Origin of the sequence: Paenibacillus sp. FSL H7-0756, from assembly GCF_038006765.1 — a bacterium.
GTDB lineage: Bacteria > Bacillota > Bacilli > Paenibacillales > Paenibacillaceae > Paenibacillus_AQ.
This window is the reverse complement of sequence record NZ_JBBOVT010000001.1, coordinates 2,883,572-2,998,914: the sequence shown is the minus strand read 5'-3', so window position 1 is coordinate 2,998,914 and position 115,343 is coordinate 2,883,572. Positions and strand designations below refer to the sequence as shown.

79 protein-coding genes and 1 pseudogene (2 of these 80 running past the window's edge) are annotated in these 115,343 nt (G+C 53.1%); 11 read left to right on the top strand and 69 right to left on the bottom strand.

Annotation, left to right across the window (positions count from 1 at the left end; translation table 11 throughout):
- Both NST04_RS13195 and NST04_RS13190 read left to right on the top strand, forming a co-directional pair.
- A protein-coding gene (locus NST04_RS13195; RefSeq protein WP_341184601.1) for a class I SAM-dependent methyltransferase crosses the window boundary here: on the top strand, window positions 1–622 show its 3' end. 791 nt of this gene lie to the left of the window's left edge; the window shows 622 of its 1,413 coding nt (coding positions 792–1,413); its start codon lies beyond the left edge, outside the window; the stop codon is at window positions 620–622.
- A 156-nt stretch (window positions 623–778) separates the two neighbouring features.
- Window positions 779–1,630, top strand: coding sequence for an aldo/keto reductase (locus NST04_RS13190; RefSeq protein WP_341184600.1), 852 nt, complete (start codon window positions 779–781; stop codon window positions 1,628–1,630).
- Between the two features lie 61 nt (window positions 1,631–1,691).
- On the opposite strand, the gene NST04_RS13185 is transcribed toward NST04_RS13190, so the two are convergent.
- The 10 genes from NST04_RS13185 to NST04_RS13140 form a co-directional block, all read right to left on the bottom strand.
- A complete protein-coding gene (locus NST04_RS13185) occupies window positions 1,692–4,475 on the bottom strand; it encodes a polysaccharide lyase family 8 super-sandwich domain-containing protein (RefSeq protein WP_341184599.1) in 2,784 nt (927 codons plus the stop codon).
- An 81-nt stretch (window positions 4,476–4,556) separates the two neighbouring features.
- On the bottom strand, window positions 4,557–5,597 hold the full coding sequence (locus NST04_RS13180) for a leucine-rich repeat domain-containing protein (protein WP_341184598.1): 1,041 nt from the start codon (window positions 5,595–5,597) through the stop codon (window positions 4,557–4,559).
- A gap of 84 nt (window positions 5,598–5,681) precedes the next feature.
- Window positions 5,682–7,970, bottom strand: coding sequence for a polysaccharide lyase 8 family protein (locus NST04_RS13175; protein ID WP_341184597.1), 2,289 nt, complete (start codon window positions 7,968–7,970; stop codon window positions 5,682–5,684).
- A gap of 406 nt (window positions 7,971–8,376) precedes the next feature.
- Entirely contained in the window at window positions 8,377–10,530 is a 2,154-nt protein-coding gene (locus NST04_RS13170) for a GH92 family glycosyl hydrolase (protein ID WP_341184596.1), read from the bottom strand.
- 40 nt (window positions 10,531–10,570) lie between these two features.
- The gene (locus NST04_RS13165) at window positions 10,571–11,674 is read right to left on the bottom strand and encodes a glycoside hydrolase family 88 protein (RefSeq protein WP_341184595.1); all 1,104 of its coding nucleotides are present in this window, start codon (window positions 11,672–11,674) and stop codon (window positions 10,571–10,573) included.
- 83 nt (window positions 11,675–11,757) lie between these two features.
- Window positions 11,758–13,338 carry an ABC transporter substrate-binding protein gene (locus NST04_RS13160; protein WP_341184594.1) on the bottom strand — a complete coding sequence of 527 codons (1,581 nt, stop codon included), beginning with the start codon at window positions 13,336–13,338 and terminating at the stop codon, window positions 11,758–11,760.
- A gap of 71 nt (window positions 13,339–13,409) precedes the next feature.
- A complete protein-coding gene (locus NST04_RS13155; RefSeq protein ID WP_340993834.1) occupies window positions 13,410–14,321 on the bottom strand; it encodes a carbohydrate ABC transporter permease in 912 nt (303 codons plus the stop codon).
- 19 nt (window positions 14,322–14,340) lie between these two features.
- Window positions 14,341–15,276, bottom strand: coding sequence for an ABC transporter permease (locus NST04_RS13150; protein ID WP_340993835.1), 936 nt, complete (start codon window positions 15,274–15,276; stop codon window positions 14,341–14,343).
- A gap of 85 nt (window positions 15,277–15,361) precedes the next feature.
- The gene (locus NST04_RS13145; protein ID WP_341184593.1) at window positions 15,362–17,095 is read right to left on the bottom strand and encodes a sensor histidine kinase; all 1,734 of its coding nucleotides are present in this window, start codon (window positions 17,093–17,095) and stop codon (window positions 15,362–15,364) included.
- Window positions 17,096–17,144: 49 nt separating this feature from the next.
- The gene (locus NST04_RS13140; protein ID WP_341184592.1) at window positions 17,145–18,509 is read right to left on the bottom strand and encodes a response regulator transcription factor; all 1,365 of its coding nucleotides are present in this window, start codon (window positions 18,507–18,509) and stop codon (window positions 17,145–17,147) included.
- Between the two features lie 317 nt (window positions 18,510–18,826).
- On the opposite strand from NST04_RS13140, the gene NST04_RS13135 reads away from it, so the two are divergent.
- Entirely contained in the window at window positions 18,827–22,549 is a 3,723-nt protein-coding gene (locus NST04_RS13135; protein ID WP_341184591.1) for a glycoside hydrolase family 9 protein, read from the top strand.
- A gap of 381 nt (window positions 22,550–22,930) precedes the next feature.
- Complete coding sequence (locus NST04_RS13130; protein ID WP_341184590.1) at window positions 22,931–23,857, top strand: ankyrin repeat domain-containing protein; 927 nt, start codon at window positions 22,931–22,933, stop codon at window positions 23,855–23,857.
- A 325-nt stretch (window positions 23,858–24,182) separates the two neighbouring features.
- Here the strand turns inward: NST04_RS13130 and NST04_RS13125 are convergent, their stop codons facing one another.
- The 5 genes from NST04_RS13125 to NST04_RS13105 form a co-directional block, all read right to left on the bottom strand.
- On the bottom strand, window positions 24,183–26,300 hold the full coding sequence (locus NST04_RS13125) for a serine hydrolase (protein ID WP_341184589.1): 2,118 nt from the start codon (window positions 26,298–26,300) through the stop codon (window positions 24,183–24,185).
- Between the two features lie 69 nt (window positions 26,301–26,369).
- Window positions 26,370–27,752: a sigma-54 interaction domain-containing protein gene (locus tag NST04_RS13120; protein WP_341184588.1), complete on the bottom strand. Its 1,383-nt coding sequence runs from the start codon at window positions 27,750–27,752 to the stop codon at window positions 26,370–26,372.
- Window positions 27,753–27,863: 111 nt separating this feature from the next.
- The gene (locus NST04_RS13115; RefSeq protein ID WP_341184587.1) at window positions 27,864–28,817 is read right to left on the bottom strand and encodes a DUF561 domain-containing protein; all 954 of its coding nucleotides are present in this window, start codon (window positions 28,815–28,817) and stop codon (window positions 27,864–27,866) included.
- A gap of 55 nt (window positions 28,818–28,872) precedes the next feature.
- Window positions 28,873–30,111 (bottom strand): L-lactate MFS transporter, encoded by a 1,239-nt coding sequence (locus NST04_RS13110; protein WP_341184586.1) that lies wholly within the window; start codon window positions 30,109–30,111, stop codon window positions 28,873–28,875.
- Window positions 30,112–30,159: 48 nt separating this feature from the next.
- The gene (locus tag NST04_RS13105; protein ID WP_341184585.1) at window positions 30,160–31,749 is read right to left on the bottom strand and encodes an acyl CoA:acetate/3-ketoacid CoA transferase; all 1,590 of its coding nucleotides are present in this window, start codon (window positions 31,747–31,749) and stop codon (window positions 30,160–30,162) included.
- Window positions 31,750–32,419: 670 nt separating this feature from the next.
- Between NST04_RS13105 and NST04_RS13100 the strand changes: the two genes are divergently transcribed.
- Complete coding sequence (locus NST04_RS13100) at window positions 32,420–34,045, top strand: xylulokinase (protein WP_341184584.1); 1,626 nt, start codon at window positions 32,420–32,422, stop codon at window positions 34,043–34,045.
- Window positions 34,042–34,611, top strand: coding sequence for a hypothetical protein (locus NST04_RS13095; protein WP_341184583.1), 570 nt, complete (start codon window positions 34,042–34,044; stop codon window positions 34,609–34,611). The genes NST04_RS13100 and NST04_RS13095 overlap by 4 nt, the downstream gene beginning before the upstream one ends.
- A gap of 525 nt (window positions 34,612–35,136) precedes the next feature.
- Here the strand turns inward: NST04_RS13095 and NST04_RS13090 are convergent.
- The 22 genes from NST04_RS13090 to NST04_RS12985 form a co-directional block, all read right to left on the bottom strand.
- Entirely contained in the window at window positions 35,137–35,943 is an 807-nt protein-coding gene (locus NST04_RS13090; protein WP_341184582.1) for a Nif3-like dinuclear metal center hexameric protein, read from the bottom strand.
- A gap of 18 nt (window positions 35,944–35,961) precedes the next feature.
- A complete protein-coding gene (locus tag NST04_RS13085) occupies window positions 35,962–36,855 on the bottom strand; it encodes a carbohydrate ABC transporter permease (protein WP_341184581.1) in 894 nt (297 codons plus the stop codon).
- 12 nt (window positions 36,856–36,867) lie between these two features.
- The gene (locus NST04_RS13080) at window positions 36,868–37,797 is read right to left on the bottom strand and encodes an ABC transporter permease (protein WP_341184580.1); all 930 of its coding nucleotides are present in this window, start codon (window positions 37,795–37,797) and stop codon (window positions 36,868–36,870) included.
- A gap of 70 nt (window positions 37,798–37,867) precedes the next feature.
- A complete protein-coding gene (locus NST04_RS13075) occupies window positions 37,868–39,409 on the bottom strand; it encodes an ABC transporter substrate-binding protein (protein WP_341184579.1) in 1,542 nt (513 codons plus the stop codon).
- A gap of 532 nt (window positions 39,410–39,941) precedes the next feature.
- Window positions 39,942–41,537, bottom strand: coding sequence for a helix-turn-helix domain-containing protein (locus NST04_RS13070; protein WP_341184578.1), 1,596 nt, complete (start codon window positions 41,535–41,537; stop codon window positions 39,942–39,944).
- Between the two features lies 1 nt (window position 41,538).
- Window positions 41,539–43,257: a sensor histidine kinase gene (locus tag NST04_RS13065; protein ID WP_341184577.1), complete on the bottom strand. Its 1,719-nt coding sequence runs from the start codon at window positions 43,255–43,257 to the stop codon at window positions 41,539–41,541.
- A gap of 330 nt (window positions 43,258–43,587) precedes the next feature.
- On the bottom strand, window positions 43,588–44,400 hold the full coding sequence (locus NST04_RS13060) for an alpha/beta hydrolase (RefSeq protein ID WP_341184576.1): 813 nt from the start codon (window positions 44,398–44,400) through the stop codon (window positions 43,588–43,590).
- 26 nt (window positions 44,401–44,426) lie between these two features.
- The gene (gtfA, locus tag NST04_RS13055) at window positions 44,427–45,893 is read right to left on the bottom strand and encodes a sucrose phosphorylase (RefSeq protein WP_341184575.1); all 1,467 of its coding nucleotides are present in this window, start codon (window positions 45,891–45,893) and stop codon (window positions 44,427–44,429) included.
- Window positions 45,894–45,904: 11 nt separating this feature from the next.
- Window positions 45,905–46,861, bottom strand: coding sequence for a carbohydrate kinase family protein (locus NST04_RS13050; protein ID WP_341184574.1), 957 nt, complete (start codon window positions 46,859–46,861; stop codon window positions 45,905–45,907).
- A 97-nt stretch (window positions 46,862–46,958) separates the two neighbouring features.
- Window positions 46,959–47,891: an alpha/beta hydrolase gene (locus tag NST04_RS13045; protein ID WP_341184573.1), complete on the bottom strand. Its 933-nt coding sequence runs from the start codon at window positions 47,889–47,891 to the stop codon at window positions 46,959–46,961.
- A 46-nt stretch (window positions 47,892–47,937) separates the two neighbouring features.
- Window positions 47,938–48,912: a LacI family DNA-binding transcriptional regulator gene (locus NST04_RS13040; protein ID WP_341184572.1), complete on the bottom strand. Its 975-nt coding sequence runs from the start codon at window positions 48,910–48,912 to the stop codon at window positions 47,938–47,940.
- A 395-nt stretch (window positions 48,913–49,307) separates the two neighbouring features.
- Window positions 49,308–50,297: a LacI family DNA-binding transcriptional regulator gene (locus tag NST04_RS13035; protein WP_341184571.1), complete on the bottom strand. Its 990-nt coding sequence runs from the start codon at window positions 50,295–50,297 to the stop codon at window positions 49,308–49,310.
- A 107-nt stretch (window positions 50,298–50,404) separates the two neighbouring features.
- Window positions 50,405–51,232 (bottom strand): carbohydrate ABC transporter permease, encoded by an 828-nt coding sequence (locus tag NST04_RS13030; protein WP_341184570.1) that lies wholly within the window; start codon window positions 51,230–51,232, stop codon window positions 50,405–50,407.
- Entirely contained in the window at window positions 51,232–52,113 is an 882-nt protein-coding gene (locus NST04_RS13025; RefSeq protein ID WP_341017703.1) for a carbohydrate ABC transporter permease, read from the bottom strand. Before NST04_RS13025 ends, NST04_RS13030 begins: the two co-directional genes overlap by 1 nt.
- An 83-nt stretch (window positions 52,114–52,196) precedes the next feature.
- A complete protein-coding gene (locus NST04_RS13020; protein ID WP_341184569.1) occupies window positions 52,197–53,558 on the bottom strand; it encodes an ABC transporter substrate-binding protein in 1,362 nt (453 codons plus the stop codon).
- 266 nt (window positions 53,559–53,824) lie between these two features.
- Complete coding sequence (locus NST04_RS13015) at window positions 53,825–54,757, bottom strand: IS3 family transposase (RefSeq protein ID WP_340750729.1); 933 nt, start codon at window positions 54,755–54,757, stop codon at window positions 53,825–53,827.
- A gap of 5 nt (window positions 54,758–54,762) precedes the next feature.
- Window positions 54,763–55,077 (bottom strand): helix-turn-helix domain-containing protein, encoded by a 315-nt coding sequence (locus NST04_RS13010; RefSeq protein WP_340750738.1) that lies wholly within the window; start codon window positions 55,075–55,077, stop codon window positions 54,763–54,765.
- Window positions 55,078–55,604: 527 nt separating this feature from the next.
- The gene (locus NST04_RS13005) at window positions 55,605–57,233 is read right to left on the bottom strand and encodes a response regulator (protein ID WP_341184568.1); all 1,629 of its coding nucleotides are present in this window, start codon (window positions 57,231–57,233) and stop codon (window positions 55,605–55,607) included.
- The gene (locus NST04_RS13000; protein WP_341184567.1) at window positions 57,187–58,899 is read right to left on the bottom strand and encodes a sensor histidine kinase; all 1,713 of its coding nucleotides are present in this window, start codon (window positions 58,897–58,899) and stop codon (window positions 57,187–57,189) included. The genes NST04_RS13005 and NST04_RS13000 overlap by 47 nt, the downstream gene beginning before the upstream one ends.
- Window positions 58,900–58,955: 56 nt before the next feature.
- Window positions 58,956–60,650: an extracellular solute-binding protein gene (locus NST04_RS12995; RefSeq protein WP_341184566.1), complete on the bottom strand. Its 1,695-nt coding sequence runs from the start codon at window positions 60,648–60,650 to the stop codon at window positions 58,956–58,958.
- A 116-nt stretch (window positions 60,651–60,766) separates the two neighbouring features.
- Window positions 60,767–61,645 (bottom strand): carbohydrate ABC transporter permease, encoded by an 879-nt coding sequence (locus NST04_RS12990; protein WP_341184565.1) that lies wholly within the window; start codon window positions 61,643–61,645, stop codon window positions 60,767–60,769.
- An 18-nt stretch (window positions 61,646–61,663) separates the two neighbouring features.
- Window positions 61,664–62,623 carry an ABC transporter permease gene (locus NST04_RS12985; protein WP_445667916.1) on the bottom strand — a complete coding sequence of 320 codons (960 nt, stop codon included), beginning with the start codon at window positions 62,621–62,623 and terminating at the stop codon, window positions 61,664–61,666.
- Between the two features lie 509 nt (window positions 62,624–63,132).
- Between NST04_RS12985 and NST04_RS12980 the strand changes: the two are divergent.
- Window positions 63,133–64,325 (top strand): annotated as a pseudogene (locus NST04_RS12980) (IS256 family transposase).
- A gap of 507 nt (window positions 64,326–64,832) precedes the next feature.
- Here the strand turns inward: NST04_RS12980 and NST04_RS12975 are convergent.
- Window positions 64,833–69,164: an endo-1,4-beta-xylanase gene (locus NST04_RS12975; protein ID WP_341184564.1), complete on the bottom strand. Its 4,332-nt coding sequence runs from the start codon at window positions 69,162–69,164 to the stop codon at window positions 64,833–64,835.
- Between the two features lie 155 nt (window positions 69,165–69,319).
- On the opposite strand from NST04_RS12975, the gene NST04_RS12970 reads away from it, so the two are divergent.
- Window positions 69,320–69,730: a hypothetical protein gene (locus NST04_RS12970; protein ID WP_341184563.1), complete on the top strand. Its 411-nt coding sequence runs from the start codon at window positions 69,320–69,322 to the stop codon at window positions 69,728–69,730.
- Between the two features lie 45 nt (window positions 69,731–69,775).
- Here NST04_RS12970 and NST04_RS12965 read toward each other — a convergent pair whose 3' ends face one another.
- From NST04_RS12965 to NST04_RS12905, 13 genes are all read right to left on the bottom strand, one after another.
- Entirely contained in the window at window positions 69,776–72,145 is a 2,370-nt protein-coding gene (locus NST04_RS12965; RefSeq protein ID WP_341184562.1) for a glycoside hydrolase family 95 protein, read from the bottom strand.
- 94 nt (window positions 72,146–72,239) lie between these two features.
- Window positions 72,240–73,973 carry a hypothetical protein gene (locus NST04_RS12960; protein WP_341184561.1) on the bottom strand — a complete coding sequence of 578 codons (1,734 nt, stop codon included), beginning with the start codon at window positions 73,971–73,973 and terminating at the stop codon, window positions 72,240–72,242.
- A gap of 8 nt (window positions 73,974–73,981) precedes the next feature.
- Complete coding sequence (locus NST04_RS12955; protein WP_341184560.1) at window positions 73,982–74,854, bottom strand: carbohydrate ABC transporter permease; 873 nt, start codon at window positions 74,852–74,854, stop codon at window positions 73,982–73,984.
- A gap of 27 nt (window positions 74,855–74,881) precedes the next feature.
- Entirely contained in the window at window positions 74,882–75,748 is an 867-nt protein-coding gene (locus NST04_RS12950; protein ID WP_341018635.1) for an ABC transporter permease, read from the bottom strand.
- Between the two features lie 132 nt (window positions 75,749–75,880).
- The gene (locus NST04_RS12945; RefSeq protein ID WP_341184559.1) at window positions 75,881–77,473 is read right to left on the bottom strand and encodes an extracellular solute-binding protein; all 1,593 of its coding nucleotides are present in this window, start codon (window positions 77,471–77,473) and stop codon (window positions 75,881–75,883) included.
- A 348-nt stretch (window positions 77,474–77,821) separates the two neighbouring features.
- Window positions 77,822–80,071: a helix-turn-helix domain-containing protein gene (locus tag NST04_RS12940; RefSeq protein ID WP_341184558.1), complete on the bottom strand. Its 2,250-nt coding sequence runs from the start codon at window positions 80,069–80,071 to the stop codon at window positions 77,822–77,824.
- An 18-nt stretch (window positions 80,072–80,089) separates the two neighbouring features.
- Window positions 80,090–81,271 (bottom strand): MFS transporter, encoded by a 1,182-nt coding sequence (locus NST04_RS12935; protein WP_341184557.1) that lies wholly within the window; start codon window positions 81,269–81,271, stop codon window positions 80,090–80,092.
- A 31-nt stretch (window positions 81,272–81,302) separates the two neighbouring features.
- A complete protein-coding gene (locus tag NST04_RS12930) occupies window positions 81,303–82,286 on the bottom strand; it encodes an ROK family protein (RefSeq protein WP_341184556.1) in 984 nt (327 codons plus the stop codon).
- Between the two features lie 43 nt (window positions 82,287–82,329).
- Window positions 82,330–83,508 (bottom strand): ROK family transcriptional regulator, encoded by a 1,179-nt coding sequence (locus NST04_RS12925; RefSeq protein ID WP_341184555.1) that lies wholly within the window; start codon window positions 83,506–83,508, stop codon window positions 82,330–82,332.
- Window positions 83,509–83,658: 150 nt separating this feature from the next.
- Complete coding sequence (locus NST04_RS12920; RefSeq protein ID WP_341184554.1) at window positions 83,659–84,270, bottom strand: GNAT family N-acetyltransferase; 612 nt, start codon at window positions 84,268–84,270, stop codon at window positions 83,659–83,661.
- A 64-nt stretch (window positions 84,271–84,334) separates the two neighbouring features.
- On the bottom strand, window positions 84,335–84,910 hold the full coding sequence (locus NST04_RS12915) for a TetR/AcrR family transcriptional regulator (protein ID WP_341184553.1): 576 nt from the start codon (window positions 84,908–84,910) through the stop codon (window positions 84,335–84,337).
- Between the two features lie 358 nt (window positions 84,911–85,268).
- Complete coding sequence (locus NST04_RS12910) at window positions 85,269–87,215, bottom strand: alpha-L-arabinofuranosidase C-terminal domain-containing protein (RefSeq protein WP_341184552.1); 1,947 nt, start codon at window positions 87,213–87,215, stop codon at window positions 85,269–85,271.
- A 257-nt stretch (window positions 87,216–87,472) separates the two neighbouring features.
- Window positions 87,473–88,486 carry a glycoside hydrolase family 5 protein gene (locus tag NST04_RS12905; RefSeq protein ID WP_341185238.1) on the bottom strand — a complete coding sequence of 338 codons (1,014 nt, stop codon included), beginning with the start codon at window positions 88,484–88,486 and terminating at the stop codon, window positions 87,473–87,475.
- 187 nt (window positions 88,487–88,673) lie between these two features.
- On the opposite strand from NST04_RS12905, the gene NST04_RS12900 reads away from it, so the two are divergent.
- Window positions 88,674–89,456: a helix-turn-helix transcriptional regulator gene (locus tag NST04_RS12900; RefSeq protein WP_341184551.1), complete on the top strand. Its 783-nt coding sequence runs from the start codon at window positions 88,674–88,676 to the stop codon at window positions 89,454–89,456.
- A 2-nt stretch (window positions 89,457–89,458) separates the two neighbouring features.
- Here the strand turns inward: NST04_RS12900 and NST04_RS12895 are convergent, their stop codons facing one another.
- From NST04_RS12895 to NST04_RS12815, 17 genes are all read right to left on the bottom strand, one after another.
- Window positions 89,459–92,623 (bottom strand): alpha-mannosidase, encoded by a 3,165-nt coding sequence (locus tag NST04_RS12895; RefSeq protein WP_341184550.1) that lies wholly within the window; start codon window positions 92,621–92,623, stop codon window positions 89,459–89,461.
- Window positions 92,624–92,640: 17 nt separating this feature from the next.
- Window positions 92,641–93,576 carry a sugar phosphate isomerase/epimerase family protein gene (locus tag NST04_RS12890; RefSeq protein WP_341184549.1) on the bottom strand — a complete coding sequence of 312 codons (936 nt, stop codon included), beginning with the start codon at window positions 93,574–93,576 and terminating at the stop codon, window positions 92,641–92,643.
- A 95-nt stretch (window positions 93,577–93,671) separates the two neighbouring features.
- The gene (locus tag NST04_RS12885) at window positions 93,672–95,168 is read right to left on the bottom strand and encodes an extracellular solute-binding protein (protein ID WP_341184548.1); all 1,497 of its coding nucleotides are present in this window, start codon (window positions 95,166–95,168) and stop codon (window positions 93,672–93,674) included.
- A 31-nt stretch (window positions 95,169–95,199) separates the two neighbouring features.
- Window positions 95,200–96,078 (bottom strand): carbohydrate ABC transporter permease, encoded by an 879-nt coding sequence (locus tag NST04_RS12880; protein WP_341184547.1) that lies wholly within the window; start codon window positions 96,076–96,078, stop codon window positions 95,200–95,202.
- 24 nt (window positions 96,079–96,102) lie between these two features.
- The gene (locus tag NST04_RS12875) at window positions 96,103–96,999 is read right to left on the bottom strand and encodes an ABC transporter permease (RefSeq protein WP_341184546.1); all 897 of its coding nucleotides are present in this window, start codon (window positions 96,997–96,999) and stop codon (window positions 96,103–96,105) included.
- A gap of 249 nt (window positions 97,000–97,248) precedes the next feature.
- Window positions 97,249–98,871 (bottom strand): hypothetical protein, encoded by a 1,623-nt coding sequence (locus tag NST04_RS12870; RefSeq protein WP_341184545.1) that lies wholly within the window; start codon window positions 98,869–98,871, stop codon window positions 97,249–97,251.
- A gap of 281 nt (window positions 98,872–99,152) precedes the next feature.
- Complete coding sequence (locus NST04_RS12865) at window positions 99,153–101,405, bottom strand: helix-turn-helix domain-containing protein (protein ID WP_341184544.1); 2,253 nt, start codon at window positions 101,403–101,405, stop codon at window positions 99,153–99,155.
- A gap of 175 nt (window positions 101,406–101,580) precedes the next feature.
- Window positions 101,581–101,955 carry a glyoxalase gene (locus NST04_RS12860; protein ID WP_341184543.1) on the bottom strand — a complete coding sequence of 125 codons (375 nt, stop codon included), beginning with the start codon at window positions 101,953–101,955 and terminating at the stop codon, window positions 101,581–101,583.
- A gap of 110 nt (window positions 101,956–102,065) precedes the next feature.
- Complete coding sequence (locus tag NST04_RS12855; protein WP_341184542.1) at window positions 102,066–102,488, bottom strand: hypothetical protein; 423 nt, start codon at window positions 102,486–102,488, stop codon at window positions 102,066–102,068.
- A gap of 90 nt (window positions 102,489–102,578) precedes the next feature.
- Window positions 102,579–103,028, bottom strand: a complete 450-nt coding sequence (locus NST04_RS12850; RefSeq protein ID WP_341184541.1) for a macro domain-containing protein — start codon at window positions 103,026–103,028, stop codon at window positions 102,579–102,581.
- A gap of 42 nt (window positions 103,029–103,070) precedes the next feature.
- Entirely contained in the window at window positions 103,071–103,718 is a 648-nt protein-coding gene (locus NST04_RS12845) for a hypothetical protein (protein ID WP_341184540.1), read from the bottom strand.
- Window positions 103,719–104,242: 524 nt separating this feature from the next.
- Window positions 104,243–106,627 carry a glycoside hydrolase family 2 TIM barrel-domain containing protein gene (locus NST04_RS12840; RefSeq protein WP_341184539.1) on the bottom strand — a complete coding sequence of 795 codons (2,385 nt, stop codon included), beginning with the start codon at window positions 106,625–106,627 and terminating at the stop codon, window positions 104,243–104,245.
- Window positions 106,628–106,697: 70 nt separating this feature from the next.
- Window positions 106,698–108,284, bottom strand: a complete 1,587-nt coding sequence (locus NST04_RS12835) for an ABC transporter substrate-binding protein (RefSeq protein ID WP_341184538.1) — start codon at window positions 108,282–108,284, stop codon at window positions 106,698–106,700.
- A 93-nt stretch (window positions 108,285–108,377) separates the two neighbouring features.
- The gene (locus NST04_RS12830) at window positions 108,378–109,289 is read right to left on the bottom strand and encodes a carbohydrate ABC transporter permease (protein ID WP_341184537.1); all 912 of its coding nucleotides are present in this window, start codon (window positions 109,287–109,289) and stop codon (window positions 108,378–108,380) included.
- Window positions 109,290–109,301: 12 nt separating this feature from the next.
- On the bottom strand, window positions 109,302–110,270 hold the full coding sequence (locus NST04_RS12825) for an ABC transporter permease (RefSeq protein ID WP_445667887.1): 969 nt from the start codon (window positions 110,268–110,270) through the stop codon (window positions 109,302–109,304).
- A gap of 267 nt (window positions 110,271–110,537) precedes the next feature.
- The gene (locus NST04_RS12820) at window positions 110,538–111,587 is read right to left on the bottom strand and encodes a LacI family DNA-binding transcriptional regulator (protein WP_341184536.1); all 1,050 of its coding nucleotides are present in this window, start codon (window positions 111,585–111,587) and stop codon (window positions 110,538–110,540) included.
- 235 nt (window positions 111,588–111,822) lie between these two features.
- Window positions 111,823–112,506, bottom strand: a complete 684-nt coding sequence (locus NST04_RS12815; RefSeq protein ID WP_341184535.1) for a CPBP family intramembrane glutamic endopeptidase — start codon at window positions 112,504–112,506, stop codon at window positions 111,823–111,825.
- Between the two features lie 203 nt (window positions 112,507–112,709).
- Here NST04_RS12815 and NST04_RS12810 point away from each other — a divergent pair, with 203 nt between their 5' ends.
- Entirely contained in the window at window positions 112,710–113,444 is a 735-nt protein-coding gene (locus NST04_RS12810; protein ID WP_341184534.1) for a response regulator transcription factor, read from the top strand.
- Window positions 113,441–115,180 carry a sensor histidine kinase gene (locus NST04_RS12805; protein WP_341184533.1) on the top strand — a complete coding sequence of 580 codons (1,740 nt, stop codon included), beginning with the start codon at window positions 113,441–113,443 and terminating at the stop codon, window positions 115,178–115,180. Before NST04_RS12810 ends, NST04_RS12805 begins: the two co-directional genes overlap by 4 nt.
- A 49-nt stretch (window positions 115,181–115,229) precedes the next feature.
- Here the strand turns inward: NST04_RS12805 and NST04_RS12800 are convergent, their stop codons facing one another.
- Window positions 115,230–115,343 carry the final stretch of a hypothetical protein gene (locus NST04_RS12800; protein WP_341184532.1) on the bottom strand. Its footprint extends 267 nt past the window's final position, so the window shows 114 of its 381 coding nt (coding positions 268–381); its start codon lies beyond the right edge, outside the window — the gene reads right to left on this strand; it ends in the stop codon at window positions 115,230–115,232.

Below are 115,343 nucleotides of genomic sequence, written 5' to 3'. Positions count from 1 at the left end.
GGATGCGGCCTGCGGGGCAGGGTATGGCAGTAAAATGCTGCAGGTGGCCGGAGCAAGTCATGTCCTTGGCGTAGATATCGATGAAGCCAGCTTGGCCAATGCGCGCAAAACATACGGTCATGATCAAATTGATTATGCGTACGGAAATGTTAATAAGCTTGAGCTTGAAGACAAAAGCTTTGAAGTCGTTGTTTCCTTTGAGACCATTGAGCACATTGATGACGGCAGCATTTGGATTAAAGAATCCGCCAGGCTTCTCAAGGATGACGGAATCTTTATTGTCTCTACCCCTAACCGCGGCATAGCGAACCCTGCGGGCTATTTTGTGGACCCGCCAAGAAATCATTATCATAAATATGAGTATACGACTGTTGAGCTTGTGGGGGAGCTGCTGAAGGAATATGATGTTCTGGAGCTGTACGGGCAAACCTTCGTCTCGGATTATTCCGCCTTCCAGACCCAGGTTGTCAGAAATGCGAGAGCGATGCCTCCTACGACCACGCCTTATGACAATCCCGTTATTAATGCGTATGAGCTAATGGATCTCGGAAAAGTAAAAGATATGAATCCTTTGTATGTAGTGGCTGTGTGCAGAAAAAAACGTGCTCTCCCCGGCGAATAAATAGGATGGGATTGAACGCAGGATCGGCCAATGGCCGGTCCTGTTTGTAATGTTGCCAGTGCCATACTGAAAAATAATTAAACCCTGCTTGACTTCGTGTAACACGAAGGCGTTAGGCTCATCATATCACCAAATCATCCTAAGGAGGACAAAACAATGCAAACTGTAACCTTGAACAATGGAGTAAAAATGCCGCTGCTCGGCTTCGGTGTCTATCAGATTCCAGATGCTGAAGAATGTGAGAATGCGGTGTATGAAGCACTGACCGCAGGCTATCGCCTGATCGATACGGCTGCCGGTTATCTGAATGAAGAGGCGGTAGGCCGTGCCATTAAGCGAAGCGGCGTACCCCGCGAAGAGCTGTTCATCACCACCAAGCTATGGATTCAGGATGCCGGATACAAAAGTACCAAGCTCGCCTTCGCCAAGTCCCTGAAGAAGCTGCAGCTGGACTACTTAGATCTGTATCTCATTCACCAGCCGTTCGGCGACTATTACGGAGCTTGGCGGGCTATGGAGGAGCTGTATCACGATAGCAAAATCAGAGCCATCGGGGTCAGCAACTTCCTGCCTGACCGCCTGATGGACCTCATCGTCCATAACGAGATTGTGCCTGCCGTCAATCAGGTGGAGACGCATCCGTTCCTTCAGCAGACGGATAACGCTGCTTTTATGAAGGAACAAGGTGTGCAGATTGAATCATGGGGACCATTCGCTGAAGGACGCAACAACTTGTTCAGCAATGAAGTGTTATCAGGGATTGCTGCTAAGCATAACAAATCCGTCGCCCAGGTTGTGCTGCGCTGGCTGATCCAGCGTGATATCGTGGCGATTCCGAAGTCCGTGCGTACAGCGCGGATCGCCGAGAACTTCGATATTTTTGATTTTGCGCTGAGTGCAGACGATATGGCTCAGATTGCTGCACTCGATACGGGCGAGAGCCTGTTCTTCTCCCACCGGGACCCGGAAATCGCCAAGCGGCTGGGTAACTGGAGGGTTGAGCTGTAAAAGCTCCATCATATCTCAGCAGCACAAGGCCCATGCATAATCGCATGGGCTTCTTTATCTATTATGGATTCCGTACAAATCTCACCGCATCGGCGGCAACATACCCGCTCGTTCCATTATTACGGATGGTTACACTTCCAGAGGTACCTGCCGTGAAGGAATAGGTACCGATCAGATTCCAGATTCCGCCGTTCGCAGTCTGGTCTACATTCAGTATTGCCGTCCCTCCGGTATGAGCGACTTCCAGCGGAATTGCAGTGGACCGGTTGAAGTGCTGCGGCCACATCATATAGACACTGTAGGTAGCCGTAGCGGGTAAGTCGGGGGTAAAAGTTACACTTTTGCTTCCCTTGCCGTTGTTGTCATCATGCAGATAATTGATCCCGTAGCGGTCGGTCTGCACCGCTGCTGTCTTCCAGCTCCCGGTCTTCAGCACCCCGGTGGTGTCGTTATTGTCCACAATAATCTCTTCTCCTGGAAGAGTCGGAGGCGTACCGCTGTCCAGCTCGAAGGAAGCCTTGAACGTCTTGCCCTTGGCTGCGCTGACATTTACCGATAAACGGATCTTCGGGCTTAACTGAGTAACCGTAATCCCTGAATCAGCCGTATATCCGCTTGCTGAACGGTCCAGCTCCACTTCGATCACGCCGGTAGCCGCCTGTGTCGGATCGCTGAGAGACAGCTCCAGGGTATCACCTGTTTCTCTGGTCATGACCGACGCCTTCTTGTTGACGGTAATCAGATCAGCTGAGCTTGTGCCATCCTCCCAGAAGTTCGCGCCGATGATGCCCAGCCCCCGCTCCCGTACCGCTTGCACACCGGAGGTATGCGCCAGCACTTCAATATCTGGAGCAGCAGCGTAGGCAGCCACTTGCGGAGCCGACTTCCCCGGAAGCAGTACATACTGATATTCTCCGCCCTGCGGATTCACCCCATGATCCAGCCAAAAGGTCATATAGTTGCGGGTAACCGGAGTGGACGGCGTGACCGGCCGGGGGTTGATCTGCTTCCAGTTGCCGGTTCTGGCCTCTCTCTTCATGGCAAGCGGGACCGTCTGCGGAAAATAATATCCGGTATCCGTACCCGCCGTGCTGCCGGACAGATGAGCCCATTCTACCTGGTCCAGCGTCCCTGACCCGCCCAAGGCGGAAGGCTGCACGGTACCATTGACGGTAAGTGTATTGCTGCCTGCCGTATTCAGCTTCCGGTTCTCGACAATCGTCTCCACGGGGATATTGTCCGAGCTGCTGATACCTGCCCCAAGTGCCACGATTTCATCGTCGAACATGAACCATGATTTTCTCGCGTTAAGATCATGATCCCCGTACTTCAGCTCCATGCCGGAGACGCCGTACAGATTCTGCATATCGGTGCCGCCGGTCCACTGTTTGGTGCTGGTATGACTGCCGGAAGAGGTCTGTGACAGTATCGTTGTTCCCGGCAGACGGTAATTATCCACGGTCGGCCAGTAATCTCCGCTGTATTGACCAAGATCACTGTTGTATAAGCTGGTCATTCCGGCGGAGGTATACCAGGCTTTGGCGTTCTCGCTGTTGATCGCTTCATAGCTGCCGATCCGGCTGGAATACATCGCCAGTCCGAAGCTATAGCCCGGCCGGTGCTGGACTGCCCGGTCCATCGCCGCGAACTGCTTGTAGCCGATCAGCTCTGCCGCAGGCTCTACCGCCGGGTCACTGGTAATGCTTTTGGCGAGAACAATAGCCGGAACCGGGGCATCTTCGTAAAAGGACTTGAAGGTATCCGACAGAATCCAGCCCTTCAGCATCCGCTTAAAATCACTTGCTTGCGCAGGCGGCGCAAACCGGGATAAGCTCAAAATGCCCTGCATCACCCGATGACCCGCATCGTGATCCTGGCTGTAATGCCTGGAGATCTCTCTGCCGCGGACCATGTCCATAATTGCGCCCTTGTACATCACCGGCTGATAAGCGTTATACACCCATTCCCATACATTGGACTGCTTGGGATCGGTCACCTGCCAGGGCGAGCCATGAAGCATCCCCATCAGATCACTGACAGCCAGCAGCAAGTCAATGCCATAACCTCCGGTGTAGGGAATGTTGTTATGCTGAAGGAATGAACCATCCCGGTAAAAGCCGTCCCCGCTGAGCGTATAATTGAAGACGGAGGACAACCCGTCACGGGCGGCGGCGACCTTGGTGGCATCTTTGACCAGGATGCCCCGTTCGCCTACCACCATCGCTTTCCAGGTGCGGTTAGCTCCGGTCAGGGTAACAGCGGGCGAGAAGCGTTCCACGGCCGTCATATAATCTGTGACTTGTGCCGGGGTTAAGGAATCATACACCAGCACCGTTATATCGTTAAGCTGCAAAGGAATACCGATTTGCCAATCCCACCAGTTACTCGTTCCGCTGGCTACCGGCGTTACCCCCTCATGGTATCTGGTGGCGTACATATAATCGAGTGCAGCCACGATATCGCCTCCAAGCAGGCTGTCTCCATAGAGAGAGGTACCGGAAGTAGCGTAGGCGAGCGCCATAGTCTTCAGCCGTTCATAAGTCACCCGGATATGAATGGAATTCCCGGTCCCGGGATTATCGCTCCACAGAGAGGTGCGTCCCGCTGCGGTGTTCATCGTCTGCCAATAACCGTTCGCCTCATTCGTCAGCTTGGTTAGGGCTGCGGCAATATCAGGGTCTGCAGTATCCAGAGAGCTGCCCCCTGTAAGCAGGACTTTCCGGTTCTCCCGCATCCCGTCGAACGCATCGGCAGCGCGGGCACGTTCCGCTGCTCCGCCAATCCCGCTGACCGACAACAGCAATGCCAGAATTATGAGACAGCCTTTGGTCAGGATTCTCCTCATTCGGTATCCCTCCTTTTAATTAAGCGCTTTCAATTGTACTGATGAACAAGCCGCACGCTCTGCGGCCTGCGGCATACCTGCCTAATACATTTCATAGATCAGCTCAGGGTCCAGCTCCCTGTCAGAGTCAAACGCTGCATAGATACATAACCGGCCCGCCGGCGTATCTCCGGCATCGTAGCCGATGCGGAAGGATCCGTCAACAGCGAAGTTCAACTCGGCCAGCTCCAGCTCATTCACATCTTCATCCGGATGAGCCCCGGCAATCTGCTGCAATACGCGGTCAAGCAGCTTGTCCAGTTCCCCCCATACCTTTTGAATCTGGGAGTTCAAATGCTCCGCATCCGTCTTGGTCTTAACCTCCACGGTCACGGGAAGCTCATCGCCCGAATAGGAAAAAGTTGCGCTATAGCATGTGAAGGTATTATCATATCGCAAGGTTCCGACACCCTCCACCTCATGATCGGGCTGGGTGATAAGATTATTGGCGTAATCCAGCTCCACTAGCTGCGGATTATGGCTCGTATCCAGTGCCGTCAGCTTGTTCTCCGAGCAATAGAGCTTAGTCAACTGCTTATTGTGGCTGAGGTCCAGACCCGTAAGATGATTATTGAAGCAACGCAGGCTTGTTAGAGCCGGTTGGTTACTGATATTCAAGCTGGTTAAATGATTATGATTGCAGCGGATTTCCACAAGCTCCGTACACTCTGCGATATTCAGAGTAATGATATAGTTACTGCTGCAATCGAGCTGCTGAAGTGCTGTATTCTGCTCAAGGTTCAGTTCATGCAGCGAGTTATAACTGCAATGCAGTACTTGGAGGTGAGGATTGCTGCTTAAGTCCAATCTGGATAACATATTCTCCTGACATTCCAGCTTCTCCAGCATGGTGTTCCGGCTGAGGTCCAGCGTACGGAGGCTGTTCCGGCTGCAATCCAGCTCCCGAAGCGCCGTGAAATGTCCGATTCCTTGAAGACTTGAGCATTCATGGCCTGCAAGCTCCAGTGTGGTCACGGTGTCAATGTCACTTTTGAGAATCGTTTCACGGCCACCACAGAAGGTGTCTTTTACAAACTGCCTGAATCGTTCATCTGTGAAATCATCGGTAATCTGAATCTGCATGGTTCTTCCCCCTCTAAGATCGATGGGATTATTCTACCATATCCGCCGTAGCCCTTCACTTCATAGAGAGATTGCCCGGAATGCTCAGCACCCGAACTCCGCATGGAACGAAGCTCCCCCGGCACCGTCAGGGTCGAACCGCAGTTTTACCTTGCCCGCTTCAGCCTGTTGCACGATAATCCGCTCTGACATGCTAACAACCCGGGGAACGGGTTCCCCCTTGCCGGTCTCTGCTCTGGCTCCGATACGATTGCCCATCTCGATCTCAATCTCCACCGGACGGCGCTGCTTCTGAGTCGGATCGGCCACCGCCAGGCTCCAGCCAGCCGGGTGCTTGCGCATAATGACAGTAGCCTGACTGCTGCAAGCAATTCCCCCGCTTCTATACCATCCCGTCTGCCAGAAATGCACGGCTGTGATTCCCCGTTCCGAGTCTTCAACCGCATGGGCTTGACTGCTGCATTCTACAATCCGCAGGCTCGGTGACTCAGCCAAGCTTGCCGTTGCCCCCATACTGTACCCTGGCAGCAGCACATAGGCATACTGCGCGCCTTGCGGCGCTGCTCCGTGATCGAACCAGATCGTCTGGTAGGACCGTTCCAAGCGCTGAGCTGATCCTGCGGCATTTATTGCCTTCCAGCTCCCTTGGCGGTGTTCGCGCAGAGCATATACCATGCTTTTTAGAGGAAAAAAGATCCCGATACCCGCTCCCTCCGTGCTCCCGCTCATATGCATCCACTTAGGCTGAAGTATCTCCGTGTGCCCGGCGGTCCGGCAGATCTCCATTCCGTCTGCTGTAATCACATCGTCCCCGTCCGGGCTGCACTTCCGGTTCTCTATGATCGTCTCCACCGCAGCCGGACTGCGGCTCTGAATATCCGAGCCTAAGCATACGATCCTGTCTCCCAACAAGAACCAGCTGATCCGCCCGGTCAGTCCGCCGGATTCATGAACTACATCCTCCAGTTCCATGGCAATGGCTCCATACTTGTTGTGAAGTACCGCTCCGCCAACGAAATCCCGGCTGCTTAAGCGGCCTGCTCCCGCTCCATCCTCCAGCAAAGTCTTCGTCACCGTAGTTCCGGGCAGCCGGTAGGGGTCAACCGTCGGCCAGTATCCGCCTGAATATTGTCCGAGGTCACTATTATATAGAAGAGTCATGCCATACGAAGTGTACCAGCCCTTCAGATTCTCGTCATTAATAGATTCATAGCTGTACATCCGGCTGGAGAACATGCTGATCGAGTAGAGGAATCCCGGACCCCGCAGCACCGCCCGATCCATGTGGGCAAACAGCTTGCAGCAGGTCTCCTCCGGGGCGGTCGGTATGCGTTCATCAGCCAGCAAAGCTATGGCCTGAGCGGCTGTATCGGGCGGTGCTCCAGCGATATAAGGTTTATACGTATCTGCCATGATCCAGCCTTTGGCTTTGGAGAATAGCCGGATCTGCTCCGGCTCCTCCAATATCCGCGAGAAGCGCAAGCAGGCGGTGATGACGGAATGTCCGCTCTCATGGTTCTGGGACTCCTCCCGCGAAATTTCCCGGCCGCTCACCATATCCGGTATAGATCCCTTGAACATCAGCGGCATGAAAGATTCCTCAATCCACCGGGCTGTCATCTCCTGTGCTGCGGCAGGCAATGCCCAGGGGGCATCGTGAAGCCATACCATCAGACGGATGAGGTCCTGAAGCAGTGATACTCCGTACCCGCCCGTATACGCATAGTTGTCATGCTGGATGAAGGAGCCGTCCTCATAAAAGCCATCCCCTTCACTTGCATAGGTGAACAGGGGAAGCAGCGCATTGCGGGCGGCGGACAGCCCCTCTCCGTCTTGCCGGATCACCGCAGCAAGAGCGGACGCTGTAACTTTCCAGACCAGATTCGCTCCGGTACACGGCTGGGCCTCCGCCGCGAACCAGCGGGCATGAACCGCCGGATCTCCCACATATTTGTCTATGGGGAGCAGAAGACGCCCAACCCATGCGGCATCCAGCGCTTCCCCCATAAGCAGCAGCGTCTCCAGCAGGGCAATCGGCACACCGATCTCCCAGAACCACCAGTTTCCATATGGCGGGCAAGACTCGTTGTATCTGTGCGTATACAGCCATTCCAGACCATAGGTAATCTGATCCTGTAATGCCCCATCCTTGTAGCAGGGACATCCGGGAGATTTCAGCGCGATAGCCATCTCTCTTAATCTGCTGATAATCATCAGCGTATCCGCAGCATTCTCGGCCCACGGAATATCTGCCCAGAGCAGCTCCTGCTGATAGAGCATTGTCCTCTGTGCATCGCGGACCCGCTTCAGCGACTCAGGCGACACCGTAGACCCGGCGACCGATTGCTGCCATTTGCCGGCTAAGCTCCGCATGGTAACCACCTCCTTGCACCGGCTAGTACTGCATCCGATTTAAAATAGTGGAACAGAAAGAATTGCCCTTCAAATTACATATTTTTAAATAGATGGTTGTCATTTGGGTGGCGTTTGGCTTGGCGTAACGGACTGAGGTGCTCTTATCCGGGAAGAAAGCCGTCACTTGGGCGATTAGCGGACCGCAAGGACCTTATCCCCTGTCATTCAGCTCCAAAGCGTCTCGCAGAAAGACGATAAGGTCCACTGAGTCCGTTCCGCTGCAAAAGGTGGCGTTCTCGTCGGGATAAGGTCTCTTCGGTCCGTTAGATTTTTGGGGATGATAGGGTTTCATTACACGAACCCCTGAGTTTCACAAGTTTATTCACCCTTTAAAATCTGACACTGTACTAGTCCAATCTATGTGCTATGTGCGCTGCTGCCGCTCCGCCAGCGGCGAAGGCGGAACCCTTTTGCCCCACTCTCCGGCATCTGAACTAAGCACCAGTACAAGGGTGCCGCCGCCCGCAATCTCTTCATGGCGGACCCAGGCCCGGTCCAGGGTCTTCCCGTTCAGAGCAGCAGAGTGGATATACCTGCTGCCGGACCCGTCAGCTTCGCCTTGAACCTCAATCGTCAGCGGCACTTCATTCCCCTTCGCTCCCAGCAACAGAGTCGTCCGTTGGAACAACGGTGGTACAAGGAAGTAGAGGTCCTGGCCCATCAAGGGATAGAGTCCCATTGCCGAGCAGATGAAGAAGGCGCTCTGGCAGCCCATATCCTCGTTATCGCCCAGCCCGTCACGTTCAGCCCGGAAGTACTTCTCCAGACATTCGCGCACCCGGTCCGCCGCCCGGTCCGGCCTGCCTGCATAAATATAAAGATAAGGAATATGCAGCATTGTTTCCTTGGAGTTATAGAAGCCCCCGTCAAAAAAATAATCCAAATGCCGGACAAAGGCCTCCGCTCCCCCGTGCCGCTCCACCAGTCCATGGAAGTCATGATGCGTGCTGAATGACCATTGCAGACCGGTGCCCTCATAAAAGTACGGATCATTCCAGGAATCCGGCAGGCAGGATTCAGGGTCAAAGGAACTCACCCACTCCCCGTCCGGCCGCCGTGGCGCGAAGGACCGCAGGTCCTCCCGCCACAGATTCCACAGTTTCTGCGAGCTGCCATAGTACTCTTCGGCGGTCTCCTCCTGCCCAAACTCCTCAGCCAGACGGCCGATGCACCAGTCCTGATAAGCGTATTCCATATGGCGGGAGACACAGTTCTTCTTCACATCCGTGGACAAGTAGCCTAAGGAGTGGTAATCCTGCAGATGACGGCCGTAGAGCCAGGTGTCCGGGGACTGCACCTCATTATTCCTGCGCATCTGCTTCAGGGCCTTCGCATAGTCAATCCCCTCCAGCTTCTTCAGCGCCGCTTCACAGAACAGAATATCGGCGGAGCTTCCGCCTTGAATCATCGCGCTATGCCCCATGATCCAGGCGTCCGGCAGCCAGCCGGTATGATCTGCAATGTCCAGCAGACAATTCAGTATGTCCGCTTCCAGCTGCGGATCAAGCAGAGTAATCAGCGAGTTGGCATTCCTGACACTGTCCCAGAGCGCATAGAGATCGGTAAAATGCCGTACCCCCGATTCCCAGGCGAAGTTCTCATCGTCTACGCCCAGATCACTGGGCATACAAAACAGGCGGGTCATCAGGGTGTAGAACAGCCGGGTATGCTCCAGGCTTCCCCCTTCCACCATGACTCTGCTCAGCTTATCCTCCCAGATGCTTCCGGCTGCCTCACGGAGATCATCGAAGCCGGTAGAGGCTTCCCGGTCCACACTGGCTCTGGCTTTGCCTACACTTACATAAGAGATGCCTGTCTTAGCCGTCAGCGTTCCGCAGGCTCCGAAGCTCAGTGAAGCCTGGCAATGGGGCCCATCCACAGAGAAGCCTGAGCGTACCCCGCCCGCGTCCTTCAGCAGCACATTCTGTATCGGCTGGTCGAAACGGATATAGAAATAGACGGAATAAGGGAACTCATGCCCCCAGCCCCCGCGCAGATCGGAGCGGCCGGCAAGCTCATAGGCAGACAACACCTCAATATAACCGCCCGTTGAAAGTCCGGTTGTCTTCCCGGGCTCATCCCCGCCCACCTGGATAACCGCCCCGCCGTCAATCAGCAGTCCCGCCGGTTCATCAGCCGGATAAGTATACCGGTGGATTCCGGTACGCATCGTGCTGGTTAGTTCAGCCCGGATAGCCACCGGAAGCAGCTTCACACGGTAATAGCCTGCTTCGGCATGTTCCTCCTCCTTCGTATAAGGGTCAATATGGAACCGGGGCAATCCTGTATACGGCGTGAAGCCGACATTGCCGTACCGCCCGCCGCCCCCGGTCCCGCTGACATGCGTATGGCTGAACCGGATAATCGGCCGCGAGCTGTCGTAGCCGTGGGATAGCTGGGGCGGCAGGGTATCCGGGCCCAGGCGGACAATGCTGTTCGGCAGATAAGGCCCGCAGAGGCAGTTATTCTCCCCATCCACGCCTATAAATGGATCTACGTATTCCACTCTTCTTGTCACTCTATGCTGAACCTCCCTTTCAGAACTGAAATCCTTTGCATTACCAAAAGATTTCCCGCTCTCCTTTCAGCTTCAGCAGCGCCTCCAGGAAGAAGTAATCCCCGTAGATGATCGGAATCTCCACTTCCGCATTCGCCGGGAAGCTGCCCGTGCCCTTGGTAATCAATGCTTCCTCCGCCGGGTCCACCGGCGCATAATGGCGGAACAGCGATTCCGTGATGGCAGCTCCGAGCTGCCGGTAGTGTGCGGACGCTTCGCCTTCCAGCAGCCCGGCGATTTCCAGCATCCCGCTGGCTGCACAGGCTGCCGCCGTTGAGTCCTTGGCCCATAGCTGATCTGCCGGGGCGCGGAAATCCCACGGCGGCACCAGATCCTCCGGCAAATGTGCGGCGAAATAATCCGCTGCTGCTCTGGCAGCATTCAAGAAACGAATGTCCCCCGTATAACGGAACCCGATTGCAAACCCGTAGATCGCCCAGGCCGATCCCCGCGACCAGGCGGAATCCGGGCTATATCCTTGTCCACCCAGCGCCTCGATCCGCTCACCCGTCTCAGGATCGAAACGGACGATATGATGCACCGAGCCGTCCTCGCGGATGAATTCCCGCAGCGCCATCTCCGAATGGGCGACAGCAATGTGCCGGTAACGAGGGTCCTGCAGCTCTTCGCTGGCCCAGTAGAGCAAGCCCAGATTCATCATGCAATCGATAATCGCCAAGCCTTCACTGCCTTCATGCAGCCAGGCCCGGATGAAATTGCCCTTCAGGTTGAACCGGCTGGCTAAATGGCTGGCCGCGATCAGCCCTCTTCTGCGGGACAGCCGGCCCCCGGTCAGCTTATAATCAGCCACTGCCGACGGGCTCCAGAGGAAGCCGTTATCGTGGTGGAGCTGTTCATACTCCTGAAGCGGTACATCCAGCTGCTCCTCGCAGCGCTCGGCAATGCTCCGGTATTCCTCATCGCCTGTGGCCCGGTAAGCCAGCCAGAGGATTCCCGGCCAGAATCCGTTGGTCCAGCAGTCCAGGTCACGCGCATCATATTTCCCGCCGTAGGAGGCATTCGGGAAGGTAGCACCGATTCTCCCCCGGGTACAGCTCAATTTGCTCTGGGCATAGTCCCAGGCCTCGTTAATCCAAGTCTCCATTGTCAATTCTCTCCGTTTCTTTTGTACAGTAAGAAGACAGGACGTCTTCATCGAACAGACCTCCTGCCCTCCTCTACCGTCAACTATTGTGCTGCCTTCCAGGCATCAATCTGCGCCTGCAATTCAGTCTTGACCTTCTCGATCCCAGCCTTCTTTAACTTCTCGTTACGTTCCTCCAGCATCTTGGCCGGGTCAGGAATCGCACCCGTGCTGGCCGCCCGGTATTCGCCAATGACCGAGGTAAGCTGGGTAATCTCATTCTTCACCGGCGTTTCATCGAACACGAAGCCTAACAGCGGAGAGCGCTTCGCTTCATCATTGAATGTCTTCCAGCTTGTATACAGATCATCGGGCTGGCCCGGCTTGAGATAATTAAGCAACTGGTTGCCGATGACCCAGAAGAGCGCCGTACTGCCATACCCGGAATCGGCAATCGGCTCAATCCGGTTCTCGCCGACCTTCTTGTAATGGGTGCCTTCGATACCGTTAACGAACAGGTTCACAGCATAAGGATCTGTATGCAGTGCATTCAGGACCATCATGGCCCGCTCCGGGTCCTTGGAGGTGCGGGAGATGGAGAACATCGATCCGGCCGCCAGATCCGTGGTCACGATAGGCTCTTCAATCACCTTGGACACGAAATCATATTTATTGTCCGAGGCGATTTTCAGCTCAATATCCGCGCCCGGCTTCCAGACCGCCTGCTGCATCCAGATCTTGCCCTGCTTGCGCAAGTCCCCGATCTCAGTGGTTGTAGTTGCAGCATCACTGTTGATGTAGCCCTTCTCGTAATAACTCCGGTTCAGCTCATACTCCGCTTTGGCAATCGCGGAAATCTCGGGATCAATCACTGACTTAATCTGGATGTTATCCGTATTCGTATAATCGTATAAGAACAATGGAATCTTGTTCGGTGTCGGTCCGATGGCGCGGAAGTTCGAGCGGGTCTCATACATCATGCCTTCGCCCGATTCCTTGATGAAGTCCAGAATCAGCTCCGGCTCCTTCTCCTTCAGCAGCTTGAACCAGGGTTCGAAGTCTGACATCGTTTTGATGTCCTCAACCGGGATATTATACTTGTCGACGATATCCTTACGGTACGTGTAGGCCTTGCCCTGGGTAATCTCTTTGTTGGTCGGAATGCCGTACAATTTGCCTTTGTAGCGCGGGGCCTCCAGATAGATCGGATTCAGGTTCTCTGTGATGCCCTGCCCATACTTGGCCAGCAGATCATCCAGATCCAGGAAGGCGCCCTTGGCTACATTGCCGAAGAAATTCAGCCAGGACGCGGTAAACACCAGATCCATCGGCTCCCCGGCGTTCAGCATCAGCTCGGTCTTCTGCTTGTATTCGCTGGAGGCGATGGGCTGAAGATCGACCGTAGCATTGAACTTCTCTTTGAAATACTCGCTGAGCTTGGCTTCAACCACCGCATCATCCCGCTGCGGCGCACCGAAGTAGATAATGGACACCTCGTAAGGCTTCAGTGATGCTGTCCCGCCGGCAGGCTCCGCGCTGCTTGCACTGTTCGTAGCTGCTGCTCCGCTGGAAGCCTCCGGCTTGGCAGCCCCCCCGTTATTGCCGCCGGAGCATCCCTGCAGGGCCAGTGCAAGAACCAGAACCGTTGCAGGAACCAGTGATCTGGCTCTTTTTAACTTTTTCATATGAACCCTCCTGTATGATCATGCTTATATAGAACGGCAGCAGACAATGCTGATTGCCGGTTCCACCACGCTTAACCCTTCACTGCCCCTACCGTCAGTCCCTTGACAAAATACTTCTGAAAGAACGGATACGCCACCAGAATCGGCCCCATCCCGATCACCGCCATCGCCATCTGCAGCGATTCATTCGGAAGATTCTTCATCATGCCCGGATTCTGGGCGGCCAGCTCCACATTGCTGCGCAGATACTGCACATCGTTCAGGACACGCATCATCAGATATTGCAGCGGATATTTGTCCTCGCTGGTGATGTACAGGAGCGCATTAAACCAGTCATTCCAGTAGCCGATCGTACTGAACAAGGCCATGGTCGCCAGCACCGGCAGCGAGAGCGGCAGCACAATCCGCAGGAAGATTCTCAGCTCACCCGCACCGTCAATCCGCGCCGATTCAATCACCGCCGGATGAATGGTGGTCTGGAAGAAGGTCCGCATAATAATGACGTTGAACGGCACGATCAGCATCGGCAGAATCAAGGCCATATAGGTATCCTTGATATGCAGCGCCTGGGTATAAATCAGATACCTGCTGACCATCCCGCCGTTGAACAGCATGGTGAAGAACAGGAAGAACGTAAACACGTTACGGAACGGATAATCTGCCCGGGAAATGGGATAGGCATACAAGGCCATGAGCAGCACACTAAGTGCTGTGCCGATCACCGTTATGGTGAAGCTCACGCGGTAGCCCGACACAATCGTCACCCAATCCTTAAAAATCATCTCATAAGCAATGAACGACCACTTCTCCGGAAGGAAGCTGTACCCCTGCGTCAGAATCGACTGTCCGTCTGTGAAGGAGACAATGATCACAAGCAGAACAGGCAGAAAGCACAGAAGGGAGAGAATGACGAAGGCCAGGTTTAGAAGTACGTTGGAAACGGCCGAATTGCCGCCGGGGGAATAACTGGAGTTGCTGTTCATGAGGGTTCTCCCTTCTTCATTAGAATAGTGCCTGTTCACGGTCGATTCTCCGGACGATACTGTTCGTCGCAATGACCATGATGAATCCGACAACAGATTGCACAAGCGCCGTGGCCGAGGACATGCCGATATCGTTCAATTGCATCAAGGCGCGGTAGACATACGTATCCACGGTATCCGTTACGGGGTACAGCGCCCCAGAATTCATAGGCACTTGGAAGAACAGCCCGAAGTCGGAGCTGAAGATGCTGCCCATCGACAGAATCGTCATAATAATAATGACCGGCCGGATAAAAGGGAGCGTGATATGCATAATCTGCTTCCACTTGGAAGCCCCGTCGATCAGCGCCGCCTCATAATATTCCGGATCAATGCCGGCAATCGCCGCGATATAGATGACCGCCCCGAAGCCTGCGTGCTTCCAGGCATTGACGAATACAAGAATGTACGGCCAATACTCCTTCTCCGAATACCAGAAGACCGGGTCCTGCCCGAAGGCCTTGAGGATCGTTGCATTAATGAAGCCGTGATCCGGCTGGAGGAAAGCGTATACAAGATAGCTCACCACCACCATCGACAGGAAGTGCGGCAGGATGATGAAGCTCTGGTACACTTTCGCCAGCAGCCGCCGCCGGATCTCGTTGATGGCTACTGCAATCGACACCGACAGCACCAGGTTCAGGATCATGAAGGTCAGGCTGTACAGCAGCGTGTTGCGCACAATCCGCCACATATCCCCCGAAGAGAACAGGAAGCTGAAGTTATCCAGTCCCACCCAGGGGCTGCCCCAGATCCCGTCCATATAATTCACATTTTTAAAAGCAATAAATATGCCGAACATCGGCAGATAGCTGTGGGCCAGCAGCACAAGCACCGCCGGCAGCAGCATCAGCGTCAGCGCCTTGTACTTCCACAGGGCATGGATGAATCTTGAGAATCCAGTGGCTCTACTCATGGTCCATTACTCCTTTCATGGACTTATTATAGAACCATCTGCCCCCCGCTTCGATGATGCATTCCCGTAGAACTGTGATCTTTTATTAGTCCGTTCCTAACGGTTCTGGCCCCCTCCGTCGCAAAGGCAACGTAATCACCGCCCGTGTCCACCCGTCCCCGCTCCGCTCATAAGCCAGCCCGTAAGCCTCCCCGTAATGGAGCCGGATGCGCTGATGCACGTTCCTGATCCCGTATCCTTTCACACTCTGCTCTTCTTCCAGAATGGCCTTAAGCTCCTCCAGATCTACCTGCAGATGCCCGTTATCCTCTACGGTGAAGCGCAGAATCCCATCTTCCTGCACCGCCGAGACCCGGATTTCTCCTTCTCCATCCATGCCGCGCACGCCGTGAAGAATGGCATTCTCAATCAGCGGCTGAATGATCACCTTGGGCGTCTCGAAGTCCCGCAGGGCATCGTCAATCTGCCACCGGACCTCGAAGGTATCCGGGTAACGCTTGGTCTGGAGCCGGGTGTACGCCTGTGCGTGCTCCAGTTCCTCACCTACCGTAATCATCTTCCGCCCCCGGCTGAGGCCGATCCGCAGCAGCATCGACAGGTCGCGGACCATTTCGCCGACCTCGGTATTGCCGCTGTCCAGCGCATACCAATAGATCGAGTCGAGGGTGTTGTACAGATAATGCGGGGTAATCTGGGACTGGAGCATGAGCAGCTCATATTCCTTCTGCTTCAGCTGCATCCCGTAATTCTCTTCAATCGAATGGTCCAGCCTGCGGGTCATTCTGACGAAGGAGCCTTGCAGAATACCGAATTCGTCCTGGCGCAGCGGCTCCTCGGATAGTAGCAGCTTTTTGCCAGGCTCATAGATCTTCATCACCGAGACCAGCTCGACCACCGGCTTGACCACAAGTCTTACCATATAGAGGACAAAGGTCAGGACGAACGCCAAGAAAATGAACGAGATCACCACCAGCAGCCGCTGAAACCAGATGAGCTTGCCGGTGATGGATTCTAACGGGATTTTGTACAATAATCGGGTGTGGAATCTGGAGCTGTCCGAGTAGGCATACAGCCATTCCTCTCCGCCCTCTTGCGCAAAGATATAGCCATAAGGGACATCCGGTTCGAGGTGCTTGCCAAGCTCGCCGGGGTTAAGGCCGCCTGAGCCAGTGGACATCAGCAGCTCCCCACTGGTATTGAACAGGAATGCCCCGGCAGCGGCGGGCAGCTCCACCGAGACCATGTCACGGGTCAGCATGACCTCTATCTTGTTGACGGCCAGCAGGCCGATCACCTCATTATAATTACGGGGATTCAGAATACTGCGCATGAAGGAGATGGTGGTCTCACCGCTCCCGGACGGCATGACGCGCAGCGCCCCTGCGCCGCTGACATCCATCAGACTGACGTTAGGATCAGGCAAGCCGCCGCTGAACCCATCCAGGTATTTAAAGCCTTTGGTTTTGTAGGACAGATCGAACGGCGTCGCCCTGCGCTCAATGTTTTTCATATATATGGCATATTCCGTCCCTCCGGTAGACCAGCTGTCCAGAATATTATCGGCCTGCCGGATCTCATTCAACGTATCAATTCCGGTCCAGAAGCTGTATCCTTCCGGGTTGCTGAAGAACTGGCTGTCGAGCAGCGTTATCGTCCGGTCGTTCACCGCAGACAGGGTCTTATCAATCGTGACATGATTCTGCTTGACCAGTTGCAGGGTCGTACTGCCGACCTCCTCCTTGATGGTGTTCAGCGCCACATAAGCAGAGACCCAGCCCACCACGATAAAAGGCAGCACGATGCACAGCAGGAACGCCAAAATGACCTTATGCTTCAGTCTGAGTCTCAGCCGCTGTTTCAGCCTCTTCTTAAGCTTCTGCTTCAGCCCGTTCCCCTCCTCTGGCCTGCTTGCGGAATTCCGCCGGGGTCAGGCCCAGCACCCGCTTGAACATCCGGCTGAAATGCTCCGGTGATTCATACCCTACCGCATAAGCAACCTCGTACCGCTTCTTGTCTGTAGTCGCCATAAGCTGCTTGGCCTCCTCCATCCGCAGGGCGGTCACATAATCCCACAGATTCATCCGCATCTCGCGCTTGAAAATATATCCCAGATGGGCCGCACTGAAGTGGACCTCCTCGGAAATATCCTGGATTTTGAGCGCCGGGTTGCGGTAGTTGCTCTGAATATAGCTGGTAATCCTTGAGATGACGCTCGGTGCCGCTGCCTCAGACTCCTGCGCCGTTAACCCTGTATCCGGCTGCTGCCCCCGGTTCAGATGCTCCTGCCTGGCGAAATCGCCATAATAGAACACCTGATGCCCGGGATGAACGCTATTCCAGCCGGCAGCCGTATCCGCCTCCTCCAGCAGCCCGGGAAGGGTGGCGATGCCTTCGCCCAGGGTGCTGAGTCCGATAACCGCCTCCGTATTCAGATGCCTCTTCAGATTCATCGCAATCATCTGCCCGATCATCTGAATCTGCGAGTGTACGCTGACCCGGGGATCGTCCCTATCCTCAGCGGATAGCTGGATGAGGCTGATGATGGAATGGCCGAAGCCGTTGAAGGTAACGCCATTCCACTCCGCCAGCGTCTCGTTCATAATATTGAGCGCCGCATATTTCAATAATTTACGGTCCTGCAGCGTTACCTGCTGGCTGCTGAAGCCGGCCCGGCTGTAATCGATGCGGATGGAGATCACTCCGTAAAAGGGACCGTGCAGCAGGCCCCCCAGCTCACCGGTGATCTGCTCCATATCCTGCGGCGTCAGATTCCGCTCGGTCACCAGCTCCATTAGCCATTCATCGCGCCGCTCCTGCCTGCGGATGGAAGTAGGCTCCGGCTGCGGACTTGTGTCCAGCAGCTCCTTCCGGGTTAACGCATTGCGGACCACCCGGAGCAGTTCAGTCCGCTCTACCGGCTTCACCAGGTAATCCCTGGCCCCGAGCCGGAGCGATTTTTTGGCAAAATCAAATTTCTCATGGGCCGATATCACAATCACCGGAACATTCCACTGCTCCATATAAATGTTCTCCATTAATTCGATGCCGCTCATCCGGCCCATCTGGATGTCGGTCAGCACCAGATCGAACTGGTCCATCCGCAAATAATCAATTGCTTCGAACCCGTTCACGGCAGTCTCCACCGCAGTAATGTTCATATCCGAGGATAACAGGAAGTTCCGGATTCCCGCGCTCACTCTCGGCTCATCATCTACTACAAGAATTTTGTACATGCTGTTCCCCCCTATGATGCTGCATGGTTGCCTCATGCATTGTAGTCCTTGGTATCACCTTACACTCGCTGTAAATCACCGTAGATGATCTTTTTCATGTTTTGTGTGATCTATATCAGGAACCCTTGCAGCCGGAAGCTTCGTAATTTGTCTCTTCAAGGACAGCAAGCCGTTACAGCCCTATTATAGATCACAGATTTCCGGCAATTCATCATCGATTAGTGAGGGTAACTCTTTTATGCTTCTTTTGCAAGCGTTTTCATATAAAAAGAGAGGAGCGCCGGGTTAACGATATTCTATCATGAGGAGGTTCTAAGATGTTCACCAGAAGCCCAATGCCTGCGAGTCTTAAAAAGGTATTCTCTGTAAGCCTCAGCCTGTTGTTAATTCTATGTACGGTTGCTCTGGCTCCCCGGCCTGCCGCTGCTGCGGTTTCCCCCTTGCCCGGCCCTGCGCACCCGCTCCTGTACGATAATTTCGCCGGTGGCGGACTCTTCAAACAGAACTGGACGAACTGGTTCAATCAGAGCGGCGGCAGCGGAACCTTCGCCAAGACAACGGACGGTTCCCGTACGATCGGCAAGTTCACACAGACCCCGGCCTCGGCCTCTTCCTGGGCCAAATTTCAGCCGATGAACGAGACCTTCGATCTCTCCGGCTACCGTTATATGAACCTGTCCCTGAACAATGGCGGCTATGCCCAGTCTCTTGTCCGGGTTGTCATCAGCGACGGCATTACCAATTACAATCTGACCGGAGGGTATGTGCCTGCCACGGCGGCCTGGACCAGCCTGCAGTTTGACCTGGATGCCCTCTCCCCCAAGATTCAGAAGAAGAAGGTCAAGCTGGAGCTCTGGCTCAGACAGGCGGGCGGCACCTACGGGGAAATGTGGGTAGACGACATCACGTTCACCACAGCCGCAAGCGGCAGCGCCCCCCAGTTAAGCCGGGCAGGGATGACCGCCAATACGGACGGCAGCTACAACCAGAATACGGATTTTACCTTTGAAGCCGTCTACACCGACGCAGATAACGAAGCCCCCTTTGCGGTTCAGGTTATTATCGATGATACCGCCTATGCTATGCGTGAATCCGACCCGGCGGATGGTACCTATACGGACGGCAAAAAATACAGCTTCCTGACGAAGCTCCCGGCAGGCGCTCATACCTACTATTTCCGCACCACCGATACGACCTCCGACGAAGTCGCCACCAGTGTCCAGACGCTGGATGTTGTTCAAGCCTCCTCCGTGATCGATATTGCTGTGAGCCAGGCCGGATACAGTGCGGATGATATTAAGAATGCGAAGTTCATCTCGGACACCACGGTCACAGATGCCACTTATGAAATACTGGACGGAACTAACGTAGTCTACTCGGGCACGATGACCTATGAAGGGCTGCACTGGAATAAGCATGTCTACGCTATCGGCTTCAGCCCGCTCACAGATTCCGGGAACTATAGAGTGCGGAGTAATGAGGTGTATTCTTATCCTTTTGAGATCGCTCCGAACCTGTGGGATCAATACAAGGATGAGATGACAGCCTTCTACCGGCTGCTGCGCGCCTCCGTGGCGACCAGCGATGCTTATCCTGCGGGATACAGCAGTGTAGCGCCTTCGGCCAAGCTCTACCACGGGGCCGGCCATCTGGATGATGCACAGTCTGCGGACGGCCTGACCCATTATGATCTGACCGGAAGCTGGTATGACGCCGGGGATTATGGGAAATACGGCGGCAACCAGTGGGTCGGCGCGGAGATTGCCCTGGCTTATATCCGTTATGCTGACCATGACAGTGTGAAGTACGATAACGACAGCAACGGGATTCCTGACCTGGTGGACGAAGCCGTCTTCGGCAGCGAATACCTGATTAAGTTCGCGGATCAGCTCGGCGGAGAGATGTATAATCTCAGGAACAACGCCTCATTCGTCCATCCCGAGAAATCCACCGACAATATCTCCGGCACCGCCGATGACCGCAAGCTGACGGACCTGAGCGTCGGCGGTTCGGCCAAGTCAGCGGGCACACTGGCTGCTACCGCACGGGCGATCCGCACAGCGATTGACCAAGGGGATATCGCCTCCGCTCAGCTTGCGAAGCTTACAGAATTCGCTGAACAATGTGAGAGCGCGGCGGTAATCTTTTATGAATATGTGGTTGCCCATCCTGACGGACCGATCGGCTCTTATTCTACGAGGGGTGGGATTCCCAATTCCAAGCTGCTGGCGGATGTTGAGCTCTACCTGCTGACCGGTGAAGCCAAGTACAAGAATGCTGCTACAGCTACCATTAACGCGCTGACTCTGGGCGACATCTCTTCCACCAACTACTGGGATATGAGTCCAATGTCCATGGCTGAATTCTATCCGGTTGCCGATGCTGCCACACAATCTCATATTCATAGCCTGCTCAAGGGGCAAGCGGATTACTTCCTCTCCATGGCCGATGATACCCCGTATGGGGTGCTGAACCAGTTCAAAAACTTCGGGGTGAACGAGCCCCACGCCTCTTACCTCGGCGATCTGCTGCGGTACTATGAATTGTTCGGTGATCCGGCGGCGCTGCAAGGGGTCCTGAAAGGGATGTACTGGCTGTTCGGAGAGAATCCGTGGAATATCAGCTGGGTCTCCGGCATCGGCACCCATCATGTGATGTTCCCGCATACCCGCTACAATGAAGAATCCAATACGCCTGGAGACACCGGCATTATCCTTCCGGGAGCCATGGTCAGCGGGCCTAATATGAAGGACCCCAAGAACAAAAGCAGCGTAAGTCCGTGGTATCAGGACCGTTCGCTCTACCTGGATGATACGAACCAGTGGCGGTATAACGAGTTCAGCATCAGCATTCAGGCCGGATTGTTCTATACCGTTATGGGCTTGAGCGCTACTCCGGGGACAGGTGCGGATATTGCCGCGGTGCCGCCGGCCTTACCGATCCTCTCTCCTGTGATTGGAGAATGGGTACGGGGAGAAGTTACCGTGTTTGCCCAAGCCGGGGATTCACTGAGCGAAGTTCAATATGCGGCAACCGGCTTGCCTTATCAGCCAATGACGGTCTCCGGTGACGTGTATTCCACCGTGAGCGGGGCCGTCTACGCTGCGGTTATTGATGAGAGCCAATCCTTGCCTTATACGAACCGGAGAGTGGATGTCCGCGCCAAAGATCCTTCCGGCGGGTACACCTACAGCTCCACACATTACACCGTGGCCCCGGCTCTGCCGGACCCTTCCAATCCGCTGCTCTATGATGATTTCGGAGGCGGCGGCTTCTGGGGAGGTTCAGCGGCCAATACCACCTGGGTCAACTGGTATAACCAGAACGGCGGCACAGGAACATTCACCAAGGTAAGCGCAGACGGACGTACCGCTGGACAGTTCGCCCAGATACCGGCGAATGTGAACTCTGCGGCGAAGTTCCAGCCGTGGAACGATGTGGTCGATCTCAGCGGCTATCAATATCTGAATATTACGCTGAAGAATCCTGCCTCACCTGACCTAAGAACACGGATTGAGCTGAGTGACGGCAAGCGAACCTATAATCTGACCGGAGGCTGGGCCCAGGTTCCGTCCGACTGGAGTGACCTGCAATTCAATCTGAATGCCCTGACCCCGGCCATAGATAAAAAGGCAGTGAAGATGTCCATCTGGCTGAAGCAGGATACTGTCACTCCAGGTCAAATGCTGGTTGACGAGATTAAAGCCACTAATAAAGTCAGCGGAAGCGCGCCCACCCTGACCGCAGGCGGCTTAAATCACACTACCGGCACCACGCAGACAGATTATACGTTCACTGTCACTTATACGGATGCCGATAATCAGGCACCTTTTGCCATGGAGCTGATTCTGGACGGTGTCGTCCGCACCATGCAGCCCGCCAATCCAAGTGACAATAATTATGTGGACGGCCGAATCTATCAATACAGCGCCAAGCTGCCCCCGGGCCAGCATTCCTACTACTTCCACACTACAGATACCTTCACCGATGCGGTAAGCACCGGGGTGCAAAGTGGTCCTGGGGTTAGTGAAGAGCTGTAAAATAAGTGAGGGACAAAAAGAATAGTGAAGGACAATGAGAAGAGCCTTAAGAGTAGTGTAGAGCTGTAAGATTAGTGTAGAGCCATACGATTAGTGAAAAGCCATAAGGTTAGTGTAGAGCTACACGATTAGTGTATAGCCACACGATTAGCAAGGAGCTACACGATTAGTGTATAGCCATATGCATGCTCCGCTCCTCCAAGGAAGGGAGGCTGTGAAGCTGCGAGTTTGAAGGCGAAATTTAGAAAGGGTATACTACTGTCATGTACAGCGGTGCAGTCTGACAGCACAGTTACCAGGGTGCATCGCTGTAACATCGCGGCTGTCACAGCTACAACCCGCAGATTGTTGGCAAGATGACGGGGGCTGGGGTGATAGCGGATGAATGGAGGGAGATCTACGATGAGTGATGAGAATATGATGTGGCTGGCGATTGACGATCCGCTGGCAATTTCGGCGGTGCAGGCGATTCGTACCGGCGATGTGCCGGGATTGACACAATTGCTGGCTAGTAACCCGGGGTTGGCTACAGCCCGGATTGTTGGAACTGAAGAGGGGCGTGCAAGTAACGAAGGCAGTGGGGAGACTGGCGATGCTGAAGCTAGCAGCGTGAACAGTGCCAATGCTAATAGCGAAGACCCTGGGGCAAACGGCGTGAACTCTGGCGGTGGCACTAATCGCGGGCTGTCACGCGCGCTGCTGCATATAGCCACCGATTGGCCGGGGCATTATCCCAACAATGCAGCGGTGGTCACTGCGCTGATTGAAGCCGGGGCCGAGGTGAATGCGCAGTTCAGCGGGCCGCATAGCGAAACGCCGCTGCATTGGGCAGCAAGCTGTGACGATGTCGAGGTGCTGGACCTGCTGCTCGATGCCGGTGCCGACATCGAGGCCCCCGGCGCAGTCATCGCTGGCGGGACCCCGCTGGACGACGCCGTAGCATTCGCTCAGTGGCAGGCGGCGCAGCGGCTGGTGGAGCGCGGTGCGCAGCCTGCGCTATGGCACGCGGCGGCGCTCGGTCTGCTTGATGCGATGGAGGCACACTTCACCGGACATCCGCTCCCGCGCCGCTACCCTTGGGGCGCAAGCTCCGCTTCAGCAGCACCAGACGAGGTTAACGTCGCGTTCTGGTGCGCCTGCCACGGCGGACAGCGTGCCGCCGCCGAATTCCTGCTCGCCCAAGGAGCCGAGCTGAGTTGGCCTTCCCCATGGGACGGCCTCACTCCCCTTGACGTGGCGAAGCGCAGCCATGCCACTGAACTGGCAGCATGGCTTGAGAGCCTGGGTGCCCAGTCCGCCCATCTGTAAGTAGTGCGGGTGCATCAATGCTCCACAATCCGCCGGATGGATTACATTCGGCGGATTCAAGGGCACTTATGCACCTCATTCCCGCTCCACGCCCACTTTCACCCTCACCAAAGGGATTTATCCCTCTCATTTCCTCATTCTGCCCACCTCCACCTTCACCAAGGGGATTTATCCCTCTCATCTCCTCATCTACTCATCTAGCCCCATGCCTGCCCTTATACGGATTGGCAGCCTATAACGAAACAGGACCGGCCCAAGGCCGGTCCTGTCATTGTTTATCCCGGAAGCTGCCCATCGGGACAGCCTCCCTCCAACCACCTTTAGCTTACTTCCCTCCGTCCCCAGCCTGCTGCGACAGCTTGGCGACGATCTGGTCGATCGGGTTCGTGAACAACGCATACAGGATGGCGGCGTTCTCCTTTTTGCTCAGCGCGGCTCTGGACTTGTAGTCCACAGCGCCCTTGGCATCAGGTTTGAAGTCCGGTCCGTACAGGCCCAAGGCAACGGCCATCTTCACGGCCGGAACAGCCCATTTATCCGTAGTGCCGGACAGCTTCACGTTCTGGAACAGCTTATCCGGGTACTTCGCACTGTACATTCTCCAGATCATGACTGCCGCCTCCTGACGGGAGATCACCCGGTCCGGCTGGAATTTTCCATTGGCCGTTCCTTCAATCATTCCCAGCTCAACGGCCTGCTGAATGAAAGCAGCATCGGGATGGCCCTGCAGATCCGGGAAGGCCAGCTTCTCCGTCGAACTTCCCTTAAGTCCGCTGCTCTCCATCATCAGCCGCACATACTGGGCGCGCGTAATGCCCGCCTCAGGCTGGAAGCTCAGCGTGGCATCATTCGGCAGATACCCCAGCGACTGGAGCATCTTCACCGGAGCTGCATAAGGATGGCTCGCGGGAACATCGGCATAACCGACGCCATCCGGCCCTTTTTGCCCGTAGCTGAACGGATTGAGGTAAGGCTCCTTGAGATAAGCACTTCCTCCGTCATCCTTCATGGTGAAGCCCGTTAACTTGCCGGTCAGCTCATCCGTGAACAGATTATCATCTACCTGGATCAGCTTGCGGGAACCCAGAAAAGCATCGTTAATCATTAGCGCACCATTCTGCACAGAGACTGTAGTCACAAGACTCTTGATACGGAGATCCGCATAGTAGCCAGTGAATGCCTTCAGCGCATCAGCGCTCATTGGCTTATAAGCATCCAGCTTCACCGGTGCGGCGTATTGCGGGAAGAACGTTTGGATAAAGGCCGGATAGAACTGCTCCCGCAGTGCACTCTGCTGATTATAGGCAATGAACACCCCGGTGTTCTGCTCGGGGATTAGAACCATATACGTGCTGAACCCGATTAAATCACCAGCCTTGGTAATGATTTTGGAGCTGCTGCCGGCTCCCGGAAGCTGTAAAGGTGCTTCAAAGCCGTAGGTGTTATTCGGCAGCAAAGGATGAATCGCGGAGCGGTATTCCTCCATAGATTGTACTGTGTCTTCCTTAAGAACACGGTTATTGTCAATCGCACCTCCGTTCAGAAAAGCCGTCATGAACCTCCCAACATCATCGCCAGTAGACAGCATGCCGCCTTGAGGCATCACGGTTGGCGTCACATTGTACAGAACGACCTCTTTGCCCGTAGCATCATAAGCAGTAGCAAGATTGTCCTTCAGCTTCCCTTCCAGCAGGAAGCCGCTTGAATCCATCTTCAGCGGGGCGAATACATGCTGCTGCATATAATCCTCATACGGCATGCCGCTGGCCTTCTCCACCACCAGACCGAGCAGCATCGAAGCGAAGTTGTCATACATGTAGGAAGTGCCCGGCTCACGCACCACCGGCGGCATATGCTTCACCACATAATCCTCAATCGACACCTTGGTGGTGAAATCTTCATTAATATCCTCCGGCAGCGGGTCCTGGATACGGAAGCCGGTGGTGTGAGTCAGCAGATCCGCAACCGTTACCGGAACGCCGAAGGGATTGTCGAAGTCCATCTTGCCGGTATAGGTTTGAAAATCCGCCTTCAAATCGAGCTTGCCCTGCTCCACTAGCTGCATGGCAGCAGTGGCGGTGAAGGTTTTGGAGACGGAGGCCATGCGGAAGACAGTCTTGTCAGGGTCTACCTTGCTTTTGGCAGCCTTGTCTGCGTATCCGAAGCCTTCCTTCACTACAGTCTTGCCGTCCTTAACCACTACAACTACCGCACCGGCAAGCTGTGCCTGCACATCCTTCGAGCTGAAGAACGGCTTAAGGAAGGCATCCACATTCTCGGCGGTCAGGGGTTTGCCCGCCCCAGCGGCGGCAGCCGGAGCGGCCGGAGAAGCAGGGGGAACGGCGGCCTGAACAGCCGGAGCCGTCAGTGTCAGAACCAGTGCAGCCGATAACACAGTCCTCGTCCAAAAGGCAGAGCGGGTACGTAACCATGACAAATTCATTCAATTCACTCCATTTCCATAGGATATAGGCATAGTAGTTAATACGCCTGATCCTGGAAATTGGTTCAACTAATTCCGCAACACCTCTTCCATCTTCTTCAGCTTTCTGTAAATCACCGACCGGTCTACGTTCAGGCGCTTGGCTGCCTCGGTCCCGTTCCCGGCACAGTCCTGCAGCACTTTTTTGATATAATGGCCCTCCGCTACGGCAGTGAAATCCTTCAGGGTGGAGAGCTGGTGCTTATTCTTCTCAATAAAATGGTCGAGGGAGAACCAGTCGCCGATCTGCTCTTCCTCTTGCATACTCTGGCCCACATGCCCGGTTACAACCAGTCTCTCGATGTAATTCCTTAGCTCTCTCACGTTCCCATGCCAAGGCTCGTTCAGCATCTTGTCGAACTCTTCGGCACTGAGCACATATTTCTTGCCGTACATTTCATTGAAGCTGGCGATGAAGCTGGAGATTAACCCTACCAGATCCAGCTTGCGGTTGCGCAGCGGCGGGATATGAATCGGAATCACATTAATCCGGTAATACAGATCTTCGCGGAACAGCCCCTTCTTAACCAGACTCCACAGATCCCGGTTGGTGGCTGCGATCACGCGGCAATGGACCGGAATATTTGTAATCCCGCCCACGCGTCTCACTTCATTATTTTCAAGCACCCGCAATAACTTGGCCTGCATCTCCATCGGCAAATCGGCAATCTCATCAAGGAACAGCACGCCGCCATTCGCAATTTCGATCATTCCGGCCTTGACCTCCGTCTGTCCCTCAAGCACGCCCTTCTCGTACCCGAACAATTCATATTCAAAAAGAGCCGGAGCAATCGCAGCGCAGTTAATCGGAATGAACGGCCCCTTCCACTTCTCGCTCTTCAGATGGATGTACTTGGCGATCACCTCTTTGCCCGTCCCGGACTCGCCGTAGATCAGCACCTTGCTGTCATAAGACGCAATCTGGTTACAGACCTTGATAATCTGCTTCATCGCCAGACTCTCAGCCACGATCCCCTTCTTCTTCTCCGCCGCCATACCGCCTAACTGCTTATGGATCTGCTGGGCGACAGGCACATTTGCTTCATAATAGTTCTGCTCCTGGCTGAATTCATTGGAGGTGGTAACGACCAGCTGTACCTCCCCGTCCTTGTCCAGAATAGGAATCGCTGACGAAAAGACATGGAAGCCTCTGGAGGTATTGACGGTCCGGGATACCTTCTGCTTAGTCGCGATAGCCTCCATCGTGATGGAATGGCCGTAGTAGCCCGCCTTTACCAGATCCTGGACGTTAGCCTTAAGCAGCTCCTCCAGATGGATACCGATGGTTAGCGCGGTGAATTCATTGGAAATCAGGATATTCCCGTTCTGATCGGTAACAAATAACGTAGACGGATATTCTTCCACGAATTCGTCGATTGAGGGTTTATGGGTGTTTTTGTTTTTTTTGGTCACATTCATCAGTCCTAACCCATGAGATTAACGCTTACATTCCACCTAGACAAAAAGCCAAACCGCATCATTATATAAATGATACCATTTGGCTAATGGTTAGCAAAACCTTAATTAGGCATGTGCTACAGCTTCAAAGGTTACTTTGCCCATCTTGTCCATGACTTCCTGCGCCTCAGCGAACATGGTGGTGATCATCTCTTCCACGGTGGTAATCTTGTTGACCATCCCGCAGATCTGTCCGGCCATCACGGAGCCGGTATCGGTATCTCCTTCAAACACAGCTCTGCGCAGCGAGCCCAGGCTTAAGCTCTCCAGCTCCTCACGCGATGCCTTCTCATTCTCCATTCTGAGGAATTCGGCAATCATGCTGTTCTTGATGCTTCTTACCGGACCGCCAAGGCTGCGGCCAGTTACGGTTGTGCTGGTATCATCGGCGTTGATGACCGCCAGCTTGAAGTTCTCGTGTGTCGGGCATTCCACAGTCGCGAGGAACCGGGTTCCCACCTGAACACCCTGTGCTCCGAGGGCAAAAGCAGCGGCAATCCCGCGTCCATCGGCAATTCCGCCGGCCCCGATTACCGGAATCGATACCGCGCTGGCGACTTGCGGCAGTAGGGCCATCGTCGTAGTTTCACCTACATGTCCGCCTGCTTCAGTACCTTCAGCAACAATGGCGTCAACTCCGAGAGCTTCCATCTTCTTGGCGATTTTGACCGAAGGGACTACCGGAATCACGATAATGCCATGTTCCTTCAGAAGCGGCATATAAGGAGCTGGTGTGCCTGCGCCTGTAGTTACGATCTTCACGCCTTCTTCAATAATAACCTGGATCAGCTCAGGGATATTGTTCATCATCAGCATCAGGTTAACGGCAAACGGCTTATCGGTGCTTGCTTTGGCCTTGCGGATCTCGTCACGGAGACGGTCGGCAGTGAAGCCGCCGGAGCCGATGATGCCCAGCCCGCCAGCGTTGGATACAGCGCCTACCAGCGGAGACACGGCAATCTGAGCCATACCGCCCTGGAAAATCGGATATTTAATTCCTAACAGTTGTGTAATCGACATTATAATTACCTCCGTATATAAATTAATGTTGTATATTTGAACTTCCGGCCGCTCCTTAAGCCGCCTTAACCACTTCCGGCTCGGGCTTCTGCTTGTTCTCCATCGCTTTGTAGACGAAGGTTAAGGCGAAGCCGACCAGGGAGATGACCAGCGCGATGTAAAAAGCATTCGTGAAGTTGCCGTCATTGGCTGCCGCTACACTGCCGGCAATTCTCGGTCCGAAGAATGCGGCTCCCGAGTAGCCGATGAAGGTGACACCATAATTCACGCCGTAATATTTCATGCCGAATTTCTCACCGACAATGGACGGGAAGATGCCCATTGTTCCGCCGAAGCACAGGCCGATTCCGGCAATGGCGACAGCGAATCCGGCGACAGAAGAGGATAAAGCAATGGTGAGCATCATCGCTGCAATGACCAGATAGATCATGAGCAGGCATTTCACGCGGCCGATTCTATCGGATACCGCACCCCAGAACACGCGGCCGAGACAGTTGCTCAGCGAGTACAGGCTGACGTACAGGGCTGCGGCGGCTGCGGTTAAGCCGAACATTTTTTGACCGATTACCGATGCATTCGCGGTTACCATCATACCAGACAGGGCACCGATCAGGAACAGGCAGGCAATTACATAGAATAGTGGCTTCTTGATCATCTCGTTCCATGGTACATTCACTCCCGCCTTGGCTGCTCCGGTTACCGGAGGGGTCCAGCCTTCAGGAGCATAACCGGCTGGGGCAGGTTTGACGAGCAAGCCAAGCCCTAGAATAATCACCAGGAAAGCAACACCGAGTGTAATTAAGGCAGACTGTACGCCACCACTGGTGATCAGCGCATTAGCGATAGGAGCGATAGCGATGGTGCCGCCGCCATAACCGGCTGTAACGATCCCCGCTGCCAGCCCTCTTTTATCCGGAAAGAGCTTGACGCTATTCCCAATGGTCGAGGAATACACGATTCCCTGGCCAATCCCGGTAATGACACCATAAGTGATATACAGCATCCAAGGTGCAGTAGCCAGCCCTGAGAGAATGAATCCAATCCCGAACATCGCCCCGCCGATGAAGACCGCCTTCTTAGCGCCCCCTTTATCCACAAGCTTACCGCCTAGGATCATCGGAATCGGGGAAATCGCTGCATTAATGGTAAAAGCAATCATAATATCCGGCATGCTCACGCTGAAAACCTTCGTTAATGGCAGTGCAAAAATACTAAAAGCATAAATCGCGCCTACACAGATGTTAATAATAGTTGAGGCAATGAGTATCCTCCAGCGGTTCAATTCTACGTTCATGATCTCATCTCTTTTCTGATATGTTTTATGAGTGCAGCTTGCTAATGCTTACACTTCCTGCAGCACCCGGTCCTTGTTCTTGTCGGCGATAATTGACTTCAGCATGCCCCAGTTCTCTTGGAACATAGCCGCGTCCATTTCCTTCAGGTCTGGTGAAATAACCGGCTTGAAGTCCATCTGATCCAGAATCTCTGTCTGCAGGTCGATGCCTGGTGCAATTTCGGTTAAGGTCATTTTCCCGTTCAGCAGTTCAAAGACAGCGCGTTCCGTAACATACACAACCGGCTGCTGTACCTTGGCGGCATAAGATCCGCTGAAGGTGATCTGCTGTACCTTTGAGATGAATTTCTTGGCTTTGCCCTCTTGAATGATGTGCAGCTTGCCGTTCTCTACCTTGATCTGCAGCCCGCCCGCTGTAAAAGTACCCGCGAACACCAGCTTCTTCGCCGCCTGAGAGATATTGATGAATCCGCCGCAGCCTGCTACCCGTGTACCGAATTTGCTGACATTCACGTTACCCGACTCATCCGTCTGGGCCAGGCCAAGGACCGACAGGTCAATGCCGCCGCCGTCATAGAAGTCAAACTGGGCATCATGATCGACAATCGCCTCGGAGTTGTACGCATGGCCGAAGTCCTTCAGCCCTGCGGGAACCCCGCCGATCGAGCCTGCCTCTGTCGTCAGAATCAGCTGGTCGTCCACGCCCTCTTCAGCAGCGATGTTCGCCACATTCACCGGAATGCCCACGCCCAGATTCAGAATGGTATTCGGCTGAAGCTCTACAGCTGTGCGGCGGGAGATGATTTTGCGTTCATCCAGTGGCAGAACCTCAATTGAATCTACCGGTACTTTGACATGGCCCGAGAACGCCGGATTATACTGCGTATTCTCGGTCTGGTAATGATTCTCCGGGGTGGACACGACGAGGTAATCTACCAGAATGCCCGGAACCTTCACATCCTTGGGATTCAAGGTTCCATTCTTGGCCACGGTCTCTACCTGAGCGATCACGATACCGCCAGAGTTGCGGACGGCCTGGGCGATCGGCAGCACCTCCATGTGCAGGCCTTCTTTTTCAAGGGTGAGGTTACCGTTCTCGTCTGCCACGGTGCCACGGATCAGGGCGATCTGAATCGGGAAGGTCTTGTAGAACAGCCACTCTTCGCCTTCTAATTCAATCACCTTCACAATGTCTTCCTTCGTGGACGGTGACATCTTACCGCCCTCAACGCGCGGGTCAACGAAGGTCTCCATGCCCACCTTGGTGATCACGCCCGGACGCTTGGCCGCAATCTCGCGGTAGAGCTGGGTAATGACACCCTGAGGCAGGTTATAGGCTTCGCATTTATCCTCTTCAATCAGCTTGGCTAGTCCCGGGGAAGCGATGGCGATACCGCCAATCCAGCGTTTGATGAGGCCTTCATGTCCCAAGTGGCTCATGCCCTTATCCCGGCGGTTGCCGACGGCGCTGGCATGCATCACCGTCAGATTCTTCGGTTGTCCGGTCTGCATGAAGCGCTCTTCAATGGCGATCCCCATCTCTTCTGCCCAGCAGGATAATCCGAATCCGCTCGCTGCTACGGTGTCCCCGTCCTTGATGAGTTCCGCTGCTTTGGCGGCTGAAATTACTTTGCTCATTTCATTTGCTCCTCTTTATGTGAATTATTTCACTACACTTGTTAAAAAAAATAATGGCCCTTCTGTGTGTCTCATTCTTGCTGATCTGGGAGACTAAATTTCCTTGTGAAATTTTTCTCAAGGCCATCGTAATACAGAATAAAGGACCGGTCAATAGCTCCAAAATGCCTTGAATTCAAGACATTTTTCTGTTGCTTTTTTGCGACTGGCTTGGCGGACTGCACAGAATGTTGGGGAGCTGTTCTCTTAATTCAAGCCTACTTAGGTTTGAACTCAAAGCTTGGTCGTCGCTGCGCTGAACGTTTGGACTTCCGGCCGTTGTTATATTTAGATTTCCTGATTGGAACCGCTCTTTATATTTTCAGCATTCCCGCGGGACCCGCCAGTCGCAAAATAACAACACTATTTTCTCCAGCCAGGTTGGATGGATATTAAATCCAGCGGTCCAAGGCATATCCTGTCCTGCGGATCTGACAAAGGGTTGGAGATGTGACTTCAAGATATTGTAGCGCAGCCAAAAAAAATAAAATATTTTTCTTATGGGAGGGTTATTGCAGATTTGCAACAGCCAATCAGGGTAAAACCGGTTCAAAAAAGAGCCGAAAGGGTTGTACACTTTTGCTTGCATATGTTATATTCTGGACAATTTTAGTTAGAGGGGGATGCTGTCATGATGCATTCAGTCACACAGGCGATTGTTCAGGGAGAAACATCGCTTGGGATTGAGTTCGGGTCCACGCGAATTAAGGCGGTGCTGATCGATCACCAGTTCGAAACGATCGCCTCCGGCACCTATGAATGGGAGAATCAATTCAGTAATGGTTACTGGACCTACGAGCTAAGTGAGGTGGTTCAAGGGCTGCAAGCAGCCTACCAGCAATTACAGCAGGCGGTTCAGCAGACCTATGGCGTCACACTGCAAACCGTCGGCTCTATAGGCTGCTCGGCCATGATGCAGGGGTATATTGCGCTGGACCAGGCGGGAGAGCTGCTTGTTCCATTCCGTACCTGGCGCAATGCTACAACAAGCGTTGCTGCTGCGGAGCTAAGCGGAATATTCCAGTTCAAAATTCCGGAGCGCTGGAGTATCGCCCACTTGTATCAGGCTATTTTGAATGGTGAAGAGCATGTGGCCAGAATAGATTATCTTACGACGCTATCGGGTTACGTTCACTTGCTGCTGACGGGCCGCAGGGCTCTCGGGATCGGGGATGCCTCCGGGATGTTCCCCATCGACGAAGCAACAAAGCAGTACAATGAAGAGATGGTGAAGCAGTTCACCACTCTAACTTCCGGCAGGGGTTATTCATGGAAGCTGCAAGATATCCTGCCTACAGTGTATACAGCCGGTATGAATGCCGGAAATCTCAGTGAAGCAGGTGCCCGGCTGATCGACCCGACAGGCCGTTTGCAGGCCGGTATTCCGCTGTGCCCGCCGGAGGGCGATGCCGGAACAGGCATGGTGGCTACAGGCAGCGTCAGGAAACGCACCGGCAATATTTCGGTAGGGACATCGGTATTTGCTATGTTTGTGCTGGAGCAGAATCTAAGTGCGGTCCACTCTGAGATTGATATTGTGAATACACCGGAAGGCAGCCCGGTTGCTATGGTTCTTGCCAATAACTGCTCCAGCGATCTGAATGCCTGGGTCGGCTTGTTCCGTGAATTCTATGAGGCCATGGGCCTTAAGCCCGACATGGACCAGTTATTCAGCGTCCTGCTGAACCAGGCACTGGAAGCGGATGCGGATGGCGGCGGGTTGCTGAGCTACGGTTACTATTCTGGCGAGAACATCACCGGAATTGCCGAAGGGCGTCCGCTATTCGTTCGTTCGCCGCAGAGCCGGTTCACTCTGGCTAACTTCATGAGGGTGCATCTGTATAGCGCTTTCGCTGCGTTAAGACTCGGGATGGAGATTCTGACCGGGCAGGAACGGGTAACTATTGACCGTATTTCAGCACATGGCGGATTGTTCCGCACCCCGCAGGTCGGTCAGCGGATCTGTGCGGCTGCACTGAATGTTCCGGTCTCAGTCCTGTCAACGGCCGGTGAAGGCGGCGCATGGGGAATAGCCATTCTGGCCTCTTATATGAAGCATAAGGAGCCGAACGAGAGCCTGGCGGATTACTTGAGCTCTAAGGTATTCTGTAACATGGAAGGACAGGAGATATCGCCTGACCCTACTGATGTGGAGGGCTTTGCCCTCTATATGGAGCGTTACACCGGGGGGCTGCCCATCGAGCAGGCGGCGGCAGAGCATTTACTGGAGAACCGGAAGAGAGGAGAATCTCTATGATGAATAATAAAATGCTGTTTGCTGCATTGCTGGCGCTCGTGCTGCTGGCTGCGCCCACTCCCTTTGCTTACGCTAAGGCACCGGATGCCAAAGCACTGCTCAAGCAAAAGTTCCCTGGAGAAACGGTACGGTTGCTGAAGACCGCAGACCTGAATAACGATCAGAAGAAGGAGAGCTTCCTGCTCACCGAGTCGGGCAATTTATATCTGGTTAACTCCAAGGGTGTAGTGGTGTTAATTGATAAGCAGATTATGGAGTTCGAAGAGGATGAAGCGGATATGCATATCTTTGCCGTCTCACCTACGGAGAAGCAACTGGCGGTTACCGTGGATTATCTGCCCTCGAACACCCAAGTCTCGGTCTACCGCCTGAACTATGGCACTCTGACCAAGAAGCTTCAGTTCATGGGCGATCAGGGAGCTGAGATCGATAAGAAGGGGCGCCTGCACCAATACTGGAAGGACTACAAAGACGAGGGAGGCGGCTGGGACCTGGCAGAGGGGATCTTCACCTGGGACGCCAAGGCGGGCAAGTACAGAGCTACGGGCAATTACGTCTTGCAGTAGTATAAAAAGCAGCCATCCTCCCGGTAGCGGGGGATGGCTGCTTTTGGTTTATGCCGGGCTTGCGGCATATCCGGGCTGGGCGAGGCCCAGCATCATTTGCCTTTGATTCTGCGGGATCTGCGCGGCATCATTTGCCTTTGATTCTGCGGGATCTGCGCGGCATCCTTTGTCTTTGATTCTGCACGATCTGCCCAGCGGACTGAGAGGCGCTTATTCCGCCAAAAAGCCGCTTTTTGCGCAAGTAACGGACTCCAGGGCCCTAATTGGTGGGAATTCCGCCGATTAACATTAGTTAGCGGGCGAATAAGTGCATCTCAGTCCGGCAGACGGCGCAAAGTAGGCTTTTCCCAGAAATAACGGCCCTCCAGTCCGTCCGCCAGTTACAGACCCCAGAGGGTGGGACGATAGAGGCATGTTGGCGGAACAGCGACAGGAGCAGTGAAACAGTGGCGGAACAATGGCGAAACAGCGGAACGCCAGTGGAACAATACCCCGTTCACTCTGACTCAGCATCCGCCCAACGTCTCACAAATACACAAACGGCTCCTTTGCATCCACGAAGGTAACCGGAACCCCGTCCACCAGCGGGGCCAGCCACTCCGCCATATACTTCATGCCCCACTCCTCGGAGCGTTCGTGACCGATCACGATCATCGCCTTGTTCATGCCCAGCATGGCCGCATCATTAATGTAAGCACATAAGGTCCACTCCGTAATGTCGCCGCAGACCATCACATCCAGATTCTTCTCCTGCATCAGCTCCATCGGCATCTGCTCCCGGCCGAGGCCCAGACTGCCGCCGCCGACAAGGATGCCAATACGGGAGCAGGCCGCTGCCGGATCGCCGACGATCTGGATCACCTTCATCCCCAGACGTTCCTTCAGGAAGCCTGCCAGATCGCCGACCGTCGTCTCCTCGATCAGATACCCCCAGGCGTCCTTATCGTCCAGCTTCTTGTCCGCCCAATCCAGCTCCTTCAGCAGTCCGTCATAGATCCGGTCCGTATCTGCCAGATGCATATGGTCATGGAAGCGCCAGATCGTAATGCCGTGCTCCTCGATCAGCCTTTTTTTCGCCAGATATACCGGGTCCTGCTGCAGCCAGTCCAGTGTATCTTTGCCGGTATAGTAGGTCGGCTCGTGGGTGATAATCAGGTTGGCGCGAGCCGCAATGGCTTCCTTGATGACCTCCACCGTCGCCATGAACGTTGTGACAATCCCCGTAACCTCCATCTCTTCACTGCCGCTCGCCAGCACATCACAGGTCTGCTCCAGCCTCCGTCCCCCGCAGCAATCGAGCAGAATCCGGTCAATCACCTCTTGCACTTTCATACGCCCATCTCCTTTTCGTTAACCTTTGACAGCACCGATCACTACGCCACGGGTCAGATATTTCTGCATGAACGGCAGGACGAACAGCACCGGCACAATACCAAGCACCGCCATCGCCATCCGCACCGCTGTACTTGGCAAAGAGACCGTGTCGGCTCCGAGCACACTCCCGGCCTGGCCGGAATTGAGGAACTGGATGTTGCTCATGAGCTGCATCAGCAGATTCTGAATACCGTACAATTGCGGCTTAGATACAAAATATAACGCATTGATCCAGTCATTCCAATAGGCCAGGCCCATGAACATCCCGACCGTTGCCATGACCGGCATGGACAGCGGAAGCATGATGCGGAAGAAGGTCCGCAGCTCCGAGGCACCATCGATCTGTGCGGCTTCGATAATCTCCAGCGGCACATTATTCTTGAAGTAGTTACGGACCAGCAGGACGTTGAACCCGTTCGCCAGCAGATTGGGCAGGATCAGCGCCCATAGCGTGTTTTTGATATGGAAATACTGGGTCCACATGATGTACGAAGGCACAATCCCCCCGCTGAACAGCATGGTGAAGAACACGACAAAGGCCAGCGTATTGTGATATTTGAAATCAGACCGCGACATCGGGTAAGCCAGCATGCTTGTTATAAGCAGTCCGATGGCGGTTCCCAGGATCGTCACCAGAAAGGATACCCCGTAGGCTCTGATGAAAATGTACGCCGAGGACTTAATGTACCGGTACGCGTCTAGACTTAGATGCTCCGGGAAAAAGCTGTACCCGTTGCGGATTAGGGTCGTCTCCTCCGTGAACGAAGCAATCACAATCAGCAGGAAGGGTAAAAAAGCAAAAACCGTCAGCAGGATCATCACGACCGCAGAAAATACCGTAAACGCCCGTTCTCCTCTTGTTTGGATCATCTGAATTTCCTCCTAGAACAATGCGTTTTCTGGATTGACCTTCTTGACGATGGCATTGACCGTAAGCACAAGCGCAAAACCGACCAGCGACTGATATAGACCGGCGGCGGCCGACATTCCGATATCATTGAGCTGCATCAAGGCGCGGTAGACATACGTATCAATCGTCTGGGTAGTGCTGTACAGCGCACCGGAGTTCATAGGCACCTGATAGAACAAGCCGAAGTCGGAGTTGAAAATCCGGCCCATCGACATCAGCACCAGCACAATAATGGTCGGCTTCAGCAGCGGCAGGGTAATCATGCGGATCTGCTTCAGCTTCCCGGCTCCGTCGATTTTGGCCGACTCATAGATGCTCTTGTCAATTCCGGCAATCGAGGCAAAATAAACAATCGATCCGTAGCCTGCCGTCTTCCAGATCTGTATAAGAACCAGCAGGTACGGCCAGTACTTCGCCTCCGAATACCAGTTGATCTCCGGTAGGCCGAGCGGCCGCAGAATCGAATGGTTCACGAACCCGCTGTCGGCATTCAGAAAAGCGAAGACGAGCAGCGAGAGCACGATCATCGAGATCAGGTTCGGCAGAATCAGCCCGGTCATGAACAGCTTCGAATACAGCTTATTCAGCAGCTCCGACATCAGAATGGCAATGATAATGGAGACTATAGTTCCAAGCGCGATAAAGGCCAGATTGTACAGCAGCGTGTTACGGGTCATAATCCAGGCGTCACTGGTCTGGAAGAGAAAGGTGAAGTTCTTGAAGCCGATCCAGTCGCTGCCGAAGATGCCCTTCGCATAATTGACATCCTTGAAGGCGATGAACACCCCGAACATGGGGAAATAGCTGTTAATGAGAAAATACAGCAGGCCTGGGCCCGCGAGTATGAGGAGCGGCAATGTTTTTTTGAGCGGCTTGGATGGGGACTTGCGTCTGGCAGTCATGCCGGTTCACCTCCATGGCCGGGGGCAGAGCCTTAGTTACCGCTCCGCCCACAGCGCATTCATATAATGATTATTGCTGTTGCGCGGCAAGCCACGCATCCAGTTGCTGCTGCTTGCTGTCAATAATAGCCTGCGCACCGGCATCCTTCAGCGCACTGATGAATTTCGGGATGATGGTCTCCGGGTCCACCGATCCGCTGACGAGTGCAGGCAGGAACTGGCTGACCACGTTATTCACAGCGCTAATCTGCGTCTTCACTTGACCCTGGTCGAAGATGAAGCCGAAATATGGCGATCTTGCGGTATCCTTATTCTCCTTCAGCTTCAACTCGACATCCGACCAGTCAATTCCCTCCAGCTGATACTGGAGCGATTCGGAGCCTACGATCCCTGAGCTGAGCATGGCTGTATAAGGCACCGTATTCGCGTCCATGCCTTCCGGGAATTTCACATGATGCTCATCTACCTTGAGGTAATCCTCCCCTTCGATTCCGAAGAGAATGGTGTTAATCAGCTCTTTGTCGGTGTAGAGCAGGTTCAAGAACTTCACCGCGGCCTCCGTCTCTTTCGAGGTGCTGGAGACCATCCAGGTTACGGAGTTCACCGCACTGGTATCGAAATAGAACGGGGCGATGCGCTTCGTCTCAATATTTTTGCCGACCTGCGCACTCAGCTGCTTGCCAACCTCCATGCCGCTGTAGCCGCCCAGGAAAGAGAAGCCGCGCCCGGAGGACACCATCTCCATGGCTGTAATGGTTGTGGTTGCGGTATCCTTCTGCAGATACCCGGCCTCGAACCAGTCTCTCATCATTTGAATTCCGTTCTTGAAGACATCCGATTCGTAGAAGTTAACGACCTTGCCGTTGTCACCGATCACGACACCGACTCCGGTCGTATCGGTCAGATAATCCACCTTGCTCGCACCCTTCATCCAGTTCACAAGTCCCGTATCTGTCGGATTCACGTTGATCGGGCCAAAGGGAACCACATCCGGCAGCTTCTGCTTCACCGCACCGAACACGGCTGGCAGATCCTCTGCCGATTGGATGGAGTCTGCTGCTACGCCCGCCTCTGCGAGCATATCCGCGTTGTAGATAATATTGGTCGGCAGCGCCATCCCTTTATTCACCGGAATGCCGTAGATATGGCCGTCCATCGTGGTGGTTTTGAGAATATCCGGGCCGAAATCCTTATCCAGAATGGCTGTCAGCTCTTTGCCGTGTTCAGGAAGCAGCTCTTCGAGCGGGGCCACCTGGCTCTTGGATACATAGTTGGAGAATTGTCCGAGGGTGGTGAAGACATCCATCTTCTCCCCGCTCTGGAGCGCGAGATTGACCTTCTGGGCGTAATCTGCCGGGCCGAAGAGACGGAAGTCCACCTTCACCCCGATCTTCTCCGTTGTGATAGCGTTGATCGCATTCGTTACCTTGCTGAGATCATCGGGAATCCGGTTGAAGGAGGGCAGCGCGAATACAATCTCAGCCACCTTGGCCTTAGCTTCCGTATCCCCGGAATTCTTGGACGATGTATTGGAATTGCCGCCGCAGGCGGAGAGCAGCGAACCGCAGATTACCATAGACAGCAGCAGTGAACCTAACCCCTTTTTCTTCATTATCATCATGCCTCCTGTTCTGTATTTACACTCTCATTGTACCGGCCCTGGAGGGGGGCGGGCTTTCAATAATACGGGCTGTTTTTATAAAAACCCGCACTAGGCGGGTGGTGAGGATTCTCGGCTCTGCATTGCTAATTAGTTCTCTGGGGGACGGCGGCAGAACGCCCGGCCTTGGCAAAGAAACAAGTGGAAAAACGTATTCTAATTTCTCCATTTCTTATAAAGTTACCTCAACAAGTGGAAAAACAGCATCTAATATTAGCATTTTCTCTGCTTTGCCGGAATTATGTATACTTAAGTGTTGTTTATCCAACTATTCCTCCGTCAGTGTTCATACGTTCGGCAACAGGTGTATAAAATCCAACTAAATTCTGCGCAGGAGCAACCTTCTCCTAGTTCCCTTAACATAGTTTCCAGCACCTCCAGTCAGTCAACCAGCAGGATGCTGCGCACCTTAGGCACGATACCTGCCTGCTCAGCAAGAAGCCCCGCCTCCGGTAGGAGAAGCGGAGCTTCGTAATGGTCATCATCATGGAGCAGATTTGTGCCTCAAGCGGTAGGCTGCCGGGGTTTCGCCTGTCCATTTTTTGAATACGGTGGAGAAATAGGAGAGGGTATCGAAGCCGGTATCTAAGGCAATCTCCCCGATGCTCGCCGTGCTTTCGACCAGCCTCTGCTTCGCCGCTCTGATCCGGCAGTCGTTCAGGTACTCCTTCACAGTCTGGCCGGTCCCGTTCTTGAATACCTTGGCCAGATAATCCGCGGTCAGGTATACGCTGGCTGCAACATCCTCCCGGCTCAGATCCTGGGTATAGTGCTCCTGAATGAACCGCTTGGCCCGCTCGACCACCCCTTCGGACTGCAGCACCTCCTTGATGGAATCGAGCGTCTTGTCCGTCAGCGCCTGCGCCCATTTCATGAAGTCGAACACGCTGCTCTCGGCATCCTGGGCCAATTGCTGGCTGAGCTCGCCCTCGAAGAGGCGGTGCGCCTGAATATGGTGCCGCGCGAGCAGCGAATAGACCACCTGAAGCAGGTCCTCGCGGATCGAATGGAGCGTGGCCGCATCCAGCTTATTCAGACTCGTCAGCAGCTCCAGTTCTTTCTTGAGCCGGTTCACAATCTGCGCTTTCTCCTGCTGGACGAACAGCAGAGTGAACAGCTCCGTATCCAGAGTGTAGCGCTCGGTCAGATCCACATGGAAGGGCTTATTGGGCAAATGCAGCTTGCCACGGAAAATAATATTTGACTCGTCCGCCTGCTCCAGCTCTGTCTTAAGCTGCGCCAGGCGGGAGATCGCCGCAGGCTCACTGAAGTAACAAGTAGCCGTACATTTCAGATACTGCCTGGACAGCCGGATGATCTCTCCGGCGCCCGCCTCCAGCTCCTTCATATCCGCCGGACTCTCGGCAATGATTGCATTGTAGAATACTTTATCGGCCTGATAGGCAATCATCCGTCCGCTGCCCACCCGGCTGCTGAGAATTTCAGAGACCAGGTTCGAGAGGGCGTAATGGAAGATGCTCTCATCCCATTCCCGTTCAATCTGGGAGCGGGGAACGCTTACCAGCAGCAGCCTATACTCCGCATGCACCTGAACGGCCAGCTCCCGCTTCTGTACCTCACTCTGGATTAGCTCACGCCGGGGAGAGATCGTCGCCGTCAGCACATCGCTCCAGAAGGTGCGTTCCATCAGATCCTGGTTCTTCAGCCACGCATGGCCCAGCTTGCTGTATTCGCCTAGCATGATTTTGTTCTTCAACCTATCCATAGACTTACGCAGCGCCGCTTCCAGCTCCTGCTTGTCCAGCGGCTTGACCAGATACGAGTCGGCGTCATACGAGATCGCCTTGGAGGCGAAGGTGAAGCTCTCATGACAGGTCAGGAAGATGAATCCGCCTTCATAATGACGGTCTCTGGCCCACTTGATCATATCTATGCCCGACCCGCGCGGCATTTCAATATCGCAAATCATCAGATCCGGCTCGCCGTTCTCGAATAGTTGCTTCGCATCCTGTATATTATGAGCGGTGAGCACTTCCGTAATTCCGAATTCCTCCCAATTCACAATGCCGCGCAGCGCTTCAATTGTAGGAATATCATCGTCAATCAGCATACAACGCATATTATCCTCCCTCTAAGCCGGGCTGGCTCCATTCCGTTGGCTTCACAGGAATCCACAGCTCAACCCTCGCACCTGTAGACCCGATATTCGACAGCTTTAGCAGATCCTCCCGTTTGTAGAGCAGTCTGAGGGTCTTGCGGATATTGGCAATGCCCACTCTGCCGCCATCCTCTCCTGCCTCTTCTCGTTCCGGCTGATCCAGCCACTCCGAAGTGAAGCCTGCCCCGTTATCTTCTATTACAATGCTGACAAATGAACTATCGTCCCGCCGCTCCATCCGCACTCTGATGAAAATAGACAGCAGCTCCTGAACGAACATGGCATGCTTGAACGTATTCTCCACAAAGGTCTGAATCATGAACTGCGGAATCGGCACCTGCCGCGCTTCCTCCTGCATCTCGATCATGAAAAAAATCTGCTCAGGATAACGGATCTCCTGCATCCGGATATAATTCTCAGTATGCCGGATCTCCTCCTCCATCGTCACTTCCATCAGCCCCCCTCGGAACATATACCGGAGATGCTCGGAGAGGCAGTGGATCAGCCGGCGGATCTCCTCATTTTTATTCTGATAGGTTAGGCTCGTAATCGTTGAGATCGCATTCAGGAAAAAATGGGGCCGGATCTGCATCTGCAGATACTTGATCTCGGCGCGGCTGATCTCGATCTGTTCTTCATAGGACTGGATCTTCAGATCCTTGATCTCACTGACCATGGACTCCAGCGCATGGAACAGCTTCAGGAATTCCAGCGAGTAGGGGGTATTCTGCGGAATCTGATATTCCAGCTGCCCCTGCTCGACTGCCTTCGCTGCCTTCACCAGCTCCAGAATCGGCCTCAGTACATCCCTCGTCAGGAATCTCAGCACCAGCGGCACCACGATAACCGAGAGAATCGCGAGCAGGACGATCCCCCATTGAATCAGCTTCAGGCCCGTGAACAGGCTACCCTTGGTAACCATTTGGGTCATCTGTCCGAACTCGCCGATCGGTTCAGATACAATCAGGTACTCCCGCTTATACTGCCTGCTTAAGCTCTCAAGCGTCGTCTCTCCCTCCTGCAGAGAGATATTACTCGCTGCCAGTATAGTTCCCTTAGAATCACTCAGCACATACCGGTTCTGATCATTCCCTCCCCTGTCGACCATGGCCAGCAGCGTGTCCGCTTTCACCAGCGTTCCGAAGCTGACTCCTGAATACGAAATATATTTGAACAAGTAAGACTCGCCGCGGATCTGGAAGACCTTCCATTCGCCGCTATGTTCTGCCGGAGCCGTACTGAATGTATGCATATTTATAAAATCCACCAGAGCCAGCTTATCCTCCGATTGAATCCGGCGGTTGAACTGCTCCAGCACCAGCTCATCCGAGAGCCTGATGAACATGCCGTCGCTCGAATTATCGCCTGCTATTTTGGCTTGCAGACTATTTTTGAGCTGCTGGACCCTGAAATACCGGCTGTTCTCATCCATCCCCGCCGAATTCACCGCAGCATCCACGTTATGGTCGAACACCTCAATGAGGTCCTTGGAGAAATTGTTGAAGTTATTATGAATATTGGCCTGATAGAGGGCCAGTGTATTACGCGAGCTAGTCAGAGCATTGCTCCGCACTACCTCCAGGGAGTAGATGTTACTCAGAACAAGGATGGACAGCAGGATCGCAAGAATCACTGTCATCTGCAACGAAAATTTGAACACGATACTGTTGGTTCGGATCATCCCCGCCTCTTCCTTTCCCCGGAATTCAGCACGCCCCTGAGCCGATACCTTCTGTCGGACCCAGGGGCGTATAAGTATGCAATTTGCGGTTATATTGATTATGATTAAAAGTTTCTCTTTTTGGGGATGGGCGTGACTCCAGAGAATGTTTGGCCCTCCGGCCGCTGCCCATCCCCAGATTTCTTGATTACACCGCTTTTCGCGGTAGAAATCCGGTGACAGCTGATGCTTCCGAAGCGAGCTTTCCTACGGAAAGCTTTCAGGCGGACGCTACCGCTCCTACAGTTCCAAAATTCTCCTCCGCCACTTTTCCCTGTCAATTTTATAAAGTTAATCTATATAGCTAGTTTGCTGGTTAACCGCCCAGTCCAGCGCAGCTTCGATATGCTTATCCCAGTACGCCCAGTTATGGTCGCCAGGGCCTTCTTCATAGTAATGGGCAGCCTGCACGCTGTCCAGGAACTGATGGAACCGGCGGTTCACATCCAGCAGCATATCCTCGGTTCCGCACGCCATATACAGCTCCGGCAGGGCAAGTCCCTGCACCCTCACATCACGCACCAGCTGCTCGGGGTCCTTGTCGCTGCCGAGCAGCTTACTCAGATCGCCGAAGACGCTGGCATAGTAGGAATAACTGGCAATTCCGTCTTTATAGTCTGGGGCAATATTGGCTACTCTATACGGAATTAAGGCCGAGGATAAGGCAATGATCCGGCCGAAGCGCTCCGCGTATTTCAGACCGTTGCGGATCGCACCGTATCCGCCCATCGATAAGCCGCCGATCCAGGTATCCTCTCTGGCTGCTGATAGCGGGAACAGCTTACGGGTGAAGTCTACCAGCTCTCTGCCGATATACTCACCGTAATATTCTTCCCTAAGCTCATCATTGACATAGAAGCGGTTCTCTCCGGCCGGCATGAATACTGCCACCTGATGCCTGTCCGCCAGCTCTCTGATCCTTGAGAAGTTCAGCCAGTCGTTCTGGCTGCCGGAGAAGCCGTGCAGCAGATAGAGCGATCTCAAGGGCTGGCCCGACCAGGCCGGCAATCCCCAGCCCTCCGGCAGATCCACCGGCAATATGGCCTGGATCGTGACCTCCCGCTTCAGACTCGCCGAGAACAGGCTGATTTGCATTGTAGCCATCATCATTCCCCCTTAACGAATTAGAATCAGACCCAGTATACCGCTTCTTGTCCCTGCTGATCTATATATTCGATAACAGTCTTATAATTCTGCAGGTTAATGTGCAGCCGGCAATATGCTGTTCCTTGCTCCCACATCAGCCTGATTTCATCCGCCTCTGCCTCCAGCACCCGGAAGGTTCCATTGAAGGCGCTATACTCATTGCGGAAGCGGATCAGCTTCATCAGCCGCTGCACAACCTCGCGCTGTGATTCGGCTTCAATCTCCTCCAGCGTATAGTTATGGCGGTTGATCTCCCGTCCTTCGCCTGTCAGGGCCACCTGCTCCAGATCATTACGGCCAGCCAGCAGGCCTACATAATAGACCTGCGGAATACCCGGCGCGAAGAATTGAATCGCTCTGGCTGCCAGATACGCATCGTCATCCTCATTCAGTACACTGTAGTACGTGCAGCGGATCTGATGGACATCGAAGCCATCCGGCGCTTTATGCTCCTCGGACAGAATCAGACTCAGGTTCGCCCCGCGCTCCACGCAGAGATCCACCAGCTCCCGCGCTTCCTTCGTATCGATCAGATCATCCAGATCCGGCTTCACCGGAACACCGTCATGACAGTCCAGCATCGTGAACTGCTGATGCGGGCGGGTCCGCAGATAGTCGTACAGCGCCGTATTGGATCTGCCGGTAAGCGCCTCAAGCACGCGGTAAGGCAGAATGAAATCATAGATCCAGCAGCCGTACTCCGATAGCTTGGTCTGGATACTGTGGTGTGCATGCACCTCGGGCAGCAGCTCTAGATCCAGCGAATCCGCCATCTCCTTGATCCAATCCAGGAATTCATAAATCTCCGGCTCCACATAAAAACAACTGGTGCCCAGCTTCTTGATCACGTACCCGACCGCATCCAGCCGGACGATCTTGACATTCTGCTCTTTGAAGTTCAGGAAGAACTGCCGCAGCAGGTCGCGGGTAAGCGGAGAATGGACATCCAGATCAATCTGCTCGGAAGGGTCGGTTTTGCCAAAAGTGGTCCAGACCTTCTCCTCCTCCCCTCCGGAGGTTGTGAAGGTAGAATACGGCAACGGCCGCCGCAGGAACATCTTCTTGATATCCGCACGCACAGGCTCGCCATTCTCCCAAATCTTGTCCAGGGTGATGAACAGATCCGCATATTCAGAAGCCCGGCCATGCTTCAGGAAGTCCTGGAAATACGGCGATTGCCTGGAGATATGATTGACCATCAGATCCACCAGCACATCGAATTCTTCCCCGATGCTGCGAATATCCTCCCAGGTGCCGAATTCCGGCTCGATCTCAAGATACGTCAGCGGCGCAAAGCCGCGGTCCCCGGAGGAAGGAAAAGGCGGAAGGATGTGAATCCCCCCGGCAAACAGTCCGGCGAAAGGACCGCGAAGTACCTGATGCAGCTGCTTCAGGTCTCCGCCCAGCGAATCGGGATAGGTAATTAACTGCACTTGATTCTTCAGTGTCATTTCAGAGCCTCCTACAGGTTGAATTCTTGCTTAATGGTCTCCAGCGCAGGCAGATCCACTACCGCACCCGTGAATTTCAGTTTGTACGCGCTGACGGCAAACCCAAGCTCCAGCGCCTCTTCGAGCGTATACCCTTTAATAACAGCCGTATAGAAGCCGGACCAGAAGGCATCTCCTGCTCCAGTCGTATCTTCAATTTGCGTAGCCTTGGTGGCAAACGACTTCGTTTCGCTGCCGGTGGAGACGAGTGCCCCATCCTTGCCCAGCGTCAGAATGACCAGCTTCGCACCAAGCGCAAGGAATCTGGCGATCTGCTCCTCCGGCGTGCCGGGTCCGAACAGACGCTCGGCGTCATCCTCGGAAGGCTTGATGATATCCACCTGCGGGATGATGCTTTTGACATAGGCTACGCCGTCTTCTCCCTTCTGCCAAATTGAGGGATGATAGTTGGGATCGAAGCCGATCAGCACCTTATGCTTCCTCGCCGTCCTGATCACCCGCTCTACCGCCCTACGGGACGGGTTCCTTGAGATCGGCCAGCACGAGAAGTGGACAATGCTGGAATGAATCAAGGCTTGCTCCAGCGCCTCATTGTACTCAAGCCGGTAATCCGCCGCACGGTAAAAGATCGGAACCGGCGTAGCCTGACTCTTCGTTATCACCACCATACTGGTAGAATCATCGACCTGCTGGATGCCGCTTGTCGCCATTCCGGCGCTCTGCAGCCGGTTCATCAAGTAGTTGCCAAGGCTATCCCTGCCTACCGCCGAAGCCACATGCGACCGGATGCCCAGCTTCCCTGCATTAATGGCAATATTCGAAGGCGATCCGCCAAAATACCGGGTATATCCATCACATACCGTGTCCTCGCCATACTCATTGGAGATCATATCCACGAGCAGCTCGCCCACTGTTAACACATCGTTCGCCTGATCTTCAAACCGTATTGTCTCTCCGAGTCTAAACACCCGCACTCCCCCTTGGCACTCCAATATCCTTGCGTCCTATTCATTCTATGGGTTCTGTGTACGCAATACTTTCAAAAACCCGTCCTCTTTTTACAATTTAAGAGTTCAAGGCTCTTGCTAAGGCATGGATATAGCCTTCTCTGGCTCTGCGGGCGACCTCGGCTGCAGGAACAACATGCTCAAAGCCATGATAGCCCCCAGGGTAGAGATGAAATTCCACTTCTACACCGGCCTGTGCCAGCCGGGCCACATAGTCAATCGTCTCATCCCGGAACGGGTCGAGCTGTCCGACACAGGTATAGGCGGGCGGAAGCCCCGCCAGTTGATCCGCACGGCCGGGTGCCGCATACGGGGAGGTGTCAGCGCCCCCGGCAGGACCGCCCAGGTACATCTCCCAAGCTACCAGATTGTTCGCCCGGTTCCACACCGCAGGGTGAGTTACCTCATAACTGGAAGGTGTAATGTTGCGGTCGTCCAGCATCGGATACAGCGGAAGCTGGAAGCAGAGGGCAGGACCTCCCTTATCTCTAGCCATCAGGGCCAAGGCAGCCGCCAGACCGCCGCCCGCACTCGCGCCGCCTACGGCAATCCGGGCCCCGTCAATCTGGAGATCATTCCCCGGATCTGCAAGCCACACCAATGCCGCGAAGCTGTCTTCCACCGCTGCCGGGTACGGATGCTCCGGGGCAAGGCGGTAATCGGGCGACACGACAACACAGTTAGCCGCGAGGACAAAGCTCTCGCATAACGCATCATCGCCGCTCGGCTGGCCCAGAATATAGCCGCCCCCATGAGTCCATAGCAGGGCAGGCAGCTTATGCTTACTCCGCTTCGCCGGTTCATAGATTCTGATCCGCACCGGCCCGGAACCGGCAATCAGGACCCGCTCCGTAATGCGGACGCAGTCTGACGGTTCAGCAGGCAACGGGACCATATTCCGGGCTGCGGCCAGATCCCCCGGCAAATGCAGCGGCGGCAATCCGGCCATCCCCTCTCTTAACTCCGGGGCCACGCGGTGAATGAAATTCATCTATATTCCCTCCATATCGTTCGAATGTGAATGAATCCTGTGTGCTTCAAGTGGTCCCCTTCTCCGCTAACCGGACGGGAAGAATGGTCTCCAGCGGGACCGGCTCGCCGGCGATCTGCTGAAGCAGATATTGAACGGCCAGCTCGCCCATTTTCTTAATCGGCTGTACGATGGTAGTCAGATCCTCCGCATCCAGGGCGGCAATTCCGTCATAGCCTACGACCTTGACTTGACCGGGCACAGCTCTGCCCAGCCTTCTGCACTGCTTCAGCACCTGCAATGCCAGCATATCACTGCTCGCGAATACGCCGTCCAGCTCAGGACGCTCCTCAAAAAGACTGCTGACCAGCTTCTCGTAATCCTTATACTTGAATCCATTCAGATCGGTTTGCCTTACGGTGTACGCAACATCTTGCCCTTTGACCTGCTCCAGGAAGGCGTCATGCCTTTGCTTGGCCAGCAGATTAAGGCGCAGATTCCCGCTAAGATAGGCGATGCTCCGGCATTTTTTGCGCAGCAGCAGCCGGGTGGCCAGCACTCCCCCCTGATAGTTATCCGAGGCAATGAACGGGATCGACTTAGAGATCTGGCGGTCCAGCGACACCAGCGGCAGGTTGATCGACTTGTAATCGTTCACGCTCATCGTATGGCTGCCCATGATGATGCCGTCAACCCGGCTAGCCCGCAGCAGATCGATGTACTCTTTCTCTTTTTTCTTGTGATGCAGGGAATTGCACAGCATCAGCTTATAGCCTTGTTCATAAGCATAGGCCTCAATATGCTTGGTTACCTCCCCGAAGAACGGATGGGAGATATCCGGCAGAATCAGGCCGATAATATTGGACTTCTTACGCAGCAAGGAACGTGCCACCTCACTCGGATGATAATTCAGCTCCTCCATGGCATCGTTCACCTTTTGCTTCAGACTCTCACTGAGGTATCCCCGGTTATTAAGCACTCGGGAGACGGTAGTGACGGAGACGCCGACCTTCTCGGCAACATCTTTGATGGTTACAGCCATCCGTACCTCCTGACCCGGGTCAGCCTACTTCCTCCGTTCAGCGGAACAGGGCAAGGTTCTATGTTAACCGGTTGATATAATAGGGCAGCAGCAGCGGGTAATTGTATTTCCTGCAACAGAAAACGCATAGCTGACCGTAAAATGAGATTCTATTGTATTTCATACATTGGAATATCGTGTTTCGGGAGAAAATGGGCCTTTTTCCAACATTCAATTGTACGGAGTACAATAGATTCTATTTTAAAGCCTTTTTTGCAGCATTCTATTGTACAGAGGGCAGTTGCTATCGTTCCAGCGCCTACAGCTTCCGAAGAACTGCTGAGCGAATATTCACTATACTAACTCTGATGCTCTACTAAGGCAGACGCTGGCAGGAAAACTGCCAGTCCGGGGTATCAGGTCGTGCCGCGCTCCACAGCCGTTACCGGAAACGTATTCACCATCGTCACCGCCTGGCCCTCGATCTGCCGGACCGCCAGCTCCATAATGGCTTCGCTCATCTCCTGAATCGGCTGCCGGACCGTGCTTAGACGCGGTGAGATCATGGAGGCGAGCTGCACATCATCATAGCCCACAATGCGCATTGCGGAAGGAATCTCCTTGCCGAGCAGGTTGCAGGCATGAATGACCTCGGCGGCAATCACATCACTGCTGGCAAATACGCCGTCAATCTCAGGATGCTCCTGGAGGTAGGCGGCAATGGCAGTGTCCCCTCCGGTATAGCTTCCCTCTTCAACCTCCAGCTGCAAGTACAGCGGCGCAAGTCCAGCGCGCTTCATCTCCTCTTCGTACCCCTGCCTTCTCAGACCGGCCAGCATGAAGTGATGCTGGGGACCATCGATCCCCCGCTGGATATAGACCGTGTGCCGGCAGCCCTGGCCGGTTAATAACCGGGCAGCCAGCCGGCCACCCTCCAGATTATCCGAGGTGACCACGGGGATGTCCTCCGAGATTACACGGTCGAAGGAGACGATCGGCAGGTCCAGGTGCAGATAATGCTGCACATCCAGCACGGCACTGCCCATGATGATGGCATCGACCTGGTTTTTTTTGAGCATCTCGATATAATCTACTTCCTTGGAGACGTTGCGGTTGGAATTGCAGAGCAGCAGCTTGTAGCCCTTAAGGTCTGCATAATATTCGAGATAGGCGGTCAGCTCGGCAAAAAAAGGATGGGAAATCGCCGGGATGATCAGCCCGATCATATTGGATTTTTTGCGGAACAGGGCCCGGGCCATTTCATTCGGCTGATAATTCATTTCCTTCATCACCCGGTAGACCTTCTCCTTCGTCTTGTCACTGATATACCCTCTATTGTTAAGGACTCTGGACACTGTATTCACAGAAAGTCCTGCCTGCTTTGCGACGTCTTTCAGATTCGCCATAGGAACCACCTTGCTTTTTAGTTCCAATTATAGAGGAAGTTCGCATGGATTTCAGCTATATACGCGTAATCGTCACTGCGGTGAAGATTTGGACTTCCTCGCTTCCCTTATTTCAGCGCCCCTTCCGTGATCCCCTTGATGATCTGTTTTTGCAGGAACAGGTAGATGATCAGCACGGGAATTATTGTCATAATTAGCCCGGCCATCAGCGGCGCGTAGTCCACAGAATAGGAGGAGAAGAAGGTATACGTGGACAGCGGCAGGGTCTTCTGATCCGGCGACAGCAGCACGAGACTGGGCAGAAGATAGTCATTCCAGATCCAGAGCACATCGAGCACCAGCAGGGTGACGAATACCGGCTTCAGCAAGGGCAGCACAATACTGAAAAAGGTACGCAGCGTGGTGCTTCCTTCGATAAACGCCGATTCTTCCAGCTCATAAGGAATCCCTTTGATAAAGCCGTGGAACGTGAAGACGCCAAACGGCACTCCGAAGCCGAGATACATGAACAGCAGCGTCAGCTTGGTATTCAGCAGCCCCATATTCCCGTACAGCATCACCATGGGAATCATCAGCACCTGGAAGGGCAGAGCCATAGAGGCCAGCATGAGGAAGAAGAAGATGGAGTTCACCTTCCATTTGTAGCGCACGAACAAGTACCCGGTCATCGCCGAGAAAATAATAATGATTGTGACGGAAATCCCCGTAATGATCAGCGAGTTCATGAACCCCTGCATAAAATCCATATTGTCAAAGGCGCTGGCGTAGTTCTTGAAATTAATCGTTGTCGGCAGTGACAGCGGGCTCTCGAAGAATTGCTGGGTGGTCTTGAAGGAGTTCATAATAATCAGCAGGAACGGTGTTAAAAAGGCGAACAGCAGCAGGTATAAGAATCCTGTCCGGAGGCCCGGGAGGATGCGCCGGTTAGCATTCATTAAGATTCCACCTCCAGCTTCTTCAGCAGATAGGATTGCGTCAACGCGATAATCGCTACGACAGCGAACAGAACAACTGCCTCTGCCTGGCCGACACCGTATTGATTGGACAGGAAGGCTTTTTGCACGATATGGTAGGTGGCCAGCTCCGTTGAATTGAACGGTCCGCCCTTGGTTAAGGCCAGGTTGATGTCATACGTTAAGAAGGACCGGGACAGGGAGATGAAAATACAGATGACGATTGCAGGAACCGTCAGCGGCAGAATAATTCTGCGGATCACCGAAGTCCGCCCTGCCCCGTCGATGTTTGCCGCCTCCAGCACATCATTCGGAACGCCTGTGAAGCCCGCGATATAAATGATCATCAGATACCCGACCAGCTGCCAGGCGGTCGCAATAATCAGCGCCCAGAATGCCGTCCCCGTATTCGTCAGCCATGAGGTCTGAAACAGCTCCCAGCCGTATTTAGCGCCAAGGTAAGGCAGCACTTGTGAGAAAAGCGTCTGCCACAGGTAGCCGAGTACGATCCCTCCGACCAGATTGGGTGTGAAGAACCCTGTGCGCAGCCATTGCTCCCCTCTCCCGCCTCTCGTCAGGGCGAGCGCGATGAAGAAGGCGAACACATTGGCAATCACCACAGTGAAGAAGACGTACTTCAGGGTGAACCACAGCTGCTGAAGGAACACCTTATCCCTGAATACCTCCAGATAATTCGTGAAGCCGATCAGGCTGCTGTCGCCTGTACGGACATCCCAGTTCGTGAAGGTCAAATATAAGCCGACGATGAACGGTATGATCACAACGGCGGCAAAAGCGAAGATAGAGGGACCTCCGAAGACCAAGAATGTCCCCGCATTCTTCAGTGATAGCTTTTTGTTCATAGTGCTGCCCCCTTTCCTCTTAACAGGCTGAACTGGAGAATGTCCGGTTCAGCCTGTTCTTTTAGCACAAACGAAGAGATTGTCTATTTCCCTGCATACGATTTCCAGTAATCCTGAACCTCCTGCGCAAGCCCCTGGCGGTCGATATTGCCTACCAGATACTTCTGCATCGCAGCTCCGGTCTTGGCCCAGTAATCCTGCGGCAGGTAATTGATGACACCGATGTTGATAATCTTCCCTTGCTTCACGTATTCACTGACGGCGTTGGACATGATGTTCGTGCTCTTCGCCTTAAGATCCTTATACGGCATGGACAGCCCCATATCGCTAATAATGGCCTTCTGCCCGTCCTCGCTGCTGACCATCCATTCGATGAACGCTTTGGCGGCTTCCTGCTGCTCCGGCGTAGACTTCGAATCATCGATGGCGAACAGCTTAGGCTCGCTGTAGGCGACTTGCGTGTTGCCGAAGTCCTCCGGGTTATTGCTGACCGGCAGCGGCAGGATACCGAAGTCGGTATCGCGGCCTTCCAGCGTTCCGATGACCGCCCAGCTCCAGTCCCCCATGAAGTAGAAGGCCGCAGCCCCCTTAGCGAAATCCGCGCTGTCGCGGTTATAATCGGCAACGAGCGGGTCGCTCTTGCGTGCGTTGTACTTTTTCAGCAGATCGAAGGTATCCATCAATCCGGTGAACTGCGGATTCTCCGTCAGCTTCACCTGCCCGTTCTTCAGCTCCTCCACGAACTTCCGGTTGTCCTCCACCTTCTGCGACTGCAGGGAATAGGTCAACCCCAGATAGTGGGCACCGAGCGACCAGTCTGCTCCATGAAGCATGACCGGCGCTTTGCCGGAGGCTTCAATTTTCTTGAAAACCGCCTCCAGATCATCACGGGTCTTCACCGATGCAGGATCAAAGGCACCGCCGATACCCTCTTCTACCGCACGCTTGTTGTACAGCAGACCGTAGCCTTGGGCCGTCCAGGGAATACCCAGGAATTGTCCGTCCAGCAACGCGCCGTCGATGGCTCCCGGATTGGTGAGGGCCTCATACTTCGCCTTCTCCGGCTCTAAATCCAGGAAATCATCCTTATATTGAAGTATGGTGCCTGCATCCAGATTCACGATTGTCGCCGGATTGCCGGAGGCCAGCAGGGATTGGAACTTCTCAAGCTGCGCGCCGCCGATCGGTGTAGGAATCAGTTCAATCGTCACCTGCGGATTCTGCTCATGATACTTCTTGAACAGCTCCTCGAATACGGTATTGACTTCTGCAGAGGTATTGAAGAAGGTGAGCTTAACATCCTTGGCGGCTTGCTCTGCTGCTGGCGTCTCTCCCTTTTCTTCCTTAACAGCACCGTTTGCCGAATTCCCCTTGGAGCAGCCTGCGAGTAATCCGGTGACCACCGTCAGAGCGATAGCGAAGCTTGCAGCTTTTCTCAATTTCAAATGAATTCCCCCCGTACTTTTGATTGTTTTGAATGCGCATACATTTCAGATACAGCTTTATGATAACCGGTTAACATATTTATGTCAATCGGTTATCATATTTAAATTTTAGCTAATAAAATCCGCCACACGCGCCGCTCCCAGCCCAATTGTAATCGGTTTTTCGATTACATTCGGCTCACGCGCCGCTCCCAGCCCAATTGCGGTGCGACCCCCTTATCCCGGAGTCCTCCGTATCAAATCGGTACTTGTCGTAGAAATGCTCTTTATTTCGCTTTTTCTCTCGGCCAGAAGAAGCGGGAGCGGTCTTCTTGGGTCAGGACCCACTCCGCAAACGTAGCTGGCGGCATGTTCCGAAGGCTCGTATGCATTCTGCGGTTGTTGTAAAAGTCCATGTACCGGTCCACCGCTTCATAGGCCTCTTCGAACGTGTCGAATGCCTCTTTGCGGAACAAATCCCGATCGATATTACTGTGGAACGATTCAATAAAAGCGTTTAAATCCGGCGTTCGAGGCGGAATGCGTTCATGGGTCATTTCCCAGCTTTCACACATGTCGCCAAACAGGTGGCTGACAAACTGTGGGCCGTTGTCGGTGCGGATCACCGGGCGTGCGCTGTCAGGGGCGCAGTGTTGCTCCATGGCGCGTCCCAGCGTCTGGCAGGCGTGCTTGGCCTCACACGACGATCCGCGGTGGTAGCCGACGATGACACGGGTAAACACATCGATAATGCTCAGGACAAAGAAATGCCGGTCGCGGCCCGCCACGTACCCGTACTTAATGTCCATTTGCCAGAGCTGGCCTGCTCCGGTAATGACCCGGTTCTCCGGCAGCTTCCGGGGATGCTTAAAACGCTTGTGACGCTGCGGCTGCAGGATATCCAGCGCCTGACACAGCCGGTAACTTTTCTTGTGATTGAGCTTTAAACGGTGCTGGTTCCACAAGCACTTGGCCAGCAGTTTGTATCCGTACACGTGCTCTTCTCCAGCAATTAATTCCAGCAGCCATTCCTGGATTTCCTCGTCGCTAATCTTCGCTCCAGACTCGGTCAGAGAGTAGCCGGGTACGGGTCTTCCGCGCCCCTGGAGTACGGCCTGTGCATCCTGTGACTTGCGTTTCTTACGGTCGTAGTACGTGGACTCTGCGAGCCCGATGAGACGTAGTACCAACGCTGCGGAATATCCCTGCTTAATGAACATCTCGGCTACCTCGATTTTTTCGGATAAGCAGGGGTTGGCTTTTTTAGCAGTTCACGCAGAATCTCAATCTCTAACTCCTTTTCACCAAGCATCTTGACCGCCTTCTCATATTTCTGCTCGACCTCTACCAGGCGCTTCAGTTCCTCTACCTGCTCCTGGGGGTACGGATGATCTTGTTCTCCATGGGCTTCCCGGTAATCCCTCACCCACTGATTCACCGTGGACGGAGTCACCCCATACTTTCGGGCAACCACCGCCGCCTTAATGCCAGATAACACCTCTTGCGCTGCCTTCTCTCTTGTTCCTGTTAAGTGTCCCATACCGTTCATCCTCCTCCTATCTCTAGTCTACATTTTTGTGGGGGAGGACTCCAACTTCATTAGGGGGCTGTGGAGATTGTAATCGGTTTTTCGATTACATTCGGCCCACACGCCGCTCCCAGCCCAATTGTAATCGGTTTTCCGATTACATTTGCCCCACGCGCCACGTCCAGCCCAATTGTAATCGGTTTTTCGATTACATTCGGCCCACACGCCGCTCCCAGCCCAATTGTAATCGGTTTTTCGATTACATTCGGCTCACGCGCCGCTCCCAGCCCAATTGTAATCGGTTTTTCGATTACATTCGGCTCACGCGCCGCTCCCAGCCCAATTGTAATCGGTTTTTCGATTACATTCGGCCCACACGCCACGTCCAGCCCAATTGTAATCGGTTTTCCGATTACATTTGCCCCACGCGCCACGTCCAGCCCAATTGTAATCGGTTTTCCGCATACATCCGACAAAAAAAGGCCTCGGCCCAAATGAGCCGAAACCTCTGATAGTACGGAACGGGACCCTACATCAGCCTACAGCTTCCCCCGGTAATCCTGCGGCGTCATGCCGAACTGCTCCTTGAACACTTTGATAAAATATTGGCTGTTGGCGTAGCCGAGCTGCTCGGAGATCTCATAGATCTTCAGCTCGGAGTTACGGAGGCTCGCTACGGCCTGCTCCATCTTCATATTCAGGATATACTCGCTGATGCTGATCCCGCTGACCTGCTTGAACAGTCTGGAGACATATGCCGGATGCAGCGAGACCGCGTCCGCTACGAATTGCTGGCTGGCCTCCGCCAGATTAGCTGCGATACAGCTCTGCATCTCCTTGACGATGCCCATCCGGTTATTCTGTGTATCCCGTTCGAGCTTGCCCTGCAAGGTATCCACCAGCGCTTCTCCCCAGCTGATCAGCTGGGACACGGAACGGAAAAGAGTCTTATCCAGCAGCTCCCGCCCGACCAGATCGGACAGCAAGCTATGATTCTTATGGGCAATATAGTGAAAGGAGCCGAGAATCATGGTGCGGATCTCCTCAATGTATTCTTCGTTATAGGCCGGCAGATTGTTGCTGAATTCCTTCATCTGCTGCAGCCGTTCCTTATACCCCTGCCACTGGCCGGTCTCCAGCAGATGCATCAGTGTGGGGGAAGCATATAAGTCCTTGAGCGGCTGGACCGGCGAACTCTTCTGCTGATCCGTCAAGGAGATGAAATAGCCCTTGTCATTGCCCACTTGCTGCCTTAATGCCGACTGGGAGTCCTCATACATGGCGCGGAGATCCAGCGGGAATTCGCCCGGGTAGGACAGAATGACCGAGATTCCGCCATTCAGATATTCATTCACACTGCTGTGCAGCTGATGGGTATTATGGGTTAGCTGCTTCAGGATCTTGCCTTGGTCAACCGCCCCCGCTTCATTGCTCTTCACAATAAACACCAGGTTCTCGTAAGCATCCCGGCCATGCCACATCTCGAAGCCCGGGCCCAGCAGCTCGCAGGCGATGTTGGTCACCGCGTATTCAAAGAGTAATTGGCTATCCAGCCCGAAGTTCGTGAAATGCTCCTCCAGACGGATCAGAATCAGGAAGACCCGGTCGTTCAGCTGAAAATCAATCTGATAACCGCTCAGCTTCTCCTTCAGCCGTTCCTGCGGATAGGATTTGCCCTGAATCAGCTCGGCCAGCAGCTTGTCCTTCAGCGCCGGAAGATGCTCACGGAAGGCCAGCATGGCCTGCTCATAGGAGGCCGTCCGGTCAAGCTCCTTCTTGATGGTCTTAATCGTGCTTTCCAGAGCCGTCCGCAGCTTCTGGTGATCCAGCGGCTTAACGAGATACTCTACCACGCCATACTGAAGAGCTTCACGGGCATATTCGAATTCGGCATAGCCGGTCAGCAGAATACACTTGATTCTCCGGTGGGTCCGCTGTACCTGCTTCACCAGCTCCAGCCCGCTCATCCCGGGCATAGCAATGTCCGTAATGACGATATCGACCGGATTTTGCCCGATCATCTGCATGGCCTGGGCGCCGGAGTAGGCTTTATATACTTTTTCAATTCCGAAGTCCTGCCATGGAAAAGCAAGCTCCAGATCATCTACGACATATTGTTCATCATCTACCAGCAGAATTTGCAGAATGGGGTTCTCCCTCCTTTTCAATACGAATCCGGTAACAGGTGCCTTCGGACAGCACGGAGTCTACGGATAACCCCGAGTCCTTGCCAAAATACAGGCGCAGCCGCTGATTCACATTCCTTAGCCCGGTTCCGAGCTGTTCATTGCTGATGATATTGTCCTCGATATGGCGGCGGACCGCGCCAAGCCGTTCCTCCGTCATGCCGATTCCGTTATCCTTCACGGTAATCAGCAGATACGAAGCATCTTCCTTGGCGGCAACCGAGATAATGCCGGGCTTCAGGCTCGGTTCAATGCCATGCTTAATGCAGTTCTCCACCAGCGGCTGCAGAATCATCCTTGGCAACCGGTATCTGCCCGCCTCTGCCGTGACACCGAACTCGAAGGTGATTTCTCTTTTGCGCAGATGGACCATATGCAGATAATGCTCGACGAAATCCAGTTCATCCTGAAGCGTAGAATCCAGCTGTTCAATCTTGTGAATATACCGGCAGTAGGAAGCCAGATGCAGCGTCATCGCGGTAACCGCATGATAATCCTCAATGCTTGCTTTGCTCTGAATGAAATTCAGGCAGTTATAGAGAAAATGCGGATTAATCTGTGCCTGATACTGCTTCAGCTTCGCTTCCTTTACTTCAATCTCTCCCAGCAGTACCTGCTCGATCAGTGTCTGGGTATTCTCCGCCATCCGGTTAAAGGAATTGCCGAGCACCTTGAACTCATTGACCTGCAGATCGACGGCACGGCTGGAAAAGTCGCCCCGGTCGAACCGGTCAATCGCCTTGCGCAGCATGATCACAGGCTTCTGAACCTGCTTGCGGAGCAGCAGAGTGTAGAACATAATACCAACCAGCACTACCAGTACCGCATACAGGAACAGCCGGTTATTGCGGTTAATCGGTTCGATATACTGGCGCTTGGGATAGGCGTCTATAAAATATAGATCCAGCATGTCCGACTTCATATAGTTAATCTGGTACTCTGTACGGTTCTCTGTAGCGGAGATGGTCCCCCTGTTCCCGCTGATCCGGGGACTGATCGACTGTAACAGCTGCTGCGGAAATGCTTCCCCCGGCTGAATAAAGGCCTGCTCAGAGGCATCATATAGCAGCGGCATACCGGAGACATACTGATCCATCATTTTCACCAGATTATCCAGAGAAATCCTGACTTCAATTAACAGCGAGCTGATATGACTGCGCATAATGTTGGAGTAATATCCCTTGCCTTCCTTATCCATGTGCAGCACCCAGCGGTTCCGCGCCTGCTCCGGGGGGCTGAAGGTGCTGAAGGAGAAGGAGGAATCTGAGGATACCGTCTCTTTCTCATCCTCATAGTACAGAATCACTGTATTCTTCCAGGAGGTGGAGGCCGTGTTCAGGGCCAGCTTATCGATGATGGTCAGCTTCATCTCATATTTGGAATATTGATCCCCGAACTTCAGAATATAAGGATATCCACGCACAGACTGGTCCTGTGACAAAGTAATGGTATTTGTCAGCACCTGTTCAAATTGCGTGGATAGCTGGGAGGTCATGAATTCAACCTCATACATTTTATTTTTTCTCAGCTCATTCTGAATGTCCTTCACGTTCAGCCGGTAGATGAGCCAAAACGCACCTACAATGATCAGCAGCATCAGCATCAGGACAAACGACAGCCACTGAAAGATAGACAGTCGATATTTCACATTGCCCTCCTCCGAATGAAAGGACGGCCTAGGGGCCGCCCTTGTTCTTTAACTCTTTATTTCTGCAGGGATTGATACCATTCATTGACCTCAGTGGTCACTTTGTCGCCGCCTGTAGTTTTCCATTTCTCTACAAAGGTATCGAATTCGTCTACCGGTGCTTTGTCATAAATAATTTTGTTCAGAATTTCCTTCTCCAGCTTCTCCAGCATATCTCCGCGGGCGAGCTGAGTTTCAGTAGGTGTACCTGTGAACATCTCAGGCATTACACTGTCCTTCTGGTCGATGATGATCTTGGCTGCTAAGATCTGCTCAGGAATACGCTCGGACAGATTCTTCTCATACTGGTTAGCAGGCTCAGCGCCGCCGGCCAGCTTGGCCAGTGTATTCATCATCAGGTTAGGAATAATAGCTCCATCATAAGTCAGAGTGTAACGGATCGCATCCACCCAGCCGCCTGGAATCTTATCCGTATCCTGCTCTTTCAGGACGGTTCCGTCTTCAGCGATATCATAGTCATAGCCTTTGGCAAAGCCGTTCACGAAGGTTGTGCTGTCCGGGTTAGCCCAGTTATCAAACAGATAGTTCTGGTAGACGAAGAATGCGTCTTTATGCTCCATATCCTTGTTGATCAATACAGCACCGGAGGCGATCTTCGTGCCGTGTCTGCCTACCTTGCCGTCCGGGCCTGCCGGAAGCGGATAAGCCTTATGCACTGCACCTGGAACGTTCTTCTGCAGATCCGGCAGCGGCCAGCCTGTCATCCAATAAGGGCCGACAATGATACCGGATTTGCCTGCTGTAAAAGCTTCTGTTGCTTTGTTCTCATCATACAGACCGGATTCGGAGGAGATGTAGCCTGCCTTCATCCACTTCTGCATCGTTGCCAGACCTTGCTTCATCTCCGGCTGAACAGAACCGTAAGCGAGCTGGTTGTCCGCTGTCTTGTTCCACTGGTTAGGCATCGCGCCGAACATCCCGAAGACCCATCCGGCTTCCGACATCCATGTGTTCAGGTTGTTTTTGAAGCCTACAGCCAGTCCCGTTGTATCCTTCTTGCCGTTGCCGTCAGGGTCCTGGTTCGTGAACGCATCGAGGACGGTTTCCAGCTCAGCCAGATTCGTCGGAGCCTTAAGATTCAATTTCTTCAGCCAATCCTCACGGATATACATAACCGGATCATTATTATAAGCGTTTTCCAAAATCGGGATACCCATCCGCTTGCCGTCTCTCATGTAGGGATTCCACACGGTTGGCTCTTCAGCCATCGCTTTTTTGTAGATATCGGAAGCATATTTGTCGAACAATTCGCCCGCATCGGTGAACTGGCCGCTGTCAATCAGATCGGAGATCAGGGAAGGGCTGCCGCGGAAGGAGATGATATCCGGCATTTTCTCACCTGAGGTCAGCATCAGGCGCAGCTTGGTTTCATAGGCGTTGTTCTGGTCACTTACGGTCCAGAGATACTTGATGTCAATGCCCAGCGTATCCTTGGCCCATTTGGTGTGCACGTTATTTTCAATATTTTCGCCATTCTTGAATTTCAGGCTGCTTGCGATGGGAAATACGGTTGAAATGGTTACCGGCTCTGTATATTTACCATTCTCAAAGGGAGCCGAATACATCGCGTCTTCGCTTGCCGCCGGCTTGTTGTCCCCTTCTGCCTTCTTGTTGTCAGCATTGCCGCCGCATCCGGCCAGCAAGCTGCCCAGCATGACTGTGGATAACACTGCTGCCGCAGAAAATTTCATTTTCTTTATCATTTAATCTTGCACCCCTTTAATTAAAATTTAATCATATTAATTATTTGAGTCAATCTTTTTTAGCTTCCAGCGCGTGCATCACCCCCTTTAAATAGGAAGGACGGCTATTCCTTAACCGCCCCGAGGACAATTCCCTTCACGAAGAAACGCTGCAGGAATGGATACACGATGAGGATTGGTGCCATTCCGATGAAGATCTGAGCGGCTTTGACCGTTCTTTGTGAGATATTCTCCAGATCCTCCGGCCGTACGGTCACCTTACTGAAGTCCTGCTGAACAATGACCGACTGCAGGAAGGTCGCCAGCGGATAATTGCGGTGATCCGTCATATAGAGCAGGCCGTCGAACCAAGAATTCCAGTGACCGACAATCGTGAACAGCGACAGTGTGGCAATGGCCGGCATGGATACCGGAAGATATACGCTGAACAGTGTTCTGAAATGACCTGCGCCGTCGATGAAGGCGGCTTCTTCCATTTCTTTGGGCACGGCCCGGAAGAAGTTAAGCAGCAGAATGATATTCCATACCGAGACAGCTCCCGGCAGAATCAGTACCCACAAAGAGTTCATCAGGTGCAGCTTCTGGATCAGAATGTACATCGGCACCAGACCGCCGCTGAACAGCATGGTGAAGACCAGCAGCCAGATATACAGGTTCCGGCGTCTGAACCGGGCGTTCTCTTTGGACAGTGCATAGGCAGCCAGAATGACGATCCCCATGCTAAAAGCAGTTCCCAGCACCGTGCGCTGCAGCGTCACCCAGATGGACCGGGTGAAATTCTCATTGGCTACGGTCTTGGTATAGGCGTCCACTGTGAAATCTACCGGCCACAGACCAACCAAGTTGGCATTAGCTGCCGATTTCCCGCTGAACGATACAGCAAGGACGTGAATCAGCGGGACAACACACATGATCGAAACTGCGATCATCAGGATATAGTTGAACACGGTGAAGATGCGGTAAGGTTTTGTTTTATGATACATGCCAGATTGGCCTCCATTCTAGAAAATACGGTAGTTAGCAAATTTATACGATAGGCGGTAAGCTGTTACGATCAAGACAAAGCTGACAACGGATTTGAACAATCCGACCGCCGTGGAGAAGCTGAACTTACCGTCAACAATTCCTAGTCTGTAGACAAATGTATCGATGATGTCCCCTTTATCGAAGACAAGCGCGTTATACAGGTTGAAGATCTGGTCGAAACCTCCGTTAAGCACGTTACCCAGCGCCAGTGTTCCTACCACGATGGTAATCGGCAGCATGGCCGGCATCGTAATCGACCAGGTCTGCTGCCAGCGTCCTGCTCCGTCAACCTCAGCAGCTTCATAGAGTGCCGGGTTAATTCCCGCCAGGGAGGCCAGGAAGACGATGGTGTTGAAGCCGAACTCTTTCCAGACATCACTCACTACTACGACAAACCGGAACCAGTTCCCGTCACCCAGGAAGAAAATCGGCTGGATGCCGAATACACTGACCAGTACCTGGTTGATCAGACCGCCGTCTCTGGCCAGCAGGTCGGAGAGGATACCGCCCAGGATCACCCATGACAGGAAGTGGGGCATATAGACAATGGTTTGTACCATTTTTTTGAACGCCATCTTGCGGATCTCATTCAGCAGCAGTGCGAATAAGAAGGGAACGATCAGGTTGGCGAGCATTTTCAGCCCGGCAATAATCAGTGTGTTCCAGATGATCTGAACGTTCTCGGGAATACTGAACAGATATTCAAAATGTTCCAGCCCCACCCACTTGGAAGCGCTAAAGCCTAAGCCCGGCTTGTAATTCTTGAAGGCAATCGCAAGTCCTGTCATTGGAATGTAGGCGAAGATCACGGTTAGGATCAATGCCGGCAGAACCATCAGATCGAGGCTAAGCGTCGATTTCCATTTCGATTTTTTCCGGGGACTCCCCGCATTTACATCCAGTTTCTCGCCTTTTACGCTGGCTGGCGTAACCAAGTTTTTCATGCTTCTGCTCCCCTTTGCTGGTCAACGTGTATCCGTTTACTTTGTTTATAAATTAATAATACCTAGCCGGACATGACAGATACATGATAAATACAGAGCATTGATAACAAAATGATAACCACAGGCAGTTTTGAACGTAGCATTACGGTGGCACTTGGATGGACGCTCCGCGAACGAAACGTTGTTACAATCGCTGTGGTCTCCGCTGTTTAAGCGGGGGCAATATTTACTGCAAAAGAACAAACCTTTACGAAGCTATCCACTAACCATGACATGGCGGATTGTAGCTTAGATTAGGTTCAAACAACTTCAAACAGCCATGAGAAACTTCGGCAATTCTGAGGTACCCCGGCAACATTGAGTAGCTTCTAGTTACGCCGCCCAAACGATGGTTGCGATGGCGTAAAGTAAGTTGTGTACCACAATTTGGAGCCTAGCCAGGCACCAAAAAAGTAGGGTATCCTCGGGTTTACCACAACACCAAGAAGGAGCCCTACTCGATGACTATTGTACCCGAACATATGCTAAATAATCTATTTGAAAAACTTGTTAAAGACTTCATGAAAGAGAATATGGAATCGCTCCTGCGTGCCGAAATCCAAGGGTTTATGTCGAGTGAAGAAGCCGGTGCCAGCAATAGCCGTAACGGATACTATACACGGGATCTGCATACGAGATACGGCCATATCGAGGATCTTCAGGTTCCCCGGGACCGCCAGGGTCTCTTTCAAACTCAGATGTTTGAACCCTACCAACGGCGGGAGGGCTGGCTGGAAGAAGCGGTGATCCAGATGTATAAATCCGGCATGGGAACCCGGGACGTGGCCCGATTTATTGAAAGCATGTTCGGCAGCCATTACTCGCCCACCACCATCAGTAACATCACCGCTACGGTGCTGGAGGATATCCACCAGTGGCAGAAACGTCCGCTGAGCAAACGCTACTCTGTGATCTACCTGGATGGGCTTACGTGAAGCTTAAACGGGGCACGGTCCGGGGCGAAGTCGTCTATTTTGCCATGGGAATCGACGAAGAAGGTCAGCGTCAAATCCTGGGGTTCTACGTAGGGGGTCAAGAGAGCTCGAATGGCTGGCGGGAGGTGCTCAAAGATCTGTACGCACGCGGGGCCCAGGAAGTGCTGCTCGGTGTATTTGACGGACTGCCGGGGCTCGATGCGGCCTTTAAAGAAACCTACCCGCAGGCGGATGTGCAGCATTGTGTGGTGCACAAAGTACGAGCCACGTTACCCAAAATCCGTGTGGAGCACAAAACCGATGTGATTAAGGCCCTGAAGACCGTGTATGATGCACCAGATGAGGTCGTGGCCCGGGCGAACTTTGACACGGTGAAAGCGAAGTGGAATGCGTTATACCCGAAGGAAATGCGGTCTTGGGAGGAGCAGCTTTCGACGTTACTGACGTTCTACAAGTACCCGGAACCGATGCGTAAAGCGATTTACACGTCCAATCCCATTGAGCGAATGAACAAGGAAATCCGCAAACGTCTGAAGCCGATGAACAGCCTGACCAACATGGATGCGGCAGAAAAAATCGTGTATCTGGAGATGTTAGGCTACAACGAAAGGTTTGGGCAGCGAGTCACCCCTGGCTTTGGGGTGGACACGGTGAAAAAGAAGCTCAGCCAGCTCTATGAAGCCCGCTACCCTTCGTTGCCCACAGTCGTAGAAGAGTAGCCAATGAATCCAATTTCTGGGGGTCGGGGTTCCCCCTCCCCCCAGAAACACTACACCCCCAACCCGTAACCCCGGGGAGGTACTTCTACTCATTTACACAAACTTCTTGACGCTACCATGGTTGCACAGCCTACTACAGAATTAGTTGGAAAAACGAATCTTAATTTAGCCGTTTTGGAGCTTTTGAGGAAATTAGGTGGATTTATGCTATTTATTTTCGAGTAAATCTTCTTTTTGTTCTGGCCCCGGCGTAACAAGTGCCTTTTTTCCAACTGTTGTCCCGCTAGGTCAATTCCGCGCGCGAACAAGTGTCCAAAATCCAACTATTTCCTGGCATAGAAGTCGGTTATCCGCCCGCTCCAAAGCGTCATTCTCCACCCATCGATTTTCGCCCGCCCGGATGGCACACTCCCTCCCATCACAAAAAGCAGCGGCCCCCCTCATCGGGAGAACCGCTGCTCGCTGAAGGCTATATACTTGCTGAGGCTAATCTACTAATTCGCTAATCTACGGGTTGAGACCGATTATCCGGTACACTACCACCGCAGCCTGCTCCTTGGTCATCTGGGCCATCGGCAGGAAGTTGCCGTTCTGTGCGCCTTGGATGACTCCGGCAGCCTGTAGCTTCTCTATAGCGCCTGAAGCTTCCGCGCTCAGCTGGTTCAGATCTTTGAATTCTGGAACCGCTGCTGGATCGGCCTTCAACTTGATCTGCTCCAGCTGGATGAGCCGGTTCAGCATGACTGCCATTTCTTGACGGCTGAGTGTATCGCTCGGACTGTAGAGCCCGTCTGCTCTACCTTTTACAATACCTAAGGCTCCAGCAATGTTGATAGCCTCGGCAAACGGGGAATCCTTACTGACATCCTTGAAGCCTGGAGCGGCTGCTCCAGCTTGGAGGTCAAAAGCATCGACCAGCAGCTGGGCAAATTCCGCCCGGTTCATCAACACCCCTGTCTCATAGGAAGCCTCTGCTCCCAGAGGAAGTATCCCGCTTGCAGCCAGAGCTTCAACGCTCTCGGCAGCCCATTTGCTGCCCTTGTGATCCGGCAGCTTCACTGTGGCCGCCGCATATTGTCCAAGCTCCTTAGTCTTGAAGGAGACATAGCCTGTCGCCGGATCATATTGACGATCCTTCACAACTGCAAGCTTACCATTCTCCAGCACCTGATAGACCGCAAGCTGGTGCGCCCGCTCGCCTGACTTAAGCTCATAAGGCAGCAGCAGGGTAAGCGCAGCAGCGTCCACCGCTGTGTTCTTGGCTCCACGGATCGCAAGCGAGAAGTCCAGTACAGCCGCTCCATCCAAGCGGGTCTTCACTGCTGCCGGCCATCCGTCCTGGCCCACACGCTTAACTTGAAGCTGAAGAACATCCCCAGCCTGCGTATCCTGTAATTTCAGCAGCTGTGTGTTCAGGCTCAGCACTGCCCCGAAGCCGCTCTCAATACGAATCTCCTTAATCTTCGGCTGTGCAGCTAGACTCTGAAGCGGAAGCCCCAGCTGCAGCGCTTGGGTCCCTGAGGCAGGCTTGACGGCAATCTTCAGAATGCCGCTGTCCAGCGACTGAAGAACAGCCTGATTTACTGCATCCGGCGCGAGGTCCACATTCAGGATTCCCGCCTTATCCGGGGAAGTCTGAACGGTCAGCTTGCCATCTGCGAAGACCGCTGCCGGAGCCGGTGATTTCACAGATGGTGCCGAGCCTGGCGATGGAGACGAAGAAGTCCCATCTGTAGGGGTTGGCGGTGCCGCCTCAGGCAGCGCAAAGGTCAAAATCCCGAAGTTTGCGGTATCCCGCCACGTATCCTCTCCCCTGTCATTCCATTTACTCGTACTGCGGGTGCCGTCGCCCCGGTCATCATTGATCTGGAGATCGAGCCCGATGGAGCTTCCCGCCGCCCCCTTGATCGTGCCGAAATTGATCTTAGCTTCGACGCGGTACCCGGTGTCCGTATGGACTACCGCGCTGGTCAATCTGCTATCCGAGGCTCCTCCGCCAAAGGACGCCACATTATTAATGTTAATCCGGTATTGGCCGTCATCCCCCTCATAATACGGGGTTCTGCTGAAATTCTCATCGATGAAGATCTCCACGGAGTCCTGGTCCCATGGATTCGCGGCATCCGCCTTCAGCAAGGCGTCCTTCACATCAATGATCAGATAGAGGCTGTCCTCCGTCCACATCGATCTGGCTTCTGCGGTGGTACTGTAAGGCGCGGCAGACATTGTCACCTGAAAAGGCCTCGCCTTCTCCCACTCCGCATCCATCTGTCCGTCGATCTTCACCTGACCCTTCAGCGATTCCGCTGAATTAGGCATGGCAGAGAGTCGCAGAACTCCGTAATGACTGGTATCATTGTCCTGGGACCGGCTTCTATCATTCCAGTAGGCAGGAACAGAGTCGGGAACACCGGCGTCACTGACACGGATATCAAGACCCAGCTCCGCGTCTGCGGCACCCTTGACGGTTACGAGCGGAATTCTTGCTTCAATGACATAACCGCCCTCGCGTTCTGTGCTGGTGAAGCTGACTCCTTCGGTCCCGGAGCCCGAACGCGGCAAGCTGATCTTGCGGTCATCCGGCTGATACGCCGTAGTCTTCCCATTGTTCTCATCCAGGAAAAGCTCAACCTTGTCTTCCGCATTCCGGCTGGCATCGGTAACGTCTACCTTCACATACAGGTTATCGGTATCCCACAGCGTATGAACCTTGGCAGTTACTGTACTGCCCTGTTCCAGCGGAACCCCTGCTGTTTTGCTCCACAGGGCTTTCCCGGCTGCGCCTGCCTGAGGCGTACCCTCAAGCGCCACGGCTACATTGTGAATGGCCGGCAGCTTGGACGGGTCCACTGCCCCCCAGAATGCAGGCTTGGCCTTCAGCTGCTCATCGAACAGCATGGCATGGTTGTTGTAGCTTTTCTCATCCTGCACGCCCCAAATGGAGACCGAGGAGATCGTGTCCTTGTACTTCTTGTAGAGCTCGAACAGATCATTATAGCGTTTGCCCTGCCGCGCAGCGATATCTGCTGGCAGCGGTGAAGAAGGGCTAATGCCCGAATCTACGTCCAGCTCAGTGATTTGAATGTCCAGATCAAGCTGCGAGAATTGCTGAATCGTCTTTTCAATCTCCGAAATGGATGGGGAGAACAGTCCGTGATGCGACTGGAGGCCCACGCCGTCAATCAGATTCTTCGCCTTGAGCGTCTTCAGCAGCTTGTAGATATGCTCACGCTTTTCCGGTACCTCTGTGTAATAATCATTGTAATAGAGCTTCGCTTCCGGGTCCGCCGCACGGGCGAATTCAAATACCTTCTCGATATAGTCCGGACCAATCAGGTTATACCAGGGGGACAGTCTCATCCCGTCCGGGCCGCCGCCATTGTCGGCAATCGCTTCGTTCACTACATCCCAGGCATAGATTTTGCCTTTATAGCGGTGCATAACGGTCTCGATATAACTCTGTAGACGCGTAAGCAGCAGCTCTCTGCTTGCCTGCTGGCCGTCAGGACCTGTGAACATCCACTCGGCAGCATCCACATGCCACAGCAATGCGTGTCCGCGAAGTCCCATACCGTTCTCCTGGGCAAAATTCACATATTTATCCGCCCCGTCGAACACATAAGTGCCCTCGGAAGGAGCCAGGAATTTGGGCTTCATTTCATAGGTAGCTGTAATGCTGTTGAAATGCTTCTTCAGCAGCTCCCCATAGACCCCTTCCATTTGCCAAGAGTACGCAGCAGCACCAATAGCGAAATCGTTCGCATAGATGTCTTTTAGCGCAGGGATATCCTGTTCAATGCTCATCTCAGGCGCAGGTTCAATAACTACATCATCTACATAAAAAGATAACGTATCCACAGTCTCCTCTGTAATATAAGGAGTCTCCACGAACAGGTTCACCTCAGACGGCTGGTCGCTGTACTGGAAAGTCCCCTTCAGCAGATGCCATTGATCCCACTGATCCGCCTTAATATCAACCTTATCGATCGCATTCCAGCTCTCGGAGCCGGCCTTCTTATACACTGTCATTTGCAGGCTTTTGTCGGCCTCCGGCTTCTCCTTCAGGCGCACATACAGCGAGAACTGGTAGCTCTTGCCCGGCCGCAGATGCTCCTTCACACTCAGGCTTGGCCCATGGAAGCTACGATCTCTTCCTTCGACCAGCATACTGTGAGTTCCGGTATTAGCCGTATCCTGACTCACCGACAACGATTCCGGGCCAATCCGGTTCTTCCAGCCCTGAAGCGTTCCGTCTTCAAAATCCGTGCGCAGCCCTTCCTCCCCTTCCGGGACTTCAGCCGCTGCGGTGGTAATCTTGATATCATCCACGTAGAATGCGGTTCCTGCTGCGGCTTCTGCATAAATCTCCGTGAAGCCTACCTTATCGCCTGTAATAAAAGTACCTTCCAGATACGTCCATTCCCCGGACCCCTTCGCTCCGCTAAGTTCCGCTACAAGCGTCCAGTCCTCTTTTTCGCCGATTTTGGTATGTACCGTGAGTTTGACCGGCGCCGGAGATTTCACCCATGCTCCCACAGTGTAGGCTGTGTCCGGAGTCATGTGGTCCGTCAGAACCTGATTAGGCCCTTCCCAATCCTTGGTCCGTCCATCTACGTACAGACTGTAAGAGCCTCCATGATAGACCTCCTTCGTTACTGTAAGCTGTTCGTCGCCCTTCTTGGTCCAGCCCTGTGCGGTGCCGTCCTCAAAGTCCGAAGCAAGGACAACTGCCGGATCTCCCTCATCCGCAGCATAGGCCGGTGTCCGCATCGGCAGCACCGAAGCCGCCAGGACGACCAGCGCCAGCCCTAGGCTCATCATTCGTTTACGCTTGAGCATCTGTACCCTCCTAAGAATCTTCTTTATAAAGCGCTTACAGATTGAATTATAGCGGATTGGAAATCGTTTACAAATAACAATTTGATAGGATTGATAACAAAATGATAATAAGAGCGGAGAAAAACCCGCCATAGTCACCCCCGGCTCCTTCCCCCTTGCACCAGCACGGCAACATCCGGCGCAATGTGATCGGTTTTTCGATTACATTTGAACCACACACCACCATCCGGCGCAATGTAATCGGTTTTTCGATTACATTTGGTCCGCACGGCACCATCCGGCGCAAGGTAATCGGTTTTTCGATTACATTTGGTCCGCACGGCACCATCCGGCGCAATGTAGTCGGTTTTTCGATTACATTTGGTCCGCACAGCACCATCCGGCGCAAGGTGATCGGTTTTTCGATTACATTTGATCCGCGCGGCACCATCCGGCGCAATGTGATCGGTTTTTCGATTACATTTGGTCCACGGACCTACGTCTCACCCATTGTGTTCGGTATTTCGCATACATTTGGCCCGCGCACCTACCCAAACAACGCAAAAACAGCACGCTCCACAATCTGAAGCGTGCTGCAATTTGCATAACTGTTGTTCACTCTGTCTTATCTGCTAAGCATACCGTACCACAACACGTTCCCCCGCCTGCATCTCAATACTCACCAGGCCGTCCGAATCCGGCTCCAGCAATAGCCGGTCTTCTCCGCGCGTAATCTCCAGAGGGCGCTCTGCCAGCACCCGGCAGACTCCCCCAAGATGAGCAGTAACCTCCGCTTGCCCGAGAACGCCAGCGCTCCAGGTCAGGTTCACTTCATAGCCGCCCCGGGCCCGCAGGCCCTTCACCCGGCCTTCGCCCCAGCTTGAAGGCAAGGCTGGCAGAAACTCCAGATACCCTTGATGCGATTGCAGCAGCATCTCGGCAATTCCGGCTGTAGCTGCGAAGTTCCCGTCAATCTGGAACGGCGGATGGGCGTCGAACAGGTTCGGGTAGACGCCGCCGCGTTCATTGTTAACGGCCTCCGGCTGAACTAGTGTCAGCAGGTTAGTGATCAGCTGCTTGGCGCGGTCACCTTCCTTGAATCTGGCCCATAGGCCAATTTTCCAGCCCAGGCTCCAGCCAGTTCCGCCGTCCCCGCGAATCTCCAGCGACGTTCTGGCCGCTTCGAACAGCTCAGGCGCCAGCGCCGCAGTGACCGATCTTCCCGGGTAGACTCCGACCAGATGGGAGACATGGCGGTGATGCACATCCTCATCCTCCATATCCGCCGACCACTCCTGCAGCCGGCCTCCGGCACCAATCTTGAGTGGCAGCAACCGCGCGCGGGCGGCTACCAGCTCAGCCGCGAATTCGCCGTCCAGCTCAAGCAAGCCGGCAGCAAGACTGCAGTTCGTGAACAGCTCCGCGATCAGCGACAGATCCATGGTTGCCGCTTCGCTGACGGCATACTTCTTGTCGCCGTCTACGATTTTGTGCTCAGGAGAGGTCGATGGTGAGGTAATCAGGTACCCCTCCGGGTTCTCGATCAGCCAGTCCAGGCAGAACAAGGCCGCTTCCTTCATTACCGGATATGCGGTCTCCCGAAGATAGGACAGATCGCCGCTGAAGGCATAATGCTCCCACAGATGCTGGGTAAGCCATACCCCGCCCATCGCCCAGGATGCCCAGACCGGGTCTCCGTCGCCGTAGCCGCCAACGGGAGCCGACTGCGCCCAGAGATCGGCATTATGATGGGCTACCCAGCCGCGCGCGCCATAGTTAATCCGGGCCGTCTCACTGCCGCCAGCCGCCAGCCTCCGGGTATAGTCAATCAGCGGCTGATGCAGCTCGGACAGATTGGTGACCTCTGCTGGCCAATAATTCATCTCCGCATTGATATTCAGTGTGTAATTGCTGCTCCACGGCGCCCGGGTATCCTGGTTCCAGATGCCCTGGAGGTTCGCCGGCTGTGTGCCGGGACGGGAGCTGGCAATCAGCAGATAACGGCCGTAATGGAACAGAAGCTCTACCAGCCCCGGATCATTGCTGCCGTAGGCGGCAATTCTCTGATCCGTCGGCATGCCCTCTGGAGCCAGGCTCTCTCCCAGATGCAGCTCTACCCGGTCAAACAGCTCCCGGTGATCGTCAACATGACGGCCCAGCAGCCCGGCATAAGGCTCACCAATGATCCGCTGTACAGCCCCAGCTGTCTGCTGACTTACATCATAATCCGCCTTCACTGTGCCGGACTCCGCATCGAAGGAGGTTGCCGCGCTGAAGTATAGAACCGCTTCCGTTGCGCCGGTAACCTGGATACCGTCTGCACTTGCTTCCAGACGGCCTCCAGTCTGGACCGCAGCCAGACGGCCGTGGAACTTCAGACTCCGCGGGGACTCTCCGCCGTAACGGACCGGCTGATCGACTTCGTAATAATTCGGCGCCACATATTCAGGAGCATGTCCGCTAATCGTGTATTGCTCTCCGTCTGCTTCCGAACGGTGACGGAGCGGACTGTCCAGCTTCGCCCGGAAGCTGAGGCGGTGCTCCTCGCTGGCCGTTAAGCGGACAATGATCGCCTGGTCCGGGTGAGAGGCGAAGACTTCCCGGGTATACCGGACACCGCCGATTACATAGGAGACGGTACCAACACCCGTGGACAAGTCCAGCTTCCGGCTATATTCCCCGTCTATGGTCTGCCCGTGCTCCATCGTAAGCAGCAGATCGCCGAACGGCAGGTAGGACTGGGCGTAGGGGCCCATCATTTTTTTGCATAGTTCATCCGCTTCTTCATTTCTGCCTTCTGCAATCAGCGCCCGAACCTTAGGAAGAACCTCACGGGCTCCCGGATTATTCCAGTCTGTCTTGTACCCGGACCACAGCGTGTCCTCATTCAGCGCCAGACGCTCCTTCTCAATGCCGCCAAAAATCATGGCTCCCAGCCGTCCGTTCCCGACTGGAAGCGCCTCCACCCAAAAAGTGGCAGGGGTATTAAATGAAATATTCATTGCGCAGCTTACCTCCATACACCTTAATTTCTAATCTGGCTGAACCCTTCCATCCTGATAAATCCTGATAACCCTTTCATTATATAGGCATCTGTCAGGAAAGACGAATCCGCAGAGTATACTCAAGCGGAGTAATGAGCGTTATGATGACTTTCTGGCAGCCTTCGGGATAGCTCATCCCGCGGATATCGGCCAGGTGATGCTCATGACAGCCCTGCTCAAGCTCCATCCAATCCTCCCCGGAGCTGTAACGCAGCGTCCCGGCGGTCCAGAAGGATGTCTCGCTCATACCCGGTACCGGCGTCAGCGCGGAGCCTTCGAGTCTGCCCTCGCTGCCGAAGAGCAGGACAATCTGGGTCAGCACATCTGCCGGGGACGGCGCTGAGTAGTGCAAATCCCAGCCTGCTTCCCACTCGCTTACCTTCACGCAGACACTGCTGGTCTGGTTATGAGTAAGCGGCCGCTCGCTATGAGGCAGCAGATACCACGGGCTGGTAGGCAAGCCGGTGCGCGGAGGCAGCTTATCTGCGGGAATAGTGCCATAGTAGCCCTTATCGGCAGCAGACTCCAGTTGGAATCCGTCCGCTGTCTCTGTCAGTGAATCCATCGTAATCTGTCCCGGCCCGAAGCTTGAAGCCAGCTGAACCCCCAGCAGCCTTGCCCGGCCATGCCGCAGCGAGAACAGCGAGGAAGCCTCGGTCATCACGCTTACACTGGTCTCTCCGCTGCGTACCCGGGCAACCGGTGCGCCGAATTCCGTATGCTGCTTGCTGTGGCGGACAGGCCCGCCGTAGCCGTCCTGACCGATCCGGCCGATCAGCTCCTGACGGTTGAATGCACCATCTATTACCTTGCGGTAGCTGTCCGGCAGGTCTCCCGGCGCGACTGAGGCCGCCTGCATCTGCGGATAGAGCAGGAATCCCAGCATAATCTGATTGGGCAGCGAGCCCGGATGCATCACCGAGCGGCTTGCCAGCTCCGCAAGAGCTGCGAATTCCGGGTCGCGGTCCTGCTCTGCCATCAGCTGATAGCACAGATAATAGTCAGCCAGCGAGTAGACGCTGCCGAAATCCTGCCGCCCCGAATAATCGGTGACCACCTCACCGTCCGGGTGAACCAGATATTTCATCATCCGCAGATTCTGGCGGACCGGCTCCAGCAGCTCAGGGCGGTTCAGATCCTGCGCGGCGTAATAGAGCATAATGTCACTGACCGTATTGTAGATTCCGTTACTCCGCTCCGTCCATTCGCCGTCCGGCGTAATGTCCATCCCCTCTTGAAGCCATTCTCCGGCTCTTGCCTGCAGCTCCTCCAGGGCAAAAATCCGGTATAAAGACCCCAGCGCGGCAGTCAGCACCCAGCGGTGATTCGGGGTATGCACACCCCCGGTCAGCATCGCCGGAATCGTCCGTTCCAGGAAGACTCTTATCTGATCCGTTACCGGCTTCAGCGGCGGCCAGCTCTGCCGCTCCAGCAGCGTGAGGATATTGGCTAATCCGACCACCACGAACGCCGTATCCGGCGGGGAATGATAATTCGTCCAGCCCGGCGAGATCGTGCCGTCCTCATGCTGGAACCGCAGCATGAACGCCATCCCCTCATGCAGCTGCTCCAGCAGTACTATATCCCGGTAATACCGGGACTGCTCATTCACCAGCGCAGCCGCCCATGCCGCCAGATACTGGGCCGTGCCGGTGTGATTCGGCCAGGCTACGCCGCTCAGCGGATCACGCACACCCCCGAAGTACCGGCTCTCCCGGTCATTAATCTGCAGCTCCATGGATTCCTGTGTCCATTTGTCATTAATGTCCGTTATCTTCTTGAACATCTGTCTGCTCACCCTTTCACCGCCCCGGTCATCACACCGGAGACGAAGTATCTTTGCAGCCATGGATAGACGAGTAGAATAGGCACTGTGGCGAACACTACAGTAGCCGCCTTCAGACTCTCCGGCACAACCGTGCTGATCGCATTCCCCTCCATTCTCATCATATCGGTAACCTGGCTGTTCTGGATCATATGATAGAGCTTAAGCTGGAGCGGATACAGCTCCGGCTTCGTGATATACATCAGCGTATCCTGGAATCCGTTCCATCTGCCGACGGCATAGAACAAGCTTAGGGTAGCAAGCACCGGCATGGATAACGGCAGAATGATACGGATTAGCGTCCCGAACTGGCTGCTGCCGTCGATCTCAGCGGACTCCTTGAGCGCGTCCGGAATACCGGCCAGAAAAGAAATCAGGATAATCATATAGAAGGGGCTGATCAGACCGGGCAGCACCAGCGCCCAGATCGTATTCAGCAAATGCAGCTCCCGTGTCAGAATATACTCTGGAATAATACCGCCGCTGAAGAACATGGTGACGACAATGATGAACATGAAGATTTTACGGCCCTTCAGATCCTTCTTCGACAGGGCGTAGCCCGCCGCAACCGTCATCATCATGCACAGCGCTGTGAACAGCACCGTCAGGAATATCGTGAAGACCAGCGAGCGGATCATCGCGGCATCACCGAACACTTTTTTATACGCCTCAATATTGAAGTCCATAGGGAATAAAGTCACTTTGCCCGAAGCAATCGGGACCGTTCCGCTGAAGGATACAGCGAGAATATGCACGAACGGAATCAGACATGCCAGCACCGATAAGGTCAAGCAGATCACAATCCATGTATCAAACGCCTTGTTAGCTGCTCTTTCATTCATAATGTACACTCCCGATCCAAAGGTTGATTATAGGATGCTCTCGTCTGTAAGCTTCTTGGAAATATAGTTCGCTGCCAGCAGGAATAGAAGTCCGACCACCGCCTGGAACAACCCAACCACCGTAGCCAGCGTATACTGCCCCGATTCCAGACCGATCCGGTAGACAAAGGTACTCAGCACATCCGAGTATTCCATAACCGCAAGGTTACCGATCACGAACGGCCGCTCGAAGCCAATCGAGATCATGTTGCCCAGATTAATGATCAAGAGCGTAACAATCGTCGGCTTGATTCCCGGGATCGTAATATGCAGAATGCGCTTGATTCTTCCGGCCCCATCGACCTCCGCCGCTTCGAACAGCTCTTTATTGATGCCCGCGAGTGCCGCCAGATAGAGAATCGTCCCCCAGCCTGCGCTCTGCCAGACACCGGTCAGCAGGTAGGTGATCAGCCAATAATTTTTGTCAGAGAGAAAAGGAATGGCATCCAGCCCCAGGCTCGTTAACAGGTTGTTAATCATCCCCGACTGCTGGCCGAAGAGCTGGTACACGATCCCGCCGATGATTACCCAGGAAATAAAATGCGGAATATACAGAATCGTCTGAGACAGCTTCTTGAACCAGACCACCTTCAGCTCAAACAGCATGATCGCAATAATTAAAGGGGCGGGAAAAGAGACGATCAGATCCAGAACGTTCAGCATCAACGTGTTGCGTAAGGTTATATAAAAGTCCTGATTCGCAAATACCTCGCGGAATCCGTCAAGACCAATCCATTCACTGCCACCGATGCCTTTGAAAAAGTTGAAGTCCTTGAACGCAATCTGCACTCCATACATTGGACCGTACTTGAAAATAATAAAGAACAGGATGGGTAAGACCAGCAATGCGTACATCTGCCAATTTCTGCGGAAATAACGGGTGTATCCCACAACGATTCCTCCTCCACTATGCCATGAGGCTGTAAGGGGAAGCAGCCAAGACCGGCGGCCCTGCCGCTCCCCCTCCCTCACAGACCGCTAATTCAATTATTTCTGCTCGCTGTAGGCAGCCTTGCGTTCATCCAGAATGGCCTGTCCGCCGCTCGACATGTAGTCCTTCAGCATACTCTCATAGGTGACTTCGAATTCGCCTGGGGAGACCATTGTAGATTTGACCATCAACTGCTTGATTTTATCGCTAAGTGTCGTGCCGTATTTGCTCTCTGCCTCAATCGGACGGCTGGTGAACACCGGCTCAATCGGGTTAGTGGTGGAAATCGTCAGTGATTTCGCGATGATGTCCTGATACTGGGTGCGGAAGCTCTTCACGAAGGCTTCATTATTCTTCTCCTGGCTCTCAAAAATCCGTCCGTTCGCGATAATCCCGATATCCCCGCCGCCTGACAGCTTGTTGGAGGATTCGACAGACATATCCGGAATGGAGACCGGCACGCCGCCTTCCAGCGTGTAATGCTCGCCTTCAATCCCGTTCTGGATATATTGCAGGTGGCCATCTGTAGCCATCCAGTCCAGATACTTAATAGCTTCCACCGCATGCTTGCTGGACTTCGGAATCATAATGTACATTCCGTTCGGAGCAGATACCGGCTTAGCCGTCTTTCCCTCGCTGTTCGTGAACGGATCAATGGCGCTCAGTACAGCCTTCGGGTTATTCTTCGTCATAACATCATAAGCACCGTCAGGGTAGAAGATCGCATCGTTATCATCGCTGAATGCGCCCACAAGCCCGTTCCCGATATTCTGCGTAAGGGTCTCTTTATTCTCGTCCAGGGCAAAATCCTTGCTGATCAGCCCTTCGTTATACAGCTTGTTCATATATTGAATGGCATCCTTGAATCCAGGCAGCAGAATCGGGTAGTCGCGGGAGCTCAGGTTCTGTGTAAGCTCGAAGCGCTCCTGCTCACTGACCGGCTTAATGAAGGACCAGACCAGCGAATCATACTGCGCCGCAGCAATCGTCATGCCCAGCGGAATCACCTTGCCGCCGGTTTCACCCGGATCTTTGGTCTTGAAGGCGGTCAGTGTATTGTACAGCTCCTCTGAGGTAGCCGGAACGGGAAGCCCCAGCTTATCCAGCCAGTCTTGACGGATGAAGGAAGCATATTTACCTACGGTAGAACGTTTGGCGGGAATGCTATACTGGACGCCATCGTATTGACCGTAGCGCAGAGTATCCTCGCCAAGGAACTTGGTCAGGTTCTGGCCGTGTTCCTTCAGCAGCGGAGTCAGATCCGTCAGCCCGCCCTGCTCGGCATATTTATTGAAAGTCCCGGAGTCATAGGTGAAGACGATATCAGGAACATCGGTTCCGCTGGCCATCAGGACATTAAGCTTGGTCACTTCTTCCGAGCGGGGGATAGGGACGAATTCCACATCGATATTGTTCGCCTTACCGAAATTCTCTTTCACATAATTGGTGAGGAAATTGTCGGATGCCGTAACACCGGCCGGCGCATTGCCACGGTCAAAAATTTCAATCTTCAAGCTGCCGGCTGGTGCTTCACCGTTGCCGCTTGCTTCATTAGAATCTTTAGACGAGCATGCAGACAATACCATGGATGACATAAGAACCGCTGAGAGACCGAGCGCCAACTTTCTTTTACCGTTATCATTTGTCATATTTCCTGTCACCTATCCCTTTCGATTTCTGATTTCAATCAGCCTGTTGTCTCTGTATGATGCTTACGGCTTGACCATGTGATGAATTATTACATCGTTTGCGGAATTCGACAATATACATGTTTCTTATTGAATTTTCATGAAAAAACCAATGAAATCGCAGCATTTTTCATTCCTAATATACAATTATCGTAGAAATCCTTCACGAAAATTGTATCCACAAACCTAAATACCTAACTTATATATAACTTATTATGTTATGTATTTGTCATCCATTGCCCCATATCTCCCCCAGCAATTAAAAAAAGCGCAAACCCGGAATCAGCGGAAGCCGGATTTACGCAGTGCCTATTCATCTTTATGGAGCTTTAATTTGCGGTAATCCCCCGGGGTCATGCCCGTAATCCGTTTGAAGACCCGTCCGAAGGTAATGGAATTAGCATATCCAATCTGCAGAGCAATATCCTGTATGCTCTCTGAAGTCGTATCCAGCAGTTCCTTGGCCTTCATCAGCCGCAGCTCTGCGAGAAAGTCCACGAACTTCATATTGAACTCTTCCTTGAACAGGTAGCTGGCGTATTTCGCAGAGATCTGGAACCGTTCGCTCAGATGATTCAAGGAGAGATCAGGATTCGCATAATGCTCTTCAATATAATGCTTAACCTCGGTAATCATTACCCGGTGGCTCTTCAGCTCATTGACCGACACATAGACATGGTAGGTTTCATTCAGCCAGCCGGTCAGCAGCTCCCGGATCTCTTCAAGATCGGTACTGCCCCGGATGCGTTCCCGCAGACCGCCGGTCCATGCTGCCGCAAGCTGACGGTCCAGCGTCTCCGCTATGCCCTTAAGCTCCTGCTCCAGCGCCTGAAGCAGCACTTCCAGCAGCATATAGATCTCTTCGTCTTTCAGGCGGTCCTTGCGGAAGGAATCGAAGATTTCGTCCAGCCGGATTCGCCAGTTCTCGCCCGATAGGCGGAATTCACGGACAAGCTGGGTGAAGCTTCCGAAGTATTTGTAGCTCTGTAGTCCGGATTCGTCCTGCTGATCCATCTGCACTGCCGCAATCTCTGTCCCCAAGGCCAGCCTGTGACTCAGTACCTCAGCCGCAGCCGCGTAAGAATTCCGGATCTCCCGCCAGTCCCGGACGACCGTACCCACTCCGAAGGTCAGAGATACCCGCAGATTATCCATAATCCAGCGGTGGCAGTCTCTTGCCAGCTCCAGCATCGTATCGCTGTCATCCTTCACCGGCTGGAACCGGAGGCCAATAATCATCCCCAGCCGCTCCCCGCTTATCCATTCGGCCCAAGCCTGAAGCTGCTTATCTGCCATCAGGTCCCCCAGTACATTGGTTAAGGCGAATTTCAGCAGGTTCTGATCCTGAGCAGGCAGCGCACGCCAGTCCTTCTCCCGGTTCAGCTCGGCTGCGAATACAACGAAGGCTTCGAACTCCCTAGTGCCCTCAAAAGGGTCCAGCGACTCCAGCCGCTCTGCCGCATCCTCCAGCCGCTGCCCGCTGAGGAAATCCTGGAACAGCTCCCGTCGCTGAATGACCAGATTCTCGTAGCGTTCCCGCTCATAGTCGGTAGTGATCTGCACCAGCCGGTCCAGTGCGTTATGCATCAGGGCCAGCTCATCGGAAGCCACAGCAGGCGCGGCATGCTGGGCCGCAGGCTGGAGTCCTTGAATCCGCACCATCAGTTGATGGATAGGCCGGTAATTCCGCCGGGTGATGTAGATGATATACACTACGCCCAGCGCAATCGTCAGCAGCCCGAGAATGAAACAGACGTAGGAGATCACCGAGATCCAGTCGAATAAGCGCCCGGCCCGCAGCCCGCTCTCGAAGGTCCAGCCGAGATCCTTCGCCTCGACCTTCGAGAGCGTTCTGTTATTCCCGCCGTCTGCGGCTGGAGCAGAATCATAGACCGGTGTCCCCGAGACATCCTTGATCCGCAGGAAGGACAGGTCTCCACTCGTCAAGCTGTCCACCAGACGCTGTATGCGGTACACACTGACATTAATAACAATATAACCGTCGGAGCCCCAAGGAATCGGCAGCCTGCTGGCCAGGCTGATCACCGGCCGTAAGTCCTGAGAGTTCCTGGGCTGAACCATCCGTACAGCGCTCCACCCCTGCTGCTGCTTATTCGCGGAGAGGCGCTGCAAATATTCTGCCTCCAGCCCCTGGCCCTGTCCCGGATTCACGTATCCGCTCTGGCCCAGCATCAGCTTGTCCTTGTTACGGTAGACATAGATTGAATCAATGAGGCTGAAGCGTTCAGATAGACGGTTCATACTCTGCACAATTTCATATGAGCTGCCTGCCGGTGATTCCGTACCGGAGGGCGCATCCAAGAAGTCATTATAAGAATAGTTATTTCCGATCTCCTGCAGCACCCCCAGCTCTATATCATTCAAGGTCCGCTCCACCGTATCCGCCACATAGCTGGTGGATATGTAATTAGCCTTCTGCGTCTCGCTGCGGGACAGCTCCGTAATGACCATGAAGGCCAGGAAGATTAGAACAGTGACTACAAGCAGGAAGACAGGGAAGTATGAGAATAGCATCCGACTATACCAACTGCGCTTCATAGAGCTTCCCCCTTCTTCTTATTCAGACTGCTGCTGCCTATGTGAAATGGTCTTGACTCTGTACAGCAGCAATGCACCTAACGCGGCGCTCACCGTACAGGAGAAATACATCAGCCCCGGGCCGCCGGTCTCCAGCAGATACCCGTTCAGCAGGTTACCGGCAATGCCGCCAAGACCGACAAACACCATATTGAACAGGCTTTGTCCTGTGGCTTGCAGCTCTTTGCCCGTAATAGAGGCCACATATTCCACAGCTGCAATGTAAAAGAAACCAAACGACATGCCGTGCAGTGTCTGGACACCTATCATAACACCGGGAACAGGAATGAGCCATTGGATCGCCCAGCGGAGCATGTAGACAACGGAGGCCAGCATCAATGTTTTCTCATAGCCATACTTCTTCAGGACTCTTGCGGCCACGAGCATTGCCGGAACGCTGGTAATGGAAGCAATCATCAGGGCGATGCCTGACCATGCGAAGCTCCCGCCCGCCATCTGGAAGGTCAGGACAAAGAAAGAGTTGAAGGCCGTAAGTGTCTGGTTCACCAGAAAACAGCCGGCGAGAAACAGCAGAAAGACCCGGTTGCCCAGCAGCTGCCTGATTCCGCTGGTGAAGGTTACATGCTGCGTCTGCCGCTCCACATTCACCGGGATGGTAATCACGAGCAGAAGGGCAAGCAGGTTGAAGATCAGGAAGGGAATCCATAGCTCTGCAACTCCCATCCAGTTCAGATACAGTCCGCCGAAATACCCTCCCAGCGCTGTGCCGATACTGCCGAACAGGCGGATGGTGCCAAACGAGGTACCTGCGGCTGAAGCTGCATTCACTGCATAAGAGTCGGCAATCGGCGTCTGGGTACTCTGAAAAATCGTATACAAGCTGTATACAAGTACAATGACGACAAGCCATTTTACATTGTAGAGATAGACTATGGTGCCGGGAACAATCAGGGTAAGCATCAGTACCAGTCTTGTTCGTTGATAGCGGTCCACCAAAATTCCCCATAACGGCTGAAACAGAATCGCCAGCAAGGTGCCGAATGCCATCATCACTCCAATTCTCTGGCTCGTCATGCCCTGATGAACCAGAAGGGAGGTGACATACGGGTTGAAGCTGCCCCCGGCCAGACCTGTGAACAGATACAGCCCGCGCATCTTCAGCAGGACCTCGCTCTCCTTGCTGCCTACAGAGAATCTCATTATACTTGTTCCGCGTCTCATATTCATACCCTCAATTCTGCCCGGTTCCTGCGTTCAGCCTGCTTCGGGCCGCGGCCGCAGCACCTATCGCTCCCGCCTGATTACCAAGCACCGCCTGCCGGATCAATAAAGATTGTTCAGGTGTATACCGGCTGACCCGCGCTGCAACCTCCTGCACATAGCCCGGGTTCTTCTCCACGACACCACCGCCCAGAATCACCAGCTCCAGATCCAGCGTAATCGCAATATTCTTGACCGCCGCCGCCATCTGTTCATACGCATGATCCAGCAGCGCAAGTGCGGTCTCATCCTGCTGCTGCGCCGCTGCAAATACATGCTCCGCCCGGACCGCATCGCCCTGCGCCAGCTCCCGGATCAATGAACTGCTATTATTCCCGTGCAGCCTAGCCGCTGCTTTCGCCCCGATACCCGTGCCGGATACCTCCATCTCAAACGGGCCAAACTCACTGTACTCCGGATCGGCAGCAGCATGAACCGCTCCCGGCTCAACGATGAGATAGCCGATCTCACCCGCAGCGAAGCTGGCTCCCCGGTAGAGCTGGCCGTTCAGGAACAAGGCGCTGCCCACCCCCGTGCCGACCGTGATCATAATGAAATGCTCAGACCCGGCAGCCGAGCCTGCTGCATACTCGCCCATAGCCGCCATATTCACATCATTGTCCAGCACCACCAGTCCGGGATAATAAGCTGCAATTACCGGACGGATATCCGCGGTTGCAGGCCAATTGAGCGCCGGTGCGCTAGTCAATGTACCCGTGCGCTCATTCATGACTCCCGGGAACCCGATGCCTACTCCCTTCAGAGAAGCGAGCTTAGTACCGTTACGCTTGCATAGCTGCTCCAGTTCGGCGAATAACCAGCGGAAGAACACCCCCGGCTCCCGGCTCAGCTGCGTCTCCACCTTGTACTGTTCAAGCACCGTTCCTTCTTCATCCGTCAGGCATAGCAGTGTTTTGGTTCCGCCCACATCAATTCCGGCAGTTAACATATTCATCTAGGATTCCCCCGTCATTCTATTTAATATAAGCTTATACTTCTCATGCCCGCATCTCACGAAAAGCCAATTGGACCGCGGTCTGCACCGCTCCAAGCACCACATCCTTGTCCCCGTGGCTGGACGCAGCCAGCCGGGGCTTCCGGTGAAGCCCGCCCAGCCGGGATTCCAGCCTCTCCAGCAGGATCTCCCCATGGCTGCCCAGTTCGCCTCCAAGGACCACTGTCGTTGGAGCCATCACGGTACAAATACTGCCTACCGCCTCTGCAAGCAGATTGCAATAGGCCTCGATAATAGCAAGTGCAAGAGGCTCACCTCTGCGCACTTCATCCCATATCTGCTCCACCGGTCCTCCCGGTATGGACAGCAGATACGCTGAATCACCTGAACTTGTGTGTTCTTTTGCCATCCGGTTAGCCAGCTGCCTTAATCCGTCTGTAGATAGTACATCCTCCAGCCTGCCCGCGCTCAGCATCAGATTGGCTAGTTCCCCTGCACCGCCGCCAAGCCCCCGGTAGATCTCCCCGTGGATAATGAAGCCGCCCCCGGTTCCTGCGCCTATGGAGAAGTACAGGAGAGAGCCGCTTGCCTCCATCCCCGAAGAGGTATACTCTGCCAGCGCCGCGAGGTTGACATCATTCTCCGTCACGACAGGCACGGGGAACAGCTGGGCCAGATTAGTCCTTGCGAGCACCCCTTCACACCCGCGCAGCGGGGCAACCAGGTCAGATACGCTGCCATCTGCCGGGTCCACTACGCCTGGAATCCCGAAGGCCGCGGCCCGCAGCTTCTCCCGGGAGATCCCGGAATCCGCAAGCAGTCCCTCTATGCTCTGCACCAGAAAGTCGTGACACACCGCCTCTGTCAGCCCGCTCTCCGGCATAGACAGCTGCTTGTAATAGCAGATTTCTCCGCTCATATCCGCAAGCGCTATCCGCAGGCTGCTTCCTCCCACCTCTGCCCCTAGGGTATAGAAGCATTTCGGGTTGAATTCCACTAGAGTCGCTTTACGGCCCTGAGTGTTCTCCGCTCTGCCGGTCTCTCTGACCAGTCCGCGTTCTATAAGATGAGCAATGGCTGAGGATACCGTAGGCTTGCTTAGGCCGGTATACCGGCTAAGATCCGCTCTGGATTGCGGTCCGCCGCCGATGATCCGGTCCAGAATCAGAAATTCATTCAGATTGCGCATGACCTTGGGGGTCCCGGCCGTTTGAATTTTCACGATTCATACTCCGTTCTATACATAGTTAATTAAGTTTACTAACTTAATATACAGTCTAATATACAATCTTTCGGGTGATTTATCCAGACCCTATCACCCCATAAAATGCAAAATCCCCGATCCTCCTGCGGACCGGGAATGCGTGCCAGGCTAATTCAGCATTTTCTCCATATGCAGCACTTTGTGGAAGCCGGCCTGCGAGGAGAATAACCGGGTATTCTGCACCTTGAAGGTCCGGAAGCCCACCCGCTCATACAGCTTCTTCGCCAGCGGATTGGTATCGACAACCTCCAGCAGCACCTTACTGCGGTCCGCCTCCCGGGACCACGCGAAGACAGCCTCCAGCAGCCGGGTTCCGATTCCCAGCCCTCTGGCCTGCTCAGACACAACAAGCGGATCAATATGCACTGCATTTGAGGGGGTATTGCCATGAAGCAGGCGGAAGATGCCATAAGCTGCATAGCGCCAAGCGCCGCCGAGCAGCCCGAAGGTCTGCCTAAGTGAACGGTAATTCAGTGTCATGAAGAAGCCAACGCCCGTCTCCAGACCGGCAAAGCCTACGACCCTTCCTTCATACACCGCATACAGGGCCTTGTCATAATGCAGACAGCGGCTCAGCACGTCCACAATCTCCTGCTCTTTACGGGAGAAGATCCATATTCCGCTGAATTTCAAGGTAAAAGCCTGATAAAACAGCCTGGCGACTTCGCGTTTCTGTTCCTCATCCAAGCGGCTCACGATCTCTACTTGCAGTGTTGACATACAAATTCCTCCTTATTGTTCCGTTCCAGATTCTACCGTCTTGGTGAACGTGCCCTCTTCACGGTTACCTGCCGTCCCCATGCCCTGTTCCGCTGAAGCCTTGGAGGACTGTAGTAACCAGCAGCTTCGGAGCATCATTCTTCGCAAGATTACCCTTCTGAAACTCCTGCCAGGCAACGAACAACAGATTATACATGACCGTTATGATCCAGTGGGCGGTCATTCCGGTATTCAGCAGACCGCGTGCCTGCCAGCCCTCCACCGCTTCCCGCAGCGGCTGCTTGATCCGTGCTTCCTCGGCTACAATATGCGGATTCTCGTCCACGGAGGCGGCGCTGCTGAGAAAAGACACCTTACCACCCAAGGGAATCAGCACCTCGAACACTTCCGTCAGGAATGGGAGCATATCGTGCTCCTCTGCGGTAACGCCTCCAAGCGCTTCTTCCACCAGCCCGATCGCATTCAGCGCCAGCGCATCCAGCAGCAGCTCTCTGGTGGAGAAATAACGGTGCAGCGTCGCAATGCCGATCCCTGCGTGATCCGCGATCTCCTGTAGAGTAGCCGTCGGCTTGAGCGCCAGCAGCTCCGTCGATGCATCCAGAATGGCCTTCCGTTTGTTATCTTTAACACTAGTTTTCATGAATATAGGCCTGCCTCTGCTGTAGGATGAGTGATAGTTTTGTCAACTTAATGATACTAAATTAATTAAAATGATATGTCTATCTATCATTTTAGTTTATTTTATACCGGGAGGTTGGTGGTGTCAAACTTCCAATGCGCGTTAGCCAAAGGTTAACTGTAATTCATACAACTAAAATGAACAATTCAGGCTCTATGGGCGGTTTAATGCAGTTAACTCAGCTTATCCGGGTTTTAGGCTACTTTTAGCTGTACGGAATACAATTAAACTGACTCCTGGAAAAAGAAGGGGAGACGGCAACCTCCCGTCTCCCCCATATTCCTTTTATTTGATCTTGCGAGCACTACTTTCGCCCACCTTACCTTACCCCGCATTCCATCCGCAGCACATGGAACGACTTCGGCTCCAGTGTATAAACCATCCGGCTTGCGGTCTCAATCGGCACACGCTTAGGCGCGATGTTGCGCGGAGCCTCAATCGAGTTCACTTCCGTCTCCTCGCCCTGCATCACATAGGCTTCGCCGCTTCCGGTCAAGGACAGCGCAGTCTCCAGCTCCACCTGAACGGTACGGTCCTGCGTGTTCACCAGCTTCACATAAAGGATCTGCTGCTCCTCATCATAAGATACAGTGTAAGGAATCTCCTCCTGGTCATGTACCGTCTGCAGTACCTTCGTTCCCATCAGCGTACTGTACAGTTGCTGCACATAGTAGCTTGGCGTGCCGTAGCTGTTCTCACCATCGAACCAGATCATGTCCGGCGACCACTGGGCGTAGCCAAGTCTGGCGAACAACGGTGCATAAGAGGCCAGCACGACGATATCAGCGTTGCGCTCAAGGCCCGTCAGGAATGCGGCTTCGGCCAGCGCAGCGCCCCAGCTGTTGAAGTGCGGCGAATTCATCCCGTTGCCATAATGGCCTGCGTACTCCCCGGCGAATACCTTGATATCCCGCGGATACTTATCATAGAAATGCACATTCTCGCACAGCCATTCCGGCTTCACATAATAATGCTCATCGACCGCATAGACGAAATTCGGATTGCCCGCAGCACGCTTCCGGTAATATTCCCACGCCCGGGTGTAGTTATCTGAGCTGACATCCGGCCCGGCAGAGCCGATTAGCTGCACAGCCGGGTACGCTGCATGAATCGCCTGCTCGAACAGATCGTACCTGGTGAAAAAGTCCGCATGCTCCGTCTCCCACTGTTCATTGCCGATCCCGATCATCTCCAGACCAAATGGTTCCGGGTGCCCCATCTCACTCCGCAGTCGTCCCCACGGTGAATCCACCGGTCCGTTGGCGAATTCCAGCAAGTCCAGCGCATCCTGGATATACTCCTGGAAATCATCATCATGTACGCCCACATGCTCAGTAGACTGGAACTGGCAGGCCAGCCCGACATTCAGCACCGGAATCGGCCGCGCTCCCAGGTATTCACACAGCAGAAAATACTCATAGAACCCGATTCCCAGGCTCTGATTATAATGGCTGTACTCGCTCGTGTACTGATTCTCTTCATTATTCCCGTGCAGCGCCCAGCGGCTGCTGTTATTCTTGCGTTGTTCGGCGGCGCCCACACTCCGCTTCCATTGGTAACGGTTCTCCAGGTTATAGCCCTCAACAATACATCCACCCGGGAAGCGCAGGAAGCCCGGCTTCATCTCTTCCAGCAGCCCGACCAGATCCCGGCGGAACAGACCCAGCGCCGCATCGGAGGGAATCATGGAAATAAAGTCGAAGCAGACCGTGCCCGGCGCATCCAACCGGATGACGAAATCCCCATACGATACAGCCTCATTGCTGCTAAGCTGCGCCGTATAGCGTGTCCACTCTTCCCCTACCGCTGAGGTGATGACAGCCTGCGCCATAACTGTACCGCTTGTCTCAACTGAAACTTCAATGCCCCCTGCGTACCCCTCCGCTCTGGCATAGAAGGATACCTCATACGTAAGTCCCGGCTTCAGAGACACACCATCATAGGCCTTATTGGTAAAAGCGTTCTGCGTCTCCCCGGCGGTAAACGCCAGATAATGGGGATTGACCTCATTCTGCGGATGCTCCGTCTCAATCTTCAGGGTGGCCCCGCTGGCTTCTGCCGGATATGCTGTCCAGCCATAGAGACCGTCATGGCTCTCGCTGTAGCTCCCCCTGTCGCCCTGCGCCTTCATGAATTCAAAGGAACGGTTCTCAATCATCTCGGCATGCAGCCCGCCGTCCAGCCCGTAGTTGATATCCTCGAAGAAGAGCCCTATCATCCCCTTGGTGATCGGCACACCGGATTTATCTGTGATTTGTAGTTTCATTTATAAGACCTCACTTAGAAAAGAGTAATAAAAAACTAAACGCACTTAAAGAGTTTGACTGGAAGCGCTATCGTCACTGCGGTGAACATTTGGACTTCCGGTCGCTGCCCTTCTGCAGATTTCTTGATTGTATACCGCTGTTCGCGGTGGAAATCCGCAGACAAAGGCGAACGCTGCCGCTCCTCCAGTTCCAAATTCCCCCTCCGTTTCTTTACGCTTTTTGCTAAATCTCTTAAGTGCTTCTTATTATTAGCCGCCTACAAATATGAAATAACCTCAGACGTAATGCTGCTGTCGTAACGGTCGGAGATGCCGAAGTCCATCTTTTTATACGTCCACGCGGCCCGCCCGATCTTGTACTGCTCGAACACTCCATGCACATCCCGGTACCAGTTCACCACGCCCTGCGACGGGGCTTGTTCAATGACTCCATATTCCCCGCAGTACAGATACACATTCCGCTCCGCTGCCACATCGATGGCGTTCTGAATCAAGCTGGTCATGTACGCCGGACCCATCTCTTGGATACCTTCGGCATGAAGCCCGGAGCCAAAAGCACCAATGGCCGCCGAAGTGCTGCGGTAGTTCGCAAGGTCACCCGGATACTCCATACTGCTCTTAGGCATCTGTTCCACCCAAGCCGCACGCTGGTGTGTGAACAGGAACGGCTCATAGAAGTGGAACGTGTACACGATATTCTCGTCATAGGGCTGATCGAGCAGCTCCAGCGTATGCACACTGTTCCACTGGATACCACCGATAACGATTTTGGTCTCCGGGGCGTGCTTGCGTATCTCGGCAATTGTCCGGTGGGCCAGTGCGTTCCAGCGGCTGCTGTCCTGCTCCACAATCTCATTCAACAATTCAAAAGCCACAGTATCCTTATAACTGGCATACCGGCTGGCAATTGCCTTCCACAGATTCAGGAACCGCTCCTGGAGCGCCGGATCATCGAACAGGGAATTCTCGGCCACGCTGTTGAAGGAGAAGCCGGGCGTTTTATGCAGATCAATAATGAGATTCAGCCCATGGGCAGCACACCAGCGGATGCAATTGTCGATATGCTTGAAACCGGCGTAAGTTTCAGCATTCCCCGTATCCTCTATCACTTCATAATCCACAGGAAGCCGGACATGGTCCAGACCCCAGGAGGCAATCGTCTCGATATCCTTCTCCGTAATGAAGCTCTCATAATGGGCATGCTGATACGGACACTGGGACAGCCAGCCTCCAAGATTCACCCCTCTGGTATAACCCGTCCATTCTTTCATCACGATCATCCTCTCCGGCCTCAGCCTGCATTGTAAGCTCTTACTGCTACCTGTCTTAAGCATAGATAAACCCTGGCCGCAGAACAATTACACATCGTGCGTAAGTACTAACTTATTGTGCAATCCTCATTTACAAAGGGCACTCTAAGCTTCTACAATAGACCTATCTGCTGCGCAGGAGGCTTCTATGAACATACACAATATCGGCTACAACCACAGCCATGACGCGGACTTCATCATTAACCGGCCCCAGGGCTCGGGCGACCATATGCTATTGCTGCTGAAAACCCCGGCCATCTTCACTTTGGAGGGAGAGAGCCGGGTCACCGGACCGGATTCCTTTATCCTATATAGCGAGCACACCCCCCAGCTCTACCGGGCGCATGGGCCGCAGTTCACTAATGACTGGTTCCATTTCCGGCTGGACAACCCGGGGGATGAAGCGCTGCTGGACCGGCTGGCGATCCCCAGGGATGAAGTGATCCCGATTGGCGATCTGAACGAGCTGTCGATCATCATTAACCATTTGTGCTATGAGGCTTATTCCGAGAACCCGCATAAGGACGAGACGATTGAATTATATCTGCGGCTATTCTTCATTAAGCTCAGCAACCGGATTCATTCGACCCAGAAGGAAGTCGGCAACACGCACTACAACAAGATGTCCATTATCCGCACCAAAATCTACAACCAGCCCTTCCTCAACTGGACGATAGATGGACTATCCCACGAGCTGACCATGAGCCGTTCCTGCTTCCAGCACCTATATAAAGACTACTTCGGCGTAAGCCCGATGGCCGACGTCATTGCCAGCCGGATCGAACATGCCAAGTACCTGCTCACCACCACAGACATCTCTGTCAAAAAAATCGCCGAAATGAGCGGCTACGCCAGCGAGATCCACTTCATGCGCCAGTTCAAGCAGCAGACAGGGCGGACGCCGTCACAGTACAGGGAACTCGTAACATAGCTTTACAAGAACCTTAGCTTCAATGTTCTAATTTCATATGGCGTAATTTCTGTTTCATAACGCTGACCGCAGGAAGGGCTTCCAACCGGATGCTCCATCAGATCACACTCCTGCCAGACCGCATCCGGCCATTCTGTGCTCAAGACCACTGTCCCGCGGCGCCCGGTGAATTCATGCAATCTGATAATGACCGCATCGCCCTCCTCTGCCAGTTTCACAGCATCCACCATAATATGATCGCAGTCGATTTGCAGAAATCCCTGTCTGGAGAGCTCGGATGCTCCGGCGGCGTACTGTAGAGGGTCGTTCAGATCCCAGGCCTCCTGTACGGTACAGCCCTCGATCCAGTCCCCCTCATGCGGCAGCAATGCATATGTGAATATATGCCTTCCCTGATCTGCCTGCGGATCGGGAACCATAGCCGATTTGACCAGCGTAAGACGCATCACAGCATCCTTAATGTCGTATCCGTACTTGCAATCATTCAGCAGACTGACTCCATAACCCCGTTCAGATAAATCTGCCCATTGATGACCCACCGTCTCGAATCTGGCAGCATCCCAACTGGTATTCCAATGTGTAGGCCGCGACACATTCCCGAACTGGATATCATAGGTAGCTTCCACAGCACGGATCTGCACCGGAAAAGCTACCTTCAAGAGACGCCGCTGCTCATGCCAGTCCAGCTCCGTCTCCCAATCGATCCGGCGGCTGCGGGTATATACAATCATTCTTTGTTCTATCCTTGAGTTTTTGTACATCCAGCAGAAATGAATGACGGCGCGAAGCGGCCCTGACTCCAGCAGTGTGACCGCTTCAAGCCCGGTAACCGTCTCCATTTTTTCTGTATAAAAGATATCGATGTCCCAGGCTTCATGTCGGCTTTTGGGCTTATCCTCAAACGTCTGCAAAACGTTGCCGCATTGTCCGGGTTCAAGTACAGTGCGCCCGCACTGGCGGTCGTAGAGCAGCGTAATCTGACCGGATTCATTCCACTCTATATCGTAAAACGGAGTTGTTATTCCGTTTGTCTTCCAGTTAAACGGATCATGATCCGCTATTACAGACACTGCCGTCTCTGGTGCTGCTGCAGTCCAGGTAACGTAATCAAGCGCAGGCAACGCTTCCGCATATACCAGCAGGTTCCCGTCATGGGTACGCTGGGTAAGCAGGCGGGCACCTGCCGAATCATTCCAGCAGGTATGGAGCTCCGAAACCTCCCCTCCTTCGCCTTGCTTTAGGCAGACCAGCCCGTCCCTTGCCCATGATGCACTGTTAAGCACGGTAACCGCCTTGCCCGCAGCTGGAGGAAGAATGAATGCTGCGGCCGCTCTCCGCCAGACCTCCGAAGCCAGCCTCTCGGCTGTCTCGTATTCTGCCCGGCTATCTTCGTACACTTCCCGGATGGAGGAGCCTGGGATGATATCATGAAATTGATTTCGCAGCACAATGGTCCAGATATCTGCGATAGTGCCTGCAGGATAAGCTGCCGGCGCTTTGCCTTGGGCATAGGCCAGTACACTCAGCCATTCGGTTCTGCGCAGCATAAGCTCCAGCTTGCGGTTCATCCGTTTGTTATGCGCCTGACTCGTGTAAGTCCCCCTGTGCAGCTCCAGATATAATTCGCCGTCCCATACATGAATATATTGCTCCGATTCCTCCAGCCTCTGTTCCAGCTCCCGGAAATAATCATCTGCCCGTCCTGTAGTCACATTAGGCATCCCCGGAATCTCGTCCAGCCTGCGGCGCATCTCCAGCATTTCACGGTTTACTCCGCCACCGCCGTCCCCATATCCGTAGGCAAGCAGCAAGGTCTGGTTCAGCGCCTTATCCTGATAGCTCTCCCAGATTCCCTGCACACTATCCGCCGTAATCGAACCATTGTACGTATAATAAAAAGCGCCCTCGCTCGCCCCCGAATCGGGGGTCGTGATGAAGTGCGTTGTTATCTCTGTCCCGTCTATTCCCCGCCACTTGAACGTATCATGCGGCATCCGGTTGTACTGGTTCCAACTGATTTTCGTCGTCATAAAGGCCTCTATGCCGGACTTTTTCAAGATTTGCGGAAGAGCCCAGCTGTATCCAAATACATCAGGGAGCCACAGATATTTGCATTCCACCCCAAATTCCTTTTGAAAAAAACGTGTTCCATAGAGTAATTGCCGTACCAGCGATTCACCAGAGGTCAGATTACAGTCGGCTTCCAGCCACATCCCGCCCCCTGCCTCCCAACGGCCCTCTGCCACCCTTTGCTTTATTTCCTGATAGATCTGCGGATAATCTTCCTTGATATATTCATAGAGCTGCGGCATGGTCTGCAAGAATACATACTCCGGATACTGCTCCATCAGCCGCAGCACTGTGGAGAAGGAACGGGCCGCCTTGTCCCGTGTATGCTTCAGCCTCCACAGCCAGGCGACATCGATATGCGTATGCCCAATACACTGAACCGTGACTGCACTATGCTTGGGCAACGCGGCGAGACCTGCCCGCAGCAGGGTTAAGGCTTTTCCGGCAGAGGTATAGAAGCTTTCCGCTCCCGGTTCTGACCAGTCCAACGCTCTGAAAGCCTGATCCAGCAGCTGCAGCAGGGCATGACGTTCGGCCTGATGATCAGCCATTGAAGCGGCCGCACCCAGACAAGCCTTCCCCGTATAATAGAGGTCATCCGCAGCCTCATCAAGCACAGACAGCTCTGCCCGGCTAAGCTGGTGCTCCATTACCGCATCCGGCTGATAGCCGCCAAGTCCTGACCACATTCTCAAGTGCAGCGCAGCTGATGTTCCGCATAATCCATCCGGGAGCCTCACTTCACCATGATTACTGTCTACCCCCTGGTATGGGCTTCCGTTCAGGAACATCAGCGATTCGAATCCGCTGTTATTCCCGCCGCCGCTCGTTCCCAGCTCAAAGCGTGCCACCACTGTTTTCCCCAGCCATTGCGCCGGAATGTCCACATTAGCGGCCAGCCAGTAGTATTCGTCCCTGCCCTTCCACCTGTCTCCAAGCGTAACAGGAATCCATTCACCGGACTCATCAGGGTATGCACCAGCGCTTCCAGCCGTATCCCGCTTCATTAATAGCCCTTTCATTTCTCTTCTCTCTCTGTACCGGAGATCCTCCAGCTCAGCAATCCTGGCCCCCAGCTTCTCCACAGTCCACCACATGGCCACTCCTCCATATTCTAATGTAACTTCCCCGTAATCAAGCGGTGACTGCGGTGAATATCCGCCGCCGAACAGGCCGCCTTTAATTCATATACCTTCAACGTTGCTGCTTCAATAGCCTTCAGATAGAAGTCGAAGGATTGCGGATCATTACTGTGCACATACGGACACCAATGATCCGAGAGCCCTAACGTTTCATGAATATGAACCCCATAGATATAAGGCAACAGCTCCTCCAGCTCCTTTGCATTGGAATACAAGCCCATCCGGTCCATCATAGTGGCATGTCCAATGTCATACCATAGACGAACCGGACTTCCCTTTAAGCTGTCACAAATGGCTTTAGCCTCACTTAAGGTTGGAATCTGGTAGCAGCGGGAACGGGTCTCGATGCCGATTGTGACCTGCCAGCCCTTCTTGGCCACATATTCACTGACCTCTTCCAGACTGCCGCGAATCCGTTCACAATAAGCAGGACTATGCTGCTCACGAACATCAGCCATCTGTCTCCATAACCTCTGATACTCCGGCGAGCCCTGTCCATACTCCTGATATAGCTGCTTAAGCTCATGATCAATATTGTAGTCAAAGGGAACCTCACCCGGATGCACGACAACCGCCTTCGCACCATAGCGGCGGGCATACTCAACCGATGTGATCAGCAGCTCCACAGCACGCCGCCGCTTGGATTCATCCGTATAGCCAAGCATCAGTGAATCTGTATCATAATCCTTATCACTCACATACGGAAATACATTATGCACGCTCGATATACTGATTTCACCGCTGTCTATCATCGGTTCAATACTGCTGAGAAGCTCTCTGGTCACATTATAATTCAATTCCACATGCCGGAAGCCTAATTCCTTAATCTCTTCAATTAATCTGCGTCCACTCTGTTGTTGCTTAATATTCCAGCAGGTAGAGAACGAATAATCGCCCTTATCCTCCATAGCTCAGACTCCTTTCTGTGCACAACTCTTGTAAAAAGAGAAATCCGCCAAAAGTCCAGGCGGATTTCCATAATGCGGTTAGCTGTCCTGCATCTTTATTTACTGGCCGTCTCATTATAATTAGCTGTGAATTCTTCAATGATCTGATCTCCGCCGCTACTCCGCCATTTAGCAATCGCGTCTTCCCAGCCTTTGTCATCCAGCTCGCCCAGCACGTACCGGACCTGGGCATCTGTAATGGCTTTTCTGAGCTCGCTTCCTTTATCGGTGTTTGTTGCTGAGATCAGCCCGGCGCTATAATCAATAACTGCAATGCCGCTGTTACTAATAATGGTGTTCTTCACCTTCGCTTCAATCTCAGTCTCTTTCGGTGTTATACCGGCATAGGGGTCATCCCATTTGAAATTTTTCCAGTCTCCGCTGCCGCTGGAGCCGGCAATAATAACCGCCTGATTGTCTTCCACAGTGTAGTCCGTGCCTTCTACGCCGTACATTAACAGACTTTGAAGCGGTTCTTCGCCCAATTGATCCAGGAAGGCAATAATCTGTTTGAGCTTCCCTTCATCCGGTACACTGGATTTTGGAATGGCGAGAATATTGTCATAACCGAGAGTGGCTCTAGCCCGCTCGCCTTGCGGACCCTCGAAATTCTGGGCAATATCTACTACTACAGCAGGGTTTTGCTTCATTAAATCTGTATGCCGGACGATAGCGTCATCCAGCACAGCGAAATAGATACCCGCTTTTTCCTGATTGAAATACTCATATTTCTTGGCAATCGGGAAATCTGCGCCGATCAGCTTCTCATCAATCATTTTCTTGTACAGATCCAGCGAAGCCTTGAAATCAGGATACATGAAATCCGGAATAATCTTGCCGTCCTTCAGTCCCCAGCCATTGGCACCCCCGGAGTATACAGCCAGCTGCTTCAGAAGCTCCATCGTACTGTCTTCCTGAATTCCAAAGGTATCGTTCTTGCCATTCTGGTCCGGGTCATTCTCGGTAAACGCTTTCGCAATCGTATAGATATCATCCACTGACTTCGGAGGCTGCAGCCCCAGCTGATCCAGCCAGTCCTTACGGAAGATCATCCCGTATCGGGCCAGCACACGCTCCCGGGGAATCCCAAAGAGTTGGCCGTCAATCGTAGCATTGTTCTTGCTTACTTCTGACATATTCTTCAGATTCTTCGTATCCTTCAGGTACGGGGCAAGATCCCAGAATACACCGGCATTCTGCGCCTGCAGCATGGCTGATTCTTTGTTTCTGCGGATCAGCAGCAGGTCAGGCATGGTTCCGGCTGCAATGGTAGCACTAACCTTGTCATCGTAGCTTGAAGCAGGCACCCAGGTGATATCCAGCTTGGTATGGGTCTCTTCCTGAATTTTTTGCAGAATCGGGCTGTCATTCTTCGGCGGCTCCGCCAATTGTTGAATCATCATAACACTCAGCTCAAGCGGCTTCTCTTCATTTGTATTTACCGCAGCAGAGGTAGTCTCCTTATTGCCGCAGGCAGCCAGCATCGAGATGGACATACTGGCAATACCGGCTACGGCGATCCATTTTTTAGTCTTCGTAAATGATGTGATCATATCTCTTGTCCCCTTTTCTTAATCAAGTCTATTATCCTTTTACAGAACCCAGCAGTGCCCCTTTAGCAAAATGCTTCTGCAAGAACGGATATACCAGCAAAATCGGCAGTGTGGATAAGACAATTACGGCCATCTTGATCGTCTCGGCAGGAGGTGCAACATAATCGCTTCCAAACTGAGTGGAGTCCCCTATCCCTCCTTGTGATAATATTACGATTTGACGCAGCCACACTTGAATGGGCCATAAGGCATTATCGTTTATATAAAGCACCGCATTAAAGTAAGAGTTCCAGTGTCCCACTGCATAGAACAAGGTAAGTGAGGCCAGAACAGGTGCGGACAGCGGCAGCACAATACGGAACAGAATGCCAGGGTCGCTTGCGCCGTCAATACGTGCAGCCTCCTCAAGGCCTTCCGGGAGCTGCTGGAAAAAGTTGCGCATAATGATCAGATTAAAGGCACTGATGAGTCCAGGGATAATAAGTGAAGCGGTACTATCCAGGAGCCCCGTCCAGCGCACCATCATATAGGTAGGAATCATTCCTCCGCTGAACAGCATGGAGAATACTACCAGACGCATTACAAGCTTGGTTCCAGCTACATCCTTCTGGGCCAGCGGGTATGCCAGCAGCGCCGTAAAGAACAGATTACATAATGTCCCTGCTACGGTTATAAATACGGATACGCCCAGACTGGAGAGGATAATGTCCGTGGACAGAATATACCGGTAGCCTTCAAGCGAGAACTTGGTCGGAAACAGAACAAATCCTCCTTTAATCAACTCTTCCGGTGCGGTAAACGATGCTACCAGAATATAAATGAAGGGCAGCACGCATACGAGGGCAACGATCAATAGCAATGTATAATTGATACCATCCACTAATCTGCCCGTCAGGGATTGTTCCTTCATGATGATCTCCTCCTTATGGATGGCTTAATAGATTCCATCTTCCCCGAATTTTTTGGACAGCCAGTTGGAGCCTACGACAAGCACCAGTCCCACTGTGGACTTGAATACCCCTACAGCAGTGCTGTAGCTTAATTTACCTTGCGAGATCCCCATACTGTACACATAGGTATCGAACACTTCACCCACCTCGCGGTTCATGGCATTGACCATCAGGAAGATTTGTTCAAACCCTGTATCCATGAAATGCCCCAGACGGAGGATCAGTAGAATAATAATGGTGCTGCGGATAGCCGGCAGAGTAATATGCCACATTTGACGCCAACGGCTGGCTCCATCGATTTTGGCCGCTTCATATAAACCCGGGTCCACCCCTGCAAGCGCTGCCAAAAAAATAATCGTCCCCCAGCCTGTTTCCTTCCACATGACCTGTGATGTAATGACCGTGCGGAACCATTCTTTGCTCAGCAGGAAGTTAACCGGCTCCCGCCCGGCACTCTCCAGCAAAGAGTTGAAGATGCCCCCCTGAGAGGATAAGAACAGGAAGCTGATTCCAGCCACCACTACCCATGATACAAAGTGGGGAATATAGATTAGCGTCTGCACAATACGCTTGTACGATTCCTTCCGTACCTCATTAAGCATAAGTGAGATAATGATCGGAAGCGGGAAGAAAAACACAATATTATAAGTTGCCAGTATAAAAGTATTGCGGAATAGCATCCAGAAGGTCTCATCCTGGAAAAACGTCGCATAATGCTTGACTCCAACCCATTTACTCCCCAGCATTCCGAGGAACGGCTGATAATCCTGAAAAGAAATCAATATTCCCCACATTGGCATATATTTGTATACGATAAAGAATAACAATCCCGGCAGCATCATGAGATAGAACCAATAATGCTTTTTAAGACGACGTACCATTCTCAGCCGTTTCGTGGATCTCAGCGGCTGATTGTTTAAGGAAACAGCTTGCATGTGTATATCCCTTCCTTCTTGCATTCATTGTGGGAGGCTTCCAAGTGATAGCTTAACCTTATTCGCTCAGGGGATAGCCGTCTACAATCCCAAGAGCAGATAACATAGATAATAATCATTAGGGAAGCTTAACGGGCTTCTTCGCTACCTGATGACACCTGCTGCATTCAGCCGCACAGGCCTACGGGCACCACCTCATAACAGCTCCAGTTCAACCGTATGATCGAATGGTGTCAGCCAGTTCAGCGACAGCGACAGGCAATTCTCCGGCAACCGGTCATTACGGATGACACCTACCAGATGTTCCTGCGCCCCTGCTCCGATCCTTATGGCGAAGTCTCCTGCCTGATAAATGGCTGAACCTTGGGTCAGGAAATAATGGCCTGGCGCTGCCCCGGGCTGCAGACCTTCTCCCGTCAATACACCCCTGCTGTCCAGTACAAAGGTCAATTGGGTGAACAAATCCTCTGCCTGATCCGAACGAATACGGATGGACCACACCTTTCCGCTGCGCTTCACCTCTGATATAAGCCGGTGCGTCTGCAGATGGGTCATGGGCCGCCGTTCATGCGGCAGCAGATACCAGGGACTGTATGCTCCCTGTTTCCCGGTATGGGCAGGAAGATATTCTGTGGGTATGGGACCGTTATAACCTTTCTCCATAGTGCTGCTAAGTGTATAACCCTGCTGCTGCTCCAATTGTTCGAACTGGACAATCCCCGGCAAAAAAGCCGTTGTCAGCTTGGTCCCCAGTACATGTGCATCTCCGTGTCTCAAGGCAAAGAAAGAGGAATTGCGGGTCATCACGGTTACGCTAGTCAGCCCGTCCCTGTACCGGACTATGGGAGAACCAAAGGCAGTATGGGCAGAGCTATGTAAAAGGGTTGCCGGCCCGCCTTGATTCCGCATGCGCTGCAAATCCTCGTCTGCAGGATGTGCTTCATTGATAATCGCTTCGTAGTGTACCGGAAGCTCCTTACGGAGGATACCCTTTAGCCCGATCTGCGGATAGAGCAGACAGGTCATAAGCCCGTGATTATTCACGCTGCCCGGTTCCTGTGCCGCCTCCGCAGCCGCGTCTGCCAGTGCGGCAAATGTACCGTCATTGTCCTCCCACGCCATAAGCCGGGAAATGGCATAATAAGCGGACAGATCATTCTTCACCCCAAAGTCTTGACGTCCTGAATATTCAGTCACTATATCTCCGTTAGGATGGATCAGCAGAGTCATCATCCGCAAATTACGGCGGACAGGATCGAGGAGCAGCGGACGATGCAGTGTGGCTGCTGCATGATACAGCATGATATTACTCACCGCATTATAAATACCGTTACTCCGTTCCGTCCATTCCCCGTCAGCGGTCATGTCTATCCCTTCTGCCAGCCAGCAATCGGCACGATCTGCAAGCCGCGGATCACCAGACCGTTCATAGAGCAGCCCTAATGCGGCGGCAAGCACCCAGCGGTGATTCGGCGTATGGCCGCCGCCAGTCAGCCGCTCCAGAAATTGCTCAAGCAGTAACCGCACTGTCTTAGTCTCCGGGTGTGACCCGCGCTCCAGCAGCCGGCAAATCTGTGCTAGTCCAACGACTACGAAGCCGGTGTCCGGCGGGGAATGATAATTCGTCGAGCCCAGTGTAATCGTTCCATCTTCATGCTGGGCGCGGACAATGAAGCGGGCGAGGCATTCCATTCGCTGCAACAGCCCGGCACTTCCGCAGAACCGGGAATCCGGGTTCACATAAGAGGCTGCCCAGGTCGCCATTACAGCAGCACTTCCGCCGTGATTCGGCCTTGGGATTCCCGTATTGGAATCCATTATGCCTCCTATGTATTTGCTGAGTGGATCTTCTACTTGTGCACCCATACTTGTCTGCGTATACCGTTCATTAATGTCCAGCAGTTTTCTGTATGAAGACTCTTCTCTGTAGTTCATATCTGTAACTCACCTGCCTTCGTGTTCTTGTCCTTAATATAAAAACAAAACCTGCTAACCGTATACAATCTCCCGGGCAGGAGCTGTAACGAAGAGCAGGTTATAATCTTTATGGCAGATGAATAATGAACGGAACGGCACTTGTTGTCCATGTACGGAACGGCTCAAGTTGAACGATATTTTTTCCGGTATTCTCCCGGCGTCATATTCTCCATCTTACGGAAATACCGGATATAGTTCTGTGCATTCTGATAGCCAATTTTGGCTGCAATCTCAGCAATCTTCATCTCGGTCTCCAGCAGCCAGCACTTCGACTGGTTCAACCGGTAAAGGGATAAATACTCACTAAAGTTTGCACCCGTCTCTTTACGGAATACGGTCTTCAGATAGTTCGGGTGGTAGTTAAGCCGGGCCGCGCAGACCTCCAGAGTCAATTCGGTCATAAATTCATTATGAATAATATCTTTCATCTGACCAGAAATATTCTGGTTGCGGGCCTCCCATTTCTTCCCCAGCACGAGCACCATGGGCTCCATCACACACTTCATGAACCAATCCTCAGTCTCCTGCAGCGTCTTCATCCGGAAGAGCTGTTCAAACAGCTCTTGCTCATTATCTGTAGGTACAGGGAAGGCTTCCCCCGTATTCTGAACCTCCCTTACGAGGTTAGCCAGCAGACGGAATAACATCATCTGATATTCGCGGTGAAGGATATTTTGCCGGAGCATGGTGGTCAGGAATTCATGCAGCAGTTGCCCGGCTTTGTTCAGATCAGGGAATAGCAGCGCTTCAATTAACTGCTTCTCAAGCCATTCCGGATAGATAATATGCGCCCGGCTGTCCGGCAACACATCCTCAACATGAAGAATGGATTCCTCTCCAAACCGGATTCTATATTTCAAGGCTTCAAGGCTTTCATTATACGCTTGAGCCGCTCTTGTTAATTTCGAATGGAGGCGGCTGATTCCGAGGCTTACTTGCAGCCCCAGGATTTCTTTTACCGTAGATTGAATCGCCTCCGCCCATATGTACATCTCATGCTTGGCGGCATCCGTGTCCTCATGCTGTGTGCCCACGAGCGTAATCTGCTTGCCTTGGTGCACTACAGGCTCAAGTCTTATCGATGAAGGGATAATCTCGGCTGCAATATTGGATACGGCGAACATGAGCAGATCCCGGTCCTTATCCTGAAATCTGGTTTCATTAAAGGTGTCAATTTGTACGGTTATCACACCATACGGACCCAAATCCTGCGTGCTGTAGTAATGCTTCACTTGCTCCTCTATCACCCGGTTTCCCAATTCGCCAAGGATAAGCTTGCGGACAAACAGCTCTTTGAGCTGCTTCTGCTGGCCTTGCATCTTATCCAAAAGCTGTAGCTGTGACGACTTAAGCGACTGGATCCGTTCCCCGATCAGCTTAAGCTCATCCCTCTGCGTTACGGGCTTAAGATTATCCCCTTCAATGGCCGCCTCAAATATACTGCGGATCGGTGAATATATCCGGCGGGAGCCCATAAATGACAATGCAAATAACAGGACAAGCATGACCGTGCCAATCGTTAGCGTATACCAGCCGATGGCCCGCGACTCTGCCGTAATCTGCTCTATGGAGAAGAGCGAGATATAGGTCCAATCGTTGAATGTAGACTTCCTGTAGGTCATCCCCACTGCTCCGGTCGAAGCATTGTCCAGTTCCACATAGCCCTCCCTCAAATCCGAAAGGCCAGCCCGCTGCGTCAGCTCCCGGATCGTTTGTTCCGGAAAAGGAATCCCTGACACATCCGTAAGGGGACGCAGTGCCGCATCGATAATAAAGGTATAGCCATTTCCGCTGCCTGGAAGCAGCTTCTGTAAGGTGGAGGCCGGTATAATCGCTTCCAGCAGGCCATCAGGATTTTCTTCTATATTAAGCGGCAGCTTCTTGACAATCCTTACATTATCGCCCGATTCATCCGTAATCCAGAAGGCAGATCCCGGCAGCTGCGCCATTTGGTTGGGCATACTCAGCTCAGCCGCTGTTGGTGCTCCAGTATAGCCGCTGTTATCCAGTATCCAGTTCCCCCGGAGGCTGGTTAGCCGGACATCCCGGATCCCCATCTCGTAAGATTGAAGCCTCCGCAAGCCTTGTGCCATATCATTAATAAGCGGATAATCCATCGGGACGAGCTCTGTACGCAAGGCTTGCGTGAGATTGGTGCTGCTAATGAACTGGATCATAGAGCTATTAATGATTTGCAGTAACTGTTCCACCTTGAGCTCGGTTTGAGCCATAACCTGAATATTCCCTTGGATGACCTTATCCTGAATAATCGCCCTAGCTTTCCCGTACGATAACATTCCCAGAAAAATCACCGGTAGAGTAACAAGCACCATGCTGAACAGCAGCAATTTACGTAAGTATTTCGAATGTCGCATGACAAGCCCTCACTCGCCTCATGGATTATTGGTCATCCCCATTATTAAAGCGCATTCATAAAAACCGGGAATAGCATTCAGGCACAGACCGTTCCACAGCCCGGGTATAGATAGTTATTAGGTTAGACGTAATCACAGTTCCTGTCGATAATCATTAGAGCAGATAAATGGCGAATCAAAGCCATTCCAGAAATTCAAGACGATTCCCAAATGGTTCGTTGATATAGAAACGCCTAACTCCTTCATCCGCCCTTGCTTCATCATCCGTAACTTGAATATGATGCTGCAACAGATGCTCACGCAACTCATTCAAGGGCTGCACATGAAATGCCGGATGCGCTTTGGTAGCGGGAACAAAATCCCGCTGCACCCCGATATGTACCTGATGCTTCCCGCATTGGAACCATACCCCGCCCCGCTTTTGCAGCAGCTCGGGTTTGGGGATCTCCGCCCAGCCTAACAACCCATTGAAGAATCTCCGGGCCTCAGCTTCACAACCCTCAGGGGCTGCCAGTTGTACATGATCCAGACCATAATAATTGTAGGCCATCCATCTTCCTCCTTGATAGTTTCACCTGATGAAACTTGATTTCATAATATAATTATATATTATAGTAATTCACAATATAAATCCATAACATAACCCCACAAAGTGATGACTCAGGTACTTTGTGGGGACCCCAAATCATACATATTCTTGGAACAAAATGCCTGCGGCATCGCCATTGTGGTCGGTTTTTCGACCTTATCCCGCCCACGCACCTCTGCCTCACCGAATGTAGTCGGTTTTTCGACCTTATCCCACCCACGCGCCTCTGCCGCACCGAATGTAGTCGGTTTTTCGACCTTATCCCGCCCACGCGCCTCTGCCGCACCGAATGTAGTCGGTTTTTCGACCTTATCCGGCCAATACGCCTCTGTCGTGCCAAATGTAGTCGGTTTTTCGACCTTATCCGGCCCATGCGCCTCTGCCGCACCGAATGTAGTCGGTTTTTCGACCTTATCCGGCCCAAGCACCTCTGCCGTACCGAATGTAGTCGGTTTTTCGACCTTATCCGGCCCAAAAGACCTCTTGCTGTCCATGTGTTCGATGAAATCAGCGAAGTCATTCCTTATCCATAAAAAACAGCCCGCCAAAAGCGGACTGCTCTAAACTCTTATAATAGCTTTAATTTAAATCTTATACAACGTAACCTCATAGTCTGCAAAAACCTTCCCGATCATCTCCTCCACTACACTCCACTCCCCGTTCGCCAGTCCGCAGCCAATGTTATACGGGAGCGCCACAGACAGACCCTTGGCCTGTGCTTCAGTCTTCAGTGTGGTTAATGCTCGCTCCAGCGCAGCATAATCCGTATACCGGGTTTTGCTCCTTCCATAGTTAAGCTGGCCGAACAGATTCGCCGTGTACTTCTCACCCGTCTGCACCAGCTGGCAGTGCCCAAGCAGCCCGTCAGGCGTGTGCTGGTCACAGTATTTTTTATACTCAGGATATAAGTTCGGATAACGATCCCGCAGGATCTTCGCAATCCCCGACCCCATCACTCCCTGACAATTCACCTGATGTCCCAGTATATCTTCACTGGCTTCCATCATATCTCCATTCACTAACCGGATGCTCATAATTCTCTCCTTGTTGTTACGACTTGGGTGTTTGGTTACCTTTTAAAATCCCATAATGTCTCGGAGCTTGTCCGCTGTCTCCAGCACAAAGTTATCTACTTCCGCTTCCTTCATATAAACAGGTTCATATTCTATAGACACTTCTGTGTTGCAATAAAAGTGAATGATATTCTGTATTTGTTTAAAGGTCTGGCCTTCAGGAAAGAACGGTAAGTATTCGGGATATTGCTGAATATGTTGCACATCGCTCCAAAACACATGATCGCCATGCAGCTTCAAATATTTGAAGTCCAGCCAGTACCAGTCCCGCTTCACCAGCTGATTGTACTCGGGAGTACCTTTTACCGCTTGATGTACTGGCTCCTCCTGCTTGCTCTTGGTTAACTTAATCCATTCGACATCCGTTATAAGATGACAGTAATACCCCCAATAATAGGAACCTGCATTAGAAGTAGGCTGAACATCCTTCAATGCATACTGCTCCCGGAACAGCTCTGGCTGAATCCCCTGTCCATCCTTAAAGTGGGTAACACTCTTAGGTATACGTTGAAATGGACCAAGACTCCCCTCACCATCAACGATCCCGCAGTCAGGGCCAATATTCCCTACCAAAAAGTCTACCTTGGATACCGGAACCCCCGCCTTCATCAATGCTTCAGCTATTCTAAAATGAGTAACCCATGTAGCCATATAGCATTCCTCCTGAGACTAACTATACTCCTGTAGTTTGCACTTTCAAGTTTGGTATGTTAGAACCTGCACAATGTATTCGGTTTTTCGCATACATTTGCTCCTCTCACCCTCACAGCTGTACATTGTATGTTGTTTTCCGCATACATTTACTCCGCTCACCCCCGCAGTTGCACATTGTATGTTGTTTTTTGCATACATTTGTTCCGCTCACCCCCGCAGTTGCACATTGTATGTTGTTTTCCACATACATTTGCTCCGATCACCTCCGCAGTTGCACATTGTATGTTGTTTTCCACATACATTTGCTCCGATCACCTCCGCAGTTGCACATTGTATGTTGTTTTCCGCATACATTTGCTCCGAGGATTCGGTTCGCGAGCTTCACAGAGCCTAATCAGTGGGAGAAGAGGATTGCGGTTTTATTCCGGCACAAGGCGCTGAAATCGTAAATAAAAATGACTGTGCCGGAATGGGCAGCAGTCATTTTATATAGTAGTGTTGTTAGACTTATACGGTCAAACTCATAAAGAACTTATTTCAAGCTCTGCCGGCGATAGTCCTGGAGTGACCGCAGTGACCTTAATCGTTCCGGAGACGGCTCCGGCCCGGATATAGGCCAGCAGCTTGCCGTGATGGGTACTTCTTGTATGGAAACGGTAAGGCTCCAGATCCTGCACATTTCCATTCTCTAATCCCAGCAATTCACCTGCTCCCTCTACGGTCACCGTGACAGGAACATCCGCGCCATAGACCTCAATGCCCGCCGAATCCACAATGTCGAGCTCCACATGAACGATATCCCGAAGGTTGGCCCGCAGCTGCAGGGTATCGGCTGTCAGCCTTAGCTGCTCCGGTGCCGCCGCCGTGTGCAGCTCCCGTTTGACCGTTCGGCCCTGTTCGTCTGTCCCCGTTAAAAGCAGCGTTCCCGGTTCAAAATTCACTTCCCAGCTCAGCAGCAGCTCCCCGCTCTCATCAGGACGTCCTCCCCCCAGCAGCTTACCATTAAGGTACAGCTCCGCAGCCGCCAGATTGGTATACCCGTCAACGATCAACCGCTCGCCCGGCTCCCAGTTCCAGCTTGGCCCGCCGCCTGACCGGCCACCGGTGTCAGACATTCCTGGTTCACCTGCCCTGCGGACCGCGAGATAAGCCATCGGCATATCACTCCACAGGCTCTGGCGATAGTAATAGCTTGGTTTCGGGAAACCGGCAAGATCCATGAACCCTGCCTGCGCGGCCCGGATCGGCCAGCCATGCGCTTCTCCCAGATAGTCGATTCCAGTCCATATAAACTGTGCGCAGATATCGGGATGATCGCGGACCGCCAGCCACTCCTGCAGTCCCGGAGAATTCTCGCTGCCGTAGAGCACACGATTTGGATAAGAGCTCCGATCCTTTTCATATAAAGATTCCCTGTAATTATAGCCGACCACATCGAGCGTATCGGAATAACCGATCAGATTAGCTAGTTCAGGATAAGCCAGCGCTGCCGTTACTGGCCGTGTCTTGTCACAGGCCTTCACAGCCTGCACCAGCTTTCCGGCTATGACGGCAAGACGTTCAGCATTCGGCTTGTTCGGATCATATACACGTTCTGCAGCAGGCTTGTTGGCATCATTGTTGCCGGTCATTGTCTGGAAGGAAGGGTGACAATAAGGATCATTAGGATAGTCTACCTCATTGCCAATACTCCACAGAATAATAGAAGGATGATTTCGGTCGCGCAGCACCATCTCCTGAATATCCGCAATGCCCCAGTCCGGGAAATCCTCATAATAGCCGAAGTGCTTGGGAGGATATACATTATGTCCGGTAGACCACTTGTTCTTGACACCCTCCCATTCATCAAAAGCTTCGTCCATCACCATAAATCCCATTTGATCGCATAAATCCAGGAGAACTGGAGCTGGCGGGTTATGGCTCATACGGATGGCATTGCAGCCCATTTCCTTAAGGTAGCGCAGCCGTCTGCCCCAGACATCGCCAGGAACGGCAGCGCCGAGGCAACCGGCGTCATGATGCACACAGACTCCCTTGATCTTAAGAGCCTCTCCATTCAGCTTGAACCCTTCTGCCGGATCGAAATGAATACTCCGGAGGCCGACGGGAGTGCGGACCTCATCCACCGTTGCCCCCTCCCAGATAATCTCAGTAAGCAGCGTATACATGTTGGGGGCTTCCGGCGACCAGAGCTTCGGTTCCTTCACTTGAATGACCTGCTGACTGCATTCCGCAGCGCCCGCCGACGGCAGCAGCTCAAATGAGGTTCCCGAATCCATGCCCTCCTCATCCAAAAGAGTATGACGTACACCAATCTCTGCCGGTTCTCCTGTTTCGTTCAACATCCGGGTCTCTACCTGCAGCTCCGCCCATTCCCGGCCAATGTCAGCTGTCGAGGCAAAAACACCGTACTGCGCAACATGAATGTCATCCGTAAAGGTCAGATAGACATCACGGTAGATCCCTGAACCGGTGTACCAGCGGGAGTCTGCTGTCTCCGCATGGTTCACCTTTACCGCAATGGTATTCCCGGCTCCGCCATACGCCAGCAGATCCGTGATTTCATAAGTGAACGTGCTATAACCATAAGGACGTTTGCCTAAATAATAGCTGTTTACCCAGACCTGTGAATGGTTGTAGACGCCCTCAAAGGTAAGGTACGCACGTTTCCCCTCCAGCCGGTCCGGCAACACAATATGCTTGCGGTACCAGCCGGTTCCGCCGGGCAGATATCCGCTGCCGCTGGAATAATCCCTGGAAAAATCAGCCTCGATGGCCCAGTCATGCGGAAGTGTGACTCCACGCCAATCTTTGTCGTCATATCCCTTGTACCATGCTTCGGGTACATCCCCGCAATTGAAACACCACTCGGCATTAAGCCATATCTTGCTTCTGGACTCGTTCATGCACTTCTCCTTTATTCGGGCCTAAGATTTTCCTTTAGTTTGAATTTTTTAGTTCAATCTATATCGCCGTTTATTTCGCAGCTTCCATTTTTTGCTTGAACGCATCCAGCTGCTTCTGCAATTCAGCCTTGACTTTATCGTATCCGGCAGTCTTGATTTTGGCTCTGAACTCCTCCACTGCTTTGGCAGGATCACTTACCTTCCCGAAGTTGATAGCCGGTCCAAGCTCCCCGGCCACCTGCGAGATCGCAGTCAATTCACTCTCTACAGGCGTTTTGTCAAAGACAAACTGGCCGTAAGGATACGGAATTTTGATTTTGTCGTATTCATCATAGAGTGTGCCGATTTCACTCCACACCGTTTCGCTCGGGATTTCGAATTTATCCACTCGTCCGCCCCAGAAATCTGCATAAAAGCTGTCAGAAGCTTCGTTGTAGTTGGCCGGCAGTGTTCTTTTTCCATCCTTAATCTCGTATTGCACGCCTTCGATACCATAGTTGATCAGGTGATAGATTTCCTCGTTGTTGCGGATCAAATCATACGCCATCAGCGCCCGCTCCGGATTTTTGCTATGCGCGCCCAAGGAGGTACCTCCGTGTGTAATTGACAGCTCCATGAGATTCTTACCGCCGGTCCGGTTGAACGGGAACATCTGCAGCTCGGAGCCTGGTTCTGCTTTGTCCATCTCTACACGCAGCGTGGAGAAGGTTTGGGTGTGATGCTGGTCCAGACCGGATAACCCGGCTTTGAGAGCTATACGGTTGTCATTTTTGTTATTGAGCGCATCCTCGCGCCAGAATCCTTTATCGGCCCATTCTTTCATCAGCTTGGCATAATTCAGGAAGAGATCGCTGAAGATGGGCTCAGCTACAGTATATTTCTCATCGTTCGATTGCGCTGTAAATACTGGCATGTAGCCTGTAGAGATCGGGAGGTCCAGGTTATCCGTATAGGACTGAATATAGCCGCCCCATGTCACCGCACCGGAAGCCATATCCCATGGAATAACATCCGGCTTGTTGTCTTTGATATATTGCAGATACTGGCCGATTTCTTCCCAATTCTTGATCGGTTCGCCCAGCCCAGCCTCCTTCGCCCAGTCGCCGCGGTAGAAGAATCCATGATTGACCCATTGCGTGTAATCGTTCTCAGGAATCAGCACAATTTTGCCGTTGTAGCGGCTCTCGTTCCAATCCTCCTCCGGTACGGATTTCCAGGTTTCCGGTGCATGCCTCGGCAGCAGCTCATCCAGATTCATGAAGGCACCCCGCTGCGCATTGGCCCAGGTATCCAGCCAATCCGTGCCGATGGTGATCAAATCAACCGCCTCCCCGGAGGCCAGCAGCAGGTTATATTTGGTCTGCCAATCGGCCCATTCGACCCATTTCCATTCCAGCTCGGCATTGATTTTTTCCTTCATAATTTCATTGACCTTGGCCAGCACCTTTTCGAATTGCCCATTCTTCGGCTTATCGCCCAGGACCACATAACTGACCTTTACGAACTTGGAGGTGTCCGGCGCCGAGCTGTCTTGCTTTCCATTGTCATTCGTCGTCTTAGCCCCATTGTTAGCCGCATTATTCCCGCCGCCGCAGGCGGCCAGTGTAAACAGTAAGAGGAACGTCAACAACATGCATGATGCTTTTTTGATCCCCATTCTTGTACAACCTCCCTGTATTTAATGTACTCTATGTGAGAAGGCATGATGGCCTTGGCACATCGTTGCAGTAGAATTGAAGGGTCTGGAAGATCAGCCCTTTACGGCCCCTACGGTGATACCCTTAATAAAGTAGCGCTGTACGAACGGGTAGAACAAAATGACAGGGCCCGTGGCCACTACGGCTGTCGCCATCTTCATGGACTCAAGTGGCACATCGCGAAGCTGCACATTCGAGGAGGCAGCGGAATTGCGGACAAAATCGGCGCTGGTGATCACGTTATACAGAAACAGCTGCAAGGTGCGGTATTTCATATCCGGCGACAGAAACAGCATGGAGTTATACCATTCGTTCCAGTAACCCAAGGCGATGAACAGCCCGATGGTGGCCAGGGCGGGCGTGGTCATCGGCAGAATCAGCCGGAGGAAAATTCTAAAATCACCCGCTCCGTCGATCTTCGCCGATTCGGTAATAGCATGAGGAATAGAGCGGACGAAGCTTTTCATCATAATGATCAAGAACGGACTTAGCAGACCAGGAAGCAGAACCGCCAGATAGTTATCTTTTAAATGAAGATACTGGGTGATTAACAGGTAGAACGGCACCAGACCTCCAGAGAACAGTGTAGTGAAGTAAATGAAGAAAGAGATTTTGTTGCGGTACATGAAGTCCGGCCGCTGCAGCGCATATCCCGTCATAGCCACCAGCAGGAGGCCAACCGCCGTACCTACGATAGTCATAACAATCGTTACTATATAGGAGCCGATGATCAGATCGGGATTCTCAAATACAATTTTATAAGCGAACAGACTGAATTCTTTGGGCCAGAAGTTGAAGCCGGAGAGCTTAATGGCCGATTCGGAGGTGAAGGAGGTCCCCAGCACCAGCAAGAACGGCAACAGGCAGCAGAGGGCAAAGAAGCCGATAAACAGATATCCAATCCACCGGACGACAAGTCCGCTGGCGTCGGTTTTTTTGTGTGCGCTTACAAAAGTCTCATCCATGGGCAAGTCCTCCTAAAAAAGTGAATTGTCAGGCGATACCTTTTTGACCAGCCAGTTCGCAGATAATACAACGATGAATCCGAACAAGGATTGATACAGGCTGACCGCACTCCCCATCGAGAAGTTGAAGTTGGTCATCAGCGAGCGGAATACATAGGTCTCGATAATATCCGTAGAGGCGTATAACGCTGTGTTGTTAGCCCCCACCAGATTGAAGAATAATCCGAAGTTCCCCTTAAGAATTCCGCCAAGCGAGAACAGCAGCAGAATGATGAAGGTCGGCTTGAGCCAAGGCAGTACGATATACCGGATACGCTGAAAAGCATTGGCTCCATCGATCTCCGAAGCCTCCACAATCTCACTGTCCAGCCCCATAATGGCGGCAAAATACACAATAGAGCCATATCCGGTGCTCTGCCATAAGTACGTAATGACTATGATAAAAGGCCACGCCCCCGGGCTCGAGTAAGCCTTCACCGGATCCAGTCCCAAGGAGTGCAGGACCGAATTCAAAATGCCATAATCATAACTCAGAATGTTGTAGGCGATGAGGCCGATCAGAACGGCGGATACGAAATACGGCAGGAACATCATGGTCTGGGATACTTTCTTGAACCATTTGGACCGCATCTCGTTCAGCAGCACAGCGACCGTAATCTGAAGCATGTTGCCGAGGAGGATAAACGCGATGTTATAAGCGATGGTATTGAACGTCAGGCGCCACAGGTCACCCGTCATGACAAGGAACCGGAAATTCTCCAGCCCGGCAAAGGCGCTTCCGAAGATGCCGTCAGAATAGTTGTACTTGATAAACGCCAGATACAGCCCAGGCATAGGCATATAGGAAAAGATAAGAAAAAACGCTACAGCCGGAAAGCACATCAGCAGCAATGTCTTGTTGTTCTTAAAACGTTTCCAGCGGCCGCGCTTGGGTTTGGTATACCTCTTCTCTGTCAATTGGGCAGGTGAAGCAGTGGACATAAGACCCCTCCTTAATTGATTAGATAGCAGCTACCGGCTGTAAAATTTATGAAACCCATTTCACAAGAAAATAAAAAAATGAAACCTGTTATTCATCCTGTCTCTCTTCTTCTCGCAAATTTCCCAGGGAGTTTCCTTGTTCATTCAGCAAGTAATCGGATTATAGGTGAAATGGGTTTCATTAAAAAATAAAATGTAAGGGCTTTCTTCAACAGAATAAGCCCTCGTTATTTCAAAGTCAACTATTAATTTATGTTCACGGATCAATTATTTCCGGGGAGGTGCCGTCGTCTGGCGTACCCTTAGCTCGGGAATAACCGAATGTAAACGGGACACCTGTTTGCCGGCGATCAGCTTATGCAGCATGTCTGCCGCCAGACGGCCAATCTCGCTGGCCATCAGCGAAACCGTAGTCAGCTCAGGAATGCTGAACGACGCAAACGGAATATCATCATAACCGACGATGGACAATTCCGCCGGCACGGCAAGCCCCGCCCGGTCAGCCGCTTTCAGTGCGCCGATGGCCACCAGGTCGTTCATACACATGATCGCTGTCGGCCGGTCCGGCAACTTCAGCACCTGCTCTGCAAACTTAAAGCCCATGTTGACAGAGAATCCCCCTTGGACCATCCATTCCTTGCGGACCTCCAGACCGTTGTTTCGCATGGCTGTCCGGAAGCCTTGAAGCCGCTGCTGCGTATTGGACATATGCAAGAAACCGCCAATGACGGCGATATCCCGGTGTCCAAGATCGATTAAATGCTGTGCAGCCAGCTCCGCTCCCAGCCTCTGGTCGACCGCCACCCGGTGAATCTTCGTGTTGGGCAGATTCCCGTTAATCATCAGCACCGGAACACGTTTGGCCGCTTCCTCTACCTCCCGCACCAGCGCCGCATCCGGCTTGGACAAATCCAGCCTGCCGCCAATCATCACAATGCCATCGACCTGCTTCTCCATCAATATCCCCAGATACTGTGATTCCCGTTCATACTGGAGGTCAGTCTCCTCATCTGAAGAAACGGTATCGCACAAAAAACAGGTGTAGCCCAGTTTTCTCGTCTCCCGGTCAAAGCTGGCCAGCACCTCCGGAAAAAACGGGTTGGTGATATCCGGCAGGATGAACCCGATCATCCCGGTTTCTTTGCGGATCAGGCTTCGCGCAAGCGCATTGGGCTGGAACTGGTGCTTGTCGATCAGCGCAGTAATCCGCTCCCTCGTTTCTTTTTTGACCGGGGCGGTATTATTAAGCACTCTGGATACGGTGGCAACCGAGACGTTGGCTTCCCTGGCGATATCATATACGGTAACGGGTTTCATTCTGTTCCCTCTCTTCGCCCATCGGCAATAACTGGTTTTGGCTTCATCTTATCGTCTAGCTCTGTATTAGTAAACCATTTATTCCTATTCCGCTCAGGGGGCGGGGAAAGTGTATGCTGAATGTGGTCGCCAATTTCAATGTTGGCTTCACAATAATGTAATCGGTTTCATTGAAAAAAACTGCCGGGAACCTCCCGACAGCCTAAGTACTCTCATATTCACTCCCCTCCTCCATCTACAGCGTAGAATAATAGATAAGATTGAGGCTGTTATACACGATATGCACCACAACTCCCGGCCAGATAGAGCCGGTCTTGCGGAACAGGTATGCTACCAGAACGCCGACCATGAATGCGTCTAACAGGATCACGGTGAATCCATGAACCACGCCGAAGATGGCAGCACTGCCTACGATTCCGGCCCATGGGCCATAACGGTTCAGTGCATTGGCAATGACGCCGCGGAATACAAATTCCTCGCTGAGCGGCGTGAGGATGGCCCCGGTGATAAGCAGAATAAACATGGAGAGCGGACCGCCTTGCGCTGCCGTCTGGAAGTCCGCCTGGGTGTTGATCTCGGTAATAAAGTGATAATAGATTCCTTCGATCACAAAACATCCCCCGAACGCGGCAATCCCGATGACGACCGCCACCAGCAGCCATTTCCGCTCCGTCCTCCGAAACCCGAAAGCACGTAAATTGCGAATCCGCAGGGCATAGGCGGCGAACAAAGCCAGGAAGCCAATCAGACCATTGCCCGCGCCTCCGATATTAATCCGCAAAATGGCTTGCTCATCAGGAATTTGAAGCATCCAGACCCCAAGGATTACGACGCCGATCATATAGAGGGACAGTGCAGTTAGGATCTCCGGCCAGCCGGGCCGGGTGTGAGGTTGTTCAGACAGAGATGGACTGCTCATTGCCATTCCCCCGATCGTGACCTTTTTTACTCATGCTATTTTCCTCCTACTCTTCTCATCGAAGCTCAAATTTACTGCTTAGACCTATCCTACCAACCCCACCGGAACAGAACTTAAACGAACCGCTGAATTTTGGCTTAATTTTGTGCCCGCTGTTTAGGTTCTGTTAAGATAAATATGCTATTTTGAACAAGGGTGACAAAATGCCAATTCTATCCGATATTAAAATCGCTATCATTGACGACGAGCCTTCGATCATTACCATGCTGCAAATGGTGCTTCGCCGCGAAGGTTTTCAACAACTGTACGGGGCTTCCACTTGTACTGAAGCTATCAGCCTGGTGCAACGCGTGGTCCCCGATATTGTCCTGCTTGACATTATGCTTCCTGACGGCAGCGGACTGGAGCTCTGCTCCAAGATCCGCGAATACGGGAATCCTTATATCCTGTTCCTGACAGCCAAGGCCACTGATCTCGATATCCTAAAAGGCTTTGCCATGGGCGGGGATGATTATATCACCAAGCCCTTCAACCCTCTGGAGGTAGCCGCAAGAATTCAAGCGCGTATACGCCGGTTGGAGCCGGAAGCTCTGGCGTCTGCTGCTGCGAAGGTTCCCGATGAGGGAATTTACCGGTTCGGCCGCTTCACCCTCAACGAGGCGGAGGGCGAGCTGACCGTAGAGGGACAACCCGTTCCTTGCCCTGCACAGGTCTTCCAGTTATTACTGCACTTCTGCCGGCATCCCGGAATTGTTTTCTCCAAAACCCAGCTCTACGACAAGGTCTGGGGCATCAACGGCCAGGGCGATGATTCGACCGTGATGGTGCATATCCGCCGCATCCGGGAGCGGATCGAACTCGATCCCGGCGATCCGAAGCTGCTGCTTACAGTACGCGGTCTCGGCTACAAGCTGGTGAAGGAGCCGGAGGAACGATGAAAATCCAGCAACGTATGGCCTTCCACTTCACGTATCAGTTGATTTTCTATGCGCTGGCGATTGTGACCATTGCCTTGGCTGCCTGCATCATGTTCTTCCAGAACATGACCAGCAATGAGATCCGACGGAACTTTCCGGTTGGCGTCCTGGAGCAGATTGCCCAAGAAGCCCAGTACAAAGACGGGAAGCTTCATATCTTCTCCCAGTGGAACAAGCTTATCGAGGAGAAAGGGATGTGGCTGCAGGTGGTAAATGCAGAAGGAGAGGTCGTCTACAGCATTAACACAGCACCCTATCCTGCACTGCCTGCCTCCTACTCCACCGCTCATTTGCTCGATATTCAAGAGACACGGAGACTGGGGTCTTATGCTGTGCAGACGCAACTGAATTTCTCGTTCCAGGACCCGCTGCTATATGTGCTCGGCTATCCAACTCCTGATCTTGACCAGCTCACGGCTTGGTTCAACGCTTATGGACAGAAAGGCTTGGTGAGGAGTGAGGCGGTTCCCCTCTTGGAACAGCAGCTTCGGGAGACTGGCAGTTATCTGCAAGTGATCGATTCTAAGAGTAACACTGTACAAGGCATTGGCGATCAAACGTATGTAGACAAGGCATACCGGCCGCTCGACATTCTGGCCATCCAGCAGTCTCCGGACAACTATGACGCGGGTATTGTAGCCCACCGGGACGAGCCGAGCGGGATGACCTGGATCGTCTACACGCCCCATGCAGCGGGACTCCCTCTGAAGCATCCTGTATTGGAGAACGTAACGCCGAGACTCATCTGGATTGCAGTACTGATCCTGATTCTCGCGCTGTCGATCTCCATCTGGCATGGCTACCGCTACGGGCGGCCCCTGATTCTGTTCGCTGGCTGGTTCGAACGTATGGGCCAAGGACAATACGACGAGGTGCTGACCGCCAAAGATAAGCGCAAGGTATTCCGCCGGAATGGCACCATGCGAACCCGCAACAGGCTCTATCAGGAAGTGATTCAAGCCTTCTATCAGATGACTCATCAATTGGCTCAGATCGAGCGGGACCGCAAGAGGCTGGAGAAGGAGCAGGCGGAGTGGATGTCAGGGATATCCCATGATCTGCGCACCCCTCTGGCCACGATTCAAGGCTACGGATATATGCTAGAGAAGCTGCCTGAGCAATGGAGCCAAGAGGAAATGCGGGTCATGGGTGCGACCATCCGGGAAAAAGGGGATTATATGCTGGAGCTGATCTCCGACTTCTCCCTGATCCATCAGCTCAAGCAGAGCGACTCCATCATGGTGCGCCGGGAGACCGATCTGGCAGAATTGGTGCGCTGCGCCGTATTGAAGTACGTCAACGATGCCACCATGTCTGAGTATCGGTTCCAATACACCGGGGAAGAGGATTCCCTGCTCATACAGGCAGATGCCACCTGGTTACAGCGCCTGATGGACAATCTGCTGTCCAATGCCGTCAAGCATAATCCGCCCGGCACAACCATTACCGTCACTCTTACCCGGGTCAATGACAAAGCTTGCATACGGGTACTCGATAATGGCAAAGGAATGGACGAGGAAACACTGCATCATCTGTTCAACCGCTACTACCGCGGAACCAATACCGAGGAATCTACAGACGGCTCCGGGCTCGGGATGAGCATCGCTAAGACCATCGTCGAAGCACACGGCGGAGAAATTAAGGTACATTCGACAATTGGGCGGGGTACGGAATTTGAGATTGTTTTGCCGTGCTGAGGGAAACAAAAAGGGTTCCAGTTCTAATGAACTGGAGCCCTTGTTCCCGTTAAGGCTGAATACTAACCTTTGTCGCGTACCACTTCCCGGATTTCAATTTCAGTGTTAGCTGAACAGGTTCTCTGAATCCAAAATCATCATCATCATATTTCTGAGTCACATA

What these genes read in the sequence shown, in the direction of transcription:
- NST04_RS13190 (WP_341184600.1), top strand. Translation starts at nt 779, where the DNA reads ATGCAAACTGTAACCTTGAACAATGGAGTAAAAATGCCGCTGCTCGGC.
- NST04_RS13185 (WP_341184599.1), bottom strand. Translation starts at nt 4,475, where the DNA reads ATGAGGAGAATCCTGACCAAAGGCTGTCTCATAATTCTGGCATTGCTG.
- NST04_RS13180 (WP_341184598.1), bottom strand. Translation starts at nt 5,597, where the DNA reads ATGCAGATTCAGATTACCGATGATTTCACAGATGAACGATTCAGGCAG.
- NST04_RS13175 (WP_341184597.1), bottom strand. Translation starts at nt 7,970, where the DNA reads ATGCGGAGCTTAGCCGGCAAATGGCAGCAATCGGTCGCCGGGTCTACG.
- NST04_RS13165 (WP_341184595.1), bottom strand. Translation starts at nt 11,674, where the DNA reads ATGGAGACTTGGATTAACGAGGCCTGGGACTATGCCCAGAGCAAATTG.
- NST04_RS13160 (WP_341184594.1), bottom strand. Translation starts at nt 13,338, where the DNA reads ATGAAAAAGTTAAAAAGAGCCAGATCACTGGTTCCTGCAACGGTTCTG.
- NST04_RS13155 (WP_340993834.1), bottom strand. Translation starts at nt 14,321, where the DNA reads ATGAACAGCAACTCCAGTTATTCCCCCGGCGGCAATTCGGCCGTTTCC.
- NST04_RS13150 (WP_340993835.1), bottom strand. Translation starts at nt 15,276, where the DNA reads ATGAGTAGAGCCACTGGATTCTCAAGATTCATCCATGCCCTGTGGAAG.
- NST04_RS13140 (WP_341184592.1), bottom strand. Translation starts at nt 18,509, where the DNA reads ATGTACAAAATTCTTGTAGTAGATGATGAGCCGAGAGTGAGCGCGGGA.
- NST04_RS13135 (WP_341184591.1), top strand. Translation starts at nt 18,827, where the DNA reads ATGTTCACCAGAAGCCCAATGCCTGCGAGTCTTAAAAAGGTATTCTCT.
- NST04_RS13130 (WP_341184590.1), top strand. Translation starts at nt 22,931, where the DNA reads ATGAATGGAGGGAGATCTACGATGAGTGATGAGAATATGATGTGGCTG.
- NST04_RS13125 (WP_341184589.1), bottom strand. Translation starts at nt 26,300, where the DNA reads ATGAATTTGTCATGGTTACGTACCCGCTCTGCCTTTTGGACGAGGACT.
- NST04_RS13115 (WP_341184587.1), bottom strand. Translation starts at nt 28,817, where the DNA reads ATGTCGATTACACAACTGTTAGGAATTAAATATCCGATTTTCCAGGGC.
- NST04_RS13110 (WP_341184586.1), bottom strand. Translation starts at nt 30,111, where the DNA reads ATGAACGTAGAATTGAACCGCTGGAGGATACTCATTGCCTCAACTATT.
- NST04_RS13105 (WP_341184585.1), bottom strand. Translation starts at nt 31,749, where the DNA reads ATGAGCAAAGTAATTTCAGCCGCCAAAGCAGCGGAACTCATCAAGGAC.
- NST04_RS13100 (WP_341184584.1), top strand. Translation starts at nt 32,420, where the DNA reads ATGATGCATTCAGTCACACAGGCGATTGTTCAGGGAGAAACATCGCTT.
- NST04_RS13095 (WP_341184583.1), top strand. Translation starts at nt 34,042, where the DNA reads ATGATGAATAATAAAATGCTGTTTGCTGCATTGCTGGCGCTCGTGCTG.
- NST04_RS13090 (WP_341184582.1), bottom strand. Translation starts at nt 35,943, where the DNA reads ATGAAAGTGCAAGAGGTGATTGACCGGATTCTGCTCGATTGCTGCGGG.
- NST04_RS13085 (WP_341184581.1), bottom strand. Translation starts at nt 36,855, where the DNA reads ATGATCCAAACAAGAGGAGAACGGGCGTTTACGGTATTTTCTGCGGTC.
- NST04_RS13080 (WP_341184580.1), bottom strand. Translation starts at nt 37,797, where the DNA reads ATGACTGCCAGACGCAAGTCCCCATCCAAGCCGCTCAAAAAAACATTG.
- NST04_RS13075 (WP_341184579.1), bottom strand. Translation starts at nt 39,409, where the DNA reads ATGAAGAAAAAGGGGTTAGGTTCACTGCTGCTGTCTATGGTAATCTGC.
- NST04_RS13070 (WP_341184578.1), bottom strand. Translation starts at nt 41,537, where the DNA reads ATGCGTTGTATGCTGATTGACGATGATATTCCTACAATTGAAGCGCTG.
- NST04_RS13065 (WP_341184577.1), bottom strand. Translation starts at nt 43,257, where the DNA reads ATGATCCGAACCAACAGTATCGTGTTCAAATTTTCGTTGCAGATGACA.
- NST04_RS13060 (WP_341184576.1), bottom strand. Translation starts at nt 44,400, where the DNA reads ATGGCTACAATGCAAATCAGCCTGTTCTCGGCGAGTCTGAAGCGGGAG.
- gtfA (WP_341184575.1), bottom strand. Translation starts at nt 45,893, where the DNA reads ATGACACTGAAGAATCAAGTGCAGTTAATTACCTATCCCGATTCGCTG.
- NST04_RS13045 (WP_341184573.1), bottom strand. Translation starts at nt 47,891, where the DNA reads ATGAATTTCATTCACCGCGTGGCCCCGGAGTTAAGAGAGGGGATGGCC.
- NST04_RS13040 (WP_341184572.1), bottom strand. Translation starts at nt 48,912, where the DNA reads ATGGCTGTAACCATCAAAGATGTTGCCGAGAAGGTCGGCGTCTCCGTC.
- NST04_RS13035 (WP_341184571.1), bottom strand. Translation starts at nt 50,297, where the DNA reads ATGGCGAATCTGAAAGACGTCGCAAAGCAGGCAGGACTTTCTGTGAAT.
- NST04_RS13030 (WP_341184570.1), bottom strand. Translation starts at nt 51,232, where the DNA reads ATGAATGCTAACCGGCGCATCCTCCCGGGCCTCCGGACAGGATTCTTA.
- NST04_RS13025 (WP_341017703.1), bottom strand. Translation starts at nt 52,113, where the DNA reads ATGAACAAAAAGCTATCACTGAAGAATGCGGGGACATTCTTGGTCTTC.
- NST04_RS13015 (WP_340750729.1), bottom strand. Translation starts at nt 54,757, where the DNA reads ATGTTCATTAAGCAGGGATATTCCGCAGCGTTGGTACTACGTCTCATC.
- NST04_RS13010 (WP_340750738.1), bottom strand. Translation starts at nt 55,077, where the DNA reads ATGGGACACTTAACAGGAACAAGAGAGAAGGCAGCGCAAGAGGTGTTA.
- NST04_RS12995 (WP_341184566.1), bottom strand. Translation starts at nt 60,650, where the DNA reads ATGAAATTTTCTGCGGCAGCAGTGTTATCCACAGTCATGCTGGGCAGC.
- NST04_RS12990 (WP_341184565.1), bottom strand. Translation starts at nt 61,645, where the DNA reads ATGTATCATAAAACAAAACCTTACCGCATCTTCACCGTGTTCAACTAT.
- NST04_RS12975 (WP_341184564.1), bottom strand. Translation starts at nt 69,164, where the DNA reads ATGCTCAAGCGTAAACGAATGATGAGCCTAGGGCTGGCGCTGGTCGTC.
- NST04_RS12965 (WP_341184562.1), bottom strand. Translation starts at nt 72,145, where the DNA reads ATGAATATTTCATTTAATACCCCTGCCACTTTTTGGGTGGAGGCGCTT.
- NST04_RS12960 (WP_341184561.1), bottom strand. Translation starts at nt 73,973, where the DNA reads ATGTTCAAGAAGATAACGGACATTAATGACAAATGGACACAGGAATCC.
- NST04_RS12955 (WP_341184560.1), bottom strand. Translation starts at nt 74,854, where the DNA reads ATGAATGAAAGAGCAGCTAACAAGGCGTTTGATACATGGATTGTGATC.
- NST04_RS12950 (WP_341018635.1), bottom strand. Translation starts at nt 75,748, where the DNA reads ATGTACGCATTGCTGGTCTTACCCATCCTGTTCTTTATTATTTTCAAG.
- NST04_RS12945 (WP_341184559.1), bottom strand. Translation starts at nt 77,473, where the DNA reads ATGACAAATGATAACGGTAAAAGAAAGTTGGCGCTCGGTCTCTCAGCG.
- NST04_RS12940 (WP_341184558.1), bottom strand. Translation starts at nt 80,071, where the DNA reads ATGAAGCGCAGTTGGTATAGTCGGATGCTATTCTCATACTTCCCTGTC.
- NST04_RS12935 (WP_341184557.1), bottom strand. Translation starts at nt 81,271, where the DNA reads ATGAGATTCTCTGTAGGCAGCAAGGAGAGCGAGGTCCTGCTGAAGATG.
- NST04_RS12930 (WP_341184556.1), bottom strand. Translation starts at nt 82,286, where the DNA reads ATGAATATGTTAACTGCCGGAATTGATGTGGGCGGAACCAAAACACTG.
- NST04_RS12920 (WP_341184554.1), bottom strand. Translation starts at nt 84,270, where the DNA reads ATGTCAACACTGCAAGTAGAGATCGTGAGCCGCTTGGATGAGGAACAG.
- NST04_RS12915 (WP_341184553.1), bottom strand. Translation starts at nt 84,910, where the DNA reads ATGAAAACTAGTGTTAAAGATAACAAACGGAAGGCCATTCTGGATGCA.
- NST04_RS12910 (WP_341184552.1), bottom strand. Translation starts at nt 87,215, where the DNA reads ATGAAACTACAAATCACAGATAAATCCGGTGTGCCGATCACCAAGGGG.
- NST04_RS12905 (WP_341185238.1), bottom strand. Translation starts at nt 88,486, where the DNA reads ATGAAAGAATGGACGGGTTATACCAGAGGGGTGAATCTTGGAGGCTGG.
- NST04_RS12900 (WP_341184551.1), top strand. Translation starts at nt 88,674, where the DNA reads ATGAACATACACAATATCGGCTACAACCACAGCCATGACGCGGACTTC.
- NST04_RS12895 (WP_341184550.1), bottom strand. Translation starts at nt 92,623, where the DNA reads ATGTGGTGGACTGTGGAGAAGCTGGGGGCCAGGATTGCTGAGCTGGAG.
- NST04_RS12890 (WP_341184549.1), bottom strand. Translation starts at nt 93,576, where the DNA reads ATGGAGGATAAGGGCGATTATTCGTTCTCTACCTGCTGGAATATTAAG.
- NST04_RS12885 (WP_341184548.1), bottom strand. Translation starts at nt 95,168, where the DNA reads ATGATCACATCATTTACGAAGACTAAAAAATGGATCGCCGTAGCCGGT.
- NST04_RS12880 (WP_341184547.1), bottom strand. Translation starts at nt 96,078, where the DNA reads ATGAAGGAACAATCCCTGACGGGCAGATTAGTGGATGGTATCAATTAT.
- NST04_RS12875 (WP_341184546.1), bottom strand. Translation starts at nt 96,999, where the DNA reads ATGGTACGTCGTCTTAAAAAGCATTATTGGTTCTATCTCATGATGCTG.
- NST04_RS12870 (WP_341184545.1), bottom strand. Translation starts at nt 98,871, where the DNA reads ATGGATTCCAATACGGGAATCCCAAGGCCGAATCACGGCGGAAGTGCT.
- NST04_RS12865 (WP_341184544.1), bottom strand. Translation starts at nt 101,405, where the DNA reads ATGCGACATTCGAAATACTTACGTAAATTGCTGCTGTTCAGCATGGTG.
- NST04_RS12860 (WP_341184543.1), bottom strand. Translation starts at nt 101,955, where the DNA reads ATGGCCTACAATTATTATGGTCTGGATCATGTACAACTGGCAGCCCCT.
- NST04_RS12855 (WP_341184542.1), bottom strand. Translation starts at nt 102,488, where the DNA reads ATGGACAGCAAGAGGTCTTTTGGGCCGGATAAGGTCGAAAAACCGACT.
- NST04_RS12850 (WP_341184541.1), bottom strand. Translation starts at nt 103,028, where the DNA reads ATGAGCATCCGGTTAGTGAATGGAGATATGATGGAAGCCAGTGAAGAT.
- NST04_RS12845 (WP_341184540.1), bottom strand. Translation starts at nt 103,718, where the DNA reads ATGGCTACATGGGTTACTCATTTTAGAATAGCTGAAGCATTGATGAAG.
- NST04_RS12840 (WP_341184539.1), bottom strand. Translation starts at nt 106,627, where the DNA reads ATGAACGAGTCCAGAAGCAAGATATGGCTTAATGCCGAGTGGTGTTTC.
- NST04_RS12835 (WP_341184538.1), bottom strand. Translation starts at nt 108,284, where the DNA reads ATGGGGATCAAAAAAGCATCATGCATGTTGTTGACGTTCCTCTTACTG.
- NST04_RS12830 (WP_341184537.1), bottom strand. Translation starts at nt 109,289, where the DNA reads ATGGATGAGACTTTTGTAAGCGCACACAAAAAAACCGACGCCAGCGGA.
- NST04_RS12825 (WP_445667887.1), bottom strand. Translation starts at nt 110,270, where the DNA reads ATGTCCACTGCTTCACCTGCCCAATTGACAGAGAAGAGGTATACCAAA.
- NST04_RS12820 (WP_341184536.1), bottom strand. Translation starts at nt 111,587, where the DNA reads ATGAAACCCGTTACCGTATATGATATCGCCAGGGAAGCCAACGTCTCG.
- NST04_RS12815 (WP_341184535.1), bottom strand. Translation starts at nt 112,506, where the DNA reads ATGAGCAGTCCATCTCTGTCTGAACAACCTCACACCCGGCCCGGCTGG.
- NST04_RS12810 (WP_341184534.1), top strand. Translation starts at nt 112,710, where the DNA reads ATGCCAATTCTATCCGATATTAAAATCGCTATCATTGACGACGAGCCT.
- NST04_RS12805 (WP_341184533.1), top strand. Translation starts at nt 113,441, where the DNA reads ATGAAAATCCAGCAACGTATGGCCTTCCACTTCACGTATCAGTTGATT.